The 114825-nt window shown below is 44.3% G+C and carries 113 protein-coding genes, 9 tRNA genes and 1 riboswitch (2 of these 123 only partly in view); of the genes, 70 read left to right on the top strand and 52 right to left on the bottom strand.

The features are described 5' to 3' along the window. The 4 genes from SUN_RS09855 to SUN_RS13155 all read right to left on the bottom strand — a co-directional run. Positions 1-1020, bottom strand: the 5' portion of a protein-coding gene (locus tag SUN_RS09855) for an Hpt domain-containing protein (RefSeq protein ID WP_012083667.1). The gene continues 306 nt to the left of window position 1, outside the view; only the first 1020 of its 1326 coding nucleotides appear in the window; it begins with the start codon at positions 1018-1020; its stop codon lies beyond the left edge, outside the window. A 19-nt stretch (positions 1021-1039) separates the two neighbouring features. Next, the gene (locus SUN_RS09850; protein ID WP_012083666.1) at positions 1040-1456 is read right to left on the bottom strand and encodes a PAS domain-containing protein; all 417 of its coding nucleotides are present in this window, start codon (positions 1454-1456) and stop codon (positions 1040-1042) included. Between the two features lie 127 nt (positions 1457-1583). Then, positions 1584-3380, bottom strand: coding sequence for an excinuclease ABC subunit UvrC (uvrC, locus tag SUN_RS09845; protein WP_012083665.1), 1797 nt, complete (start codon positions 3378-3380; stop codon positions 1584-1586). Next, a complete protein-coding gene (locus SUN_RS13155) occupies positions 3377-3841 on the bottom strand; it encodes a DciA family protein (RefSeq protein WP_012083664.1) in 465 nt (154 codons plus the stop codon). The genes uvrC and SUN_RS13155 overlap by 4 nt, the downstream gene beginning before the upstream one ends. A 124-nt stretch (positions 3842-3965) precedes the next feature. On the opposite strand from SUN_RS13155, the gene nadB reads away from it, so the two are divergent. From nadB to SUN_RS09820, 4 genes are all read left to right on the top strand, one after another. Further along, positions 3966-5417, top strand: coding sequence for an L-aspartate oxidase (gene nadB, locus SUN_RS09835; RefSeq protein WP_012083662.1), 1452 nt, complete (start codon positions 3966-3968; stop codon positions 5415-5417). A gap of 43 nt (positions 5418-5460) precedes the next feature. Beyond that, positions 5461-6804, top strand: a complete 1344-nt coding sequence (nhaD, locus tag SUN_RS09830) for a sodium:proton antiporter NhaD (protein WP_012083661.1) — start codon at positions 5461-5463, stop codon at positions 6802-6804. Positions 6805-6937: 133 nt separating this feature from the next. Beyond that, positions 6938-8479 carry a glutamine-hydrolyzing GMP synthase gene (gene guaA / locus SUN_RS09825; protein WP_012083660.1) on the top strand — a complete coding sequence of 514 codons (1542 nt, stop codon included), beginning with the start codon at positions 6938-6940 and terminating at the stop codon, positions 8477-8479. Between the two features lie 277 nt (positions 8480-8756). Continuing rightward, entirely contained in the window at positions 8757-9092 is a 336-nt protein-coding gene (locus SUN_RS09820) for a hypothetical protein (RefSeq protein WP_012083659.1), read from the top strand. Position 9093: 1 nt separating this feature from the next. Here the strand turns inward: SUN_RS09820 and SUN_RS09815 are convergent, their stop codons facing one another. Then, a complete protein-coding gene (locus SUN_RS09815) occupies positions 9094-9588 on the bottom strand; it encodes a SixA phosphatase family protein (RefSeq protein ID WP_012083658.1) in 495 nt (164 codons plus the stop codon). 144 nt (positions 9589-9732) lie between these two features. Between SUN_RS09815 and htpG the strand changes: the two genes are divergently transcribed. The 9 genes from htpG (at position 9733) to SUN_RS09770 (ending at position 20627) form a co-directional block, all read left to right on the top strand. Next, positions 9733-11595: a molecular chaperone HtpG gene (htpG, locus tag SUN_RS09810; RefSeq protein WP_012083657.1), complete on the top strand. Its 1863-nt coding sequence runs from the start codon at positions 9733-9735 to the stop codon at positions 11593-11595. A gap of 86 nt (positions 11596-11681) precedes the next feature. Beyond that, complete coding sequence (locus SUN_RS09805) at positions 11682-12620, top strand: cation diffusion facilitator family transporter (RefSeq protein WP_012083656.1); 939 nt, start codon at positions 11682-11684, stop codon at positions 12618-12620. After that, entirely contained in the window at positions 12620-13261 is a 642-nt protein-coding gene (locus SUN_RS09800) for a uroporphyrinogen-III synthase (RefSeq protein WP_012083655.1), read from the top strand. The genes SUN_RS09805 and SUN_RS09800 overlap by 1 nt, the downstream gene beginning before the upstream one ends. A gap of 413 nt (positions 13262-13674) precedes the next feature. Continuing rightward, complete coding sequence (gene purD, locus SUN_RS09795; RefSeq protein ID WP_012083653.1) at positions 13675-14943, top strand: phosphoribosylamine--glycine ligase; 1269 nt, start codon at positions 13675-13677, stop codon at positions 14941-14943. An 8-nt stretch (positions 14944-14951) separates the two neighbouring features. Beyond that, positions 14952-15404 carry an RDD family protein gene (locus SUN_RS09790; RefSeq protein WP_012083652.1) on the top strand — a complete coding sequence of 151 codons (453 nt, stop codon included), beginning with the start codon at positions 14952-14954 and terminating at the stop codon, positions 15402-15404. Continuing rightward, positions 15397-17487 carry an LPS-assembly protein LptD gene (locus SUN_RS09785; RefSeq protein ID WP_012083650.1) on the top strand — a complete coding sequence of 697 codons (2091 nt, stop codon included), beginning with the start codon at positions 15397-15399 and terminating at the stop codon, positions 17485-17487. Before SUN_RS09790 ends, SUN_RS09785 begins: the two co-directional genes overlap by 8 nt. Further along, positions 17487-17756 carry a DnaJ domain-containing protein gene (locus SUN_RS09780; protein ID WP_012083648.1) on the top strand — a complete coding sequence of 90 codons (270 nt, stop codon included), beginning with the start codon at positions 17487-17489 and terminating at the stop codon, positions 17754-17756. The genes SUN_RS09785 and SUN_RS09780 overlap by 1 nt, the downstream gene beginning before the upstream one ends. Then, the gene (locus SUN_RS09775) at positions 17734-18414 is read left to right on the top strand and encodes a phosphoribosyltransferase (protein ID WP_012083647.1); all 681 of its coding nucleotides are present in this window, start codon (positions 17734-17736) and stop codon (positions 18412-18414) included. The genes SUN_RS09780 and SUN_RS09775 overlap by 23 nt, the downstream gene beginning before the upstream one ends. Before the next feature lie 23 nt (positions 18415-18437). Beyond that, positions 18438-20627, top strand: a complete 2190-nt coding sequence (locus SUN_RS09770; protein ID WP_012083646.1) for a polyribonucleotide nucleotidyltransferase — start codon at positions 18438-18440, stop codon at positions 20625-20627. Between the two features lie 37 nt (positions 20628-20664). Here SUN_RS09770 and SUN_RS09765 read toward each other — a convergent pair whose 3' ends face one another. After that, positions 20665-21300: a L,D-transpeptidase gene (locus tag SUN_RS09765; protein ID WP_012083645.1), complete on the bottom strand. Its 636-nt coding sequence runs from the start codon at positions 21298-21300 to the stop codon at positions 20665-20667. Positions 21301-21412: 112 nt separating this feature from the next. On the opposite strand from SUN_RS09765, the gene SUN_RS13510 reads away from it, so the two are divergent. The 4 genes from SUN_RS13510 to SUN_RS09750 all read left to right on the top strand — a co-directional run bounded on the left by SUN_RS13510 (position 21413) and on the right by SUN_RS09750 (position 22790). Then, complete coding sequence (locus SUN_RS13510) at positions 21413-21643, top strand: hypothetical protein (RefSeq protein WP_012083644.1); 231 nt, start codon at positions 21413-21415, stop codon at positions 21641-21643. A 194-nt stretch (positions 21644-21837) separates the two neighbouring features. Continuing rightward, on the top strand, positions 21838-22143 hold the full coding sequence (locus SUN_RS09760) for a F0F1 ATP synthase subunit C (RefSeq protein WP_012083643.1): 306 nt from the start codon (positions 21838-21840) through the stop codon (positions 22141-22143). A 99-nt stretch (positions 22144-22242) separates the two neighbouring features. Beyond that, positions 22243-22327, top strand: a tRNA-Leu gene (locus SUN_RS09755). Between the two features lie 181 nt (positions 22328-22508). Then, the gene (locus SUN_RS09750; RefSeq protein ID WP_012083642.1) at positions 22509-22790 is read left to right on the top strand and encodes an HU family DNA-binding protein; all 282 of its coding nucleotides are present in this window, start codon (positions 22509-22511) and stop codon (positions 22788-22790) included. A gap of 42 nt (positions 22791-22832) precedes the next feature. On the opposite strand, the gene SUN_RS09745 is transcribed toward SUN_RS09750, so the two are convergent. Then, positions 22833-23024, bottom strand: coding sequence for a hypothetical protein (locus SUN_RS09745; protein ID WP_041672743.1), 192 nt, complete (start codon positions 23022-23024; stop codon positions 22833-22835). 107 nt (positions 23025-23131) lie between these two features. Here SUN_RS09745 and SUN_RS09740 point away from each other — a divergent pair, with 107 nt between their 5' ends. Next, positions 23132-23929, top strand: a complete 798-nt coding sequence (locus tag SUN_RS09740) for a DUF5718 family protein (RefSeq protein WP_012083641.1) — start codon at positions 23132-23134, stop codon at positions 23927-23929. 10 nt (positions 23930-23939) lie between these two features. Here SUN_RS09740 and SUN_RS09735 read toward each other — a convergent pair whose 3' ends face one another. Together SUN_RS09735 and dnaJ are read right to left on the bottom strand one after the other, a co-directional pair. Next, positions 23940-24596 (bottom strand): ferritin family protein, encoded by a 657-nt coding sequence (locus SUN_RS09735; protein WP_012083640.1) that lies wholly within the window; start codon positions 24594-24596, stop codon positions 23940-23942. Between the two features lie 256 nt (positions 24597-24852). After that, on the bottom strand, positions 24853-25986 hold the full coding sequence (gene dnaJ, locus SUN_RS09730; RefSeq protein WP_012083639.1) for a molecular chaperone DnaJ: 1134 nt from the start codon (positions 25984-25986) through the stop codon (positions 24853-24855). A gap of 83 nt (positions 25987-26069) precedes the next feature. Between dnaJ and SUN_RS09725 the strand changes: the two genes are divergently transcribed. Together SUN_RS09725 and recR are read left to right on the top strand one after the other, a co-directional pair. Further along, a complete protein-coding gene (locus SUN_RS09725; RefSeq protein WP_012083638.1) occupies positions 26070-26363 on the top strand; it encodes a Dabb family protein in 294 nt (97 codons plus the stop codon). Positions 26364-26399: 36 nt separating this feature from the next. Then, positions 26400-26969 carry a recombination mediator RecR gene (recR, locus tag SUN_RS09720; protein WP_012083637.1) on the top strand — a complete coding sequence of 190 codons (570 nt, stop codon included), beginning with the start codon at positions 26400-26402 and terminating at the stop codon, positions 26967-26969. 168 nt (positions 26970-27137) lie between these two features. On the opposite strand, the gene SUN_RS09715 is transcribed toward recR, so the two are convergent. Next, positions 27138-28184, bottom strand: a complete 1047-nt coding sequence (locus tag SUN_RS09715; RefSeq protein ID WP_012083636.1) for a DHH family phosphoesterase — start codon at positions 28182-28184, stop codon at positions 27138-27140. Between the two features lie 91 nt (positions 28185-28275). Continuing rightward, positions 28276-28674, bottom strand: a complete 399-nt coding sequence (locus SUN_RS09710; RefSeq protein ID WP_012083635.1) for an RrF2 family transcriptional regulator — start codon at positions 28672-28674, stop codon at positions 28276-28278. A 166-nt stretch (positions 28675-28840) separates the two neighbouring features. Here SUN_RS09710 and rpsO point away from each other — a divergent pair, with 166 nt between their 5' ends. The 3 genes from rpsO (at position 28841) to dnaK (ending at position 32121) form a co-directional block, all read left to right on the top strand. Next, positions 28841-29110, top strand: coding sequence for a 30S ribosomal protein S15 (gene rpsO / locus SUN_RS09705; protein ID WP_012083634.1), 270 nt, complete (start codon positions 28841-28843; stop codon positions 29108-29110). Positions 29111-29461: 351 nt separating this feature from the next. Further along, positions 29462-30016 (top strand): nucleotide exchange factor GrpE, encoded by a 555-nt coding sequence (grpE, locus tag SUN_RS09700; protein WP_012083633.1) that lies wholly within the window; start codon positions 29462-29464, stop codon positions 30014-30016. A 221-nt stretch (positions 30017-30237) separates the two neighbouring features. Beyond that, complete coding sequence (gene dnaK, locus SUN_RS09695; RefSeq protein ID WP_012083632.1) at positions 30238-32121, top strand: molecular chaperone DnaK; 1884 nt, start codon at positions 30238-30240, stop codon at positions 32119-32121. 154 nt (positions 32122-32275) lie between these two features. Here the strand turns inward: dnaK and SUN_RS09690 are convergent, their stop codons facing one another. Then, complete coding sequence (locus tag SUN_RS09690) at positions 32276-33196, bottom strand: outer membrane protein (protein WP_012083631.1); 921 nt, start codon at positions 33194-33196, stop codon at positions 32276-32278. 178 nt (positions 33197-33374) lie between these two features. Between SUN_RS09690 and SUN_RS09685 the strand changes: the two genes are divergently transcribed. Next, the gene (locus SUN_RS09685; RefSeq protein ID WP_012083630.1) at positions 33375-33674 is read left to right on the top strand and encodes a chorismate mutase; all 300 of its coding nucleotides are present in this window, start codon (positions 33375-33377) and stop codon (positions 33672-33674) included. 5 nt (positions 33675-33679) lie between these two features. On the opposite strand, the gene SUN_RS09680 is transcribed toward SUN_RS09685, so the two are convergent. Then, on the bottom strand, positions 33680-33868 hold the full coding sequence (locus tag SUN_RS09680; RefSeq protein ID WP_041672742.1) for a DUF6726 family protein: 189 nt from the start codon (positions 33866-33868) through the stop codon (positions 33680-33682). Positions 33869-33952: 84 nt separating this feature from the next. On the opposite strand from SUN_RS09680, the gene SUN_RS09675 reads away from it, so the two are divergent. Together SUN_RS09675 and SUN_RS09670 are read left to right on the top strand one after the other, a co-directional pair. Beyond that, positions 33953-34606, top strand: a complete 654-nt coding sequence (locus SUN_RS09675; RefSeq protein ID WP_012083629.1) for a response regulator transcription factor — start codon at positions 33953-33955, stop codon at positions 34604-34606. Next, on the top strand, positions 34563-35762 hold the full coding sequence (locus SUN_RS09670; protein ID WP_012083628.1) for a sensor histidine kinase: 1200 nt from the start codon (positions 34563-34565) through the stop codon (positions 35760-35762). The genes SUN_RS09675 and SUN_RS09670 overlap by 44 nt, the downstream gene beginning before the upstream one ends. A gap of 2 nt (positions 35763-35764) precedes the next feature. Here SUN_RS09670 and SUN_RS09665 read toward each other — a convergent pair whose 3' ends face one another. The 3 genes from SUN_RS09665 to SUN_RS09655 are packed head-to-tail and all read right to left on the bottom strand — an operon-like array spanning position 35765 to position 38050. Then, a complete protein-coding gene (locus SUN_RS09665) occupies positions 35765-36163 on the bottom strand; it encodes a CBS domain-containing protein (RefSeq protein WP_012083627.1) in 399 nt (132 codons plus the stop codon). A 10-nt stretch (positions 36164-36173) separates the two neighbouring features. Then, positions 36174-36524, bottom strand: a complete 351-nt coding sequence (locus SUN_RS13800; protein WP_012083626.1) for a hypothetical protein — start codon at positions 36522-36524, stop codon at positions 36174-36176. Beyond that, positions 36521-38050 (bottom strand): DUF1538 domain-containing protein, encoded by a 1530-nt coding sequence (locus SUN_RS09655; protein ID WP_012083625.1) that lies wholly within the window; start codon positions 38048-38050, stop codon positions 36521-36523. The genes SUN_RS13800 and SUN_RS09655 overlap by 4 nt, the downstream gene beginning before the upstream one ends. Positions 38051-38253: 203 nt before the next feature. Here SUN_RS09655 and SUN_RS09650 point away from each other — a divergent pair, with 203 nt between their 5' ends. Genes SUN_RS09650 through SUN_RS09635 form a run of 4 tightly spaced genes read left to right on the top strand, consistent with a single transcriptional unit; the run spans position 38254 to position 40966 of the window. Beyond that, entirely contained in the window at positions 38254-39504 is a 1251-nt protein-coding gene (locus SUN_RS09650) for a hypothetical protein (RefSeq protein WP_012083624.1), read from the top strand. A 13-nt stretch (positions 39505-39517) separates the two neighbouring features. Further along, positions 39518-40048, top strand: coding sequence for an FMN-binding protein (locus SUN_RS09645; protein ID WP_012083623.1), 531 nt, complete (start codon positions 39518-39520; stop codon positions 40046-40048). A gap of 4 nt (positions 40049-40052) precedes the next feature. Further along, on the top strand, positions 40053-40526 hold the full coding sequence (locus SUN_RS09640; protein ID WP_012083622.1) for a hypothetical protein: 474 nt from the start codon (positions 40053-40055) through the stop codon (positions 40524-40526). Continuing rightward, positions 40466-40966, top strand: a complete 501-nt coding sequence (locus SUN_RS09635) for a hypothetical protein (protein WP_232501327.1) — start codon at positions 40466-40468, stop codon at positions 40964-40966. Before SUN_RS09640 ends, SUN_RS09635 begins: the two co-directional genes overlap by 61 nt. An 18-nt stretch (positions 40967-40984) precedes the next feature. Here the strand turns inward: SUN_RS09635 and SUN_RS09630 are convergent, their stop codons facing one another. Together SUN_RS09630 and SUN_RS09625 are read right to left on the bottom strand one after the other, a co-directional pair. After that, a complete protein-coding gene (locus tag SUN_RS09630) occupies positions 40985-41917 on the bottom strand; it encodes an FAD:protein FMN transferase (RefSeq protein ID WP_012083620.1) in 933 nt (310 codons plus the stop codon). Further along, positions 41914-43848, bottom strand: a complete 1935-nt coding sequence (locus tag SUN_RS09625; protein ID WP_012083619.1) for a thioredoxin domain-containing protein — start codon at positions 43846-43848, stop codon at positions 41914-41916. Before SUN_RS09625 ends, SUN_RS09630 begins: the two co-directional genes overlap by 4 nt. Before the next feature lie 114 nt (positions 43849-43962). Between SUN_RS09625 and dsbD the strand changes: the two genes are divergently transcribed. After that, on the top strand, positions 43963-45756 hold the full coding sequence (gene dsbD / locus SUN_RS09620) for a protein-disulfide reductase DsbD (RefSeq protein ID WP_232501326.1): 1794 nt from the start codon (positions 43963-43965) through the stop codon (positions 45754-45756). A gap of 34 nt (positions 45757-45790) precedes the next feature. Here dsbD and SUN_RS13150 read toward each other — a convergent pair whose 3' ends face one another. Beyond that, on the bottom strand, positions 45791-49261 hold the full coding sequence (locus SUN_RS13150) for a PAS domain S-box protein (RefSeq protein ID WP_012083617.1): 3471 nt from the start codon (positions 49259-49261) through the stop codon (positions 45791-45793). A 138-nt stretch (positions 49262-49399) separates the two neighbouring features. On the opposite strand from SUN_RS13150, the gene SUN_RS09610 reads away from it, so the two are divergent. Further along, positions 49400-50797 (top strand): MBL fold metallo-hydrolase, encoded by a 1398-nt coding sequence (locus SUN_RS09610; protein WP_012083616.1) that lies wholly within the window; start codon positions 49400-49402, stop codon positions 50795-50797. Here SUN_RS09610 and SUN_RS09605 read toward each other — a convergent pair. Then, entirely contained in the window at positions 50773-52905 is a 2133-nt protein-coding gene (locus tag SUN_RS09605; protein ID WP_012083615.1) for a CHASE2 domain-containing protein, read from the bottom strand. The two genes, SUN_RS09610 and SUN_RS09605, sit on opposite strands and share 25 nt — an antisense overlap. An 18-nt stretch (positions 52906-52923) precedes the next feature. After that, positions 52924-53997: an outer membrane beta-barrel protein gene (locus SUN_RS13145; RefSeq protein WP_012083614.1), complete on the bottom strand. Its 1074-nt coding sequence runs from the start codon at positions 53995-53997 to the stop codon at positions 52924-52926. A 201-nt stretch (positions 53998-54198) separates the two neighbouring features. On the opposite strand from SUN_RS13145, the gene SUN_RS09595 reads away from it, so the two are divergent. Genes SUN_RS09595 through SUN_RS13795 form a run of 6 tightly spaced genes read left to right on the top strand, consistent with a single transcriptional unit; the run spans position 54199 to position 59358 of the window. Further along, positions 54199-55062, top strand: coding sequence for a CvfB family protein (locus tag SUN_RS09595; RefSeq protein WP_012083613.1), 864 nt, complete (start codon positions 54199-54201; stop codon positions 55060-55062). An 8-nt stretch (positions 55063-55070) separates the two neighbouring features. Further along, positions 55071-55859: a thioredoxin family protein gene (locus SUN_RS13140; RefSeq protein ID WP_012083612.1), complete on the top strand. Its 789-nt coding sequence runs from the start codon at positions 55071-55073 to the stop codon at positions 55857-55859. Beyond that, positions 55860-56297, top strand: coding sequence for a YidB family protein (locus SUN_RS09585; protein ID WP_012083611.1), 438 nt, complete (start codon positions 55860-55862; stop codon positions 56295-56297). It abuts the gene before it with no gap. A gap of 16 nt (positions 56298-56313) precedes the next feature. After that, positions 56314-57858 (top strand): endonuclease/exonuclease/phosphatase family protein, encoded by a 1545-nt coding sequence (locus SUN_RS09580; RefSeq protein WP_012083610.1) that lies wholly within the window; start codon positions 56314-56316, stop codon positions 57856-57858. 3 nt (positions 57859-57861) lie between these two features. Then, a complete protein-coding gene (gene hemJ, locus SUN_RS09575; RefSeq protein WP_012083609.1) occupies positions 57862-58296 on the top strand; it encodes a protoporphyrinogen oxidase HemJ in 435 nt (144 codons plus the stop codon). Positions 58297-58356: 60 nt separating this feature from the next. Further along, entirely contained in the window at positions 58357-59358 is a 1002-nt protein-coding gene (locus tag SUN_RS13795; protein ID WP_012083608.1) for a DUF2231 domain-containing protein, read from the top strand. A gap of 21 nt (positions 59359-59379) precedes the next feature. On the opposite strand, the gene SUN_RS09565 is transcribed toward SUN_RS13795, so the two are convergent. Next, positions 59380-59736: a c-type cytochrome gene (locus SUN_RS09565; protein ID WP_012083607.1), complete on the bottom strand. Its 357-nt coding sequence runs from the start codon at positions 59734-59736 to the stop codon at positions 59380-59382. Positions 59737-59863: 127 nt separating this feature from the next. Next, a riboswitch (cyclic di-GMP riboswitch) is annotated at positions 59864-59944 on the top strand. A gap of 71 nt (positions 59945-60015) precedes the next feature. Here SUN_RS09565 and SUN_RS09560 point away from each other — a divergent pair. From SUN_RS09560 to SUN_RS09540, 5 genes are read left to right on the top strand one after another with little or no spacing between them, the layout of a single operon-like run. Further along, a complete protein-coding gene (locus SUN_RS09560) occupies positions 60016-60807 on the top strand; it encodes a type IV pili methyl-accepting chemotaxis transducer N-terminal domain-containing protein (protein WP_012083606.1) in 792 nt (263 codons plus the stop codon). After that, complete coding sequence (locus SUN_RS09555; protein ID WP_012083605.1) at positions 60800-61579, top strand: type IV pili methyl-accepting chemotaxis transducer N-terminal domain-containing protein; 780 nt, start codon at positions 60800-60802, stop codon at positions 61577-61579. The genes SUN_RS09560 and SUN_RS09555 overlap by 8 nt, the downstream gene beginning before the upstream one ends. A 13-nt stretch (positions 61580-61592) precedes the next feature. After that, the gene (locus SUN_RS09550; RefSeq protein ID WP_050748053.1) at positions 61593-62417 is read left to right on the top strand and encodes a type IV pili methyl-accepting chemotaxis transducer N-terminal domain-containing protein; all 825 of its coding nucleotides are present in this window, start codon (positions 61593-61595) and stop codon (positions 62415-62417) included. Between the two features lie 30 nt (positions 62418-62447). After that, positions 62448-63422: a hypothetical protein gene (locus SUN_RS09545; protein WP_012083603.1), complete on the top strand. Its 975-nt coding sequence runs from the start codon at positions 62448-62450 to the stop codon at positions 63420-63422. Positions 63423-63434: 12 nt separating this feature from the next. After that, positions 63435-66575, top strand: a complete 3141-nt coding sequence (locus SUN_RS09540) for an ATP-binding protein (RefSeq protein ID WP_012083602.1) — start codon at positions 63435-63437, stop codon at positions 66573-66575. On the opposite strand, the gene truA is transcribed toward SUN_RS09540, so the two are convergent. The 10 genes from truA to SUN_RS09490 form a co-directional block, all read right to left on the bottom strand. Further along, complete coding sequence (truA, locus tag SUN_RS09535; protein ID WP_012083601.1) at positions 66567-67289, bottom strand: tRNA pseudouridine(38-40) synthase TruA; 723 nt, start codon at positions 67287-67289, stop codon at positions 66567-66569. The genes SUN_RS09540 and truA overlap by 9 nt on opposite strands. Before the next feature lie 10 nt (positions 67290-67299). After that, entirely contained in the window at positions 67300-68325 is a 1026-nt protein-coding gene (locus tag SUN_RS09530; RefSeq protein ID WP_012083600.1) for an LptF/LptG family permease, read from the bottom strand. Continuing rightward, on the bottom strand, positions 68318-69058 hold the full coding sequence (locus SUN_RS09525; RefSeq protein ID WP_012083599.1) for a prepilin peptidase: 741 nt from the start codon (positions 69056-69058) through the stop codon (positions 68318-68320). Before SUN_RS09525 ends, SUN_RS09530 begins: the two co-directional genes overlap by 8 nt. After that, complete coding sequence (gene uppS, locus SUN_RS09520) at positions 69055-69744, bottom strand: polyprenyl diphosphate synthase (RefSeq protein ID WP_012083598.1); 690 nt, start codon at positions 69742-69744, stop codon at positions 69055-69057. Before uppS ends, SUN_RS09525 begins: the two co-directional genes overlap by 4 nt. Beyond that, complete coding sequence (gene coaBC / locus SUN_RS09515; RefSeq protein WP_012083597.1) at positions 69737-71005, bottom strand: bifunctional phosphopantothenoylcysteine decarboxylase/phosphopantothenate--cysteine ligase CoaBC; 1269 nt, start codon at positions 71003-71005, stop codon at positions 69737-69739. Before coaBC ends, uppS begins: the two co-directional genes overlap by 8 nt. 1 nt (position 71006) lies before the next feature. Continuing rightward, a complete protein-coding gene (gene glmU / locus SUN_RS09510) occupies positions 71007-72299 on the bottom strand; it encodes a bifunctional UDP-N-acetylglucosamine diphosphorylase/glucosamine-1-phosphate N-acetyltransferase GlmU (RefSeq protein WP_012083596.1) in 1293 nt (430 codons plus the stop codon). A gap of 127 nt (positions 72300-72426) precedes the next feature. Then, a complete protein-coding gene (locus tag SUN_RS09505; protein WP_041672741.1) occupies positions 72427-72606 on the bottom strand; it encodes a hypothetical protein in 180 nt (59 codons plus the stop codon). Further along, a complete protein-coding gene (locus tag SUN_RS09500; protein WP_012083595.1) occupies positions 72599-72904 on the bottom strand; it encodes a hypothetical protein in 306 nt (101 codons plus the stop codon). The genes SUN_RS09505 and SUN_RS09500 overlap by 8 nt, the downstream gene beginning before the upstream one ends. Beyond that, on the bottom strand, positions 72888-74750 hold the full coding sequence (locus SUN_RS09495; RefSeq protein WP_012083594.1) for a hybrid sensor histidine kinase/response regulator: 1863 nt from the start codon (positions 74748-74750) through the stop codon (positions 72888-72890). Before SUN_RS09495 ends, SUN_RS09500 begins: the two co-directional genes overlap by 17 nt. Continuing rightward, positions 74750-75859, bottom strand: coding sequence for an FIST N-terminal domain-containing protein (locus tag SUN_RS09490; protein WP_012083593.1), 1110 nt, complete (start codon positions 75857-75859; stop codon positions 74750-74752). Before SUN_RS09490 ends, SUN_RS09495 begins: the two co-directional genes overlap by 1 nt. Positions 75860-76239: 380 nt before the next feature. Here SUN_RS09490 and trmA point away from each other — a divergent pair, with 380 nt between their 5' ends. Beyond that, a complete protein-coding gene (gene trmA, locus SUN_RS09485; RefSeq protein ID WP_012083592.1) occupies positions 76240-77355 on the top strand; it encodes a tRNA (uridine(54)-C5)-methyltransferase TrmA in 1116 nt (371 codons plus the stop codon). Positions 77356-77373: 18 nt separating this feature from the next. On the opposite strand, the gene SUN_RS09480 is transcribed toward trmA, so the two are convergent. Both SUN_RS09480 and SUN_RS09475 read right to left on the bottom strand, forming a co-directional pair. Beyond that, positions 77374-77802 (bottom strand): CoA-binding protein, encoded by a 429-nt coding sequence (locus SUN_RS09480; protein WP_012083591.1) that lies wholly within the window; start codon positions 77800-77802, stop codon positions 77374-77376. A gap of 39 nt (positions 77803-77841) precedes the next feature. Next, positions 77842-78306: an HAD family hydrolase gene (locus SUN_RS09475; protein WP_012083590.1), complete on the bottom strand. Its 465-nt coding sequence runs from the start codon at positions 78304-78306 to the stop codon at positions 77842-77844. 125 nt (positions 78307-78431) lie between these two features. Here SUN_RS09475 and selD point away from each other — a divergent pair, with 125 nt between their 5' ends. From selD to SUN_RS09455, 4 genes are read left to right on the top strand one after another with little or no spacing between them, the layout of a single operon-like run. Then, entirely contained in the window at positions 78432-79463 is a 1032-nt protein-coding gene (gene selD / locus SUN_RS09470) for a selenide, water dikinase SelD (RefSeq protein ID WP_012083589.1), read from the top strand. Further along, a complete protein-coding gene (mnmH, locus tag SUN_RS09465) occupies positions 79464-80558 on the top strand; it encodes a tRNA 2-selenouridine(34) synthase MnmH (protein WP_012083588.1) in 1095 nt (364 codons plus the stop codon). 56 nt (positions 80559-80614) lie between these two features. Next, positions 80615-81826, top strand: coding sequence for a threonine ammonia-lyase (gene ilvA / locus SUN_RS09460; protein ID WP_012083587.1), 1212 nt, complete (start codon positions 80615-80617; stop codon positions 81824-81826). Positions 81827-81857: 31 nt separating this feature from the next. Further along, positions 81858-82790 carry a phosphatase gene (locus SUN_RS09455; RefSeq protein WP_012083586.1) on the top strand — a complete coding sequence of 311 codons (933 nt, stop codon included), beginning with the start codon at positions 81858-81860 and terminating at the stop codon, positions 82788-82790. 205 nt (positions 82791-82995) lie between these two features. On the opposite strand, the gene SUN_RS09450 is transcribed toward SUN_RS09455, so the two are convergent. Both SUN_RS09450 and SUN_RS09445 read right to left on the bottom strand, forming a co-directional pair. Then, complete coding sequence (locus SUN_RS09450) at positions 82996-83685, bottom strand: response regulator transcription factor (protein ID WP_012083585.1); 690 nt, start codon at positions 83683-83685, stop codon at positions 82996-82998. Further along, entirely contained in the window at positions 83675-85204 is a 1530-nt protein-coding gene (locus SUN_RS09445; protein WP_012083584.1) for an ATP-binding protein, read from the bottom strand. The genes SUN_RS09450 and SUN_RS09445 overlap by 11 nt, the downstream gene beginning before the upstream one ends. A gap of 142 nt (positions 85205-85346) precedes the next feature. On the opposite strand from SUN_RS09445, the gene SUN_RS09440 reads away from it, so the two are divergent. From SUN_RS09440 to SUN_RS09425, 4 genes are all read left to right on the top strand, one after another. After that, on the top strand, positions 85347-87056 hold the full coding sequence (locus tag SUN_RS09440) for an acetolactate synthase large subunit (protein ID WP_012083583.1): 1710 nt from the start codon (positions 85347-85349) through the stop codon (positions 87054-87056). Beyond that, on the top strand, positions 87056-87535 hold the full coding sequence (gene ilvN, locus SUN_RS09435) for an acetolactate synthase small subunit (protein WP_012083582.1): 480 nt from the start codon (positions 87056-87058) through the stop codon (positions 87533-87535). Before SUN_RS09440 ends, ilvN begins: the two co-directional genes overlap by 1 nt. A 79-nt stretch (positions 87536-87614) precedes the next feature. After that, entirely contained in the window at positions 87615-88574 is a 960-nt protein-coding gene (lpxD, locus tag SUN_RS09430; RefSeq protein WP_012083581.1) for a UDP-3-O-(3-hydroxymyristoyl)glucosamine N-acyltransferase, read from the top strand. A 51-nt stretch (positions 88575-88625) separates the two neighbouring features. Beyond that, entirely contained in the window at positions 88626-88856 is a 231-nt protein-coding gene (locus SUN_RS09425) for a hypothetical protein (protein ID WP_012083580.1), read from the top strand. Positions 88857-88868: 12 nt separating this feature from the next. Here the strand turns inward: SUN_RS09425 and SUN_RS09420 are convergent, their stop codons facing one another. Next, positions 88869-89324 (bottom strand): PAS domain-containing protein, encoded by a 456-nt coding sequence (locus tag SUN_RS09420; protein WP_012083579.1) that lies wholly within the window; start codon positions 89322-89324, stop codon positions 88869-88871. A 145-nt stretch (positions 89325-89469) separates the two neighbouring features. Here SUN_RS09420 and metH point away from each other — a divergent pair, with 145 nt between their 5' ends. The 3 genes from metH (at position 89470) to SUN_RS09405 (ending at position 93624) form a co-directional block, all read left to right on the top strand. Further along, on the top strand, positions 89470-92979 hold the full coding sequence (gene metH, locus SUN_RS09415; protein ID WP_012083578.1) for a methionine synthase: 3510 nt from the start codon (positions 89470-89472) through the stop codon (positions 92977-92979). Positions 92980-93099: 120 nt separating this feature from the next. After that, positions 93100-93294 (top strand): hypothetical protein, encoded by a 195-nt coding sequence (locus SUN_RS09410; protein ID WP_041672740.1) that lies wholly within the window; start codon positions 93100-93102, stop codon positions 93292-93294. Positions 93295-93360: 66 nt separating this feature from the next. Continuing rightward, positions 93361-93624, top strand: a complete 264-nt coding sequence (locus SUN_RS09405) for a hypothetical protein (RefSeq protein ID WP_012083577.1) — start codon at positions 93361-93363, stop codon at positions 93622-93624. Between the two features lie 11 nt (positions 93625-93635). Here the strand turns inward: SUN_RS09405 and SUN_RS09400 are convergent, their stop codons facing one another. Next, positions 93636-95471 (bottom strand): ABC-F family ATP-binding cassette domain-containing protein, encoded by a 1836-nt coding sequence (locus tag SUN_RS09400; RefSeq protein ID WP_012083576.1) that lies wholly within the window; start codon positions 95469-95471, stop codon positions 93636-93638. Between the two features lie 44 nt (positions 95472-95515). Continuing rightward, positions 95516-96097, bottom strand: coding sequence for a cytochrome b/b6 domain-containing protein (locus SUN_RS09395; protein WP_012083575.1), 582 nt, complete (start codon positions 96095-96097; stop codon positions 95516-95518). Between the two features lie 108 nt (positions 96098-96205). Here SUN_RS09395 and SUN_RS09390 point away from each other — a divergent pair, with 108 nt between their 5' ends. Then, on the top strand, positions 96206-96493 hold the full coding sequence (locus SUN_RS09390) for a hypothetical protein (protein WP_148154689.1): 288 nt from the start codon (positions 96206-96208) through the stop codon (positions 96491-96493). Between the two features lie 45 nt (positions 96494-96538). Here SUN_RS09390 and trpB read toward each other — a convergent pair whose 3' ends face one another. Then, positions 96539-97762 carry a tryptophan synthase subunit beta gene (gene trpB / locus SUN_RS09385; RefSeq protein ID WP_012083573.1) on the bottom strand — a complete coding sequence of 408 codons (1224 nt, stop codon included), beginning with the start codon at positions 97760-97762 and terminating at the stop codon, positions 96539-96541. A gap of 304 nt (positions 97763-98066) precedes the next feature. Between trpB and SUN_RS09380 the strand changes: the two genes are divergently transcribed. Beyond that, positions 98067-99098 (top strand): phosphagen kinase, encoded by a 1032-nt coding sequence (locus SUN_RS09380; protein ID WP_012083572.1) that lies wholly within the window; start codon positions 98067-98069, stop codon positions 99096-99098. Between the two features lie 48 nt (positions 99099-99146). After that, positions 99147-99359, top strand: a complete 213-nt coding sequence (locus SUN_RS09375) for a DUF1653 domain-containing protein (protein WP_012083571.1) — start codon at positions 99147-99149, stop codon at positions 99357-99359. 128 nt (positions 99360-99487) lie between these two features. Here SUN_RS09375 and SUN_RS09370 read toward each other — a convergent pair whose 3' ends face one another. Next, positions 99488-99670: a CPXCG motif-containing cysteine-rich protein gene (locus tag SUN_RS09370; RefSeq protein ID WP_012083570.1), complete on the bottom strand. Its 183-nt coding sequence runs from the start codon at positions 99668-99670 to the stop codon at positions 99488-99490. Between the two features lie 351 nt (positions 99671-100021). Between SUN_RS09370 and SUN_RS09360 the strand changes: the two genes are divergently transcribed. Together SUN_RS09360 and ppk2 are read left to right on the top strand one after the other, a co-directional pair. Next, positions 100022-101293, top strand: a complete 1272-nt coding sequence (locus tag SUN_RS09360) for a M20/M25/M40 family metallo-hydrolase (RefSeq protein ID WP_012083568.1) — start codon at positions 100022-100024, stop codon at positions 101291-101293. Positions 101294-101366: 73 nt separating this feature from the next. Beyond that, positions 101367-102275, top strand: a complete 909-nt coding sequence (gene ppk2, locus SUN_RS09355) for a polyphosphate kinase 2 (protein ID WP_012083567.1) — start codon at positions 101367-101369, stop codon at positions 102273-102275. Between the two features lie 6 nt (positions 102276-102281). Here ppk2 and nth read toward each other — a convergent pair whose 3' ends face one another. Next, entirely contained in the window at positions 102282-102932 is a 651-nt protein-coding gene (nth, locus tag SUN_RS09350; protein WP_012083565.1) for an endonuclease III, read from the bottom strand. Positions 102933-103046: 114 nt separating this feature from the next. On the opposite strand from nth, the gene SUN_RS09345 reads away from it, so the two are divergent. From SUN_RS09345 to SUN_RS09315, 7 genes are read left to right on the top strand one after another with little or no spacing between them, the layout of a single operon-like run. Beyond that, positions 103047-103895, top strand: coding sequence for a peptidylprolyl isomerase (locus SUN_RS09345; protein WP_012083564.1), 849 nt, complete (start codon positions 103047-103049; stop codon positions 103893-103895). A 33-nt stretch (positions 103896-103928) separates the two neighbouring features. Further along, on the top strand, positions 103929-104576 hold the full coding sequence (locus SUN_RS09340) for a hypothetical protein (protein WP_012083563.1): 648 nt from the start codon (positions 103929-103931) through the stop codon (positions 104574-104576). 59 nt (positions 104577-104635) lie between these two features. Continuing rightward, positions 104636-105118: a hypothetical protein gene (locus SUN_RS09335; RefSeq protein WP_012083562.1), complete on the top strand. Its 483-nt coding sequence runs from the start codon at positions 104636-104638 to the stop codon at positions 105116-105118. A 21-nt stretch (positions 105119-105139) separates the two neighbouring features. After that, positions 105140-106213, top strand: a complete 1074-nt coding sequence (fbaA, locus tag SUN_RS09330) for a class II fructose-bisphosphate aldolase (protein ID WP_012083560.1) — start codon at positions 105140-105142, stop codon at positions 106211-106213. Between the two features lie 32 nt (positions 106214-106245). Beyond that, positions 106246-107136, top strand: a complete 891-nt coding sequence (locus tag SUN_RS09325; RefSeq protein WP_041672738.1) for a 1-aminocyclopropane-1-carboxylate deaminase/D-cysteine desulfhydrase — start codon at positions 106246-106248, stop codon at positions 107134-107136. Positions 107137-107175: 39 nt separating this feature from the next. Continuing rightward, entirely contained in the window at positions 107176-108468 is a 1293-nt protein-coding gene (gene hisD / locus SUN_RS09320; protein ID WP_012083558.1) for a histidinol dehydrogenase, read from the top strand. A gap of 15 nt (positions 108469-108483) precedes the next feature. Next, the gene (locus SUN_RS09315; RefSeq protein WP_012083557.1) at positions 108484-109002 is read left to right on the top strand and encodes a DUF805 domain-containing protein; all 519 of its coding nucleotides are present in this window, start codon (positions 108484-108486) and stop codon (positions 109000-109002) included. Positions 109003-109044: 42 nt separating this feature from the next. Here SUN_RS09315 and SUN_RS13790 read toward each other — a convergent pair whose 3' ends face one another. From SUN_RS13790 to SUN_RS09270, 10 genes are all read right to left on the bottom strand, one after another. Then, a complete protein-coding gene (locus tag SUN_RS13790) occupies positions 109045-109458 on the bottom strand; it encodes an excalibur calcium-binding domain-containing protein (RefSeq protein WP_012083556.1) in 414 nt (137 codons plus the stop codon). A 127-nt stretch (positions 109459-109585) separates the two neighbouring features. After that, a tRNA-Leu gene (locus SUN_RS09305) sits at positions 109586-109672 on the bottom strand. A 40-nt stretch (positions 109673-109712) separates the two neighbouring features. Beyond that, positions 109713-109789, bottom strand: a tRNA-Asp gene (locus SUN_RS09300). Positions 109790-109940: 151 nt separating this feature from the next. After that, a tRNA-Val gene (locus tag SUN_RS09295) sits at positions 109941-110016 on the bottom strand. A 10-nt stretch (positions 110017-110026) separates the two neighbouring features. Next, positions 110027-110102 (bottom strand) — tRNA-Glu (locus tag SUN_RS13500). Between the two features lie 36 nt (positions 110103-110138). Further along, a tRNA-Lys gene (locus SUN_RS09290) sits at positions 110139-110214 on the bottom strand. A 109-nt stretch (positions 110215-110323) separates the two neighbouring features. Then, positions 110324-110400 (bottom strand) — tRNA-Asp (locus SUN_RS09285). 13 nt (positions 110401-110413) lie between these two features. Continuing rightward, positions 110414-110489, bottom strand: a tRNA-Val gene (locus SUN_RS09280). A 5-nt stretch (positions 110490-110494) separates the two neighbouring features. Next, a tRNA-Lys gene (locus tag SUN_RS09275) sits at positions 110495-110570 on the bottom strand. A 91-nt stretch (positions 110571-110661) separates the two neighbouring features. Continuing rightward, a complete protein-coding gene (locus SUN_RS09270) occupies positions 110662-111150 on the bottom strand; it encodes a CinA family protein (RefSeq protein ID WP_012083555.1) in 489 nt (162 codons plus the stop codon). A 93-nt stretch (positions 111151-111243) separates the two neighbouring features. Between SUN_RS09270 and ileS the strand changes: the two genes are divergently transcribed. The 3 genes in view from ileS to gatA are tightly spaced (each overlapping or abutting the next) and all read left to right on the top strand, a layout consistent with a single transcriptional unit that may run on beyond the window. Beyond that, the gene (ileS, locus tag SUN_RS09265; RefSeq protein WP_012083554.1) at positions 111244-114000 is read left to right on the top strand and encodes an isoleucine--tRNA ligase; all 2757 of its coding nucleotides are present in this window, start codon (positions 111244-111246) and stop codon (positions 113998-114000) included. Continuing rightward, a complete protein-coding gene (locus tag SUN_RS13870; RefSeq protein ID WP_255322697.1) occupies positions 114000-114131 on the top strand; it encodes a hypothetical protein in 132 nt (43 codons plus the stop codon). The genes ileS and SUN_RS13870 overlap by 1 nt, the downstream gene beginning before the upstream one ends. Next, positions 114131-114825, top strand: the 5' portion of a protein-coding gene (gene gatA, locus SUN_RS09260) for an Asp-tRNA(Asn)/Glu-tRNA(Gln) amidotransferase subunit GatA (RefSeq protein WP_012083553.1). 649 nt of this gene lie beyond the right edge of the window; only the first 695 of its 1344 coding nucleotides appear in the window; it begins with the start codon at positions 114131-114133; its stop codon lies off the right edge, out of view. The genes SUN_RS13870 and gatA overlap by 1 nt, the downstream gene beginning before the upstream one ends.

Here is a 114825-nt window from a genome sequence, read left to right as displayed (position 1 = left end):
GGCCGCCTCTCCTACCTGGAAGTCAAAATGGACCGGCTTAACATCTGAGAGATCGATGGTTCCAAAGCTCTTAAGGTGTTCAGGTTTGCTCTCTTCCCTGGCTACAGATACTTTTGTCTCTGCAGTCTCTGTTTCAGGTATGACTATAGTCAGTCTACTTAGTGTATTGTAATAATCCTGGATAATACTTTCACTATCTTCAGCCTCAGTATACTTAAGTTGTTCGATGATATCTGTCACTATAGGGAGACGTAATACATTGGAGAGATGAAAAAGAGTATGTGATGCTGCTGTACGTTTATTCTTCTCATCACTTCTAAGATCTTTTTCCAAAGAGAGAGCCGTATCGATATATTCTGTAAGGAAGGTATTATAATCATCTGAAGATATACCTATACTTTGAGAGATCTTGTCTACATCTATATAAATAGGTTCAGAAGTTTTTTCTGAAACCTCTGGATTATCTATTTTGTTGATTGTCTCTTCTGTTTTACTTGGTAGAATGAGATCGAAGAGCTCATCATGATCCTCTACTGTTTCAGCTTTAGAGGTAATTTCGCTTTTTTCTTCTTCAGATTCTTCTTTAACACCGAAAAGTACTTCATTTTCAAGATCTTCTACAGTTGTTTCAGCTTTAGAGGTAATTTCGCTTTTTTCTTCTTCCGGTTCTTCTTTAACATCGAAAAGTACTTCATCATCAAGTAGTAAAGAATCATCCTTTGGTATCTCTTTGTCAACTGAAAGGATCTCTTCTTCTAATGTGTTTTTGGTAGATGACTCAGTTGTAATATGAATCAAGGTCATTGTACCAAGGATACTCGAAAGAGTTTCTTTTTCCATCTTATAGTGTATTTCATTAAGAGGGGTTTTGATAGTGATACTGTCAGAGTCAGGTATAAGTTCAATGGCATCGAGTGCAATCTGTTTGTAAAGTATATCGATACTTTTAACTTCCAGTGAAATTAACAGATCATTACTTGCAGCGATGATTTGACCGTTTTGGTTTGTTATGTAGTACATGTTATGAACAACTCCTTATTTACTTGTTTTCTTCTTCGATTAGTGCTTTATAGACTGGAACGACCTCATCAATTTCAGCAGTGGTTGCAGGTTTTCTTGCAGCTGTATATCCTATGATCTTACCTTCCTTGTCCATGATAGGTGTAATATGTGAATAGACCCAGTAGTATTTACCGTCTTTCCTGATATTTTTAACGATACCTGTCCACTCTTTTCCCACTTTTATCGTCTCCCATAACTCTTTGAAAGCAGCTTTGGGCATGTCCGGGTGCCGGACGATATTATGGTTTTTTCCAGTCAGTTCCTGTTTGGTGTAGCCGGCAATGTTGCAGAATGTACGGTTGGCATAAGTGATGATACCTTTGAGGTCCGTGGAGCTTACAATCAAACCTTTTTCAAATTCATATTCTTGATCTACAGGATCAGGTCTTGTCATAAATCTTCCTCCCTTCACTCAAGCAGCATCTGCACAGAGATTACTAAAATCCATAACAAGACTTTATAACATTTAATCTGAAAATGTCATGAAAAGAAGGTTTTTTTAGTAAAAAATATTAAATGGGTCACATTTCACTATTATTATTTTTGATAATATGGGAAATTTTCTTATTTGTAACTTTCTCTATCTCTTCCGCAGTGGCACTTTCAATCGCGTCGAATGTACCGAAATAATCTATGAGTTTCTTCACGGTTGCCTTGCCGATCCCTTTTTTGTTTAGAAGTGAGACCTGTGTATCTTCTTTGCGCTTTTTGTTCTGGTGGTAGGCAATGGCATAGCGGTGTGCCTCGTCACGCTGTCGCTGGATCCAGTGCAGGCGTTTGTCGTTGGGTTTGAGTTCGATAATTCTGGCTGCCGTGTAAAGAATGTCTTTGGCTGCCCCTTTGGCACGATGGGCCTTGGCATCGAGTTTTTCTTTGGCGATGGCGATGACATCCAGGTTTATCTGTGCGTCTTTGAGGAGGGAGAGTGCAAGATTGAGGTTGGCCTGTCCCCCGTCGAGTATCCATAGATCCGGAGCAGGCTGTGTCTTGAAGTCGGCTATGCGCCGAGTGAGCATCTCTTTCATCTGGCCATATTCATCCCGTGCATGCAGTTCGTAGCGCCTGTAGGAGTGTTTGTCCCATTTTCCTTCATCCCATACAACCATTCCTCCTACCGTAGCGGCACCCATCATATGGGAATTGTCAAAGCTCTCAACGCGGTATGGGATGGTTGAGAGTTCCAGCAGATCGGCTATCTTTTGTTCCATGATCGTGTCATTGTCTTTTTTCTTCAAGAGTTCCTTACAGTTCTGGAGGGCCAGTTTTGCCAGTTTTGCCTTGGGACCTCTCTGCGGTGTTTCAATACTGATCTTTTTTTCAAAACGGCTGCTGAGCGTCCGGGCGACCTGGAGGGCATCTTCAAAGTGGTGTGCGGTAAGTATCTCTTTGCTGACATAGGGAGTGTCGATGGTGTAAAATTCCAGCAGTGCCTGTCTGTATGCCTCGTTGCAGTCAAAAATATGCGTATGCCTGAAGTAGCTGTAGGCACTCGAGATGATCTTTCCGTTGCGCATGAAGAGCTTGACAATGACCCCACGTTCGTCACCGTTGAGGATGGCAAAGATATCCAGATCCATCTGATTGGCAAGATCGATATTCGAGGAGATGTGCAGGGAAGAGATTGCTTCTATACTGTCGCGCAGGGCGGCAGCTTCTTCAAAGCGCTCCTGTACGGCAAGTTTTTGCATCTTCTCCTGCAGTGTTTTAGTAAGTATACTGCGTTTGGTGATCGCCTGTTTTGCTTCTTTAACGATCTCGGCATAGGCATCCTTCGAGACTTTGCCTTCACAGGGAGCCAGGCACTTTTTGATCTGGTAGAAGAGGCAGGCTTTCCCCTCCCGAAGGCAGGATTTTTTCTGTACAAGCGGAAAGACTTCGTAGAGGGCGTCGAGCAGGGCTCTGCCACCGCTTGGGAAGGGACCGTAGTAGGTGATGTCTTTGCCTTTGACCACTTTTCGGGTGATTTCAAAACGGGGATAGGCCTCTGATTCGTCAATATAGATGTAGGGATAGGTTTTGTCGTCGCGAAGCAGGATGTTGTATTTGGGTTTGAGCTGTTTGATCAGAGAATTCTCCAGGATCAGGGCATCCTCTTCACTTTCTACGATGATATAATCAAGGCGTACGGCTTCATGCAGCATTTTGATGATGCGGGGACTCTGGCCGGGGTTTGGAATGAATGTCGGTGTAAAACGCCAGTAGCTCTTAATGCGGTTCTTGAGGCTTTTGGCTTTTCCGACATAGAGCAGCTTATCCTTGTCGTCAAAATACTGATAGACACCGGGGGAATTCGGCAGTGATCTAACCGTGGATATCATGACTGCTCTGCTTCCCTCTGTGTTTTGATCCGTTTCTTGATCGTTTCGAATTTTTCTTTGAGTTCTTCATCCTGACTTTCAATAATGAAATCGGCTGAGGCGAGTTCATTATAGTAGGGAACGGTTGCATTGTCCGTCTCCTCGGTCATGGCAGAACGGTACTTGCTGTGAAAAATGACGATCTTTCCTGCCTGCTGGAGCATTTCACAGCTTTTGTCATGACTTGCGAGCTGGGTTAATACGCCCTTTAATATATCTTTATTATAATTGAGTTCCATTTTGAAGCCGGGATGTGTCACGGCGACAAAAAGTGTATCGTTCTGTATATAGACAAAGGCGATGGCCTTCTGCCATTTTGCACCAAGCAGAGAGATGAACTTTTTGTAACAGGCATGCTGCTTCAAAGATCTGAACTGAGGTTGGTTGGTAAGATGAGAGAGAATCGCAGAGACTTTTTTCATGCAATTATTATAGCATCACTTTGCTGTATCGTATTGTCAGGATGTGGGTACAAGACCAATCCGGTCTATGTAGCCGATACGAATGCATCGCATTCGGGCAAATAATTCATAATGAAGGAATGATGTGCAAAAGTATGATGTATTGATCATCGGTGCGGGAATTGCGGGCCTGTATGCAGCCATGCAGCTGCCTAAAAGTAAAAAAGTACTGGTAGTCTGTAAGGATATTCCCTGGGAGTGTAATACCTTTTATGCCCAGGGAGGGATGGCTACGGCCCTGAATGAGGAAGATGTACCGCTGCATGTTTCAGACACCATGGCTGCCGGTGCCTACCACAATGTGAAAGAAGCCGTTGAAATCCTTTCCAGAACTTCTCTGGAGACCACACCTGACATCATTGCAAAAGGTATGGAATTCGACCGTGCGGAGGATGGGCATATCCTCTACACCAAAGAGGCAGCCCATTCGGTTCCGCGTATCATTCATGCCGGAGGGGATGCCACGGGACGCTATATGCATTACTTTATGATGGTGCAGAACAGACACCAGTTACAGAAAAATACACTGGTGTACGATCTGCTCATTGAGAACGGCAGATGTTACGGTGTCAAAGCGACGGTCAATTATGAACCCACGACCATTTACGCGGATGATGTGATCATCGCCTCAGGCGGTGTCGGGTCACTCTATGCCTACAATACCAACTCAAGGACCGTCTCAGCCGATATTCACGGTATCTGCGTTGAAAAAGGGATCGAACTGAGCGATATGGAATTCATGCAGTTCCACCCGACGGTTTTTGTCGATACCCCTTATGCAAGAAAGCTTTTGTTGACCGAAGCGCTTAGAGGCGAAGGGGCTCATGTGGTCGATGAGGATGGCGAACGTTTCCTCTTTGAGTATGACGAACGCGGTGAACTGGCCAGCCGGGATATCGTAGCGCGTGGCATTTTCAAACACAAACGCAATACGGGTAAGCAGGCCTATCTTGACTTCTCAATGTTTGAGGAGAAGTGGTTCGAACAACGCTTTCCGAACATTACCCGTACCTTTGCGGCGCTGGGGTACCATTTCCCCAAGGACAGAGTACCAATATCTCCCGCATTCCACTATGCCAACGGAGGGATAAAGTGTGATGTGAACGGCTGTATTCCCGGTATGGAAGGCCTCTATGTCATCGGGGAAGCAGCATGTACCGGTGTGCATGGTGCGAACCGTCTTGCCTCGAATTCTCTGCTTGAAGGAGTGGTCTTTGCCAAGCGTGCTGTTGATCATCTTCTAGACAGGGGACATCAGCAGATCAAAACACCTGAATTTGAGAAAGATTACGGTAATATTCTGCACAAAGAAAACGATAAGTCCTATAAACAGAGACTGCGTCAGGTGATGTGGGAGGATATAGGGATTATCAGGACGACCAAAGGGCTTCATGAAGCGAAAAACCTGATCTATGATATGAAAAACCATGAGATCGGGCGGCTGCTTCAGCTGCGTCTCAATACGGCTTCGGCGATCGTTGAGGCGGCATTGGCACGCACAGAATCCCTGGGATCACACTATATGGAAGCAGATTAGCTTTCAAGGTATGTATAGTAATATATTACATTTAGGAGAAGAAATGACAGAAGCGGCAGCGGCGGCGGGAACAGCAGCACAACATTTGGACCTGACAACAACATGGGTGGGGATACTTTCACTTATTATCTTTGTAGTGGGATATTATTTCATCGCAGCGGAAGACAAATACCATATTAACAAAGCGAAACCTGCCTTGTTTGCGGGTACCGGTATTTTTATGTTGATCGGTGTCTATTTTGCGATGAACGGACTGGATGGGCACCATCTTGAGAAAGAAGTGGAGGCACTGATCTATGAGATTGCAGGTATCTTCTTCTTCCTGATGGTGGCAATGACCTATATTGAAGCGATGATCGACCGTGGTGTCTTCTCCGCGCTTCGATACAACCTGGTCTCAAAAGGATACACCTATAAAAGGCTTTTTTGGGTGACCGGTTTGCTTGCTTTTTTCATTTCCCCTGTGGCGGACAACCTTACGACTGCACTGATCCTATCTACAGTACTGATCACGATCGATAAGGAGAACAGATCTTTCCTTGTGCCGGGTGCTATTAATATCGTTGTTGCAGCCAATGCCGGAGGAGCCTGGTCGCCGTTTGGAGATATTACGACACTGATGGTATGGGTAGACGGGAAAGGTGCCTTCTCCGAGTTCCTTTTCCTTTTCCCCGCGTCAATCCTGGGCTGGTATGTGACCGCTTTCCTCCTGAGCCGTTTCGTTCCGGACGGACAGCCTCCTTTCAATGCGAGTGAAGAAAAAGCTGTCATCCTGGAAGGCGGTAAGCAGATCATCGGACTGTTTGCTCTGACAATCGTTCTTGCAGTGCTCTCTCATCAGCTGTTGCATTTGCCTGCGATGTGGGGTATGATGTTTGGTCTTGCTCTTTTAAAGATGTATGTTTACTATATTAACCAGAATGCCGGGCCGACCCAGCTGAATGCCTTCTCATGGATCGCAAAGATCGAGAATGATACGCTGCTTTTCTTCTTCGGTATCCTTGCCGCGGTTGGCGGACTGCATTTCCTGGGATACCTTGAGTACTTTACTGCACTTTACGACAAATTCGGTCCGACAGCAGTCAATATAGGTGTCGGTTTCCTCTCCGCCGTTGTCGATAACGTACCGGTCATGTCCGCAGTACTCAAGTCTGATCCGAATATGGGTAAATTCGTACAGGAACAGTGGATGCTGGTTACGCTGACGGCAGGAGTAGGAGGGTCACTGATTTCCTTCGGTTCTGCTGCCGGCGTCGGTGTCATGGGAAAACTGCACGGTATCTATACGTTCTCTGCCCATATGAAATATGCCTGGACGGTACTGGTCGGCTATATTGTTTCCGTAGCCGTATGGTATATGCAGTTCATTGTGCTGCATATCGGATAAATACAGTAAAAATGGAAGTGGAGACTTTAGTCCCACATTCAAAGGTGAGGCTAAAGCCTTCACCTCCGAACACTTTTTCTATGAATAAGTTTTTAACAGAAGATTTATTCATATAAATAGAAGGATATTATTTATGAAGCAAGTACCTATCTTAGTTTTGGATTTCGGTTCCCAGTATACACAGCTCATTGCCAGAAAACTCAGGGAATCGGGTGTCTACACGGAAGTGGTGCCGTATCGTGAAAGCATTGAGGATATCAAAGCAAGAAAGCCGCAGGGAATCATCCTCTCGGGAGGGCCGGCTTCGGTCTATGCGGAAGATGCTTACAAACCAGATGAGGGCATCTGGGATCTTGGCTTACCTATTCTAGGTATCTGCTACGGTATGCAGTTAATCACTCAGCACTTCGGCGGTTCGGTAATCGCTGCGGATCATCATGAATACGGCAAAGCAAAACTACATATCGAGAATGAGAATTCCCCCATCTTTAAAGATGTGGCACAGGATTCTATCGTATGGATGAGTCATGGTGACAGGGCGGAGAGACTGCCTGAAGGTTTTGAAGTTGTGGGTACGAGTGAGAACTCTCCCTATGCAGCTATTGCCAATGAATCAAAACATATCTATGCCTTCCAGTTCCACCCTGAGGTACACCACTCCGTAGAGGGTACGCATATGTTGAAGAACTTTGCCAAATATATTTGCGGATGCGAAAGCACCTGGAACATGGGCTCTTTTGCCAAAGAAAAGATCGCACAGATCAGAGCACAGGTCGGTGAGAAGAAAGTACTCTGTGGCGTTTCCGGCGGTGTAGATTCATCCGTAGTGGCTGCCATGCTGCATGAGGCACTGCCCAAAGAACAGCTGATCTGCGTATTTGTCGACCAGGGGCTGTTGCGTAAAGATGAAGCAGAACAGGTTCAGGATATGTTCAAGCTTCTTGACATCCCCCTTATTACCATCGATGCAAAAAAAGAGTTCATGGAAGCACTTGCCGGTGTAACCGACCCGGAACAGAAACGTAAAGCGATCGGCGAGAAGTTCATTGAAGTCTTTGACAAGGAAGCGGGTAAACATACCGATGTCTCCTTCCTTGCACAAGGTACGCTTTACACGGATGTAATTGAATCGGTCTCCGTCAAAGGGCCTTCCAAAACAATCAAGTCCCACCACAACGTAGGAGGATTACCTGACTGGATGACCTTTGAACTGGTCGAACCGCTTCGTGAGATATTTAAGGATGAAGTACGTAAGCTTGGGCTTGAACTCGGTCTCCCCAAACATATGATCGGCCGTCACCCTTTCCCAGGACCCGGACTGGCAATACGCGTCATGGGAGAGGTGAATGAAGAGGCGCTCAGACTACTGCGTGAATCGGATGCCATCATGCAGGAAGAGCTCAGATCGACCGGTTATTACGATAAGGTCTGGCAGGCATTTACCGTACTGCTCAATGTACAGTCCGTAGGTGTTATGGGAGACAACAGAACGTATGACAACACGGTCTGTGTACGTATGGTGGAATCGGTCGACGGTATGACCGCGACCTTTGCGCATATCCCTCATGATGTGCTTGAAGGGATCAGCAGACGGATCATCAATGAGATCGACGGGATCAACAGGGTGGTGTATGATATATCTTCCAAGCCCCCAGCCACAATAGAATGGGAGTAATTTTTCCTATTTGGCGTCATCTTTGAGGGAGTCGGCTTAGTCACTTACTTTTGAGTAAGCTCCTTCGCAACAACCCTCAAACCTAACACCAACTAGAAAAAATTAACTACTTTGTATCACTGAGTCAACGCAGGAACAATTTTGTCCGTTAAGGTACGTATAATCTACAATATGAAAAAGTTCTTAACTCTTAACTCTTAACTCTTAACTCTTAACTCTTAACTCTTAACTCTTAACTCTATTTCTGCTATACTGTTTTCAAAAAAAGGAAGAAGAGATGAAAAGAAGATTGACGATAGCATTGTCCGCTGTAGTATTGGCAGGTATTTTCTCAGGCTGTGCGAATGAATATATTGATGTGCCTTTTACCGCTACGGATAAAGTCAGTGAGTGTGCCAAAACAGAGAAAGATCTAGCCAAAGTCGATGAATTCATAAGTAAGATCAATGCAATGCCTGCATCACAGGTTGAAGAGTATATTGCCGCACTGCCTGCGCCGGATATCACCAACAGTTCGGAAAAACGTCCGGTACTGAGAGATGCCAATGCACGGAAAGATAAGCTCAAGGCAAAACAGCAGCAGTTAGGATGTGAGGTTCAAGCTAAAAAATAGTTCACCATGAGAACATCTTGGGGAAGATGAATGCTTCCATCTTCCCTTTTCCTCTCCCAATATCATTCCATTTTTGAATATCAAAAGAGATAGCAACGATTCCCAGTGTAGGGGTATTGTCTATATAGACTTCTGTCAATATGTTGGCCAGTTCCGTCATCTCCGGATTGTGGCCTATCAAAAAAAGACTCTGGTAACGGTCATCCACATTTCGGACCATTTCGATCATCTCTTCGGGTTCAGTGAAATAGAGTCCTTCATTGAAAAAAATCTTTCCTTCATAGTGCAGTGCTTTTGACAATCCTTTTGCCGTTTTCTTTGCCCGTTTTGCCGATGACGAGAGTATGAGGTCAGGTATGATTCCTTTTTCCCGCAGTGCTTTGGCCATTATAGGAATGGAGCGTTTGCCTCTTTTGTTGAGCCCGCGGTCAAAGTCATTTTTGCTCAGGTCGCTCCAGTCCGATTTTGCATGTCTTATCAAATATAGTTTTTTCATTTCTACAGTATAGCAAAAGTACAATAAATCACAATAAATGATCATACTTTAGTCACTTTCACTAAAGTATCTTTCAAAAAAACTTGAAATTTATTTAAAAATATACTATAATTCCAACAAATTAAGACAATTTAGGAGAAACACATGGCAAAACATCAGTTTCAAACAGAAATAGGACAGCTTTTAAAGCTAATGACCCACTCGCTCTATTCGAACAAAGAGATTTTTATAAGAGAATTGATTTCAAACGCAAGCGATGCGTTGGACAAATTCAATTATCTTTCTCTGACGGATGAAAAGTTCAAAGAGGAGAACTGGAGCGGCAAAATCTCCATCAAACTTGACAAAGACGACAATTCACTGACGATCGGTGACAATGGTATTGGAATGAATGAAGAAGATCTGATGGACAACCTCGGTACCATCGCCAAATCAGGTACGAAAGCATTTATGGAAAATTTGACGGGTGATGCGAAAAAAGATTCCAATCTTATCGGACAGTTTGGAGTAGGATTCTACTCGGTATTCATGGTAGCTGAAAAAGTGGATGTCATCTCCAAGAAAGCCGGAGAGGAACAGGCCTATATGTTCTCTACAGACGGTACAGGTGAATATGAGGTCAAGCCGGTCACGAAAGATGAACACGGAACGGTCATTTACATCAAACTCAAAGAAGATGAAAAAGAGTTCCTTGACAAGTGGAGAGTACAGGAAGTTGTCAAGAAGTACTCCAATCATATTGCTTATCCGATCATACTGAACTATACGGAAGAGGAAACGACAGGCGAAGGGGATGAAAAAGAGACCAAAACGGTTCAAAAATCTGAACAGATCAATGAGGCAACGGCACTTTGGACACTTCCGAAGTCGGAACTGAAAGAGGAAGACTACATCGAGTTCTACAAAACCATTTCCCATGGCGATGATGAACCTCTGACTTATCTGCATAACAAAGTAGAGGGTGCCAATGAATTTACGACACTCTTTTATATTCCAAAAAAGGCACCGATGGATCTTTACAGAGCAGACTATCAGCCGGGTGTAAAGCTTTATGTGAAGCGTGTTTTCATTACCGATGATGATAAAGAGCTTCTGCCGCCTTATCTGAGATTTGTCAGAGGTATCATTGACTCCGAAGACCTTCCTCTGAATGTGTCGCGTGAGCTGCTTCAGGAGAACAGGATCCTTGCCAATATCAAGCAGAATTCCGTAAAGAAGATCCTTGGAGCGATCAAAAAACTGGACAGTGAAAAGATGGAAATCTTTACCGAGCAGTACAACAGGGTGATCAAAGAGGGTATCTACACCGACCATACCAACAAAGAGACACTGCTTGGGATCGTCAGATACAAGAGTTCGAGCGAAGAGGGAATGGTCTCTCTTGATGATTACATCTCACGCGGGGATTCCGAGAAGAAAGAGATCTACTATATCGTGGGTGCTGATGAAAAGGTATTGAGAAATTCTCCGCTGCTCGAAGCCTATAAAAAGGCGAATATTGAAGTACTCATCATGGATGATGAAGAGGTAGACAGTATTGTTGCACCGATGATCGGCTCTTACAAAGAGTGGACCTTCAAAGATATTACGACCATCGATGCACCTGACAGCAAGACCGAAGAGGAAAAAGAGGAGATCAGTAAAGAATTCAAACCTCTGACCGATAAGATCAAAGAAGTGCTGGGCGACGAGGTTAAAGAGGTGAAAATCTCAACACGTCTAACGGAAAGTCCTTCCTGTGTACTCAAGGATGCTTCCGATCCGATGGCGGGTATGGCAGCGATGTTCGCACAGATGGGACAGGAGATGCCTGAGATACCGCTAATCCTTGAGATCAATCCTGAGCATGAGATGATCAAAAAACTCGATAAAGTGGAAGATGAATCTCTTTTCAATGACCTTTCATGGATTCTGCTAGACTCTGCAAAACTCTCTGAAGGTCTGGAGCCAAAAGACAAAGGTGCCTTTGCGCATAGAGTAGCAAGTCTGGCTACCAAAGCACTCTAATTTGAAAGAGCCATCGGGCTCTTTCTCTCTCCATTTATCCATTTTATGTTAAAATCAAAACAATATTACCATTAAAGGATTCTGATTTGAGTACACTCATGTCACCACAAAAAAGAGCAACCGTTGTATCGACATCTGTTGCCACACTGTTGCTTGTTGTAAAACTCGCTATCGGGATCGCCAGCGGCTCGGTTGCCGTACTCGCTTCTGCGATCGATTCGCTCTTGGATATGGCAGTTTCCATGTTCAACTTTTTTGCCATCAAGAAATCAGAAGAGGACCCGGATGATCTTTACCAATATGGAAAAGGAAAGATACAGGCGATCGCTTCGGTTATTGAGGGTACGGTCATTACGATATCGGGAATATATATTATATATGTGGCGATTGAAAAACTGATCCAGGGAAATCCTACAAAATTGCTGACCCCTTCCATTATGGCAATGCTCTTCTCTATTGTGGTCACCTATCTTCTGGTACGCTATCTGATCAATATTGCCGAAAAGACGAACAATCTTGTCATCAAAGCAGATGCCCTGCATTACAAAACAGACCTTTGGAGCAATGCTGCGGTTCTTGTAGCATTGGGGCTGGTCGCTCTGACGGGACTGGATGAGATAGATGCAATCTTCGGTCTCGGGATCGGTCTCTATATCATCTATTCAGCTTATGAGATCATTGTTGAAGGGATTGAAATACTGCTTGACAAATCGCTCGATGGAGATATGGTCGCCAAGATCGGAGAGATCATTTCCAATCATCCCGAAGTGACGAGTTACCACTGGCTCAAGACGCGGACGGACGGAACGACAAACTTTGTGGAGTTCCATATGGTCCTGCGTCCTAATATGCTGTTGCTTGAAGCACATCGTATTGCCGATGAGGTTGAAGAGAAGATCATGAAGCTCGATGATAAAAGACGCTGGCTGATCACGCCACACTTTGATCCCTATGATGATGAAGATATCAATGTAGCTATGCTGCACGGAAAACCTTTGGTCGATCTGGAAAAAGTCAGTCAGTGATGTCTGCGCAAAAAGAAATCTATCTTCTGTCCCCGACACCCAGAACAGATACCATTTCTCTGCCGATGATCCAGTTTTCTACGGTAGCGGACAGTATAGATTTTGACAGTTGCGATACACTGATGTTCACTTCCAAACAGGCGGTTGTTACGGCTGACAATGTCGATAAAAAGTGGAAAAATTACCCCTGTATCGCCATTGGTGCGGCAACAAAGAAACAGATTGAAGCCCTTGGAGGAGAGGTGATATATCATCCGGATTCCTATTACGGAGAAACACTCAGCCAGGATATTATCAGACATTTTTCCCAAAGAAAGATCCTTTACCTTCGTCCCAGGGAAGTTTCTTTTGATTCCAAAGCGTTTCTGAAAAAAGCGGGGATCGATCTGCAGGAGCAGATCATTTATGAGACGGGATGTATCTCTTACTCATCCAAAGAAAAACCTGTGCAAAATGCCATTATTATTTTTACTTCTCCCTCTACAATCCACTGTTTTATGAAAAACTTTGACTGGGATGAAAGTTATACTGCCGTGGTCATAGGGAGGGCGACAAAAGTACACCTGCCCGAGGATGCCAATTATGTCGTGGCGGAGGAACCTCTGATCTCCTCCTGTATTGAAAAAGCGAAATCACTTTAAAAAAAGGGTTTTTGACAAAAAATCATTCACTTCTAACAGCAAATAGGGTATAATCTATTTAACCTGAGTGGTTCGATGACTGTATATGGGGTCCAACATTATTCTTAGTGGGACATGTAGTCGGGCCGGTGTGTAGACATTTTCGTTCGAACGGGGTAACCCGTGAGAAATTGCCTCCTAAAGGCCCGCTCTCTCCTGCATCGTTGGCTTTTTTAGGGCCGACTTTAACAGAACGGCCACTCGGGCCCTTTATTAGCGATGATTCTTGCACGCATAGGACTTCCAAAAAGGTTATCGACGAACGGGGAGTTCGCCTTCAAACCTTTTTGAAAATCCTCTACGCACAATTATCATCACTACTAAAAAAACCCTTGCTTGAATATACTGTAACTTTTAAATTTTCGGAGAAAATCATGAATGTATTGATCATAGGTTCTGGAGGTAGGGAATACTCTATCGGTCTGGCACTTCAAAAAGATGAGAATGTAGAGAAGATCTATTTTGCCCCTGGCAACGGTGCAACGAATGAGCTGGGTGAGAATCTTGATATCAGCGATTTCAATGCCCTGGCGGATTTTGTGGAAGCCAACGGTGTCAATCTGACGATCGTGGGGCCTGAAGCACCTTTAGTCGAGGGGATCGTCGATGTATTCCAAGCCAGAGGCCTGACGATATTCGGTCCTACGGCAAAGGCGGCGCAGCTCGAAGGTTCCAAGATCTTCATGAAGAACTTCCTTGCAAGACATAATGTACCTACGGCAAGATATATTGAAACGAACCTGCTTGAAGAAGCATACAAGTTCATTAATACGCTTGAAGCGCCTATCGTAGTTAAAGCGGATGGACTTTGTGGCGGTAAAGGGGTGATCATCGCACAAAGCCGTGATGAAGCGAAAAAAGCGGCAGGAGAAATGCTTTCGGGGAACTCTTTCGGCGAAGCGGGAACTTCCATCGTGGTAGAAGAGTTCCTTGACGGGTATGAACTCTCTGTCTTTGCAATCTGTGATGGGAAGGATTATGTGGTACTGCCTGCGGCACAGGACCATAAAAGACTGCTGAACAATGATGAAGGCCCCAATACCGGCGGTATGGGAGCCTATGCACCGACACCGCTGGTCAATGACGAGATCTATGCCAAACTGGATGAGCGGGTCATCAAGCCGACGCTCAAAGGGATGGAAGAAGAGGGGATGCCGTTCACGGGTGTACTTTTTATCGGTGTGATGGTGGTTAAAGGCGAGCCGATCATTCTTGAGTACAATGTACGTTTCGGTGATCCTGAATGTGAAGAGTTGATGCCATTGCTCAAGTCACCGGCCAGTGAACTCTTTTACAAAGCGGCTGTCGGTGACCTCAAATCAGCCAAGATCGAATTTTATGACAAATATGCCGTAGGTGTTGTTATGGCAAGCAAGGACTACCCTTACAAATCTTCAGAACCTGCCGAGATCATCGTGGATGATATCCATCATCCCGACCTTGAAGGCAATGCCCACATCTCTTATGCAGGTGTGAGTCGCGGTGAAGATGGGAAGCTTTATGCGACAGGCGGACGGGTCCTGGTATGTGTGGGAGTGGGTGACAGCATTGCCGAGGCGCAGAAGCGTGCCTATATGCTGGTAGGCCAGGTCCATTTCGCCGGAAAGCAGTGCCGTACCGATATCGCGTACCAGGCGCTCTAAGAGTAAAGATGGACAGTATCTCATTGCCTATTGCCGCTAACAGTAAACGTGTCTGGTCTTTTGTGATAGATGATATAGTGATCAATCTTTTTCTGATGATCATTTTCTCTTCACAGCTGACAGCTCTGATGTCAGGTATCACTGAGGTGAATCAGGAATCTGTTGTACTTGTCAACCAATTCATTATGGACAACATTGTCATTGTACTTGCGATCAAAGTACTTTATCATGGTGTATTGATATGGCAGAGTGGTATGACAGTGGGTAAGTATGTCATGAAGATCAAAGCTGTCGATATGGTCAGTGGCGAAACCCCTACATTGGTACAGGCGCTCTGGCGTGCATCGGTACGTCTGATCTCCGAAATGATCTTTTATATCGGCTTTCTTTTCGCTTTTTTTTCCCCGCTGCACCAGACCCTGCACGATAAACTTTCGAACATCGTGGTGATCGATGCTTAAAAGACTCCTTTCTGTTCTATTGGCATTGATGTCAATACTCCTGGCAGAAGGAACATCGAATGACCCTGTTCATAACAAGATCGAGATCACCGCAAAGCATTTAAACTCTACCAAAACAACTGTCATGGCTACGGATGGCACAGTAGTCTACTATCAGGGGTCTGTTATACGGTCGGACAGGGCACTTTACAACAAAGAGACGTACCTGTTGGTACTTGATGGCAATATAGAGATGATCGGATATCAGGGGACTAAAGAGCATATGGCACATCTTGAGATCCATACCGATACAAAAGAGGTCACATTCGAAGAACTTTTTTTTATCAGTAAGAACGATGTATGGCTCTTTACCCAGAAAGCGAACAAAAAAGAGGGAAACTATACCTTTGGACAGACAGTGCTTTCCAGTTGTGAAGTGACGGACCCTACGTGGAAGATGGTCGCTTCCCGTGCAGTCTATGACAGTGAAGACAAATATATGAAAGCCTATGATGCCAAAATGTATTTTAAAGATGTACCGATCCTCTATACCCCCTATATGGCTTTTTCAACCGACAGACAACGTAAATCGGGGCTACTTTTTCCTTTTGTGGGCTACAGGGAAAGTGAAGGGTTCATTTACGAACAGCCGATCTACTGGGCGATCTCGGACAGTATGGACCTTGAACTCAATCCCCAGGTTCGTACCGAAAGGAGTCTCGGTATGTATGGTACGTTCCGATTCGTGGATACGGATCACTCCTCCGGCCAGATGAGGGTAGGGTATTTCCAGGACAGTGAAGCCTATCAGCAGAGAAAAAATACCAAAGAGCGTGAACATTACGGTGCGGAAATCAAATATGATTCGACCAGACTGATCAGTGGTCTCCTGCCCGGCGGATTCAAAGATGAACTCTATCTCAATGCGATCTATCTGAACGATGTGGAATATCTGAACCTTCAGCAGAGCGGTTTTGGTGATTTTGGACAGGTTCCAATCCAGGAATCACGGCTCAATTATTTTCTGGCCAACGATGACTACTATTTTGGGCTTAATGCAAAATACTTCATCGATACCAGACTTGAGAACAATGACAAGACCATTCAGCAGCTTCCGGCAATTCAGCTGCACAAATATCTTGACAGTCTGATCTGGAACAACCTGACCTATTCTGTAGATTTTCAGCTGAAAAATTTTGACCGGATTGAAGGTTCGACCATGAAACAGGCTGAAATGAGAGTCCCTTTTGAATTCACAACCGCTTTTCTGGATGATTTCGTCAATCTCTCTCTGGGAGAGACATTCTATTATAATAAATCGTTTTTTGGCAATGATAACTACAGCTATAATGATTTTCAGTTTTACAGTAATTACCACAATGCCAAGATATTTTCTGACCTGACGAAGAAGTATGACAGTTTTGTTCATGTTTTACAGCCGTCCATCGAATATCTTCTCCCCGGATCAGAATCCCAAAAGCCGGTCGACTTTGAAACCTTGGACCCTAGACAGAAAGAGCTGTTCGTCGTTACGCCAAAAGAGGAATATTATGCCCTTGCGCTCAGTCAGTATTTTTATGATAACGATATGAAGTTGAAATTTTACCAGAGGATCTCCCAACGTTATTATGCAGCCAGACCATACAAATACGCCGATCTTAGCAATGAGATGCAGTATAACTGGGGAAAATGGCAGTTCTACAGTGATATTACCTATGCGTGGGAGTTCAATGAGATACGGGAATCATCCACCCGTGTTTCACTCAACGAGAGCAGCTACAACTTTTCATTGAGCCATACCTTCAAGCAGCAGCTTTCCGATACGCTGATCGACGTATCGGCCAACGATATTAATCTCAATTTCGGATACCGATGGAGCGATCACCTACGTTTGAATGGCGGATTGACCTACAATATAGATACTTCCGAGAGTAAACAATGGCTCTTTGGCGGACAATACAAACAGGACTGTTGGGGTGTGAGTGCCGCACTGAGACAGGATATCACTCCAAGACCGGAAGGCGAAGCAACCACAGAGAACAGTTTTTATATACAGTTTGATTTTACACCTTTCGTCAGTATCGGGTCAGGGAGTTTCCAATAATGCAATCACCAACGGAAGAGATCGAACATGCTTTGGAAGTACTTGATCTTCCCAAACTGGTCACCAAAGCAGATATCAAACGGCAGTACCGGTATATCGCCAAAAAACATCATCCAGACATTGGTGGAGATCCCCGAAAAATGGAGGAGATCAACTATGCGTACAGATTGTTGATGAAGTATATAGAAGAGTTTCGTTATACTTTTGATGAGAATGAGATCAGTAAACAATTCCCCGGAGCACAACATGCAGAACAGTTCAAGCCCTGAGATCTATTTTGAGAATAGAAAAGATGCCGCAGACAAGCTCATAGAAACGCTTCCACTTGAGCTGCTGCGTAACAATGAGACCGTTGTGATCGGTGTGAGTGAAGGTGGAGTTTATTTTGCCGACCAGATTGCCAAAGCGGTCGATGCCCAGATGGATATCCTTCTGACCGAACCTATTATGGCACCGAACAATCATGAATTGGCTATCGCGATGATCTCGGAAACAGAAGACCTGGTGATGCATAAAGCACTGATAGATTCTTTTGGCATCAATGAGGATTATGTCTATGCCGAGGCGCAGAGAAAGTATGAGGAAAAGGTGCTCTCCTATATTTACAAATACAGAAAAGGTAAAGAGCTTGCTTCGTTAAAAGGAAAATATGTCGTACTTGCCGATGAATGTATAGAGACGGGACTTACGATGATGGTGGCACTCAAATCCGTTATCGGGGAAGAAGCGAAGAATATCTACATAGCTACGCCAATCCTGGATGTAGCTGTCTATCAGAACCTGCTTTCTGTCTGTGACGGTGTTTTCTGCCCTTATAAGATACAAGACTATATTTCGATAGAATACTACTACAAAGAATTCGGTCCACTCGAATATGAGGATGTAATGCAGATCGTTGAGCAAGATGAAAATATACCAAAAGTATGAACAAAGAAAAAGGAACAGAGAAAATGAATGAACAGATAATTGAGATAAACCTGAACAATCTTGACGAAAAATATGAATTTAATAAAATAGCCAAACAGGCAAGTGGTGCAGTGATGTACCGACAGGGAAAAGCAGTACTCATTGCAGCGGTCGCGGTCGATGAAAAAGCAGTAGAGGAAGATTTTCTTCCTCTGACGGTACAGTATATGGAGCGTTCCTATGCGGCAGCGAAAATCCCAGGTGGTTTCATCAAAAGAGAGACGAAGCCTGGTGATTTCGAAACACTGACCTCGCGTATAGTGGACCGTTCACTGCGCCCGCTTTTCCCCAAAGGGTTTTATTATCCTGTGACAATCTCAGTAATGGTGGTCAGCAGCGACAGTGAGGTTGATATGCAGGTGGCAGCACTTCATGCAGCCAATGCTGCGCTGTATGTTTCCGATATTTCTGTGCAGAGGAGCATCGCAGCGGTCAGGGTAGGAAAAATAGAAGATGAACTGGTACTCAATCCTACGCTGAGCCAACAGGATGAAAGTGTACTGGACTTGCTTGTGGTAGGTTCTGAACAAGATATCATAATGATCGAGATGCGTGCAATCGCTTCGGAGAAGATCGACGATATCGAAATGGATATGATCGATCCTATGATGGGTGGTGTTCCGCTGATCCTGGAGCATCAGGAGTGTAATGAGGTGGACAATGAAGCGTTGGTGGATGCCATTGCATTTGCGGCTAAGGCCATTGAAGAGGCAAGTGCCATCTATGAAAAAGAGTTCACACCTGTCATGAGAACACCACTTGGTCTTTCGTTGGCTGAAGAAAAAGTGGATGAAGAGCTGTATGCATATATAAAAGAAAACTACAGTGAAGCTGTAGCCAAAGCGATCTCACATATGGCAAAGAGTGAGCGTTCTACTGAATTGAAAAAAGTACGTGCACAGATCATGGAAGCTCTGGAATCGGAAGGGAAAGAGGCAGATAAAGAGCTGGTTTCCAAAGTGCTCGACCGATACAAAACTACGGTCGTACGTGATATGATATTGGACAAAGGGATCCGGGCGGACGGAAGAGGGCTCGATGAGGTCAGGCCGATCACTATCGAGACCAATATCCTTCCTTCGGTACACGGTTCATGTCTCTTTACACGGGGACAGACACAGGCATTGGTGACAGCCACACTGGGAGATAAAAAAGATGCACAGATGTTCGAACTCATTACCGACAAAAATACCCAGTCGGAGAATTTCATGGTTCATTACAATTTTCCTGGGTACTCTGTAGGGGAAGCGAAGTTCATCGGTGCGCCTGGCCGTAGGGAACTGGGGCATGGAAATCTGGCCAAAAGAGCTCTTGAACCGGTGATCCCTATCAATTATGACGGAACGATCCGTCTCGTCTCAGAAGTATTGGAGAGTAACGGTTCTTCCTCCATGGCGACCATCTGCGGTGGAGCTTTGGCATTGCGTGCCGCGGAGGTTGATATGGTCGAACTGGTTGCCGGTATCGCCATGGGTTTGGTGACAGATGGAGAAAGGGTGGCAGTACTGACCGATATCATGGGACTTGAAGATCATGACGGTGATATGGATTTCAAAATAGCCGGCACAAGAAACGGTATTACGGCACTTCAGATGGATATCAAATTGGGCGGTATTGACCTTATCACACTCAAAGTCGCTCTGGAAAAAGCGGCACAGGGGAAAGACCATATTCTTGACCTGATGGAAGAGGCAGAGAAGAAAATGGAATCGAGCCAGGCACTGCCGAGTACCGAGCATTTCAGTATCAACCCCCAGAAGATCGCCGATATCATAGGCAAAGCGGGTGCAACGATCCGTGATATCATCGAAAAATTCGAAGTCAGTATCGACCTTGACCGTGACAAAGGTGGGGTGAAACTTTCAGGACATGACAAAGAGAAGGTCGCTGCCGCCAAAGAGCATATCGAGAAGATCGCCAACGCACCTGTGAGAAAGCAGATGCAATATGAAGTAGGAAAGACCTATGTCGGTAAAGTCAAGAAGATCGTAGATTTCGGCATCTTTGTCGAAATGCCGGATGGTTTCGATGCCCTGCTTCACATATCTAAAGTCGCCAAAGAGAGAGTCAATAACCTCAATGAGCGTTACCATGAAGGTGATGATATTACGGTGGTGGTGATGGAACAGAAGGGGAAAAAGGTAGAGTTGGCTACACCAGAGTACCTGGCTTAGAAGAAAAAAGCAGTATGCTTTTTTCTAAATCATATGCCTACTCAGGCATATGTGGTTTGACGGGCTTCATTGTTTTGAGGTACTGTTTAATGTATCCTTTCTTAACCTTTGACTCTTTGTATCCGCTTTTTCTTAGATCATAATAGACAAAAGGGAGATAATGTTCTCTCGTAACAACCACCTTTGTTCCTTTTTTTGCCCATTTGAACATAGTTGCCGCACCTTTTTTCCCCACATGAATACAGCCGTGAGACATACCGTCGTCGTTCCCCATATGGATCGCGTGCCCCTGAGATGTGAACCAGAGTGAAAAGTCCATATTGTTGATCCCCTTTGGGTCCGGATGAGCCTTGGACATATAGAAACGCTCTTTTCTGAAAATTGGGAAGATACCCGATGGTGTCTCGTGCCCTTTAGCTCCTGAAGATATGGATGCAGCCCACCAGACAACACCGTCTCTATCTATGGCATAGGCGATTCCGTCTGCACCTTCCTCTCTGAGAGAGACCACAATATAGTCCTGCCCGGAAAGATCGACGATCTTCTCCTGTCCGTTATGGACCACGGCAAACCTGCTTTTACTGAGCGGAAATACTTTACTTGCGGGGTCACCGGCAAATGCAAGTTGGGTCAAGAGCATCCATCCGATACTCATTAGTAAGAATTTTTTCATCATTTCTCCTATGTTCAATTTGAATTATTATATTCACTTTATATGCAACTTAACATTAAATAACATTTTCTCTGATATAATTTTTTACAACATATTAAAAAAAAGGAAAAAAATGAAACGCATTATTACGGGTACAATTATAGGAACAGCAGGTATTTTATTTTTAAATGCCTGCACAGGATCATCAATGGTACCTGTATCCCATACTCCGGAGTTCAAACAGGGGCAACATGACGGTTGTACGACTGCAAGCGGCAACTATGTCAAAAACAGTGAAATGTTCAGAAACAATATGGATTACCAGAACGGCTGGTTCCATGGACGCAGCAAATGTAACAAATAGAAGCTCCCTGCGAATTTAGCATAAATTAAAATGATTTTAGTTATAATCGCGACGTTTATGCGAAGTGATCAGTAGGGAAATCCAGGCATTTATGTGTGGGTTGCTATATTCCCTGTGAGTATGGTTACGCTATCCGAACGGACTTTGAAAAACAGTCGAAGAGACTTAAACTCTACTAATTCAAAGGATATAATATGAAAAAGTTTTTCTTACTTTTCTTGGCACTTGGTGCTGTTGCTTTCGCCGGTGAAGGCGAATCTATGATCAAAGCATACTCAGTAGTTGCTGCTGGTGTCGGTCTTGGCCTTGCTGCACTTGGTGGTGCGGTAGGTATGGGTCATACTGCTGCTGCAACTATCGCTGGTACTGCTAGAAACCCAGGTCTTGGCGGTAAGCTGATGACTACAATGTTCATTGCTCTTGCGATGATCGAAGCACAGGTTATCTATACATTGGTAATTGCGCTTATCGCTCTTTACGCCAACCCTTTTATCGGTTAAGCTAAAGAGAGAATTAAGGTTGTGGCGGTATACTTCCGCTACAACTTTTTGTTATCCCTCAGTTTAAAGTCTGATAGTCTTAAACTATCGAGTCTATGTGCGTCAGTGGTGGAACGGTAGACACGCTACCTTGAGGGGGTAGTGCCCTAGTGGTGTGGAGGTTCAAATCCTCTCTGACGCACCATTCCTCTCTAATGATTTTCATCATACAAAATTTATCTAACAATATTTCTTTCTAAAAAATGGCATTGAATTTCAACAAAATACTCAAAATCACCCCTAAAATAGGGCTTTTTAACGTTATTTTATCTTTTTTTAAGATTAAATTGTGTTATAATAGGTGCATCTTAAAAAAAGGAAGAAGAATGACAAAAGCAGAGTTTGTAGAACTGGTACAGAAGAACGGAGAATTCGAGAGTAAGGCAGCAGCGGAGAGAGCAGTTAAAGCATTCATCACATCTGTTACTGAAGCACTTGTGAACAAAGACACTGTATCATTGGTAGGTTTCGGAACATTCTCTACAGTAGATGTAGCGGAAAAATCGGGTAAAGTTCCAGGAACTAACAAAACTTATACAAAACCGGCTCACACAGCGCCTAAGTTCAAAATCGGTAAGACACTTAAAGACGCAGTTGCAGGTAACTAAGTTTCTACACCAACAGGTTGCTTTGCAGCCTGTTTCTCCTCTTTAAACAATCATTTTTTCATTTTTCACAGTTTTCTTATTTTCACAACAAAGTTTTCTTGCCTTTTTTGCACTTGAACAGTTCACGACCTGAGAAGTAACATAGATAACTGTACCCAGCATAAAGAGTAACATCGTACCTATGAAGATCGAAACAAAAATAATGTTCCTGCTATCCTTCTTTTTATCCGACATTCTGAACTCTTTTTCGGTGACATCCTGATAATTTTTTCCAAGTATAAAATGCTTGTGTGTACTCTGTGTGTATAGTCGTGGTATAATGCAATAAAAAAAGAGTAGTGATGGATCTGACAAAAGTAATTGGATTGGGTGTGGCAGGGAATTTTGCTCACCATTTGGAACAGGCTGGTGAGTTGGAAGATTTCAAAAATGTTGTTACGGCCGAGCCGGATGCGCCCAAAGGGATATTTCCTTTTTATCTTCCCAGAAGCGATACGTTTCTGGGAGTCTATTCCATAGGGACAGAGAGGCTTGACCTTCCCAATTATGATGCCAATGCCCAGGTCGAACCTGAGATAGCAGTTCTTTTTACCATTGTCTATGATGCAGAGCATAAAGTAACGGACCTCATAGCTGAAAAGTTTACTACCTTCAATGACTGTACCATTCGTAAAGAGGGAGCCAAAAAGATATCCGAAAAGAAATCATGGGGCCCAAACTCCAAAGGGATAGGTGATAAATGGATAGATATTGACAGGTTCGAAAAGGGCGGTATCATGGACCGATACCATCTCTGTTCTTTTGTGAGACGTGACGGTGTGTTGCATCCTTACGGTGTAGATGCCCCACTGCCTGGATACTCCTACTTTTATGAAAAACTGAAAAACTGGTTGATCGAGAAGATGAACACACAGGAAGATTTCGGACCTCTTGAGAATATTGCCGAACATTTAAAGGCTTGCGGATACCCCAAGCAGGCCCTGATCTCTATAGGGGCCACTGCCTATGCGGAATTCGGGGAGAAGAATTATCTGCAACAGGGAGATGAAGTCTATGTGATCGCGTATGATGCAAGTAAAGAAAAAGGTGATCTTACAAGGGGGAAAAGCAAGGCGATACTGCACCAGAAGGTACAGTAAACTCTACGGGTTACTTGGATTCTACTTTACGTGAGAAGTAAGGTTCCGGGTGGCCGCATACAGGGCATTTTTTAGGTGCTTTTTTGCCGTAGTGGACATGTCCGCATACTTCGCATATCCAGACCTCTTCCTCATCACTGGCAAATTCATGCCCTTCACTCAAACGGTTGAGAAGTTCTCTGTACATTTTTTCATGTTCTACTTCGACCTGCCCGATATTCTTGAAGAGGCGTGCTGCTTCGCTGTGTCCCTCTTCTTTGGCTATGGCCGCAAAATCAGGATACATGGTCAGGTTCTCATAGCTTTCGCCTGCTATGGCATCTTCCAGGTTGGCAATAGTGTCACCCCATGATTCCTCACTGCTGTTCTTCATACGGTTATGAAGAGCAAGTTCGAGTTTAGCATGCTCTTTTTCGTTGTTCGCGGCTCTCTGAAAATGGGCAGCGATGTCACGGTAGCCCTCTTTTTGGGCTACTTTGGCATAATACTCATAGCGGTTTCTTGCCTGGCTCTCACCGGCAAATGCTTTGAGCAGATTGACTAGAGTAAGATCGCCGGTAATACATTCCATATCTTCTCCGCAGCATACCAGCGTACCTCCGCCTACATGCGATACCTCTACGACGTTTCCACATTTGTTGCACTTGTATGATTCGTATTGTCTCATTCTACTGTCCTTCTTGTATTTTCATAGTTAAGATTTTCCTGATATCTGTGATAATATCATAGCTCCTTTTAGGTTAAAAGGATAATAATTATCTATAAAGTAGTATAGCTTTTTTAGTCTTAAAAGAAAATAATTATCTTTTAAAATTATAAAACCTCTATGTTTAAGTATAGGAAAGAATAGTTAATGAAAAGAGTATGCAGACATCTTTATGCCGGCATACGATAGAAGTATATGGAAGAAAATGATATGAGGATCAGTTTTTGAACCAGTTCTTAACCTTATCAAAGGCTGACTCAAAAGTACTTTTATGCGGACGGCTTTCCACACCGTAGCTTTCCTGAAGCTTCTCAAGCAGTTCTTTCTGCTCTTCATTGATCTTTTTCGGCAGGATCATTCTCACTTGTGCGATGAGACGGCCTTTTCTGCCGTTGTGGACATCCGGTACTCCTTCGCCTTCAAAAATAAACTGCTCTTTATCTTTGGTGCTCTGTTTGAGTTCGAGTTCGAGTTCGCCGTCGAGTGTCGGGATGGAGATGGTCTCACCAAGGATCGCCTGTGTGAAGAACACGGGTACTTCAATGTAGATGTCATTTCCGTTACGTATGAAATGCTCATCCTCTTCCACATAAAAAGTTAGGTAGAGGTCGCCTCTTTGGCCGTTCTTTGCTTCATTCCCGTGTCCCGGGACACGCAGGCGGTTACCGCTGTCGACACCGGCAGGGACCTTGATGGTAACGGTCTCTGTTTCTTCATGATACCCTTTACCCTGGCAGCTTGGGCATTTCTGCGCGATCTTCCTGCCTTCGCCATGACACTTCGGACAGGTCTGTGCAAACTGCATCGGCCCCTGTCTCATGAGGACCTGTCCCTGTCCGCCGCAGTAGTCACAGGTTTCCATCTTTCCGTCTTTGGCACCGGTCCCGCCACATTCTTCGCAAGGTGTTTTGTAGGTGATGTCAATTTTCTTTTCACATCCGAATACCGCTTCATTGAAAGCAAGAGGAAGTTCTATCTCGAAATCCAGGGCATATTTCTGGCTTGGATCTCTGCGTGTTCTTCCGAAACCGCCAAAGCCTCCACCGCCTCCGCCGAACATAGAGTTGAAGATATCCATGATATCGTCCATGTTGGCACCGCCGAAGCCGCCGCCCATCCCCTGTCCTTCAAGACCTTCTTTACCGTAACGGTCATAGATGGTACGCTTCTCGTCGTCGCTGAGCACCTGATAGGCTTCATTGACAATTTTGAATTTCTCTTCGGCTTCCTGATCGTCAGGATTGCGGTCCGGATGGTACTTCAGTGCCAGTTTTCTATAGGCTTTTTTCAGCTCGGCACCCGAACAGTCCCTGCTGACCTCAAGTACTTCATAATAATCCATTTCACTCATGGGTAACGCTCCTTTTCAGGAATAATTTTGGCGAATTCTACCATAATTTAGTTATAATGCCGAATAAATAGAAGTGAGATAGCATGATAGTACATATTGTAATGTTCAAGTTCAAGGAAGAGAATAAAAAAGCCAATATCATCCAGGCAAAACAGATGCTTGAAAACCTGATGGGTGCCGTACCGAGTCTGAGAAGTATCGATGTCGGTGTGAACTTTTCCGAAGAGGAACGTGCGATGGATCTGAGTATTATCACCTCATTTGAGGGCAGAGAGGGACTGGATGCCTATGCCATACACCCCGAACATCTTAAAGTGGTTGATTTCATCAAAGAGGTGGTAGAATACTCCAAAGTTGTGGATTATCATAGAGAATAATGCAGGGTGCGTATTTGCGCACCAAAAAGAATAAAAATGAAAAACTATAAAATAGAAGCCTTTGAGAACCTGGTGGAAGCCTTTGGTTCTTTCCCGTCCATAGGGAAGAAATCCGCTATCCGTCTGGCCTACCACTCTGTTATGGAAGATGGCTTTGCCGCAATGAAACTGGCTCATGCCATCGAGACAGCGGTCAACAGTATACACAAGTGCAGCAAGTGCCATAACATGAGCGAAGACGAGCTCTGCAGCATCTGTTCAGACCCTTATCGTGATACGGCCAAACTCTGTATCGTTCAGAGTGCAAAAGATATTCTTACCATTGAAGAGAGCGGGCAGTTCGACGGGGTTTATTATGTTATCTCCGAAGTGCGTGACCTGGATGAAGCGCATCTTTTCTATGCGGTAGAAGGAGTGGAGGAGATCATCTTCGCTTTCCCGCCGAGTATCGCTACGGATACGATGATCCTTTATATTGAAGACAAACTGCAGGGACTGCCAATCAGTTTCACGAAGATCGCACAGGGGGTGCCTACGGGTGTGGAGTTGGAAAATATAGACATTATGTCACTCTCGCGTGCGCTTGAGGCGAGAGTGAAAATATAAATTTTTAGTTGAAATTTTTGTACGTAGAATATGATAATCTACACTATGTTTTTAAATTCCCCCTTTGTTGATACTGAGGTGTTTGTGTCATCGATGCAATCCCGCAGGAACAAGGACAATCGCTTCGCTTTCAAGGTCGTTCACTACAACAGAGCACACTTCGTGTGATTATTGGTTGGTCTTTTCGTCTATATAATTCTGTATGAACTTGCGTACATCCGCATAGACGAATGAGTCTTTATATCCTTCTATCTTCCCGCCGCTGGCATTGGGGTGTCCACCACCGTTGCCGATGTGTGCTGCCATGGCGGAGACATCCATTTTGTTATTGCTGCGCAATGAGAAGTGTCCTCTGAAATTGACATCCATGTAGAAGTCGTAGTCCGGGTTGTTGACCATGCAGGTATTACCGATGATGGAAGTGTTGCCCACATTGTAGCCTAAAATGCCCTTGTAACCTTTGTAATGTATGGTAAGACGCTGTTTGTCCTTGGTGAGCAGGTCCGTAACAAAGAAGGCGACAAGGTTGTCCTTGGTATTGTTCTGCTTCTGTTTGAAGAAAGCTTTTTTGACCTGGTGCAGATCATCATCGAGTACGATGGGTGCATTTTCATGGTCTATACGTGCTTTTGCAGCTTCGATCAGTGAAAGTTTGAAGGCTCTGTCTTCGGCAGGGAAAAGAATACGGTTGATCTCTCTGGCGCCTGAGATCATCCCCAGCATCACTTTACCGTATTCGAAAAGCGGATCATCCGATAGCCAGATATCGATGGCATTGATCGCTTTGACGATCTGTGCGTATTCATTCTTTTTGTCAAAACCGTAATGCTGCTGCAACCATCCGTACGTGATGAGCGTAGCGGATTTCGTCGTATCGAGTTTATACCATGCAAAGCGTTCCGCCGCCGATTTCCCTGTAGCATGATGGTCAAGCAGTTGCAGCTTTGCACCGATACGTATGGACTCTTTTTCTATCCAGTTCCCCTCTTTGGTCGTGAGGTTAAGGTCGGTAATGAGAATGAGAGGTTCCATCTTGTCGCCATGGATGAATTTGTCCTGTTCGATCTTTTTGACCATCTCTGCAAGACGGGCGGTCACCTCCGGTCCGTAGTTTGCGTTGTAACATTCGATCCTGTCAAAACATTTTGTTGTCAGGTACTGACAGCCATAGCCGTCAAGGTCGATATGGGAGAGATGGTAAATATGTTGTTGCATAAAAAGAGCCTTGTTAAATATGATCGTTTTGCACACTGCATGGAATGTGGTCCCATACAGTCTGGGTAGTATTATACTATATAATGTAGGTTTACAATATATCTCCGAGCGTAAGCCCTTCGAGGAAATTGTTGATTTTTGTCTGGAAGTTCGCAATGAAAGGAGAGATAACACAAGTACCTATAGCACCGTTGGGACAGGTTTCTGAGTAACTTGAACAGTCAAATACCGCCGGTAGTTTTCCCTCTGCGGCAAAGATGATGCTGTTGATCGTGATATCGTTGATAGTCTGGGCAAGTACAAACCCGCCATGGGCACCCTTGCGTGACTCCAAAATACCCTGTTTTGCCATATTCTGGAGTATCTTGGCAAGAAAACTTTTGGGGATATTCAGCTCATTTGCCAGTTGTTCAGCTCCGACAGGTTTATCAGCTTTGCTGATACTGTCGAGTGAGAGCAGGGCATATTCAGTCGCACGGGTCAATAGCATAATAGGTTACCTTCTTTATATTCCGGATTAATTAGGAGTATTTTACTCCAATTAACATTATAAAGGGTTTAGGGTTATTGGGGGGTGCCCATAAGTCTCAAGTAAGTTTAATATGATATGATTGCGCACTCATTTTGAGAATTTAAATACCAATCAGGAGGTCATTATGGCTTTAGATCAGGCGAAGAAAGCAGAAATTATTGCTAAGTACGCAAGAGGCGAAAACGATACAGGTTCGACAGAAGTACAGGTTGCACTTTTAACAGAGAGAATCAAATACTTGACAGATCACCTTAAAACAAACAAGAAGGACCACTCTTCAAGACTCGGTCTTCTTAAGCTCGTAGGTCAGAGAAGAAGACTTATGAGATATCTCAAGAACACGGATCTTGAGAGATGGCATACAATTAAAGATGCCCTAGGTATCCGTAATTAACTTTCTCCGAAAGAGCGTTAAGCGTTAAGCGCTTAGCGTTCAGACATCCTTCTATACCCTAATAAAACATTTATTCTAACAAATTATTTTATCTTTTACTCTTCCATTCAGAAAAATGCTTGACAAATACAGGCAGGTATGACAAAATCATCCATCATCCATCATCCATCATCCATCATCCATCATCCATCATCCATCATAAATATTGTTTTATACTTGAGTCAATATGACTAAATTAAGTTATAGTAAAATAATAAAGTTAATACTTGACAAAGTAGCACTCAATGTTGTATAATAATTTTAAGCATTTAAATTACAGGTGCAAAAGTTTAGAAAAAAAGGAGGTCTTTAATGAGTCAAGAGACAGAAAAAGATCTTGAACAGACTCAGAACGAAGAGTTGGTAGAAGAAGCTCAGAGTGATGAGAAGAAAGATCAAGAGGTAGATCCGGTGGAAGCTGCCCAGGCAGAAGCAGCGGAATATAAAGACAAATATATCAGAGCCCATGCCGATTTCGAGAATGCGAAGAAGCGTCTGGAAAAAGACAAGATGAATGCAGTTGCCTATGCAAATGAAAGTTTTGCCAAAGATATTCTGGCAGTACTGGATTCATTCGAGAATGCGCTCAGTGCTATAGAAGGTGCAAATAAAGAGAATGCTGCTGAAGTTCTTGAAAAGATGCAGGAAGGTGTGAAACTGACCTATGAGCAGCTCAAGAAGGTGCTTGAGAAGAACAGTATTAAAGAGATAGAGTCCAAGGGTACATTTAATCCTGAAGTACATCAGGCGATCATGCAGGTGGACAGCGACGAGCATAAAACGGATGATATCGTCCAGGTGATGCAAAAGGGTTACACCATTAAAGACCGTGTCTTAAGACCGGCAATGGTGAGCACCGCTAAGTAAACGTGAACTGCTTCATGTTTATAGGCTTGGAACCGAAGGTGATGTCTTAGGAAGACCACTGTAGGCAAAGTGGAGTGAAGCGACCCGCAAAGGCTGGAGGGCACCGCGAAATAAAACTTGATAGAAAGTAACTCAATGCAACTAAAGTAGCATCGGGATCACTGGAAGATCAAGTATAATAATAAAAATAAAACGTATAAACAAAATAAAAAGGAACAAAAATGGGAAAAGTATTAGGAATTGACTTAGGAACAACAAACTCTGCAATGGCAGTGTATACAAACGGCGAAGCGGCGATCATTGCCAACAAAGAAGGTAAAAATACAACACCTTCCATCGTGGCATTTACAGACAAAGGTGAAGTCCTTGTTGGTGAATCTGCAAAAAGACAGGCGGTAACGAATCCGGAAAAGACGATCTACTCTATCAAGAGGATTATGGGTCTTATGTGTGAAGAGGAAAAAGCGAACGAAGCAAAAGAGAGACTTCCTTACCATATTATAGACAGAAACGGTGCGTGTGCGATTGAGGTAGCGGGTAAAACATATACGCCTCAGGAGATCTCTGCAAAAGTATTGATGAAGATGAAAGAGGATGCGGAAGCATACCTTGGTGAAACGGTAACCGATGCGGTTATTACAGTACCTGCATACTTCAATGATGCGCAGAGAAAAGCGACAAAAGAGGCCGGTACGATTGCAGGATTGAATGTATTGAGAATCATCAACGAGCCTACATCGGCAGCATTGGCTTACGGTCTTGACAAAAAAGAAGCCGAGCAGATTGTGGTATACGATCTTGGTGGTGGTACGTTCGACGTTACAGCACTTGAAACTGGTGACGGGGTTGTCGAAGTATTGGCAACCGGTGGTGATGCATTCCTTGGTGGTGACGACTTTGATAACAGGATCATTGACTATGTAGCCGATGAATTCAAATCTGAAAGTGGTATCGATATCAAAGCGGATGTTATGGCGCTTCAGAGGGTAAAAGATGCTGCAGAAGCGGCGAAGAAAGAACTCTCCTCTGCAACAGAAACTGAGATCAACCTTCCGTTCATTACGGCAGATGCGAGCGGGCCAAAGCACCTTGTGACAAAAATTACAAGAGCGAAGTTCGAATCACTGATCGGTGACCTTGTGGCAAAGACGATCAAAACGATCGAAGCAGTACTGAAAGATGCCGGTCTGAGCAAGAACGATGTCAAAGAAGTGGTTATGGTCGGTGGTTCCACCAGAGTACCGTTGGTTCAGGAAGAAGTGAAGAAATTCTTTAACAAAGAGCTTAACAAGTCTGTGAATCCTGATGAAGTTGTTGCACTTGGTGCGGCGATCCAGGGTGGTGTTCTTGCAGGTGATGTTAAAGATGTATTGCTTCTTGATGTGACACCGTTGAGCCTTGGTATCGAAACATTGGGCGGTGTGATGACAAAAGTCATTGAAAAAGGTACAACTATCCCTGCGAAGAAATCACAGATATTCTCTACAGCGGAAGACAACCAGCCGGCAGTAAGTATTCATGTTCTCCAGGGAGAACGTGAATTCGCCAAAGACAACAAATCACTTGGTATGTTTGAACTGAGAGACATCCCGGCAGCACCAAGAGGTGTACCACAGATCGAAGTAACTTTCGATATTGATGCGAACGGTATCTTGACCGTATCGGCAGTAGACAAGGGTACAGGTAAATCTCAGGAGATCAAGATCACCGGTTCGTCAGGACTTTCTGATGAAGAGATCGAAAAAATGGTTCAGGATGCCGAAGCGCACAAAGCGGAAGATGAAAAACGTAAAGCGGTTGTTGAGGCGAAGAACCAGGCGGATGCATTGATCCACCAGACCAAAAAATCGCTTGACGACCTTGGTGAAAACTTCGATGCGAATGAAAAAGCGGGCATTGAAGCGGCGATCGCTGATCTTGAGACAGTTCTCAAAGATGACAATGCTACGAAAGAGCAGATCGATGAGAAGGTCAAAGCCTTGACTGAGAAGAGCCACAAACTTGCCGAAGCGGCGTATGCCAAAGAGCAGGGTGGTCAGCAGGGTGCTGCAGACGCAGGAAAGAAAGCGGACGATGACGATGTCATCGATGCAGAGGTTGAATAAGACCGTTGCAAAGTTTTAAACTTTCAAACCTAAAAGCCCGGCTCCCTTTCGGGAAGCCGGGCTTTTTTTATGCCATGATTTTTGTGGTTTTTGAGTAGTACATAAGTTCACATTCCATAGGGTTCAATATGGAATGCAACAATAGAAGATTAAATCAGAATTTTGCGATATAGAATGCGAGACTGGTTTTCCAGCCACTCAGGTCGTTGTCTCCCACGGTACCTTGAAGATTGAGACCAAGTTCCGTCTCTTTAAATGCATCGTTGAAAATATGAATCATAGGACCGACTTTCCAGAGCAGTCTTGCACCACCACTATAAGCATTATCGAAGAGTATATCAGTAGAGAGATCATCATCAAGCAAGGTAGCAGTAGCAAAAAGTCTGGCACGTACAGGCAGATCAAGCCATGTAGTCAATGTAGGTGTGTAAACGCCAGCCTCGAGGTCAGTACTCCAGCCATTCGTATCGGACAGGTCAAAATCGTAATTAATAGATAAGTAATGCAGCGTTAATCCGACATAGGGTTTATATCCGTTTATCTCTGTATGGTAACCAACAGTAGCAAAGAGATCATAGGTAGATGTGTCACTCTTCTGGTTGAAGTAGTAGCGCATACCGTCTGATGCACCATTGTAGTCCCCATCAGTGTTCATCCATAGACATGTAGCCCCAAGTGCCAAGCCAATATTAGATGTTGGATTATAGTTGATACCACCACCGAATTGGTAGTAGTAGGAATCCAAATCAATATTCCCGGTAGAGCCTGCTACAGTGGATTGATCTTGCTGAATATCGGCAAAGCCAAAGCCGCCGGTTACAAAAGGACGCCAAGTATCACTGTTTTCACCGAAGATGTAAGTTCCCACAAAATTGCTGTTGGTCATTTCTGGATCATTCCCAGTATCGCTCCCATCCATATCATACCAACCGGTTTGAAGGTAAAGGTTATTTGCACTGAAAATACTGGTGCCTATGAGTTGTTTATAGTGATTCGATTCTGCTCCCGCATATGCTGCCGAGCTTAGACCCAGTATTGTAATGGCCGCCATACTGAAATAATGCGATTTTATCATCTGTATCCTTTGCGTTTTTAATGAACATGGGGTAAAAGCCCATGCAGGTATATCGCTTTTACATTTTATTTGAAAAAAAGCTTGTAGTATCCTTGTTCGTGAAAGTATTATAGCCAAAGTATATTAGATTTTTTAGGATATAATAATTTAAAAAATAATGGAAGTAAGGAGCATAAATATGGAAATTGATAAATGTACTACTCTTGAGGAAGCAAGAAAAAAGATAGATGAAGTAGATGAGGAAATCGTGAAATTGATCGCAAAACGCAATGACTATATCAAGCAGATCGCACATTTCAAGACGAGTGTGGATGAAGTGAAAGCGGAGGAGAGGATCTCCGATGTGATCTCACGTGTCCGCCAGCAAGCCATAGACCTTGGCCTCTCACCCAATCTCATCAATGACCTTTATGTTCGCATGATAGATGCGATGGTAGAGAGCGAGATCGCTGAATTCAACAACGCAAAAAGTTTTTAACTTCTTTACTTTTCGTCCTTTTCTTTGTCGCTTCCGGAGGTGGCGACATCCACGGCTGCACCCACAGCAGAACCGGTAACATCTATTGCGGCACCTACCACTGAACCGGCAACGGAGATGGGTGCCGCAACAACTTGTGTACACCCCGATACAAAAATCAAAGTCAGTATAGATAATAGTATATATTTTTTCATAAAACTATTATAGCCAAACCTTTTGTGTATCGTACTACACAGAGAGTATGGTACAAAATCTGCATACCATACAGAAGGATAGAAGTGAAGATCTTATTGCTTGAAGATGATATTATTTTACAGGAGATCATAGAGGAGTTCCTGACCGAGAACGGGTATGAAGTAGAGAGTTTTTATGATGGTGAAAAGGCTTTGGATTCCATAGGTGAGAATCGGTATGATATGCTGCTTCTCGATGTTAACGTTCCCAATATAGACGGTTTTGAGATCCTCTCCTATCTTCGTGAAATAGGCAATACGACCCCGGCCATTTACATTACATCACTGGCAGGTATAGATGACTTGAAAAAAGGTTTTGATCTTGGTGCAGATGATTACCTGAAAAAGCCGTTCGAACTTGAAGAACTGCGCGCCCGCATAGAACATATTATTCGGCTATACCGTCTTCAGGAAGAAATAGAGTTCGACGGTATGAAATTCATCCCCAAAGCGCATCAGATCATCATCGACGATGAAGTGATAGAGATACGGCAGAAGGAGGCACAGGTCCTGGAGTATTTTATACGCAATACGGGCAAGATCGTCTCCTGCGACGAGATCATTGAGAATGTGTGGAACGATGACAGTACTCCTACCCATGCGACCATCAGAACCTATATCAAAAACCTGAGAAAAATGTTCGAAAAAGAGTATTTTGACAATATCAAAGGAGAGGGTTATCGTTTTAACATCGTATGAGCGCAGATCGCTGGTCCGTTTTCTGACGCTATATCTTGGGTCTGTTTTTGTGTTGCTGGCCATTATCGGCTATCTCTTCTTTGAGAACAACAAAGCTGCCATGAAGTCAGCAACTAAATTCGAGATGATGTACCAGTCGCGTATGATCTTTTCCGAGATCGTACTCAAAGCGATGCTGAATGTCAATGGCGGAATTAAAGTGACGGAACGTAAATCCTTTTTGAAAGGTCTGAAACATTGCCGTTTTAAAGTGGGCTATTATGATGAAGACGGAAATCCGATCTATACGGAGATCAAAGAGCCTGTAAATTTCGAGAAAGATTTTTATATTGAAAATGACCAATGCTATACTGTAACACGTAACAAAAGTGTGCATATGGGCATCAAGTATATTGTTCTGAAAGAGAGTGGTCTCTCTGCCCAGATACAGGCATTGCGTATCAAGATCATCGGCTATCTGGTCCTCTCTTTCATTCTCATGGGTGTTGTCGGATATTTTCTGGGAAGATTGTTCCTGCAGCCGGTCAGAGAGCAGATAGAGTCTCTCAACCGTTTCATCGCGGACACGACCCATGAACTTAATACACCGGTTTCCGCCATACTTATGACGGTGCAGAGTCTCAAGGGTATTGATGAAAAAAAACGTAAACGACTTGAGGCGAGCGCAAAGCGCCTGAGTGTCATGTACAGTTCTCTGACCTATCGGCTTGAAGGGAAGGTCGAACCCGATGAATGGCTTCGTCTCGATCAGATCATTGAAGCTCGTGTGGAATATGTACGTGACCTTGCCGCATCCAAGCGTCTCCGTATGGAATTGGATCTTGAGCCTACCTTGATCCATATGAACCAGCAGAGTGCCTACAGGCTCATAGACAACCTTCTGAGTAATGCCATCAAATACTCGGATGTGGGGGACAGTGTGACCATCACACTCAAGGATAATACCCTGAAGGTCAAAGATACGGGTATAGGAATAGACAAGAAAAAGCAGTCAGATATTTTCAAAAGGTTCCACCGGGCAAATGAAGAGAGGGGCGGCTTTGGCATAGGACTCGATATCGTGCTTTCCATTTGCGAAAAGTACAAGATCAAACTGGAACTTGACTCCAAAAAAGGCGAAGGAAGTACGTTTATCCTTACCTTTCGCGACAAATAGTCTTACTGCGCTTCGACCGTTTCCATTAGTATACCGATGATATCGGTCATGGTCAGGATACCCTGAAGTTCATTGTTGTCAAGTACGAGAAGACGTTTGATACTGCTTTTGACCATCATTCGCGCGGCATACTTTACGTTCAGTTTTGCCGAAACGGAGAAGGCAGGTGTTGAAGCGATATCGTATACATTGAGAAGGTCGATATCACCGTCTTCCGCAACAATACTTTGCAGAATATTTTTGAAGGTTACCAGGCCATAGGCGCTGTCCGGTTTTGTTTTGTCCACGATGACTGAGCGTACGGAGTGCTTTTTCATAAGGTTGAGCGCTTCTCTTACCGGGGCCATAGGTGAGACTATGACCAGTTTCTCTTTGGGTGTCATAACTGCTTCTACTAACATCTCTTATCTCCTATAGGGTAATTTTAATATCGTCTTCGAACTTGTGAAGTTCATCATTGTCCAGTCCTGCCACATGACTTAATGGAAGGGTAAAGGCAAGGCCACTGTTATCGGGGTTGTCAAGATCGAAAGCAAGGCGGAGCGCCTTCATGACCCTCATGGAGAGCCGTTTGGGAAGGATAAAAAATAGTACGGAGACGTTCTCTTCCAGGGTGAGGCCGAAAAAAACCTTCTTCTCCTGCAACCCTATGTTCCTTCCGTGTACGATGGTAACGGTTCCCGCGCCGGCTTCTTTGGCTACCCTGATCGCATCTTCTTCATCTTTGTCCTGGATGATGGCTATGAGTGCTGTGAATTTCATTTCTCCTCCTGCTCTGTTGATTTTTCTTGCGCCAAAAGACGTTTTTTATAGTACTCCGCATGTATTCCGTACCCCATGACCGTCAGCATAGGGAAGAGGGAAGCAAAGGCGATGAGACCGAAACCGTCGATGAGCGGATTACGCCCCTCGATATTTTCTGCCAGCCCCAATCCCAATGCCGCGACCAAAGGTACGGTAACGGTCGAAGTGGTCACACCGCCGCTGTCGTAGGCGATGGGTACGATATAGTTTGGTGCAAAATAGGTAAATATGATCACAAATATATACCCTGCGATGATATAGTAATGTATTGGATCGCCAGCAACGATACGGTAAGCACCCAGACCGATACCTATGGCAACACCTAATGCTACCACCATTCTAAGTACATTTTGTTTAATGTTCCCTTCACTGATCTCCTCGGCTTTGATGGCGATGGCCAGAAGTGCCGGCTCCGCCATGGTCGTTGAGAAGCCGATGAGGAAAGCGAACAGGTAGATAAGCAGGTTGTTGTTCATGTCGGTCAGCTGGTATGCGATCGTTTCGCCAATGGGAAAAAGTCCCATTTCCAGACCTACGATAAACGCATAGAGTCCGAGTATCACCATAAGGATACCGGTAATAATACGGTGCAGATGGGCTACGGGTTTTTTGATAATAATATACTGAAAAAAGAAGATAACCGCGATAATGGGAGCCACATCTTTAATGGTTCCGACAAGGTCAAAAAAGAGATCGCTCCAGACAAAATGGTCTATTTTTGGTGTATGCTCCGCTGCGGCCTGGACGACTGTCTGTACCGCAGTAGCTGAATCTACAGATGAATAGGCAAGTATACCGTAGAGCTGCACGAAGATCATCGGGGTGAGCGAAGCAAAAGCGATAAGGCCGAAACCGTCGATGGCAGGGTTCCGACCCTTGATACTCGAAGCCAGTCCGATACCAAGGGCTGCAACAAGTGGTACGGTTACAGTCGAAGTGGTTACTCCTCCGCTGTCATAGGCCAGGCCTATGATCTCGGGCGGTGCAAAGAAGGTAATGGCAACCACCAATATGTACCCTCCGATGATGTAGTAGGAGATAGGATGTCCCAGCAGGATACGCAGGACGCCCAGCGCAATGGCAAAGCCTACCGAGAGGGCTACTGTCATACGCAGCCAGAAGGCGTTTATGAGACCGTGTGAGATCATGGCGGCCTTGTTGGCGATGGCAATAAGTGCTGGTTCCGCGACAGTCGTTGAAAAGCCAATGGTGAAGGCGAAGGTCAAAAGCCAGAAAGCGGAACCCTTTCTGGCAAAGTCCACAGCCAGTCCCTCACCGATGGGGAAGATTCCCAGTTCCAGGCCACGAATGAACAGCGCCAGTCCCACAGCGACAATGGTCAGGCCGATGACGATGGAGAGCAGATTGTCGGGTACCGCACGGATGATCGCACCCTGGAACAGTGCCACGACAATGATGATGGGAAGCAGATCCATAAAGGAGTTTTTCAGGTCCCCGGCAAATATCTTCAGGCTTTCTTTCATAGAAGAATTATAACCAAGAGAACTTCCGCTTGTGCTATGTTAAGAGAGAAGTCCTGTCTTTCTCTAAAGGAGTGTTACTTCCCAATCTTCCTGGAGCCAACCTATTAATTAATAATAATTATCAATTTAATTATTAGTTAAGAAATTAATGGGTACATTACGAATATGATAATAAATATCAAAATTATAAATAAGGAAAAAATATGAAAAAATTAACGTGGATAACGAGTATGGCGGCTGTACTGGCTACAGGAGCTACAGCGGCATCTCTTGAAGAGAGAGTGGCAGCACTTGAAGAGAAGAATAATACGCTGACCGAAGAGGTCCTTGCGACACAGACAGGAGGGTTTACACTGGTTGATACAGAAAATCAATACAATGGTCTGGGCCCGGCCGCATCCAAAGTCTACTTTTCCAAGAACCCGCTTTCTATTGGCGGATACGGCGAGATGTACTACGCCAATCCCAAAGGAGGTGATGATTATGCGGATGTTTACAGATTTGTAACCTACTTCGGGTACAAGTTCTCCGAGAATGTGATCCTGAATGCCGAGATAGAGTTCGAACACGGTGCCAATGCGGAAGATGGTGGTGAAGTTGCTATAGAATTCATGTATCTTGACTTTCTCTGGAGAGACGAAGCCAACTTCAGACTTGGAAATCTCCTTGTACCGATGGGCTTGATCAACCTCAGGCATGAACCGATACTTTTCAATACGGTACAGAGACCGGAAGTGGAGAATAAACTGATCCCGAGTACCTGGCATGAGAACGGTGCACTGATCTATGGAAGGCTGGGTGATACTGGTCTGGAATATACTGCCGGGATCATCAATGCACTGAATCTGAACAATGTAGATACCATGGATGCCAAACCGAATTGGATCAGAGATGGAAGACAGGGGTCCAAAGCAAAAGCGGCGTTCGATCCGGCTTTTGTAGGCAGGGTGGATTATACCGGGATTAACGGGTTGCTGGTAGGTGCATCACTTTATTATGGCGCTGGATCGAACCTTAAGGATCCGAAACTGGCCGACCCGATCCAGGATGTCTCCGGTTTGACGACGACGATGTTCGATATTCACGCCAACTACGAGAATGGTCCTTTCAGGGCTTATGGACTCTATACACAGACCATCCTTGACGGTGCAGAGAAGATCAGCAACACTGCGGTCGAGAAGGCAAAAGGTTACTACGTGAACTTCTCTTATGATGTGGGATCATTGGCAGGAGTTGATTACAAGATACCGCTGTTTGTACAGTATGAAGATCTCAATCCGATCGCATCGACCGTTGACGGGCTCAACGAAGATACGTACAAGACAAAAACGACTACGATCGGTATGAACTTCTTCCCTGTAGATCAGGTGGTCCTCAAAGCTGACTATGCAATGAAAGAGGTGAACAACCAAGACCAGGATGTATTCTCGGCAGGGCTTGGGTTTGTATTCTAGGAAGGGAAGTATTATGAAAAAGATCGTTGCAACTCTATTGCTTGGCATATTTCTCTCGCAAACTGTTTATGCCAAAACGAATGTCAAAGTGGAAAAGGTGGTCAAGACTTCGTTCGATGCTGTCAGTGACATCGAGACAAAACGACTCATTTTGACGAAAGAACAGCATCGTAAGGTTCAGGCGCGTGCTAGGGCGAAGGTGGATACGAAGGTTTATCGCTACTACGTCTTTAAAAGTGGAAGTAAAACAGTCGGATACGGCGTTCTCATCAGTCGGAAGGTCAGAACGAAGATGGCAACGGTACTGTACGGATTTACCCCCGCTGGTACATTGAAATTTTCTGAGATCATGGCATTCGGCGAGCCTCCGGAGTATATCCCGAACGAAATATGGATGGGACAGTTCAAAGACAAAGGCCGCAATACGCCGCTCAAGATGGGGAAGGATATTCCGACCATCAGCGGTGCAACGCTTTCTGCACGCAATATCTCTGATGGTGCACGGATCGCAAGGGCTTTGCTTGAGATAGCTATTAGGAAATGAGCCTATGAAATTTCTCATAACAAAAGATCTCGCACATTCGCAACTGCTGGCCTACCTGATGGGCGGGGTACTGGTTGCGATACTTCTCTATCTTGGACTCGATATCGTGCTTCACTCTTATGTGATAGGCTCCGACATGACAGCGGTCCATAACACACTGTTCGGGAATGAAGAGACTTTTGAAGAACCTATTCTGATAGATTCACTGCTGCTTCAGGTGCACATTGACCTTTTCACGACCGTCTTTGTTCTGGTCATACTATCCGCTATCTACATCCGTTTGCATGACAGAACGAAAACGATGAAGTGGATCCTGCATGCCCTGTTCATACTGGGCCTGTCGGCACCACTCTCTCTGCTGGGGGCCTACTTCTTCTCTGAAGCCTTTGCTGTGGTCTGGGCGGGAGCCTTCCTGCTTTGGCATCTTTTTGCATTGCTGGTCTGCTTCTCTATTTTTCCACGTTTGAAGTTCCGATGAAAAAGCTCATCTACTTCAATATTCCCATTGCCTATCTGCTGCTCTATACGGTAGCGATACTCGCTACGGGTGTATGGCTCTTTCTGCTCTCGCAGGGATTGAACAGTGTTGAACAGCTTGATGCTGCTCTGCAAAAAGTGATCGGTACACCGGAGCCAAAAAGTATGCATAACCTGGTAGAGGTGGCAACACCCCATCTCTTTGCCATAGGCATGCTCATTTTTGTTGTGGCGCACTTTATGCTTTTCAGTACGAAGATCTCCCAGAAAGTGTCATTGGCCGTAGCAATGGTTCTGTTCATTTTCGCGCTTTTGAATATTCTCTCCTATGGCGCCATCGCTTTTGGCCTGCTGGCGTCAGGATGGATCAAACTGTTTACGATGACATTTTTTATCGGGGTGTTTTTGGTGTTGCTTGGGATGGTGGCGGCTTCATTGTAAGGTGCGTAACCACGCACCCTACATTTTTATGTCCAACAATGTTTCCAGATTCCCAGAAATCACATTCCCGTCAGGCTCTATCAGCACATATCCAATTTCATTGTGTTCTTTCAAAAACTGTAAGGCTTTGGCTTTTGGCATGACAGAGACGGCGGTAGCATAGGCATCAATCTTAGTATTATAGGTTCTGGTAAAGAGCGAAACGGAGACAAAAGCCTTCCCCTGCGAAGCGGTTTTGGGGTCGATGAGGTGGTGTTCACTCTTTTTTGTCGCATATCGCCGGTAGGTACCACTGGTTGAAACGGAGAGGTCAGGTACTTTGGAGGTCACCTTTGCAAATGTTTCTTCAGTGAAAGGGGATTGCAAGTATATCTTGCAGGTACCAATACAGCGTATGTCACCGCTGAGTGCCACGATGCCGTCCGTGATATTTCTTTCAGACAAATATGCAGCAGCTTTGTCGACTGCATATCCTTTCCCTATACCCCCAAGGTCGAGGGTAATGTTTTTATCTGTAGTGATGAATGCTTGATCTATATGAACACCATCGATATTCAGAGGAGCGTTCTTCAGTGCTTTTTTGTCGGGTGATAATGGTTTTTCCTCGCCGAAATGATAGAGATTTTTGGAAATGGAGCCGATAGTTACATCGAAGTACCCGTCAGTATCTCTGTAATAATGTTTTGAAAGCCTCAGTGCCTCTGCAAGATAGCTATCATAGGGAACTTTGTGTGTTACATTCAACTGATAGAGCATGGCTGTGTGGTCATAGGTCGAGAGTGAATGTTCTATTTCTCCGATCAGTTCGAATGTTTTACTGATCTCCCGGTTGCTGTTTTTGGGAAGGGTGATGGTCGCATAGGTACCCATAAGCATCTGCATGCGTGTGAGCATGGGTTTCTCCGCAAAAAGGAAAAGCGGAAGGAGGAATAGAAGAAGCGTACGTATCATCTCTTCTCTAAGAACTTGACGATACTTTCAAAGTCCTTCTCATGTCCGAAACAGCTGTTGGAGTTGCAGAGCATAAAACCGTTGTTGGTATCGTTCTTGAAAAAGGTGAAAGGGTAGGTGATCTCATCAAGTTGTGAAATATGCGGCAGTAGTGCATCGGTCTGTGCTTTGATGATGATGTCGTCCTTGAGGTAACGGATGGCCATCAGGCTCGTTTTTGGGGTGGAGATTGGCTGTCTCATGATGTCGTAGGAATAGATCTCGAGTGTTTTGAAAACGAATTTCTTGTATACCGTATCGACCAGGGATGAGAGAGAATGAAGTACGGAAATCATCGTGGCAACGGAAGAGGGATAGGAGCTATCGTAAATGTCGGCGTCTGTCTCGAACTCGCCTCTGGAGAATTTCCATTTTCCGTGCTGATAATACTTTTCGATGGCATTGTTCGCCAGCCGTGTCGCAAGTACAAGGTAGCTTTCGTCCAGTGTGCTTTCATAGGCTTCGATAAGTGTTTCTCCCAGATAGGCATAATCTTCGAGAAATGCCTGAATCTTCGGCTCTTTGCCTATCAGTGTCGAGTGAAAGAGCTGTGAATTGATGTACATAGTATCGAGCAGTTTCTCCAGAGATCTTTTTGCCTGTTTTAGGTACTTCTTTTCCACTCTTCCCGCTCTGAAAAGAGTACTGATCATCATCGCATTCCACGAGACGATCACTTTGGTATCGATGAAAGGGTAGACACGTTTTTCATCCCTTCTTTTTCGCAAAGCCTCTATGGCTTCTTTATAATAGGGAATGTTGATCTTCGCAGGGTCATCCACTCTGACGATATTTTTGCCCTCAAAGTTTCCTTCCGGTGTGATATGCAGTGCTTTGGCCAGTTTGGACTGGGCCTTTTCGGGGATGCCCGCTTTGGAGAATGACTTGAGTGCCTTTTCGTAAGTATAGACAAAATATTTCCCTTCCTGTCCCTCGGTATCGGCATCGGAAGCGGAGTAGAAAAGATCATTCTCGCTCATTTTTTTGAGCATGAAATCAATGGTCTCAAAGGCGACATCTTTATAAAAATCATTATGTGTGACGTGATAGGCTTGCAGATAGACAGAGGCAAGCAGCGCATTGTCGTAGGTCATTTTCTCAAAGTGGGGTACCAGCCACTCGTTGTCGGTGGAGTAGCGGCAGAAACCGCCGTCGACCAGGTCACGCAGTCCGCCTCTTGCCATGGAAGAGAGGGAGAATGCAGCCATATTGAGTGCTTCCTTTTCTGCCGTAATGCGGTAGAGGTCCAGCAGAAGTTCAAGCATAGAAGCCTGTGGGAACTTGGGTGCTTTGTTGAAGCCTCCCTCTTTGCTGTCAAAGAGCTGTTCTGCCTGCTTGAGTACCCTGGCCATGATACTTTCGTCAAGTTTGGTCGCCTGTATGCTGTCCTCTTTGGGGTTGAGGTGCTTGAGTATCTTGTCCGCTTCCTTGACGAGCACCTGTTTCTCATTTTTGTATTTGTCGGCGATGACTTCAAGCAGAGATGAAAAGCTCATCATGCCGTACTTGGGTTCATCGGGAATGTAGGTGGCGGAGTAAAAAGGCTTCAGCTCTTCAGTCAGGAAAATGGAGGTAGGCCATCCGCCGGGACGGCCGTTCATCAGCTGATAGACACTCTGGAAATGTTTGTCAATGTCGGGGCGTTCTTCACGGTCAACCTTGATGGAGACGAAGTATTTGTTCAGGATCTTCGCAGTCTTTTCATCCTGGAACGATTCGTGTTCCATTACATGACACCAGTGGCAGGAACTGTATCCTATAGAGAGAAAGATGGGCTTATGCTCATCATGTGCTTTTTTGAAAGCCTCTTCGCCCCAGGGATACCAGTCTACAGGATTGTCGGCATGTTGTTGAAGATAGGGAGAGTGTTCGTTCTTGAGATGATTGGCCATTTTGTCCTCTTATTGATAAATGATTAATCCATTTTTGCTATTATAACGCCACAAATAGCTGACATTACACAGCATATACACAAATAGTACAATAGAATACTATAAAAGTTTACTATGAAAAGAGAGAAAATGCAGAATTTGATCAAAAAGTTACTTATATTGAGTGTACTTTTTAGTGGTTTGGTATTTGGCGGTTTCAGTTCGGCACTGAAGAAAAACAAGTTTTTACAGCCAGAAGAGGCGTTTCATATCTCTGCGGTACAAAAAGACAATGTGATCGAAACAAAGATCACACTCGCTGACAAGATACATATCTATAAGGATGACCTGAAGTACCGCATCGTTTCTCCTACAAAGATAGACCTGAAACCTGCTCTTCCTCCCGCACATGAGTTCGACGGTGACATGGTCTATGAAAAAGAACTTGTCGTTAATATCCCGGTAAAAGAGATCACCCGGAAGGTTAAAGGCGACTATACCCTCGAGATCGAGGTTGTCGGGTGTTCTGACAAAGGTATCTGTTATCAGCCATTCAGAAAATCTTTCACTTTCAAAGGTGCCAAAGCTGGATTCTTTGACAAGATCTCTTCATTGACACAGGAGGGGAACACTGCCAAGATCGCTGATGTTCTTGGAAGTGAGAGTTCACTTTTTATTATTATCCTCTTCTTTATATTCGGTTTGCTGCTGGCCCTGACTCCCTGTGTTTTCCCAATGATTCCGATACTTTCCTCCATTATTGTCTCCCAGTCGGGGAATGAAAAACCGAGTGTGGGGAAAGCCTTCTTCACCTCGCTCGTCTATGTGGTCGCTATGGCATTGACCTACACGGTTGTCGGAGTGATCGCCGGACTTTTGGGGGCGGACATACAGACGGCCATGCAGAACCCATGGGTCCTGACTATTTTCGCTTTGATGTTCGTTGCTCTGGCGTTCTCACTCTTTGGTTACTATGAGATAGGTCTCCCGGCTTCCTGGCAGTCCAAACTCTCTTCAGTAAGTGATGAAGCCGGACAGAAGGGCGGTATTGTCGGTACGGCGGTCATGGGTCTTCTCTCTGCGCTCATTGTCGGACCGTGCGTTGCACCGCCGCTGGGCGGGGCTGTACTCTTCATTTCCCATACGGGTGATGCCCTACTGGGCGGAACAGCACTTTTCATCATGAGTATGGGAATGGGCATGCCGTTACTGCTTGTGGGTATCGGTGCAGGCAAGTTCATGCCGAAGCCCGGCGGATGGATGACGGTTGTGTCGCAGGTGTTTGGTGTAATGATGCTCGGACTGGGTATCTTTATGCTCTCGCGCATACTTCCTGACAGCGTTACCCTGATACTCTGGTCACTGCTCTTTATAGGTTCGGCGCTCTATATGGGTGTGTTCGACCCGAGCAGCACCAAGAAAGGGATGAAGAAACTGGTACAGTTGCTTGCAGTTGTTTTCATGCTGTACGGTGCTTCTCTTTTTGTCGGTGCCATCAGTGGTGCCGATTCGATGTTGAGACCGTTTGAGAAATTCACTTCGGGTGGCGGAACAGCGATGGTAGCAGTCAAAGAAGACAAGTCCAGCCATCGAGGTTACAGCATCGACCGTCTCCTCAAAGAGGTAGTGGCTTCGGACAAGCCGGTGGTGGTCGATTTCGGAAAAGATTCCTGTACGGCATGTACCGAACTTGAAGAAATCACCTTCCCTGATCCCAAAGTGCAGGAAGCATTGAAAAAGTTCACCTTTATCAAGATAGACCTGACGGACAATACCGAAGATGACAAAGCACTTTTGAAGAAGTTCGAACTTTTTGGTACGCCCAACATCATCTTCTTTGACAAAAAGAACAATTACCTGCCGGAAAAGACCCTGACAGGATTCATTAAACCGGATGCATTTGCGAAGCATATGGAGCAAATAGAGTAGAATAATTTCTGCCTTATAATCTGAATTTTAATACCTATGCAAACAAAACTTTTCTTAAGACTTTAACAAAAATATTTTGATTGATGGGTTTTGTGACATACTCATCCATGCCGGCTTTTAAAAATCTCTCCCTGTCGCCTTTGATGGCATTGGCAGTTAAAGCAATGATCGGCGTATGCGGCAAATTATTTTCACCCTCTATGGCCAGAATCTGTTTGGTAGCCTCTATGCCGTTCATTTTTGGCATATGCTCATCCATCAAAATGAGATCATAGCTGTTTTGCTTGAATGCCTCTACTGCTTCTATACCGTTATCTGCCGTAGCAACTTCAAAATGCAATCCTTCCAATATGATAGACATAAAGAGTTGATTGGTCTTGACATCTTCTACCAAAAGAACTTTTTTGTTATCGAATGTCATTTTTCCCATAGACTCTTTTGTTTTCAAAATATCTTTACCTTCTGAAACTTTAATGGAAAAATAAAACTCGCTTCCGGCACCTACCTTACTTTTGACATGCAGTTCTCCGCCCAAAATTTTGACAAGTCTGTAAGATATTGTCAGTCCCAGGCCGGTTCCACCGTATTCTCTTGTCGTTGAACTGTCTTCCTGGGCAAAAGATTCAAATATGTGAGAAAGTTTTTCTTTGGCTATGCCTTTTCCCTCATCCTTAACAGATACATTCAAGAAGCCGTTTTTGTAGTTGATGGTAACGGTTATTTTTTTGCCTTGATCCGTAAATTTAATTGCATTACTCAGGAGGTTGGAAATAATCTGTTTTATTCTCAACGGATCAGTATGGATGGTTTCCGGAAGACTTTCATCCAGAATCAGCGTTAAGGCAATGTCTTTTTCCGCACATTTTGCAAGAAAAAGATGTATGATGGTTTCGAATTCTATTTTGGGACTAAAGTCTATTTTGTCAATTTCGAGTTTTCCGCTTTCTATTTTTGAAAAATCTAAAATATCTTCTATAATTTTCAGCAATCCTTTGCTGGAAGTATCAATAATATCAACATATTCTTTTGCTTTTTTTTCTATATTTTCTTTTTTAAGCAAATCGATAAAACCTAAAATAGCACTCAACGGGGTTCTGATCTCGTGGCTCATATTGGCAAGGAATTCAGATTTTGATTTGGCTGATTCTTCTGCTTTTCGTTTGGCTTTCAGGAGAGATTTTTCATCTTTTTTACGTTGGGTGATATCCTGGTTTATACCTATCCTTCCCGCTACATTTCCGTGCTCATCCTTCAATAAAGAAAGAGACAGAGATACCGGTATGATTTTTTTGGATTTTGTAATAAAGGTCAAATCACCTTGGTAAAGACCTGTCTCTTCCAGTGATGCACGAATACGCTCTTTGATGCCCGGAATATCTTTTTTGCGATAAATCAGAGAAATGTGTTTCCCTATTATTTCACTCTGGCTGTATCCGAACAGTTCTTCTGCACCCTTGTTCCAGCTGGTTACGTTTCCCTCCAGGTCTGTAGTGACAATACCGTCATGGATTTGTTCCATGATCTGTACCTGCTGAAAATACTTGATCTGTGATTCTTTTTCTTTAGTGATATCGGTATGCGTACCGATCATACGAACCTTTTTTCCGTTTTCGTCAAAGAGTATTTGTGCTCTACCTAAAACCCAGACCCAATGGCCATCTTTATGTTTGAGGCGGTGGTTGCTTTCAAAAAAGCGTATTTTATTTTTTTCATGTTCTCTCAACATGGCCAAAATAGTTTTTTTGTCCTCCGTGTGAGCACGTCTGAACCAGCTTGAGGGAGCATTCGGCAGTTCATCATCCCTAAATCCAAGCATCTCTTTCCAACTGGGAGAAATATACATACTGTTGTCACGAAAGTCCCAGTCCAAAACAGCAGTTTTGCTTCCCGCAAGAGCCAACTCCATACGGTTTGTAATGAAACTGTTTTCATTTTCCTGATTCTTTTTATCGGTAACGTTCCGATAGACCATATGGAAAATCTCTTTTTCGTTAATCATACGGTAGCTAAGAATGATATTTACCCAGAAAGGTTCTCCGTTTTGCTTTACATTCAGACATTCAAACTGATGGCTTCCATTTTTTTTTGTCAGTGCCTTCATTTTCTCCATTTTTACTGATGAATAGCTACCATCAGGCTGTTTTCCCGGGAAAAGCTTATGGGGATATGCCTTGACAAAATTTTCTGTGGTACTGTACCCGAACATATCAAGTATTTTTTGGTTGCATTGAAGAAATGTATCATTTTCAAGAACCAAAATACCATCTTGCGACTTTTCAAGTGCAATTAAGTCTTCTTCCATACGTTCCTGATTTGTTCTGTTCAACAGATTTGTGAGTGCATCCATGATGGAAAATTTACTGTCAGTATGCAATGACGGAAGTGTTTTGGATTCTGATATGGTAACCTCTTCACTCAGGGAAACAATCGTCATAGTTTGATTTAACAATTCTTTTCTTTTGTCTGTATAGAATTCGCCATACGTAAAAAATCCGGAAGTGGGGGCTATGGCCTGTAACGGCTCTATCTCTTTGTGAATCATATCTGGCATAATATGTTTGCGTGCCCCACAGGAATAGATGAAAATTGCTTCGGAAGGTTTTCTCTGCAGTTGATGATATATATCTCCTGCATGTGTTAACAGATCCAATGTATTGCCGTATCCGAACTGTACTTTCTCCCCTGTGTGCAAATTACCGGTAAATACCAGGGAACCGTCATCTTCTTTAGATACTATTGTACGTGCAACCTCGATACCGTTACGTACAGTAATAAGAGGAAACTCAATACCTATGGAAGGCAGTACTGCTGCTACCTCTTCACCCAGATAGTAACTGTAGATTTCAGTAGCCGGTTTGTTGTTTATGGTGTAGACACGGTTATCTGCAGCGTGGGTAACCGTCAGTTCTTTCCCTATTGTGTACCAGTTAAAATTGTAGGCATTGTGTATTATCAGGGAATGACTGCTGAACGATACTGCTACTGCGCCTTTTTGAATGATATGGTCTTTTGTAAATACGTATGTTTCTGTAAGAGATCCATTGTCTCCGGCCAGGCCTCCTGAGACGATGACGTCACCAGAAACGGAATCAATACCGCTTAGAAATGCTTCTCCATTGGTGTGAAGGCCATCTACAAAGGCAATAAGCAGTCTGGTATCTTCCCGGATTAATGATTTTGCCAGGTCCTGACCTGAAAAATAGCCATTTTTTTGATGTATGGCTGCATCTGCTTTAAGCTGCGTGTGTTCAAACCGGGTGAAACTCAATACCGTTTTGCGTGTAGAGACTTTTCCATTCATTATCTCACCATCTGTAGTGCTCCCGATAATGACAGCCTGGGGTAAGAAGGCAGTCAGTTCATTGAGAAGTTTTTGAATGTAAGATGGATTGTTTTCCGAGGTAAATACCTGGATTAAAAGGGAAGGTGCGTCCTGTATGCTGTGTATCTCAACAAAAGTTTGCAATGTTTCATGGTTTTCATAGTATGTATTAAAAGTTTTCATTTTTATTCAATATACCTTTTATCTGAATCGCACTGAAGAACAAAGTCATTATACTGAATTTGGTGTTAATTTGTGTTATACTACATGTCTGAGGGCATCTATTATGAGCGGTGTCTTCTATATTTATGAAGGGAAGATATGATAAAAGTACTGGGTGCTGACGGCAGTTATTCACATAAAGGTGATGCTACATCATTTTTAATAGAAAAAAACATTGTTATCGATGCGGGTAACATTATAAAGAGTATGGGAGAAGAATGCTGCAAGATCGAACATGTTTTTATTACCCATACGCATTTTGATCATATCGTAGATCTCCCTTTTATTATTGACAGTTATTTCAACTGTAGAACAAAACCTCTTAAAGTGTATGCGTTGAAAGAAAATCTAGATACTCTCAAGCAGTATCTTTTCAATTGGAATATCTCTCCGAACTTTGCAAACATAAAACATATCAATAATGAATTTTCGTTGAAATTCATACCTATCGAATATGGTCAGACTATTACCGTAGACAATATTAAAATGACTGCAGTCAAGGCAAACCATACCGTTCCTACCTGCGGATTCAAAGTAGAGAAGGAGGATAGGGCTTTTCTCTTCAGTGGTGATACCTATCTTAACGATGAACTGATAGCATTGTTAAATAATGATAAAAATATCTCTTCTTTGCTCATCGATATTTCATTGCCCTCTACAGAAGAAGACCTTGCCCATATGACCAAACACTTGACGCCAAAACTGCTTGAGCAGATGTTCTCTTCTCTCGAACGGGATGATGTTTCAATCTATACCTATCACCAAAAACCAAGACATACACAACAGATAGATAACGAACTTTCGGAATTGGATTTGCTTAAAAATGGCGGTAAGCGTTTAAAGACAGGTGACATACTTGATCTATTTACACCTATGGAGAAACGTCAGAGTACCAGGAATCTGGAGTTGTATTACAATGACAGAAATTATTTAAGCAGTCTGTTCAAACTGCTTCAAGCCATACCTGATAATACAGTAGACCGGATCGAACTGTTTGAAAATATTTTGGAACATGCGATGAACCTCACCCATGCCGATGCAGCTTCGCTCTACCTTGCCAATACGCGGGAAAAAGCGTTGCAGTGCGGTATTTTTTCAAACAATACTTTGAAACTAAAAGCAAGCAGAGCAACGAAAAAAAATGCACCCGTATATGCCGAATATATGAAATTGAACAGCAGTCTGCTGTCTATGTTCGATACAAAAAAAGAAGCGTTTGTTTCAAACGATATTTATACACACGATACCAGTGGCTTTGAGGAGATAAAAATGTTTGATCAAAAAACAGGCTACCGCACACAGTCTATAGTGATGGAGCCTGTATTGGATCAAAAGAACAATCTGCTGGGTATTTTACAGGTGATGAACAAAAGAAATATCTATAACGAAACCATCGCTTTTGATACATACGATCAGGAAAGCATCAAAACATTTGCATTGCAGCTGTCTTCGGCTGTGGAAAACGCCAAAACTCAAAAGGTCGTTTCTCCGGTATAGACAAGATCGAAATCTTTCTCAGGATGGTTGAAATAGACTGCGCAGCGATCAAGATAGAGACGATAAAGTTTATTTTTGTATCGGGCATACAGTTTTTCAAATTCAGCCGCAGCACGGCGGAGTTCTCCTTTCCTGTAGTGAGTCAGTGCTTTATTGTAATGCTCAAGTTCCTTCTGTACTTTTTCGTCAATACCCGAAGAGAGTACTTCAAATATCTCTATGGCCTTTTGCTGCCCTCTCAGCCGGACAATATCCAGTGAGCGTATGGTATATGTTTTTTTCAACCTCTCTTTTGCAGCGTATGAGATAATGAGCGTCGTATCGTAAAGTTTGTTCAGCTCCTCTATTCGGGAAGCTATATTCACATTGTCTCCGATGATGGTATAATCCGATCGCTCAAGAGAACCCATTTCCCCTACCGTTACCAAACCGGTATGTATGCCTATACCGATTTTTAGTTTCACGCCAAACTCGACATTCAGATCATGATTGAGTGCTTCAAGTAATGCTATCTGACTGAGTGCGGATTGAACGGCTTTGTCCATATAGTCAGCCACATTGTTGGGTGCATTCCAATATGCCATTATGGAATCTCCGATAAACTTGTCCACGGTACCTTCATGCCTGGAAATATCCTCTACCATAGGTGTGACATAGCGATTTAGTAATGCTACGACTTTTTGTGATGAATCAAGTGTTTCGGAAATAGTTGTAAATTTTCGTATATCGCTGAAAAATATAGCGACTTCCTGTTCGTGTGCTTCCAAAATTTTGTTGTTTTTATGTTTGAGCAAATCATTCATAACAGCTTTTGAAACTTTTTTGGCAAAAATACGCTGTATAGATTCTTTCTGTTTTGAAGTACTGAAGTAATTGTATCCTGCTGTCAAACCAAATGTACCGAAAAGTGCTACAAGAGGAAAAAAGAGATTAAGCACTATACCCTGATCAAAAAAGAGGTAAAAAAAGATTTCATACAGCAAAATAAAAGAAAGCATAAATGCTGGTGCCAGCAGCCATACTCTGGTATTGAAAAAAATATAGGAGAAAACGAAAATGATACACCACAGGATCAAAAGATCATAGATCACTTTGTTGAATGGCTCGTGCAGATAATCGCCCTGAAGCATATTGTCCAGAGTATTGGCCTGTATTTCAACCCCGGGAATGACATTGTCCAGGGGCATCGCTTTCAAGTCGGCAAGGCCTATAGCGGAAGTGCCCACCAGAACAAATTTTCCGGCAATATCTTTGATGTCAAAATGATCCTGAAGTATGTCGGCCGCACTGATATATTTGAAATAGCCTCTTTTGCTCCTGTAATTGACATATAAACGACCTGCAAAATCTGTAGGAATATGGAAGGTACCAAGCTCTATCTTTTTCACCCCGATCTCATCACCTACAACAGTCACCTCTTTTGTATGACTGTAAATACGCAAAAGTTCAAGTGCAAGCGAGGGGTAGATCGTTCCTTCATAGCGCATGATCAAAGGGACGGAACGTACCATACCGTCTGTGTCGGGTATATTATTCAAAAAACCGCTTGAATATAGACTCTCCTGTAATATATCGATATTTAAAACAACACCTTTGGGCTGAGGTATTGTGTAATTGTTCAGCAATCCTTTTTCGATAAATACAGCCGGTACGACCGGTGCCTTTTCAGGGGTTTTTTTATCAAACCTGAAAAAATATCCTCCTATTGTAGGTGTGGCAATAAATGTTTCTCTCAGTATTTGATCATAGTCATCCAGGTTTTTAATATCTGTTTTAAGTTTGGAAGCAATGCTGTGTGGTGAAGTTTTGTCCGATTCGGCAAAAATAATATCCAATCCTATGATACCAGCTCCGGCATCATTTATCTTGCGGATAAGCTCAGATACTCTCAATCGTGACCATGGCCACTGTCCATATTTTTCCAAAGAGGCCTCATCTATATCTACTATCACAACCTTTTGGCTTTGGGGAATATTCCCCCGCATACGGAAAAAGAAATCACTTATTTCTGTATTGAGTGAAATAAACAGCTGGGGTGGGAAAAGATAGGCCCAGGAAAGAAGCAGAGCAAAAAGTAGGACAATGCTATACTTGGGCAGTGATCTCATATATTATTTGTATAGTGATCAGAAACTATAGAGTAACCCTACAGTAACACCGTCAACACTCAACTTATGATATACCGCAGGATCATAACTGTACAGGGTGGAATCTATGTCCGCATCATTTGCCAATGAGGTATAATCTGCAAATATTGAAAAATTATCTGTAACATTGTAGCTGACCCCGATTCCCCATTGGAATTGGGTATCGTCCAATATTGTTTTGCCTATCATATCAGTATGTGCGCCGGGAAAACTGTCTCCTTTTGAACCTTCTACTTTAACTTTTCCAAAGCCTAAAAGTCCATAAACACTGAATGTGTCCGTTACAGGGTACTGAGGCTTCAGAAACATACTGTAGGCAGTCAGGTCAGCATAGTTCCTCTCATAAAATGTTGTAGTGATACGGGTTTCCAGAGCAAGATAATCATTAAATTGATATCCGGCGATCAAAGAGATACCGCCTGTTTCATCCTGTGTAGCAATACCGTCATCGAACCAGCCCGAGTCAACCGAGTAGGTTCTATTGTAAATCGTACCGGCTCCCACATAAAACTTAAACGGGGCAACAGAACTGAATGACTCTTTTTCCAGACGTAACTGCTCACCCTCCGCTACAATGTAAGTTTTTCCGTTATGCAGGACACTTATCTTTCCTTTGTAACACTTGTAAAGTTCAAATGTGTCTGCAAGTGCCGCACTAAAGTCGGTACCGCGTATTCCTATAGTCGACATAATAGTTTTGACTTTAAAATGCTCCGGTGCCAGTTTGCCTATTTTTCCGGATACACTACGAAAAAAACCTCGTTCAATATGCATATCTGCCACACTGTTATCTCTGGTCCCAAATTTATAACGATCAAATACAAAAGTAGAATTGGCACCGATAGTCACAACAGTGTTATCTTCTAAAATTACTTTTACACGTGACTTCTCCTGAGTGATAATTTTATCTTTCACCTTTATTTTCGTACCGTTTTTTACTTTCAGGGTATTCATACTGCGTACGATGTCTGCACTCCCTTTAAAATTACTTACATAACCAATACTTGACCAGACAAAGCTGCTCAATAGCACTACAAATAGTAAATTTCTCATTCTTCCTCACCTTTTTTATCATATATCACTGACGCAATTAACTTAGTTGCCATTGGTCAGCAATTCAAACTATCAATTATACATTGTTTCATTTAAAATCGTCAGGTAAATTGCCTATTAGATTGTATATACCCTCAAAAACCGCTATAATAGCAGCAAAACGTGAGAGTATCACGAAACCAGACAAAAACGGAATAACCCATGACAGAAACAAAAACCCAGAACGAACATATAAAGATAGGTGAGGTCAATACCCTAAAGATAGAGCGCGATACTGACTTCGGATATTATCTTGCCTCCAAAGATTATGAAGAGGTACTGCTTCCCAATGTCTACATTATGGAAGATGAGATGCCTATGGGCTCGCTTCTGGATATCTTTGTCTATACGGATAGCGAGGACCGTCCCGTAGCGACGACGAAGATGCCGTATGCAAAACTCGGCGAGTACGGTTACTTTACCGTGGTGGACTACAAACCCTACGGAGCATTTGTTAACTGGGGGCTCCCCAAAGACCTTTTTGTGCCGCTCTCCCAGCAGAAGGAACATTTTAACATCGGCAAGAAATACCTGCTGCGTGTCTGTCTCGATGAGCAGACCGGACGGCTTTACGGAACACAGAAGATCGGCAAATATTTCAACCGTGAAATGAAAGGCTTGCATCAGAACAAAGTGCTTGATGCCATTGTGCTGGCCCAGACGCCACTTGGCTATAAAGTGATCGCGGACAACCAGTATGAAGGGATGCTGTTCTCCAATGAGATCTTTGAGCCCGTGAAAGTAGGGGACCGTAAGAAGGTCTATATCAAGACCGTTCGTAAAGACGGAAAGCTTGACCTTTCATTACAACCCATAGGCAAACAGGCAAAGATAGGTGAAGCCGAAGGAAGTATTTTGGAACTCCTTAAAGAGGCGGACGGTGAGCTTCCCTTTACCTACAAAAGTGATGCAGAAGAGATAAAAAAAGTGTTCGGGTTGAGCAAAAAGAACTTCAAACGTACGTTGACCGCTCTGATAGAAGCCAAAAAGATCGTTCTGCTTGAAGACAGTATCAAATTAGTGTAGGCGTCACAATGAGATCGGTTTTTATAACATTTATATTACTGAACAGTTTCCTTTTTGCCCTGTCGGGAGAAAAAGTCTTCAAGCAGAAGTGCGCTTCCTGCCACCAATACTATGTTCCCCAGAACAAAATCATAGCCAATGCAAAACATGACAACAAAGACTTGAACCTGACTGCGCCAACGCTGACAGAGATGTCGTTCATGATCAAAGACCAGGTCGGTGACCGTGCGCTTGATGCGGAGGGGCAGAAATTCCAGATAGAGGAGTGGCTGACCGACTATTTGAATGCACCGACCAGAGACAAAGGTGTCTTACCTGATGAATTTACGCGTTTTTTCGAGGTGATGCCAAGTATGAAAGGGCAGCTTGACGAAGATGAGGTCGAAGCATTGACGGATTTTATCTATGGCTATTCCGAGAAAATGACTGTGGCACACAGTGTGAAACGTTACAGTTATGAGGAAGCCAAAAAGATCGCCAAGAAGCAGAATAAAATTATTCTGATCGAAGGTTACATCTCTTTCTGCCGCGGGTGTATACGTATGGACAGAGAAGTGATGGTAGAAGATAAGGTAAAGGAAGCGCTTAACAAAGATTTTGTTTTTGTCAAGAAAAACTTTCTGATCGAAAAACTGCCTTTGGGGATCAAACATCTGGGAACACCTTCGTTCTATTTCATCAATTCGGATGGAGACAAGGTGATAGAAATGGTGCAGGGTTTCGGTACTGCCGATGAATTCCTGGAATTACTGGAAAATGTCAAAAAAATGGCAGAAACAAAACATAAAGGAGAGTAGATGGATATGAATGAACTTTTTAAGATGGGTGCCTCGTTAATAGAGGGCAATAGCGATGATGCAACAACAGGGCTTGATCTTGAGAATATCACGACTGCCCTGAGCAAGATACTGACACATGGAGACGGGAATATCGATCTGGCTTCTATATTGACAAAACTTTCAAGTAACGGTCTTGGTGAGATTGTCGGTTCATGGCTGGGTAACGGTGAGAACAAAGCGATTGATCCGGAAAAAGTTCCTGATCTGCTTGGAGAAGAGCGTGTAAGTACCTTTGCCCAGGAACTTGGCGTAGGAGAAGAAAGTGCCAAAAAAGCATTGGCGGATGCATTGCCACAGGTGATAGACCGGGTTACTTCAGGAGAGAACAACATTGTAGACCAGATGATGGGTGGTTCGGGAAACCCAATGGACATGCTAAGCAAAATGTTTCGATAAACTGAAAAGATCACCTTTGCGCTATCTTGTTTTCTTACTGTTCCCCCTCCTGCTTTTTTCCAAACCCTTCAAAGTGGCTTCCTACAATGTTGAGAACCTTTTTGATGCAAACCATCAGGGAACGGAATATGAGGAGTATATCCCGGGGAAACACAACTGGACGAAACGTATGGCCGAGATCAAACTTGACCATACAACCGAAGTACTTTGCGATCTCGATGCCGACATCGTGGCGTTGCAGGAAATAGAGAATGAAAGTGTTTTCAATGCTTTACAGAAAAGACTCAAGAGAGTAGGCTGCCCCTACCGATACAGCGCGATTACCCATAAAAAAGGCGCACCCATCCAGGTGGCGCTTCTGTCTCGTTTTCCTCTCAAAAAGCATAGGGACCTTCAGGTAAGCTTTTCTCCCTATGTCCGTAACATCCTGGAAGTGGAAGCAGAGGTCGACGGGTATCCTCTGACGATCTTTGCCAATCACTGGAAGTCTAAAAGCAGGAAAGGGGTTGAGAGCAAACGGATCGCCTATGCCAGGACACTTGAAAAACGTATCTTGTCCATGCCGGCAAGCAAAGAGTACATAATCCTCGGAGATCTCAACTCCAACTACGATGCCTACCTGACACTGCCAAAAAAACTGAATGATACACAGGGAAAGACCGGGATCAATCACATACTGAAAACGATTGACAACAATAAACTCATCAGTAAATCCCAAATACGCAAAGCCCCTGAAGGAATGCACTACAGCACCTGGAATGAGCTGTCTTACAAAGAGAGATGGAGCCACAGGTTCTACGGACACAGGAGTACACTTGACCATATCTTGCTGCCGCCTTCGATGTTCGATGGTAAAGGCATTGACTATGTCAACAACTCTTTCAGGGTTTTCAAGACTGACCGACTCTTTACTTCAAAAGGGTATATCAACCGCTGGCAGATCAAGAACGGGAAACATACGGGCAGGGGGTATTCCGACCATCTCCCGGTCTATGCGATATTCGATACAAAACCGTATATTCCTTCTGTAAAAGATATGCCGGAGAAAGCAACTGTGGGTAGTATCGAAGATCTTTACAAAATGAATCAACTGGACCATCCTATTGTACTTGAGGATGTTGTAGTCATCCTGAAGCGGGGGCGTTATGCCGTGGTTAAACAGTCACCAAAAGGACGGGGTATTTTTATATTTGGCGTAGTAAAGGGTATGAAAGAGGGGATGAAGCTCGACCTTCGTGTACAGGAGATATCGACCTACAAAGGACTCAAAGAGATCATGGCACTGGTCAAACTGAAAGAAAAAGGTACGGCTGACCTGATACCTTATTATGCTTCTCTGGATGTGATGAAACAGAATGAGGTGGTACGTAATCTTGTGGGTGTGGTTAAAAATGGGTATTTGTACGTCAATGGCAAAAAGATATCCCTCTATTTCAAAAACCGGAAACTTACACCCCAAAACGGGTCAAAAATCAAGATAGACTATGCACATCTTGGGTATTATAAGAAGTTACAGCTGGTCATTTACAGCAAAAAAGATTTTACGATTTTGAAGGATTGAAAGATGGCATATTATACATGGATACTGGCATTTCACGTCATGAGTTTTACAAGTTGGATGGCAATGCTTTTTTATCTACCGAGACTTTTCATTTACCACAGGGAGCATGCCGACAACAAGGCTTTTGGCGAAGTGGTGGAGGTACAGGAGTACAAGCTCTATACCTATATAGGGGTACCAGCTATGTGGGCGACGATACTTTCGGGTGGACTTATGCTCTATCTGAATCCCGGTATTTTTCAAAGCGGCGGATGGATGCATGCGAAACTCTTCTTTGTTGCTTTGCTTATCGCATACAGTTTTTCACTCAATATGATACGTAAAAAGCTGATCGTTGATCCTTACTACAAAAGCGGGAAGTATTTCAGATTTTACAATGAAGTACCGACACTGCTGATGATTTTCATTGTCATTATGGTTGTAGTCAAACCGTTCTAGTCATAAAACTAAATAGTTTTGTGTTATAATCTCTAAACATCAACATTTAAGGAAAGAATTATGGAATTACCAACTCTACCGTTTAAAATACCTGAGATACCGCTTCCGTTCGATATACCGGCACTTATGCACCCACCGGTCGATCACTTTATCATTGCATTGCCGATCGTGGTGCTTTTGTTGGAGATTATTAATCTTTTTACCAAAAAAAGAGCGATAGGAATGATCTCTTTCTTCTTGCTGATACTGACTGTTGTGGCGGCAATTGCTGCATATCTTACAGGATCAGCCGATGGAAAACACGCATGGGATCTGCTCTCTGAAGCGGGACAGGCGGACCTGAAGGCCCACAAGACACTTGGAACATACCTGATGCTGGCATCGGGTATTGTACTTGTCTTTAAATTGTTCTCTGCCATAATTAACAGAGGGATGATGAAAGCACTTTACCTACTGGTACTCATCCTTTTTGTAGTGGGTATCCTGAAGCAGGGCAAAGAAGGTGGTGAACTGGTCTATACTTACGGTGCCAATGTCAAGATCGTGAAGACCAAAGATGACGAACTCTTTGACTGTAAAGATGACCTGAGTGATTATATAGCCGAAGAGAAAGAGGCTGAAGAGGAAGCGAAAGCGGCGGCAGAGGCCAAAAAGACAGAGGAATCTGCAAAGCCTGAAGACAGTGTCAGCAAAGAGGAATCTGCAGCAATAGCTACTCCAGAAGCTGTAAAAGACCACACAGCAGCAGCTGCAGAAGTAGAGGAGGCTGCATCGAAAGAAGCATTTGAGACTAAAGAGGACAGTGCAAACTTCAAAAGTGAAGCTCAGGTAGACGAGAAAAAAGAGATCGCTCCTGCCGAACCAACGAAACTTGAAGACAGTGTCAGTAAAGAGGAGTCCGCTGCAATAGCCGCTCCAGAAGCTGTAAAAGATCATGCGGCAGCATCTGCAGAAGTGGAGGAAGCTGCATCAAAAGAGGCATTTGACACAAAAGAAGATAGCGCGAACTTCAAAAGTGAAGCTCAGGCAGATGAGAAGAAAGAGATCGCTCCTGCAGAATAGTGCTTTAATTGTTTACAGTGATCAGGAGCTCCCGTCTCCTGCATTGTCATCATAATCCAATTCGTATACTTCGTCTTGTTCCGTTCTTTTAAGGGTAGAGAGGTACTTCGCCATCTTGGCGGTCTGGTTTCTATCCAGGTTTTTTGCAAATGAGATCATGACATTTCCAAATGCCGTCCGTGTTTTGCCGTTTTGCAGGTCTTTAAGCCTTTTGAGCAGTACCTCTTCTCTTCGTCCCTGCAATCTAGGTGATGCACCGATACCTTCCCCAAAAAGCCCGTGACATCCATGACATCCGTTCTTCAAATAGACTTCCGAGATCGTCTCTGCATTTAACAGCAGGTTCGACAAAAGTACAAGTAATATCTTTTTCTTCATTCCAAACACTCTTTTTTGGTATATTATATTCATAAAATGATGAAAAATCAATTTTGATAAAAAAATAACTTTTGTTTAATATTATGCCAAGTATAATCAATAAAGACAAAATGTAAAATTGTCTAAAAAATGAAAAAGCCAAACTTGTTGTGAGACAGGGACGGAAAGTTATGGGACTTTAGAATATCAAGTTTACCAGACTGCCATAGATAAAGTAGTATCTATTACTTCATATTACTTTAATTGTGGTTCCTTTTTCAATATTAAAAAGGAGTTACAATGCATAAACCTCTCCAACACTGGATAAAAACCCTTCTAATAATGTGTTTCTCAATCGGATTTTTGCATGCCATTGAGATTGTCAACCTATCCCAAGCTGTGGATGTCGCAGGAAAGCAGCGTATGTATACCCAGCGGATGCTGAAAGATTATGCAATGATCGGTCTGCAGAACAATTTCGGAAATCCAAAAGAAGACCTGACGAAGACGATGGCGAATTTTGAAAATCACCTCGACTCACTGATCGCATTCAACAAAGAGCCCAAAACAGAAGAGAGCCTCTTGAAAGTGAAGAAGATGTGGGGACCCATTAAAAGAGCACTGAATGAACCGACAAGCAAAGAGAAAGCCGGAAAGATGCAGGAAGATCTGGAAGCACTGTTGAAACAATCCAATGAGGCAGTTGGCCTCTTTGCCAAGCAGACAGGGAAGCAGTCTGGTGAGATTATCAATATCTCAGGGAGGCAGCGTATGCTCTCTCAGAGAATGGCGAGTCTGTACATGCTGAAAGTCTGGGGGGTGGATGACCCGCAGTTCAAGAAGAAGATGGATGCGTCTATGAAACTTTTCAAAGATTCCCTTAACCGCCTGATGAAATCCGATATGAACACTCCGGAGATAACGGTACTTTTGAAAAAAGCGGAAAGGTCTTTTAAGTTCTTTGAGATCATGAACAAGTCAAAGTCGAAGTTTATTCCGGCTTTGATCTATAAAAAGTCCAATGATATTCTCAAAGATATGAATACTGCGACGGGTCTTTATGCTGCCCAGGAAGGTAAATTAAATGGCTGATATATACAAAAAAACAAAACAGTTGGGAACCTTTTTTCTGTTGACCGCTTCGTTGGCGGCAGTGGATATTCAGAGTCCTGAGGATGCGGTAAATATTGCTGGTAAACAGCGAATGTATACACAGCGTATGTTGAAAGATTATGCTATGGTCGGAATGGGAAATACCTTTGGAGATCCGGCCAAGGATCTTAAAAAGACTATCGATGAATTTGCAGACTATTTGGCGTCATTGAAAGGGTATGCGAAAAATGATACAATTAAAAAAAGTCTTGATGAGGTTGAAGCCCTGTGGAAACCACTTCAAAAAACATTGCAGGAGGGCCCGAAAATAGATAAAGCGGAAACACTGCAGGTGGATCTGGAAAAACTTCTGAAGGCGTCGGACAAAACGACAAAGCTCTTTACTCGGGAAACGGGTAAAAACTCTGGTGAAATTGTCAATATAGCGGGGCGTCAGCGTATGCTTTCACAAAGGATGGCAAGTCTCTATATGTTGAAAGTCTGGGGTGTCAAAGATCCAAAATTCAAAGTGAAACTGGATGATGCATTGACACTTTTCAAAAGTTCGCTGGAAAAGTTGGAAAAATCCCCGTTGAACAATGAGGAGATTAATATTTTGCTGGCCAAGGTAAAGCGTTCATTTGTTTTCTTTGAAATGATGAATCGCTCAAAGTCAAAATTTGTTCCAACCCTGATCTATAAGAAGTCGAATGATATCTTGAAAAATATGAACAGTGTTACACAACAGTATGTCAAAATTGAATCAAAATAAAAGGAAGATGAAGATGAAAAATGTATGGATAAAAAATATAAGTATGGCGGCGGCAGCGGTTTTAGTGTTCTCCGGAAATGTCTATGCTGTTCAGACAACAGAGGCACCGGCTGCAACAACGAAAAAAACGGCCATTGCCGATGTGGTCCAACTGATCGATATCGCAGGGAAGCAGCGTATGCTTTCCCAGAGGATAGCGAAGGATTATTTGTATGTCGGGAAAAAGATAGCCGTATCGAAAGCAAGCAAACAGCAGAAGAAGTCTATTGAAGAGATGATTGCTGCACACAAAGTACTGGTAGATTCCATCAATGATCCGGAGATTCAAAATCTGCTCTCTTTCGTTGAACTCAGTATCGAAGACTTTAAGACAACAGCAAACGAACCGTTCAATCTTGATAATGCCCAGCTGATCATCGACTTGAGCGAGTCTATGCTTGAGGGAAGCCAGTATGTCGTTAACTCTCTTAAAGAGAAAGTGAAAGTGAAAGAATCCGCTATTGTCGGAAAGTCCGGTAAGCAGAGAATGCTTGCTCAACGTATCGCAAAATACTATATCGCTTATCAGGCAGGGATCAAAGACAAAAATACGGTTGATCAAATGAAAGCAGCTGTTGCCGAATTTTCGGAAGCGCACAAGGCATTAATGAAAAATCAGGCAAATACCCCGGAGATAAATAGGAAACTTCATGAAGTAGACAGACTGTGGAAAATCGTCTATAAATTCTATCTTAACATAGAAAAAGGCGGACTGCCTCTGATTGTTTTCAATACGACAGATGATATTACAAAGAAAATGAATACGATCACGGCAATGTATGTTGAACTTTATAAGTAAGATGATTTGTAAAATCAAGAAGGATTTGAAATGAATAAAATCTTATGTATCTGTCTTTTGGCAGGAAGTTTGGCGTATGCAGCCCAGGTACACTCGAAAACAAGAGACAAAAGTAGTACACACAGCACACAGAAAAAGGTTACCAAAAAGAAGGCTACCCCTAAAGCTAAAGTTTCAAAAAAAACAAAAGATAATGATAATACACAGAGTGCACAGCAGAAAAAGGTTGCTACGGTCTCCAAAGTACTTTCAAAATCGGTAGACAATAACAATACACAAGATATCAATGAAAAGAAGGTTGCTACAATTACCAGGGGTGATGTCAAAATTCTTGAAGCTACGGAAAATATACGTTTTTTAAGTCAACAGATCGTAAAAGAGTATCTTTTTCTGTTCGTGACACCTCAGAAAGAGCCGGTAAAGGTACAACTGAAGAAGAGACTGGTCACACTGAGCAACAATATCCGAATGATCGCATCGACGACAAAAGATGTTGATTCAAAAGATATTTTGGAGTTCCTGGCATACAGTAAAGACCAGATTGCAGAGACTTTGTCTGAAGAGGTCACGGAAGAAAATGCAGCATTGATGCTTGACTACAGTGAAACACTGCTGGAAGGAGCTGACTCCATTGCCGCAGCACATGCGTATGATTTTAGCAAAGAAGAACGTATGCTGATGGCAGCCAAACAGATGGAGTATCTGGTAGAACGTATTATGAAATACTATATGGCACTGCATGTGGGCTTTGACAACCCTACCAATCGTGAACAGATGAATAAATCTATTGCACAGTTTGGAAATAAGTTAAATGATGTTGAATCCTATCAATACCCTGTGGATATCAATAAAGTAAAGAGTGAACTGTTGGGGTCCTGGTATGCCAATGGTATGTATTTGGGAAAGTCAGAAACACTTTTCATTCCGAAACTTATGTTGATGTCGACAGCCTATCTTGAAGACTTGATCGTCAAGATTGCCTTATATCATAATCAGAATCAGTAAAGGAGAATGAAGATGAATCTGTTAAACAATAAAAATATTTTTTCCTTTCTGATTGTACTGATTCTTGCCGGTTTAGGAGGAGTATCCTACCAGACATATTTTTCGTATAATGATTACAGGAAGGCCGAAGAGAGTAAAAAAGAAGTCCGTTTTGTTGAACTGCTCAGCCAGACAATAGATGCCCTTGCCAAAGAGCGCTTGGACAGTGCAAGCTATATGGGAAGTGGCGGTACTGCTGCTGACAGTGAATTGAAGGCAAGCCGTGAAGCTGTAGACCATACCGTTGGTTCTTTGGAAATGTATGTCAGACAGAATGCAAACCTGAGACTGCATAGCAAAAGAATTGCTATGGTTAAAAAGAAACTTTCGGAGGTCAGAAACAAGATCGATACGATGGGGTCCGACTATAAAGATATTTTTTATACCCTTTATCATCAGGAGATATTTCAGCCTCTTATTGGAGCGATAAGAGTGATTACAGCAGGGGAACAAGATCCTGCTATGAAAGCGTATCTTTCAAGCTATGCTGATTATTTGAAAGCCAATGGAAATGTTCTGCTGGAAGACAGTGGAATACTCTATGTGATCAATGGAAGATACCCTATGAAAGATGAAGATCTTCAAACCTGGGATCAGTTGCTTTTGCATGATGCTTTGCCCTCTTTGAAACAGATTACGGATTATAACCTGAAGAAAAGTCTTGTATCGATTGTTTCGGCAGACGCCTATGGGAAAATAGGGAATCCTGAACGTATTAAAGTACTTTACGATGCTGAGACAGGAGAGTATCAGATAACGCCAAAAGAGTGGATGAAGCAGAGCAGGAAGAAAACAGACTATCTGATACGGGCACAGCATATCCTGTTGGGGACGGTACAGGTTAAGGCGGCAGATCGCAGCATAGAAAGCGAAAACAGTTTAATGCAGTATGGAGCAGGTACACTTTTTGCACTTTTTGTACTTTTGGTTATGCTGATAGTCAATTACAACATCAATAGAGACAAACAGCTCTTCGATGATACTTTGAGAGATATAGAAGCTGTTCTTAACAAAGAGCAGCAAAAAGAATTGCAGAAACTTATCGACAGACATGATATCAATAATATTTATCGATTCCTCGTCAATACCATACAAGAAGCCAATGAGGCAAAAGACCTCTTCCTTGCAAATATGTCTCATGAAATTCGTACACCTCTGAATGGAATCGTTGGCTTTACCCAGTTGTTGAAATCTACAAATCCTACTCCTGATCAGGAAGAGTTCATTACCGTCATAGAGAACAGTTCCGACAACCTGCTTGCGATCGTGAATGATATTCTGGATCTCTCGAAAATCAAAGCAGACAAGATTGAGCTTGAAAGCATTCCTTTCAATGCAATAGAGAAGTTTGAATCCGCTATTGAGTCTTACGGGGCAAGGGCGGCGGAAAAAGATATTGAACTTGGGGTATTTATAGATCCGGGTCTTCCTACACCATTGATCGGTGATCCGACTAAAATTTCTCAAATCATTGTCAATCTAATCAGTAACGCGATTAAGTTCACAAGTACGCATGGAAGCATTGATGTTCGTATAGAGAAGATGAATGAAACGGAAGAAAACGTTACTATGAAATTCTCTGTAAGAGATACAGGAATTGGTATTACTGAAGAACAGAAAGACAAAATCTTCGATCCCTTCTCCCAGGCAGATGTCAGTACCAGCAGAAAATACGGCGGTACGGGTCTGGGGTTGGCTATTTCCGTAAAACTGACTGCCTTTATGGGCGGTGAACTGGATATTGAAAGTGAAGAAGGTGAAGGATCGGTGTTCTTCTTCTCTCTGACCTTGCAAAAAGGTGAATCCGCTTCTGTACTGCCAAGACCTGTCATGAACGGATTTACTGTAGCAACGGTACTTCCGGATAAAAATACAGAGAGTATTCTTGCACGCAATCTCCAAGAGTATGTGGGTGCTACAGATGCAAAATTTATGATCTATGACGAGGATGAAATTTTGCAGGAAAAAACGGATGCTCTGCCTGATCTGCTCTTTCTAGACCATAGCTATTTCCAGCGGGAAGATGAACTGGAAAAATATCTTGATTTGTATATAAGAACGATACTTTTCACAACAAGCGATAAAAAACATCAAATTGAATCCCTAATGGATAAGATTGACAAAGTTGTCTATAAACCGGTCAATCTCACCAAAACATACAAAGCACTTGAAGTTGTTTACAGCGAAATAAATACTGTGGATGTATCACGGCATGAGGAAGAGAACGAAAAGAGATTCTTCAAAGGCCTTAACATACTGGTAGCAGAAGACAATGTTATCAATCAAAAACTTATTTTGAATGTTCTGAACAAACTGGGTTTACAAGTTACGCTTGCCAATAATGGTGAAGAGGCACTGCATTTACGCCAGAAAAATAACTATGATATGATCTTTATGGATGTACAGATGCCTGTGATGGGAGGGATCGATGCGACAAAAGAGATCCTGACCTATGAAGAAAAAAACCGCAAGCATCATATTCCTATCGTAGCATTGACTGCCAATGCATTGCAGGGAGATAAAGAGAAGTATATCAAGGCAGGTATGGATGATTACTTGTCCAAACCACTTGTACTAGAACATCTAACACAGTTGTTAGAGAAGTATTTTGAAAATAAAATGATAAACAATAAAGAAGAGATAGCTGAGGAGGAAGTAAAGTCATCTATGGTACAAACGCAAGTGCCTACAGAAGAAGATTTGAGTCCAAATGACGAAATACCTGAAACTGAAGCCTCTTCTGAAAAGGAAGAAGAAATGGAGACACCTGTTGAAGCAATAACCATTGAAGCAGATATTCTTCTACATCATGAAGAGCCTTTGTCATCAAAAGTATATGCAACAATGTTGCGAAATTTGGGATATACCGTAGATGTTGCAGACTCTACCATAGATTTTATGGATAAAGTGGAGAACAACTATTACCACTTTGTACTGTTTGATGCCGATTCATTTATGCAGATACACTGTCTGATAGCCGATATCGTGCATGATGCAGGTGCAAGACCCTTCCTTTTTGTTTCAGAGAAAGAGATCGGTAATATTTGCTGTGAAACTTTAAGTATGGAGCCTGATGTCGAGGAGATAAAGAAAAAGTTGGAAGCCTCAGTATAAGATTCTTGCCAGATATAGTCCTTCGGGAGGGGAAAGTCTGGAGTGATACCGTTTTTCCGCATTTATCTGCTTTTGCAACTGCTCAAGTGTAAGTTCATTCTGCGCACAGAGCATTGCCGACTCTACCATCATTCTTACCTGTGAACGCAAAAATCCGTTTGCAGTGAAATAGAGGAAGTGATATTTTCCCTCTTGTCTGTAATTCGCATCATAAATCTTTCTGACCGTGGTATGTATGTCGGAACCTGTTTTGTGGAAATAGATAAAGTCATGTTCACCTACGAACATCAACAGTGCTCTTTTGAGGATATCCGGATCAAAACTGCTGTAATGTGCAACATATTTTCTCTCGAATACAGAGAGCTCATTCTCTTTGAATATATATCGGTAGATACGTTTTTTGGCAGAGAATCGTGCATGAAAATCATCAGGAGCAGCAGAGATATGTTTGAAGCGTATCGTTGAGAGTTTTTTGTTGAGGCTGTTCTTTAATCTGTTTAGGTCAGACCAGAATTCAGGTAGGTCAAAATGGATAACCTGTCCGCTTGCATGCACACCTGCATCAGTACGTCCGCTACCTGTAAGGGGTGAGATAATCTGAAGATCTGCGAGAGCATTTTCTATGGTAGTGGTTACGGTCCTGTTTGTACGGGTTTGCTTCTGAAATCCCTGAAAGGCACTTCCGTCATAAGCGATCACAGCTTTTACTCTCATTGTTATCCTTTTAAAAATACCTTGCTACACGCTTCTCAAATATAACTCTGCCAAATATGAAGATAACGATGGCTGTAAGGATGAGTGCAGGGATATCCCCCCACTTTTCCAGAGAAGAAGCGATGAGGTAGAGAGACAGCGTGATAGAAAAGATGATAATAAAAGAATAGTTGGCTTGATAGCGTGGGTTGATCATGGCAAAAGCGGCTACAAGGTAGACAGAGAGGATCGGGATCAGGCTGACAAAGAGGTAAAAAAGTGCCCTTCCCATTCTATGTTTGTCTGTTTTGATCAGAGCCCAGTAAGAAACAATATCTTGAAAATGGAAACGGTATTTCTGTTTGCTATCAAAGACTTCCAGAGATTTGTATTTTGCCTGCTGGAGCTTGTTTTTGGTATAAGTGTAGCCATACCCCTCCTTCAGAAGAAGAGATGCGACCAGTTTGTCCCGATTGAGCTGTCCCTGCTTCGAGGAAAAGAACTGCTCTGCATCTTTCTTGGTCCGGTTATAGATGACCATGTCATGGAAAAGTTTGCTCTTCTCATCTTTCTCTTTGACATAGATGTAATAGTCACCAAACTTCTGTCCAAGTTTGCCCGGAATGATGTTGAGTGTTGCTTCAGTTTTTTTCTTCTCTTTAAATGCATTGTAAAGCTGTTTGCTTATCGGAATGCCCAGAAAGGAGAGAGTAGAGAGAAGAACAGAAAATAGAATACCAAGCAGCAGTATGCTCCGAAGTACCTTCTTGGCTTTGAGGCCCAGTGCATAGAGTGCGATGAGCTCATTGTCCTGTGAAAGTTTCATCAGTGTGTTGGTCACTGCAGCGATGAAAGAGAGGGGAATGGTATAGAAAATGATATTGGGCAGGGAGTAACTGTATAGCAGCAACAATTCCAGAAAATTTATCTGTATCTGTGCGGTCAAAGAGGAGATCTTGACCAGATATACAAGTGATATGATTAGGAAAAAGGGTATAAAAATGGTCAAAAATGCTTTCGTGAAATTTGACGAGATATACCCTTTGACATTAACCATAAATGAGTTTCTCCAGCAGTTGGACGGACTGCGTATCGTAAAGGTAAACAATAAAGGTGGCCATTGCTAAAAAAGGAACAAAAGGTACACCTCTTTCACGGTAGATCAGTGCCGGGATCATTGCCAGTATGGCGGAGAGAAAGATGGCGACGAAGAAGTTGGGGAAACCAAGCAAAGCCCCCATCGTACCTGCAACAATAACATCTGCTCCGCCCATCGCCTGTCTTCGTGCAAGCAGAGAGGAAAGCAGACCTATGAGATAGAGCCCGCCGGCGGCAATGGCTGCATAAAGTGCGGAATGAAGAAAGTTCGGCTGTACCAAGGCAAAGATCAGTGCAGTAAAATTCACATTGTCCGGCACGGCCATATATTTGAAGTCAATCATCACCAGGGCGAGGAGTGCTGCAAATGAACTCGCGACAAAAGGCAGATACCAGACCAGTCCGAGTTTCAGGTAGAGCATCAGGAAGATGAGCCCCGTAAGAAATTCAACAACAGGGTACTGTACGGAGATCTTCTCATGGCAGAAATAGCATTTTCCTCTTAGAAAAAGCCAGGAGAAGATGGGAATGTTGTGCCACCATTTCAGCTGTGTCTGGCAGCTTTGGCATTTGGAAGAGGGAAAAACGATGCTCTCACCTTTGGGAATACGGTAAATGACCACATTCAGAAAAGAGCCGATCATTGCTCCAAAAATAAAGACCAAAAAGGCCATTGTTACTGTTTCTGTCATGCCAAACCTCCAAATCGTCTGGTGCGCTGCTCGAAATCGGTGACGATCTCATCGAGTTCCTGTGTGGTAAAATCTGGCCAGAGAGTTTCTGTGAAGTAGAGCTCGGCATAGCTTATCTGCCAGAGAAGATAGTTCGAGATCCGCTCCTCTCCGCTGGTTCTGATGAGCAGGTCAATGTCACTGTAGGGGGTTTGCAGTGCGGAAGAGATATCAGCTTCGGTCACCTCCTTTTTCCCCTCGGTGATCAGCTTGTTCACGGCAGCTGTTATCTCTGCTCTTCCTCCATAGTTGAGAGCAAGAATATGTGTAAGATCGGTATTGTTACGGGTTGCTTCTTCTGTTATTTTGATACGCTTTTGAAGCTTGTCCGAAAAGGCTCCGATATTTCCAATAGCCTCAAAGCATACATTGTTGTTCTGGTAGGTATCAAGCTCTTTTTGTAAATATCGATCAAGCAGTTTCATCAGGAATTCCACTTCGAGCTTGGGGCGTTTCCAGTTTTCGGTACTGAAAGCGTAGAAGGTTACCGTCTCAATGCTTGGGTGCTTGGCACAGTAAACGGTAACATCGCGGATGATCTCGGCACCTTGTTCATGGCCTTTGGTACGGTTGAGCCCGCGCTGCTGTGCCCATCTTCCGTTGCCATCCATAATGATCGCCAGGTTTTTCAATGTCGTTTTAGGCATTGCACAGTGCCTTGGCTTCTTCCAGGATCTTCTCAGAGAGTGTCAGTTTATCCGCTCTTCCAAGTGGGGTATCACCTTCTTTACTTATGTAGATGATTTCATTGTCCTCAGTACCGAAGCTTTCCGCACCTACCAGGAGGTTGTAGCAAACCGCATCGACCTCTTTTTCATCCAGAAGTTTTCTGGCATTATCGAGGCCGTTCTGTGCGTCCATTTCTGCTTTAAAGGCGATGGTCTTGATCCCGTCTTTACGAAGTGAAGAGAGGATATCCTCTGTCTGAACGAGTTCAAGCGTCCACATCTCTCCGAGCATACTCTTTTTCAATTTTCCATTCTGCGGGAATTTCGGTGTATAGTCTGCTACAGCAGCTGCCATGAAGAGATAAGGCTCTTTCTGAATGAGGTGCACAGGTTCGCTCGTGTTCATACTCGCCTTGCTCATCTTGCCTTTCTTGGCAACGCGTACCGCATCCTGTGTATAGTCGAGCATCTCTTTGGCACTTTCTACTTCGATTGTGTAGATACTTTGCGGCAGGTTCTCGTTACCGGTGGTCGTGATGTAGCAGATATCCGCACCTTTAAGATAGAGGGCAAGACAGAGCGCCTCTGCCATTTTCCCCGAAGAGTAGTTGGAAAGGTAGCGCACTTCATCGATCTTCTCTCTGGTCCCGCCACCGGTCACCACTATGCGTCTGTCATCCCAGAAAGGTTCTTTGAAAAGGGCTTTGGCCGTTTCAAAGAAGATCTCCTGCGGGTCTGCCAGTGCACCGCTTCCCACATCGCCGCAGGCAAGCTGTTTTTTCTGGGGCTCGATGATTGTATAGTCGTTTACTGCAAGCATCTTAAGTGAGCCGGCAGTATAGTGGTTCTTAAGCATCTGGGTATTGGCGGCCGGAGCGACGAGCATGGGGCCGGCATAGGCAAGGGCTGTTTGCAGCAGGATGTTGTCGGCAATGCCTTTACTTAGTTTATTGAGACTGTTGGCTGTGGCGGGGGCTACGATAAAGACATCACACTTCTTGCCGATTTCGATATGATTGAGTTCCGAACTCCAGCTCTCAGAACTTTCTGTCAGCACCGGATTTCGTGTCAGGGCTTCAAAGGTCAGGGCCGAGACAAAACGCTCGGCACTCGGACTCATCATCACGTGTACCTGGGCACCCGCCTTGACGAAAAGTCTGGCAAGGTCACAGGCCTTGTAGGCCGAAATGCTTCCTGTCACACCGAGAAGTATGGATTTTTTGTTGAGATTGATCTGCATATTATTTGTCTCCGAAGAATTTGTAGAAAAAGTTTTTGACCGTTCTCATAGGGGTTCTTGAAATGGCAAGTACGCCTTTTTCCACATCTTTGTTCACGGTAGTCCCCGCAGCGATTATGACATCGTCCTCTATACATACAGGGGCCACAAGTTGTGTGTCCGAACCGACAAAAACGTTTTTGCCGATGATGGTCCTGAACTTGTTCTTCCCGTCATAGTTACAGGTGATGACCCCGGCACCGATGTTGGAGCCTTCTCCGATCTGAGCATCACCGATGTATGAAAGATGACCTGCTTTGACGCCGTTTAGATCTGATTTTTTTACCTCCACAAAGTTGCCAATGTGAGTATCTACAAGTTTGGAACCCGGTCTGACACGGCCCATAGGACCCACGTCGGAATTTTTAAGGTAGGAGTCCTCGATGACGGAGTGCGCTTTGATATGTGTGTTGACAAGCTGCGCCGCTCCCTGGATGCGTACACCGTTCTCCAGTTCGCACTCCCCCTCGAATGTGGCGCGGCAGTCGATGTAGATGGTCTCGGGTAGGCACATGGTCACACCGGCCATCATCAGTGCTTCTTTGATGCGTCGCTGCATGATCTCCTCGGCTCGTGCAAGGTCAAGTTTGGAGTTGACCCCCTTGAACTCCTCCTCTTCCACATAGACGGGATGCACCGTCCTGCCTTCATCCACCGCCATTTTGACGATATCGGTAAGATAATACTCTTTTTGTGCATTGTCGTTGCGTAGCAGCGGGATATAGCGCTCCAGCAGTGCTGTATCGACGGCATAGATACCGGCATTGACCGTCTGGGTGCAAAGCTGTGCTTCGTTACAGTCTTTCTGCTCTACGATCTCCACGACCTTGTCATCCTCGATGATCACACGGCCATATCCGGAAGGGTCTTCGAGTCTGATGATAGACATATTTATGTCAGCATCACCAGAGGTGAGTGCTTCAAGAGAAGATTTTTTAATGAGTGGCATATCTCCGTTGAGAATGAGGGTACGTTCGTGCCTGGTATATACCCCTTTCATCGCTCCACCTGTTCCGGGGAAGTTCTTGGCATCCTGTCTGTGGAATATGATGTTCTCATATTCTGCTTCCACTTCTTTTTGTATCCGTTCCTCCTGATGGTGGAGTATCACTGTGATATCATCGGAGATCTCTTTGGCCGCATCGATGGCATGGAAAAGCATGGGTTTACCCGAAATAGTGTGCAGGACTTTCGGTGTGGAAGATTTCATTCTGGTACCTTGGCCGGCGGCAAGAATTACAACGGATATGGACATTATTGAGAACCTTTTGGATAAAATTGCATAAATATTTATAATTATCGTGATTATATCGAATTGAAATTAAGTGAGTGAGTTTTTTTAATTTTGGAAAATGAACTTGGAACTTGATTTGTTCATAACCTCAAAGAACTTGAGCTTTTTTCAACAATGCGCTATAATCTTTAAATATTCTCTGGGTATACATACGCTGTTTTCCAGTTACATCGATAGTTTGCGAGATATTTTTGATACTGACAGCTTCTGTTATATTATAAATAGTCTTGCTATTTTTTACTCCTTGTGCGGGTTTTTTACTATGCATGTTCCAGCCATGCTACCAGTTTCTGTCTCTCCAGATGATTTCTAAGAGCTTCTATTTCTTCGGATCTTTTATGGTTTCCCATTTGGCCCAACAGACCTTTCAGGGCATGTAACACATCATCTACTTTTGTATCACTGTATGTTGCCTCTGAAGAGAGCAGATGTTCCAGGTCTTTGAGTGTTGTTTCGAGATTTTGTTTCCCTTTTTCGACAATGGGTGTAATCTTAGCCTCCTCAAATCCGAATTTTTTTAAAAAAACATAAGCTTTTTTTTCTGTTTCATCAAGTAGTTTTTGCATGTTCTATCCTTGTTAAAATTTCATAAAGAATTTCCGGGTTCAATGGTTTTTCAAGTATTCCGGCAAACCCGGCCTCTTCTACTTTTTCATAGGTGGATTTATAGACATCAGCAGTAAAAGCATAGATTATCGGTAAAGGACCATTGAGTATTTTGAGCTTTTTTATGACTTCAAATCCGTCCATTCCTGGCATTTTAAGATCGAGAAAGATCACATCATATGTTTTTATCTTGCACATACCGATAGCCTCATATCCGCCACCTGCCAGATCAATTATTGCGTCAGGATACTCTTTTTGGATAAAAAGCTGGAAAATATCCAAATTTGTTTCTGTGTCGTCAACAACAAGAACCGACAGAGTAAGCTTTTCTTTGTTCGTATGAAGCAAGGTCCTGCTTTTTAACAGCTTTTCGTAGCGTGACAGGGGTGCGCAGTATTCATACAAGTCGTCAAAATACTTTAAGGAGAGGTGCTGGTGCATATTTTCAGCTAGAAATATAGTATTGTTAAAATGCTTTGCACTTCTAAGATAGTAGATCAGTGCATCGAATTTGGTATAGGCTTCTGTTTCTGCCATAATGGAAATAATATTTGGTGTATCTTCTTTCGTATTCAAAAGGTAATTGATCAGGGTACTTTCTTTTTTAAAGTGTATTATCTTCGCACCGCACTTTTCGAGGAAATGGATCTTTTCTTGTAGATAGGTACTGATCTCCATCTCCCCAATATAGAAACAGATCTTTTTCCCTTCAAAATTCAGTTCCTGGGGTCTGGTTTTCTCAAAAAGACAGCTAAAAGAAAAGGTTGTTCCTTTGCCGACAGTACTTTGAACATTCAGTTCTCCACCCAGTTTTTCTGAAAGTTGTTTGGTTATATGCATACCTAACCCAAGTCCGTCTTTCTCTTTTTTATAACGACTGTACGGAGAAAACACATCCTCTGTCTGCTCTGGTGTCATACCTATACCGCTATCTGAAACACTGAATACTGTACGTACGCCACCTGCTTCTATGCGGTAATCCATAGAGAGCTTGATAAAACCTGTTTCAGTATATTTGAATGCATTACTAAGAAAGTTGATGAGGATTTCCATAATATGCATTTTGTCGCCATGCACAAATATAGGCATAAATGTTGAGCTAAACTGAAAATCGATATGGTACCGGTTTTTTATCTCCAGGGAAAGATGGTCAATACATTCCAGTAGCATTTCATCTAACGCGAAAAATTCTTTTTGTATCTCCAGTTGTCCGCTGTTAAGTTTGGTAATGTTTAAAATATCTTTAACAAGTGATTGAAGACTTTCAGCGCCGTTCATTGCTTTTTTCAAATGAAATTTCCCTTCCCCCCGTAATGCTTTGCTCTCTTCAAGTATAGTTAGATATCCGGTAATGGCATTGAGTGATGTACGCATTTCATGCGAAAGATTGGCGATCATTCGTTCCTGTGTTTTGAGTACAGTATTCAGCTGAGAGCTTACATTTTTTAAAATATGCTGCGCGGCAACAGACTGTGCTTCAATCTGTTTGGCGTAAATGCACCGCTCAATGAAGATAAAATGAAAAAGTTTGCTGATACTTTCCCGAAGTCTATTCTTCTCTTCTCTGTTCTGTGCCGTATCATACAAGTAGGAAAAGCTCTGAAAGAGAAATTCTACCAGAGTACGGGTGTAATTGGGGTTATTTTGGATAAATATTTCATATTGAAAGTCATAAAGAATCTTTTCATCCTGATGAAAGATCAGGGCTTCAAGCTTCTTGACAGTTTGTTGTGCATTCTTTTCTGAATACCCGAATCTTTTCATGATCTCAGATATGAAATATTTTTCCTGTACGATATTGAGCATCAGTATACTTCCTTTTCGGAGATGAGTGCAATAGTCATGGTTTGATTGTGAAGCAGTGTCCCACTTCGTTTTTTCGAAGTAGCAGGAGGACCTATCTCCCCGAATGTATGCGCACCGATAAATGTAATTCCCAGGTGCTTTTTTATATCTTCAAGATAGAGATATTCCATCATGGAAAGGTTCTTTGCTATACCGATACAGTTGAACAGAATAGCTACACTTTTGGACGGTGCAAAGGTATAGAGTCGTCTTAGGCGTTTTAACTGGTCCTGCTGGCTTATCATGATAGCGATCTTTACATACTCTTTTTCACATACTTCTCTGTAGAGAAGAATGCTTTTGTCCTTTTTGTTTACGCTTGTCATTGAGGCCAGTGGTGCACTGTTCCAGTCCCCATCTGCTTCTTTTTGTAAAAAAAGAGGATAGGCAAAGTTGTTGATCGCTGATTCTTTTAACTCTCCGGCGAATGATTCAATTACATCCTGTGCCGGTTTATTATTAAGTTCATAAATTTTGTTTTTCTCTGCTTTGGTTATTTGAAGAGGGAGTCCTACCGGTCTGAACAGGTGCATACTCATACCCTCTATTTTGTATTTGTTTTTATCGATCAGCCATAACAGTATATGCCGGTTATAGAATACACCGTTATAAAAGAGTTCACCTGTATCCTCGGAGGAAATATCTGTACCTGACACACCACCAAAAATCTTTTGAGTAGTTATTGTGCTGGGGAATGAAGAGAGTGTTTTTTCTAGTGTGGAAGAACTGAAACTGCTTAACATAATGACCTGATATTTTTTCTTATTGTCTACATTGAGGGAGGGAGTGACATCTTCAGAAAATATGTCAACAGCGAAAGTACCTTTCTCCATTTCTAGACAAAGATAGACACTGGGGAACTGATCACGTGATTCAACATAGGGAAGTTCGTCGGCAATGTTTGCTGCACTGCTGCAGGCTATGATGTCAGCAAGGGGGAAACGTTCTCTGAGTATTTGATATTCCGCGGAAAAAAGTGTTTTCTGACTTTTCCGGTAGAATCCGATAATAATGGTCGGAGTAAAATCAATATGACCCAATGATGCACCTGTTACAGCAATTTGTTTCATGATTGCAAACTCCTTACACTTCTTTTATCTACTTTGTCAAGTTTAAAGTTTTTTAAAATGCTTTTTATAATCTATAGGCATAATTGGTCTGCGTAAAAAAAGATCGAGAAACTCATTGAACTCTTCATGTTCTCCCGCGTAATAAAGTTAAGAATCTTATACTACTTACACATAATATGATGATCATCGTACACTTAAAGCCTAATATATTTTGACTTTTTCCACCTTTCCCTCTTTTTTAATAGGTACATTATATGTTTTTTTTACTAAAAATAGTATTGATTTAGATCAATTATGTATAAATTGTAGATTCAATTTTAAGAAACAAGGTACTTAAGGTAAAATACCCAATATCAATCATTTAAAAAAGGCTAATCATTTTGGTATGTAAACATTTTGGAAGTTGCGGTTCCTGCGCGCTGTATAATCAGAATTATACGCAGCAGCTCCAGTTAAAAGAGCAGAGAGTTTCAGAACTCCTTTCTCCTTTTTATACAGGAGAACTTGAACTCTTTGATTCACCCGATTCACGCTACCGTGCCAGGGCAGAGTTCCGTATCTGGCATGAGAGTGAAAGGTGTGACTATGCAATGGGGAATATTGAAAAGAAAGGTGCCGTCACCATAGAAGAGTGTCCCAAGGTGATCGAGCCCATTGAAAAACGGATGTGGAAACTGCTTGAGAAGATCAATGCCTCGCAGGAAGTACTGAAACAGCGTCTTTTTGCCGTTGAATTCCTGGCAACGACGACGGATGAGTGTCTTGTCACTATGCTCTACCACAGAAAACTGGATGAAGCGTGGAGTGAAGAAGCCAAAATGCTTGAGAGAGAACTGAACTGCAGGGTCATGGGCAGAAGCCGTAAACAGAAGGTGATCCTCTCCGATGAGTTTGTGACCGAAACACTTGAGATCGATGGCAAGGAATTTACCTACGTGCAATATGAGAGTGGATTTACCCAGCCCAACCCGGCGGTTAATGTCAAAATGATCGAGTGGGCGATCTGGCAGGCCAAAAAAGTGGGTTACGGGGACTTCCTGGAGAGCTATTGCGGTCTGGGGAACTTCACGCTGCCTCTGTCACACTACTTTGACAATGTACTGGCAACAGAGATCTCCAAGCGTTCCATTCACGCGGCACTGCAGAACTGTGAGCTGAACGCTGTAGAGAATATTACTTTTGCAAGACTGGCATCAGAAGAGATGACCGAAGCACTGAACGGCGTACGTGAGTTCAGCCGCCTCAAGGGAATAGACCTGAAATCCTATGATTTTTCAACAGTACTGGTAGACCCGCCAAGAGCAGGGCTGGATGAAGGAACGATAGAACTTATTTCCAATATAGACAATATCATCTATATATCATGCAATCCGGAGACACTGGCACGCGACCTTGAAACGCTTATCAAAACGCACACTGTCATGGAAGCTGCACTCTTCGACCAGTTTCCGCATACGGAACATGTGGAAAGTGGTGTGTTTTTGCAGAAAAAGTAAAGGAAGCTTGAAACCTGTTTAAGCCAAACTTCTATGTGCTACCATGGAACAGAAATTCTGTACCACTTTCATACCAGCATCTTTTGCTTTTTCAGCAGCGGCATTGTTGACCAGTCCCTGCTGCCCCCAGAATACTTTGACATCACCTCTTTCTATACAGGCATCGGCAATGGCATCGAAAGCGGCAGGTTTCCTGAAAATGTCCACCATGTCGATCTCAAACGGTATTTCTGCAAGAGAACGGTAGACCTTTTCTCCCAGTATGGTCTCTTCTTTTGGGTAGACCGGGACGATCTTGTAGCCTACCTCCTGAAGGTAGGCGGCGACACGGTGGCTGGCTTTGGTCGGGTCCGGAGAGAGGCCGAGGACCGCAATGGTCTTTACTGTGTCGAAAATCTCTTTGATTTCTTCCTGATTGCTGTTGACTGTGGGAAATTCACATTCCATAAAAAACTCCTTTATTAACTTTCTTTACTACTGTAACCTCTATTTCCTTAAGGTTGCAATGAGCCGTTTGGGGTGAAGAAAAAGGCTCAGGGCATCTGTGACATCTTTGCACACTATGTCAGAAGCAATCAGCGTATCTTTTGCACATCCCTCTTCTCCGAAAATGGCAATGCCCAGTGTAGCGGTCTGAAGCATGGCCGCATCGTTGTTGCCGTTGCCGAGCGCTGCACAGCTCTCCGCCCCCAATTTATCGATGAAGTCGGCTTTCTCCTGTGTATGGTCGCTTCCGGAAAGCACTTTGATGGTCACCGGGCTATCGGCAAGCTGTGCAGCGACACTGCCGAAGGTATCGGCGGTGATGACATGCAGGGTGTAGCTTTGGGCAAGTGTCTCGAACAGTACTTTGACTTCGGGATGGACCATGCCGTCCTTGGCGATGGTACCGTTGTAGTCGCAGACAATATGTATAATATTCAGGGTTTTGTAATTAGGTATCTCTATCATTTAATCTCCCGGTGATATAATTTTGATCGTTTATGGTATCGCGGAGACTTTAGTCCCGAACAGGCGAGGCTGAAGCCTTCGCTTCCAATTAATATTAAACATTATATCAAAATAAAGGTTGCTAAATGTCATCAGTCAAATTAACGGAATACAGTCACGGAGCAGGATGCGGATGCAAGATCTCACCTATGCTGCTCGATGAGATTTTGGAGAGTACTCAGAAAACGAGTGTCTATCCGCAGCTTCTGGTAGGCAATGCGAACAAAGATGATGCCGCGGCATACGACCTGGGCAATGGAACATCCGTTCTTTCGACTACGGATTTTTTCATGCCCATCGTGGATGATGCTTTCACTTTCGGACAGATCGCGGCGACGAATGCCCTGAGTGACATCTATGCGATGGGAGGCAAACCGCTAATGGCTATTTCCATTTTCGGATGGCCTATAGACAAACTTTCAGCAGATGTGGCAAGAGAAGTGATAGACGGTGGACGTTCCATCTGTGAAGATGCCGGCATACCGTTGGCGGGAGGTCACTCCATAGACTCACCCGAGCCTATCTTCGGGCTGGCGGCGACGGGATTGGTGGACAATGCCAACCTGATGCAGAACGACAGTGCCAAGAAAGGATGTTACATTTTCCTGACCAAACCGTTGGGTATAGGCATCCTCTCCACAGCGCAGAAACAGAAAAAGATCGAAGAGGGGCACATAGACCCGGCGATCCAAGCGATGACCACACTCAACAAAGTAGGTGCCGATCTGGCCCCGCTGGAATCTGTGGTTGCGATGACGGATGTGACCGGTTTCGGACTGCTGGGCCACTTGAGCGAGATCTGTGAAGCCAGCGACATCAGTGCACAGGTCTGGTTCGAGAAGGTACCGCTGCTTCCCAATGTGGAAAAGTACAGACAGCTTGGCTGTATTCCCGGCGGAGCGCGTAAGAACTTTGCCAGTTACGGAGACAAAATAAGTGAGATGACACAGCAGCAAAGAGAGATACTCTGTGATGCACAGACATCCGGCGGACTGCTTGTGATCGTTAAAAAAGATGGCCTTGAAGCATTCAAAAAGGTGACTGAAGCTGCGGGATTGACACTTGAACCGATCGGTGAAACCACGGTAAAAAGTCAGCATCTTGTTGAGGTCCTCTAAGTGGAGGAACTTCCGCAAAGCAGTGATTTCCGATCGATCGTTCTGAACAACACACCGCTCATAGATGTTCGCGCACCCGTCGAATTCGCAAAAGGTGCTTTCCCCCATGCCGTGAACCTGCCTCTTATGAACGATGAAGAACGGCATGTCGTGGGCATCAAATACAAAGAAGAGGGGAATGCCGAAGCGGTCAAACTGGGGCATGCTCTGGTAAGCGGCGATGTCAAAGAAGCGCGTATTAAAGCATGGACGGATTTCATCGCAAGTCATCCCGATGCAATGCTCTACTGTTTCAGGGGAGGGCAGCGTTCACAGATAGCGCAGGAGTGGCTCGCTGAAAACGGCAGGGAGATCGTGCGGCTCAAAGGTGGCTACAAGGCATTCCGGAACTGGCTGATGCAGGAGACTGAAAAAGCTGTGGAGCAGTTCAAACCCATCGTGCTCGGCGGCCGCACAGGTTCGGGGAAGACCATACTTCTGAAAAAACTGCAGAATGCTATTGACCTGGAAGGCCTGGCAAACCACAGGGGCTCTTCTTTCGGGCGTGATATCACACCGCAGCCTACACTGATCGATTTTGAGAATGCTTTGGCCTATGACCTGATACAGAAACTCGATCAGGGATTTGAACATCTGGTCTTCGAAGATGAAGGAAAGTGTGTCGGACGGATCTATCTACCCAAAATACTGGTGGAGCATCTCTCCGAAGCACCGCTTGTGGTGCTTGAAACACCGACAGAGAAGCGGATAGAGATCACTTTTGACGAGTATGTCGCCAAAGCACATGAAAAATACAAAGAGGTCTATCATGCCGACTACCTGAAAGTCTGGACCGAAGATATGCATGAAGCGATGAAAAGGATACAGAAAAGGCTCGGTGGACAGCGCTACAAGATCGTCTGTGAGATATTCGAGGATGCATTGAAAGAGCAGAAGAAGAACAGTTCGCTTGAGGGATACAAAGTGTGGATCGCCTATCTTCTGAGTGAATACTATGACCCGATGTATGATTACCAGATAGAGAGGAATGCTTCGAGAATACTGTTCCGGGGAAATGCTCAGGAGATCGAAGCGTTTTTGAAAGAGTATCGATAGGATGAATTAGCTTTCTTTTAGGTATAATTTCGCCAATTTATAACGTAGGAAATATTATGTTGGATTTAGCAAGTATCAGACAGGCCTATGAGAGGGTGCAGGGTGTCGTACACCGTACCCCTTTCTCTTATGCCCCTATCCTTTCACAGATCAGCGGATATGAAGTCTACCTAAAGAAGGAGAACCTTCAGCGTACGGGTGCCTTCAAACTGCGGGGTGCCTTCAACCGTATTGCTTCTCTTGTCGAGAAAGGTGACAGAGGCGGTGTGGTAGCAGCATCAGCGGGGAACCATGCCCAGGGTGTAGCTTTTGCCGCCAAACATTTCGGTATAGAAGCAACGATCGTGATGCCTGAATCCACCCCACTGACCAAAGTACAGGGTGTCAAAGAGTTCGGTGCCAATGTCATTCTTCACGGAAGCAACTATGATGAAGCCTATGCTTATGCTGTGACCTTTGGAAAAGAGAACAACTTTACCTTTGTACACCCTTTTACCGATGAAGAGGTTATGGCGGGGCAGGGAACCATTACGCTTGAAATGCTTGAAGATGTTGAAGACCTTGATGCTATGATCGTTCCGGTCGGTGGCGGCGGGTTGATTAGCGGAATGTCCGTTGCGGCCAAAGCATTGAAACCCGACATGAAGATCATCGCGGTCTCAGCCGAAGGAGCACCTGCCATGAAGAACTCCTACGATGCCAAACGGCCGTTGGATACGCTTTCGGTCCGGACCATTGCAGATGGGATCGCAGTACGTGACACGTCACCGATCACGTTGGAGTATATTTTGAAAAATGTAGACAGTTTCGAGTCTGTCTGTGACGACGAGATCGCTTCAGCCATTCTCTTTCTGCTTGAAAAACAGAAAGTACTGGTCGAAGGGGCCGGATCGGTCGGGGTGGCTGCCTTGATGCACGGCAAGATCGATCTGCCAAAGGGTGCCAAAGTGGGGATCGTTCTCAGCGGAGGGAATATCGATGTCACAATGCTCTCTCTCATTATCGAAAAGGGTCTAATGAAGTCTGCAAGAAAAATGAAGCTGATGGTCACGCTGGTCGACAAACCGGGAGCCCTTCAGTCATTTACGCAGATACTTACCGAGGTGGGTGCCAACATCGTACAGATAGGCTACGACAGAACTTCTATCGATCTTGAATTCGGCGATGCGCATGTCTCCGTGGCGCTTGAGACCAAAGGCGAGGAGCATCAGGCTCTGATACGCCAAAAGCTTGAAGAAGGCGGTTTTGCCTTCAGGGAAGAACACTGACGCTTTCCGGATTGATGATGGAGGATAGAAGATGGATGATGGAGCAGAGAGGAGTGAGGAATATGTCGTTGCGATCGATCTGGGGTCAAATACACTTCGTGTGACGAAACTGGACTGCAGGAGCGGGAAATTCGTTAACGAGTATGAGAAGATCGTCAAAACGGCAGATATGCTGGAACGTACGGGGGTGATCCATCATGAAGCGGTGGATCGCGTGATCTATGCGATCAAAGAGGCGCAGAAGCAGATCGGTTTCTCCGACGCATCGATTAGAGCCGTTACTACGGAAGCGATACGCCGGGCGCATAACAGGGTAGATGTCCTTGCCCGGATCAGGAAAGAGACAGGGGTAAGCTTTGAGGTCATTACAGGTGAAGAAGAGGCAAAGCTTACACTGCTTGCCGTAAAGCATCGGCTGGAAAAACTGCATTTCGCTGCCAGGGATTTCGTACTTATCGATATCGGCGGAGGCTCGACGGAGCTGATATTCCGTTATGGAGAAGAGGTATTCTCCAAAAGCTTCCCTGTCGGTATTGTTACGATTGCCCAGCGCTATGAAACACTTGAACAGATAGAAACTGCTCTCCCCGAAGTGATGCTCGATATACAGATGTACTGCGCCGAGGTCTATGCGACGAAAGGAAGGCCGGAAGCGTTCATTGCGACTGCAGGTACGCCTACCACGGTAGCAGCCATGAAACTCGGGCAGACCTATGAGAACTATGATGCCAAAAAGATCAATGGGACTTCACTCAAACAGGAGGAGCTGGACCTCTATCTGAAAAAACTCCTTTCCATGCCTTTTGAAGAACGGGAGATCATGGTCGGTACAGGCAGAAGCGATCTGATCACCGCAGGTATACTGATCTTCAAAGAAATTTACAATATTGTGGAATTTGAATCATGCGTTGTGATCGATGATGGGTTGCGTGAGGGTGTTGCACTGGATAGTTGTAAAGAATAAAATAGCCACACTTCCCGTTGTGAACAAAAGGAATAAAGAATAGAGTTTGTTTGCAACACTCTTTTTTACAGTTTGGTTAGTGTGGTACTCAGAGGTGTCTTTGTCATATATACAAGGGGGGGGAGATATACTTTTTCCACCTCTTGAATAAAATTATAGACAAAGAGTTTGTCAAATCTTGTCAAAAAGAGATTTTTCTCTATTTTTATTTTGTTTGTAAAATATAACCTACCCCGTAGGCACTTTTAATCGTATCTTTGGGCAGTTTCTGTCTCAGCCGTTTCATCAGGGAAGCGATAGCATGGGAGGAGAAGTCCCGTTCCGGTTGGTCTTCATATAGGTGATTGTATATGTCTATGGCTGAAACACTCTGGTTCGGATGTGAGCAGAGCAGTGACATGACTTTGCGTTCCCTGGGCTTCAGCGCTATCTCTTCAGCATTATGAAACAGTTTTTGATTCAAAGTATCCCAGTAAAAAGCCTCTTTTAATGCAAGTGTATGCCTTTGGGACCTCAACTCGTCGACCAGTGACAAGAGAAGGGTTTTGAGCCAGTCACTCTGTACAGGTTTGATGAGGTACTTGACTAAATGCAGCTCTATGGCCTGCAAAAGTCTCTCCTGATCGGAGTGTGCCGAAGTGATGATGATCTTCGTTTTTTGGTCATTTTCTCTGATCTTTCTTATCATAGCAAGTCCGTCGAGACGCGGCATGTTGATATCGGCAATAATAATATCGTGATGGTGTTTCAAGTAACTTTGGTACGCTTCCTGACCATCTTTTGCCCTGTACACCTTTTCAAAAAAGAGTTCGAGGTACTCTGTCATGGAGTCAAGAAGTGCCTCTTCATCTTCTGCGATCAGAATGGAGACATCAGTGATCTTGTTATGCTGCATCCGTTTTTCCTGCTTTTGGCATCACAATCCTGAACAAGGCACCCTCCCGGGTATTGGAGACAGAGAGTGTTCCCTCCATATTCTTCTCTATGATCATTTTTGAGATGTAAAGCCCCAGTCCCGTACCGAGCGATTTGTGTTTGGTGGTAAAATAGGGGTCGAAGATACGGTGTATGTCCTCTTGGGGTACTCCACCTGCATTGTCGCTGATCTCAAGAAGTACATCTTCGTCTTTTTCATAGAGCCTGAGCGCTATATGGGGGTCCTTGACCTTTCTGTACAGGAGAGTGTCTTTCGCGTTGTGCAAAATGGAAATGATCACCTGCATGTATTCGTTCATATATCCCTCGGCAGCTTCTTCGGAAATGTTTTCGAATGTAAGATCGATCCCTGCTTTTTTCAGCATAGGGTTTGTAATATCAAGTGCCTGTTGAAGCACTTCTGAAATGAGAAAACGGTTTTTCTCTTTTTCAGGGTGATAGAAATGCATGAAATCATCTATGGTCTTTGACATGTACTGAATATTACTCTCCATTTCCTGAAGCTTTCTGGCCAGTTCCCCGCTCTGCAGGATATCCTGCCGATTCTTTTCTTTGAGAATAGAGATCAGGGTATTGTTCATTGCGAGCGGTTGGCGCCACTGATGTGCAATATTGGCTATCATCTCTCCCATATCGGCCATTTTTGCTTTCTGGAAAAGGAGTTCTTCTTTCTCTTTAAGTTCCTTCATGGAGGCACGCAGTGCAAGGTCTTTCTCTTTGAGCTCTTCGATAGTATGAATGAGCCTGTCTTTGTACTCCCTTTCAATGTACAGACCGCATTCAAGTCCCTTCATCTGTTCGATCAGATCTGTGATCTTCTCTTTTTGTATGATAGATCCGTGCTGCGGTGCAATCAGATTCAGGTCGAGCTTTTCTATCTTCGAGAGCGAATAATTGAAGATATCCCTGCTGGGCATATATTCGGCATGGAACGGTTTGGCTTTCTCGAAGTAGTCATCACCTGCGAAGAATTCCCACGACTCTTCAATGCCCCCGAAGATATCACCTGAAAAGAGTGTTTTTGTGGAGGGCTCATACGTTACGAAGGCTCCGGGAGAGTGGCAGTAGGGTGTAGTGATGAACTGCAGGTGAAGATTGCCGCTTACAAGCTGATGGTCATGTTTGTCTATCTCGTAGTAATTTGACTTGATAAGATAGTGTTTGACCAGGGGAACCATTCTGCTGTGCGTAATGACAAGAAGATCGGAGCGGTCTATCAGTTTTTCCATCTGGGGAACTGCAGCGGCCAGGTCCGGGTCCTGATGGTGCAGAATGATATACTTGATGTTTTTCATCGAAGAGATCGTGTTGACCTTCCTGACAACGGCTTCGAATTCAAGCATGGAACCGGGGTCTATCAATATTGATTCATTACCGTTCTCTATGAAGTAGGGGTGACACTGAAAAGGATCATTTTCCAGATACATTCCCACCCAGTAAATGTATTTCGCTATCTTTACGGCTTGTGTAAAATCCATAGAAAAGTATAATGAAATCAGCTGAGCATTTTGATGATTCTAATCAAGAAAAAAGGACTCTTTTTATCTGATTTTATACGAATTTGTATCCACTCTAATGTTATTTTGCTATAATCAGTAAAAAATTAATGGAGTGTAGACCATGCAAATGAGTGGTGCACAAATGGTGTGTGAGGCGATTATTGCCGAGGGTGTTAAGACCGTATTCGGTTACCCCGGCGGTGCGATCATGCACGTTTACGATGAAATTTACAAGCAGAACGGTTTTGAACATATTCTCAACCGTCATGAGCAGGCAGCAGTACATGCTGCAGACGGATATGCAAGAGCGACAGGAAAAGTCGGTGTTGCCATGGTGACATCGGGTCCGGGATTTACCAATGCAGTTACAGGACTGGCAACAGCCTATATGGACTCCATTCCCATGGTTGTGATCTCCGGACAGGTACCTTTGTCTCTCATCGGTACGGACGGTTTTCAGGAGATCGATGCCGTGGGTATCTCCAGACCCTGTACGAAGCATAACTTCCTGGTACGCTCGCTTGAAGAGCTTCCGCGTATCCTCAAAGAAGCTTTCTACATTGCAAGAAGCGGCAGACCGGGACCTGTACTGGTCGATGTTCCCAAAGATATCACGGTAGAGATTGGTGAGTTCAAGTATCCGGATTCTGTGAATATTCCGAGTTACAAGCCGACCTACAAAGGGAATAAAAGACAGATAGAAAAAGCGGTCGAAGCGATCAAAAAAGCGAAGAAACCGCTGTTGTATATCGGTGGCGGTGTTGTACTTTCCAATGCCTATAAACTGGTACGCCAACTAGCTGAAACAACACAGATACCTGCCGTTGAAACATTGATGGCAAGAGGGGTTATGGGTGCAAAGAACCCGTTGTTGCTCGGCATGCTCGGTATGCACGGAAACTATGCTTCCAATATGGCGATGTCCGAGACAGATCTTGTCATCTCTCTGGGTGCAAGATTCGATGACAGGGTCACGGGAAAACTTTCCGAGTTCGCCAAGTATGCCGATATCATCCATGTCGATATCGACCCGGCCAATATCGCGAAGCTGGTCGATGTGGACTACCCAATCGTTGGCGATGTCTCGCAGGTACTTGAGCAGATGCTTCCATTGCTTGATGATGTGAACACTGAGCGCTACAATGCCTGGAGGGAGATCCTCAAGCGTTATGATGAACTGCATCCGCAATCCTATGTCGATTCGGATGAAGTCATCAAGCCGCAGTGGGCTATCGAGCGTATCGGAGAACTTGTCGGTGAAGATGCCATCATCACTTCGGATGTCGGTCAGCACCAGATGTGGGCGGCGCAGCACTATCCGTTCGACAGGCCGCGCCAGTGGATCAACTCGGGCGGCCTGGGAACGATGGGCTTCGGTTTCCCTGCAGCCATCGGTGCCAAAAGAGCTTTTCCTGAGAAGACGGTCATCAACGTGACCGGTGACGGATCGATCCTGATGAATATGCAGGAACTTGTGACGGCTGCCGAGTATAAAACCCCTGTGATCAATATGATCCTCAACAACCATTTCCTGGGAATGGTAAGACAGTGGCAGACCTTCTTTTATGAAAAACGCTACTCCGAGACAGACCTGACATTCCAGCCGAACTGGAAGGCGCTGGCGGAAGCGTGCGGCGGTATCGGGTACGATGTGACGACCAAAGAGGAATTCGATGCGGCGATCAAAGATGCGATCGAGCAGGACAAGGTATGTTTCATGAACGTTGCGGTCAACCGTTTTGAGAACGTACTTCCAATGGTACCGTCAGGCGGGGCACTCTTCAACATGATGCTGCCTTCAAAAACCGAAACAGGCGGGGAGGAGAAATAATGACTGAAAATATCAATGAAAGACGTGTGATCTCCGTCGTGGTCATGAATGAAAGTTCAGTACTTGCAAGGGTCACGGCACTTTTTGCCGGACGCGGATACAACATCGAGTCTCTGACCGTTGCGCCCATCCCTGACAGTGAAATGTCCCATATTACCATTGCGACCAAGGGGAATGCCAGAGTAATGGAACAAATCACCAAACAGCTGCATAAACTTATTCCGGTCTACAAGGTCATCGAGCATGAAGAGATGGTGGAAAAAGAGATGGTGCTCATCAAGTTCCCTATCGCCGAGAACCTGAGTGATATCCAGGCGCTGTGCGGGGCGTATAACGGCGGTATCGTCAATGTCGGCAAAGAAATGGTCATCGCACAGGTGGCAGACGAGCCGAAGCGTATCAAGCATTTCATCGAAGCGGCGCAGCGTTACAATCCGTGTGAGACCGTACGGGGCGGTGTAGTCGCCATAGAACGTTAATTTCCCGTAGGGTGTGCAATTGCACACCGTATTCATCGTATTTTTGGTGTGCAATTGCACACCCTACAGAAGGATCGATATGACTTACAAACTCTCCCAAATTGCAGAAACGATCGGCCTGGATTATCAGGGTAAAGATATCGATATAGACGGCATACATACATTAAGCGAAGCTTCCTCTTCCCAACTCAGTTTTTTTAACGATGCAAAATATGCCTCACAATTGGCAGAGACCAAAGCGGGCGCCGTACTGATCGATGCGGAACATGCCAAACTGCTGCCTGAAACGAGTATAGCATTGGTTACGGATGAACCCTACCTCAAACTTGCACTGGCATCCAAACTTTTCGCCCACAAGATTGAAACAAAGGGAGATGCCCCAAAGACGGGTGAAGGGTGTGATATTGATGAACAAGTACGTTTTGGTAAGAATGTAACGCTGGGAGACAATGTGACCATACTGGCAGGCTGTTATCTTGGAGACAATGTGACCGTAGGTTCGAATACGCTGCTGCATCCAAATGTGACACTCTATCACGGTACGCAGATCGGGGAACGCTGCATCATTCACAGCGGAACGGTCATAGGGTCCGACGGATACGGTTTTGCGCATACAAGAACAGGAGAACATGTCAAGATCTATCAGAACGGCAATGCGATCATCGAGGACGATGTCGAGATCGGTGCGAATTGTACGGTCGACAGAGCGGTATTCGGTACGACCTATGTGAGAAAAGGCACCAAGATAGACAATCTCATCCAGATCGCGCACAACTGTGATGTGGGTGAACACTGTCTTTTTGCTTCGCAGGTGGGGCTTTCGGGTTCAACGACACTGGGAAGGAATGTGGTCATGGGCGGGCAGAGTGCAACGACAGGCCATTTGAGTATAGGTGATTTCTCTACACTTGCGGGACGATGTGTGGCTACGAAATCACTTGAAGGCGGTAAAACTTACGGTGGTTTCCCTGCCATTGAACATCGGCTATGGCTCAGGCTGCAGGCCAAAATATCGGGATTGATCAAAAAGAAAAAATAGTTAACTATTTGTGTTATAATCAATCTGTAAAATTATTTTCAGGAGTATAAGATGAGTGGAACAGTAACCAAAATAGACGAATTGGCATTGAGCGGTACAAAGGACGGAAAGATCACGATCACAACAATTACCGACCCTTATGGTGCAGGAAGTGAGAGCGTGGCAAGTATAGGGATATCTCTTCAGGCAGGCGCCGAAGAGCCGGACTGGAAAGTCCATATTCCAAAAGCGAATATTGATGCTCTCATTGCAGCACTAGAGGAAGCCAAAAAAAGTTTATAAGTACGAAAGCCGCTATGCTTCTTCAGCGGCCTTCATTTCTTTGTACTGTGCAAGTGCTTTGTTCATTGCATCTCGATCGGCTATCTTACGTCCGGCAATGTACCCTACAATATTTCCATCTTCATCAAATTTCGGTTTGATCCAGACTATAACAAGATAGTACTTCCCATCTTTGTTCATATTTTTGACAAGACCTTCCCAGTAGTTCCCTTTCTTGATTATCTCCCATAGGCCTTTGAATGCAGCTTTGGGCATATCCGGATGTCTGTTAATACTATGCGGCGACCCAATCAGCTCTTCTTTTGAATAGCCGGTTAATTCTCTGAACTTACGGTTGGCATAGGTAATGATACCAGCTGTGTCCGTTTCAGTGATCATGACACCACCGTCGAAAGGAACTTCTTCATCGACGGGATCAGGTTTTACGATTTCTTTTCCGGTGATAATGTTTTTGATAGTTTTGCCCATGCTTTCTCCACTGGCTATAGTCTATTTTCTAATCATATCAGTAGAAAGCTTAAGATAATTATAAGAAATTTAAATAATAACTGAATTTAACCGTTTTTCCTGCATACTTTGATACAATTGCAACAATTAGTTAAAAGGATTTTTTTTGTCAATTACCGAAACAATTAAATCATTATTGGAAAAGCGTATACTGGTCATAGATGGTGCTATGGGTACGCAGATACAAGACCTTGACGTACCAAAAGAAGCGTGGATTGATCACAGTGGCAAGGAACAGGAAGGCTGCAACGAACTGCTCAACGATACTGCAGCCGACTTGATCAAACGTATCCATAAACGCTACGCGATGGCGGGTGCCGACCTGATAAAAACCAATACTTTTGGTACCATGCCCTGGGTACTTGATGAATACCAGATGGGTGAACGTGCCTATGAACTCTCCAAAAAAGGGGCAGAACTGGTTAAAGAGATTTGTGCAGAATACAGCACGAAGATTTCACCGAAATTCGTACTTGGCTCCATCGGCCCGGGAACCAAACTGCCTTCTTTGGGGCACATCCATTACGACGAGATGTACGAGGGGTACAAGACTGTAGCTTTGGGGCTGATCGACGGCGGATGCGATGTATTTTTACTTGAAACATGTCAGGACCCTCTTCAGATCAAAGCAGCACTGCATGCCTGTCAGGATGCCAACAAAGAGCGCGGTGTTGAACTGCCGGTAATGGTTTCCGTCACTATTGAACTGAGCGGCTCTATGCTTATCGGTACGGATGCGACGACGATCGTTACCATTATGGAACCTTTTGATATTCTCTCTCTGGGCTTTAATTGCGGAACCGGCCCCGACCAGGTGAAGAAACATCTCAAAACACTGAGCGAGCTGTGCAGTATCCCCATCTCTGTACATGCCAATGCAGGATTGCCGCAGAATCGCGGGGGATATACCTATTATCCGATGGGGCCTGATGAATTCACACAGAAACAGCTCGAGTTCACAGAGTTTGACGGGGTGAGCTTCCTTGGCGGCTGCTGCGGTACGACACCACAGCACATTCAGGCGCTAAAAAAAGCGGTAGAGACCATCAAGCCGAAGAAGCCGACAGGTTCTATAGAGCCTTCTATCGCTTCACTCTTCACTACGACCGAACTGTTTCAAAAACCTGCTCCGCTGCTTATCGGGGAGCGGAGCAACGCCACGGGCTCCAAAGCATTCAGGGAACTCATCATTGCCGGTGATTATGAGGGGACACTGACCGTAGGCCAGGCGCAGGTACGTGACGGGGCGCACTGTCTGGATGTGAACGTGGAGTTTGCAGGGCGTAACGGTGCGACCGACATGTCCGCGGTCATGGAACTCTATAACCAGAAGATCCCTCTACCGCTCATGCCCGATGCCACCCGCGTGGGTACGATGGAAGCAGCGCTCAAATGCATCGGTGGAAAACCCATCATCAACTCCGTCAATCTTGAAGACGGGGAAGGCAAGCTCGATGCCATCTGTCAGCTTGCGAAGAAATACGGCACAGCGCTGGTCTGTCTGACCATCGATGAGACCGGTATGGCGAAAACGACAGAAGAGAAGCTTAGGGTAGCGGAACGTATTTATGACCTCTGTGTAAACCGTCACGGGATCGATCCTAGAAACCTCATTTTCGATATGCTGACCTTTACGGTCGGTTCAGGGGACCTGGAGTACCGTGATGCGGCGATACAGACACTCGAAGCGATCAGGGAACTGCACAAAAGACACCCGGAAGTCGGTTCGACACTGGGACTGTCGAACATCTCCTTCGGGCTGGACAAGAATGCAAGGATCTATCTGAACTCCGTTTTCCTACACCACTGTATTCAGGCAGGGATGACCTCGGTGATTATCAACGTCAAACACATCGTACCCCTGGCCAAGATGAGTCAGGAAGACATCGATATCTGCGAAGAGCTGCTCTTCCGTCCGGACGACAACTCGCTTTTCAGGTTCATAGAACACTTCTCTGACAAAACGGTGGACGACTCCGGAACCGATGAGGAATACGAGGCGATGAACAGTGAAGAGAAAATCGCCAAACTGCTGCTTGACGGGGACAAAGAGCGTATGATTCCTCTGGTCGAAGAAGCAAGAAAAGAGATCGATCCGGACAGGATTGTCAACGAAATCCTCATCGATGCGATGAAAGTAGTCGGTGAACTCTTTGGTTCAGGTCAGATGCAGCTGCCTTTTGTTCTGCAGTCTGCGGAAACGATGAAAGCGACAGTTGACTATCTGAACCCGTACCTGACCAAGCAGGAGAAAGAAACCGATACGACGCTGGTGATCGGAACGGTCAAAGGCGATGTGCACGATGTCGGGAAGAACCTTGTCGACATCATCCTCTCCAACAACGGTTTCAAGGTGATCAATGTCGGTATCAAGACGGATCTTGATACCTATCTTGAAGCCCATAAGGAGCATAAGGTACAGGCCATCGGCATGAGCGGCCTGCTGGTAAAATCCACGGCGGTCATGAAAGATAACCTGGAAACCATGGCCGAGATGGGAATGACGATACCTGTACTTCTGGGCGGTGCGGCACTGACACGCTCTTTTGTTGACGACTTCTGCCGCCCCATCTACAAAGGGCCCATCTTCTACTGCCGTGATGCCTTTGACGGTGTGATTGTGATGAGCCGTATTGAGAAATACAATGAAGATCCTTCTGTTGGTCTAGATACCCGTCTGGCCGGTGATATGGTGAAAAGAGAAGAGAAGAAAGAAAAGAAAGAGGTGGTCATTCCGCCTTTTGAAGAGATCCAAATGCCTGAACCTGTCGATATCCCGACACCGCCGTTCTGGGGCAGAAGGGTATTGCAAAAAAAGGACCTTGACCTGAATATGGTCTTTGACTGGGTCAACCAGAAAACGGTCATCAAAATGCATTGGGGCTACAAGAGCAAAGGGATGACAAAAGAGGCGTACCAGAAATTGCTGGATGAAACGGTCTATCCTGCCTATGAACGTCTGAAAAAAGAGTTTATAGAGAAGGATCTTTTTGATCCGACCATCATTTACGGCTACTATCCTGTACGGAGCAACGACAGAGAGCTTCTGGTCTTTTCGGAGAGCGAAGGATGGAATGTCGACGAAAATGCCGACAGGGAACCTTTCAAAGAGGTGGTAGGCAGAGCCGAATATGCCTTCTCTTTTCCGAGACAGAGAAGAAAACCCTACAGAGCGCTGAGTGACTTTTTCAGGCATGAAAGACACGATGTACTGGGGATCACCTGCGTGAGTGCGGGTTCCAAATTCTCAGCCTATGAGAAAGAACTTTACGATGCGGGCAAATACCTTGAATACAACATGGTACACGGTTTCTCGGTAGAGCTTGCCGAAGCCCTTGCCGAAGTAGCACATAAACAGATACGTATGGATCTCGGTATTCTCAAAGAAGATGAGGGTGCTACACTCAGGGATGTCCGAATGAACCGCTATCGGGGTGCAAGATATTCATTTGGCTATGCGGCCTGCCCGGACCTTGAGCAGAGCCGTATCATCTTTGATCTCTTGAAGCCCGAAGAGTTCGGTATCGAGCTGAGTGAAACCTTCCAGATACATCCGGAACAAAGTACGACGGCTTTGGTGGTGCACCACCCTAAAGCGACCTACTACGCGATATAGATATATGCACTTTTGTTATGATCCACGCGTAGGGTGGGTATCACCCACCATAAGGGCGATAGGCATATAGTCAACGGTCATGGCGAAAGCCGAATGAAATCAAATATCAAAGAGAAATAATTGGAAAAAAAAGATACAAAGAAAAAGGTTCCTTGCCGCTACTGCAAGCTGGAGGTGGACAAAGGGATCAAACGATGTCCCCACTGTGGAACGCACAACCCTTCTATGGGCGTGAAGCGTGCGATGATATGGAGCATATCTATGATCATAGTACTCTATCTGGCCGCTTTCATTCTGCAGCGCTTTGGGGGCTAATGTATCTTTAGTTGCATTTGTACAATATGTTTCTTTGGTAAAATTTTTCTAAAAAAAGGAGTTACAATGAGTCACAGACATAAAAACAAGATTGAGAAACTTTTCACGCATCCCATCTCTAACAATGTGGATGTCAAGAAGCTGCTCTCTGCGCTGGAGCATTACGGATTTGAGGTGGATATCACCAAAAAACACAAGGCAAAGCTTTTCTACAATGAAAAAGAGTTTGTCCTCGCTTTGCCTCACGGGGATCATTTAAGCAAGGATGAGGTGGTAAGGCTAAAACATTTTCTCGAAGAGGTTGGTATCACTCCAGATAGCGTAGAGTAATCTTCAGAAGACTACTCTATCTCTTTAAGTTTTAGGTCATATTTGGCATTGATCTTATCGAGTGCTTCGGTGGCGATCTCAAGCCTCTCAAAGATCTCTTCTATCTCTGCCTGGGTTTCTGCCACAGCTTTTGAATGTTCGATCATGCCTGAGTTGTCTCCGGCATTTGATGCTTCGAGCAGTGCTGCATTTTGTTCTTCTTCCAGCACTTCCAGCACGTCCATTCTTTTTTCGCAGTGTTTGATCTCATCCCTGTGGGGTTTAGCCTCTTTGGCTTTTTCTTCTATGATGGCACTCCGTCTTTTTTTACGTTCTTTTTTGTCAAGTTTCGGCTTGCTCTTCTTGGGTTTTACCGTGCCTTCTTCCTCTTCCCAGCCTATCTTCTCCAGAAAGTCGTCGTAACCGCCGTCAAAATATTCGGCCCCTCCTTTATGAAAGATGATGAGTGTATCCGCCAGTCTTCGGAGTAGCATTTCAGAGTGTGTGACCATGATGGTGGAGCCCTGAAAATTCTCTATAGCATCACAAAGGGAGTCTATGGACTGCATATCGAGGTGGTTGGTCGGTTCATCGAGCAGGAGAAGGTTTGCAGGTGTTGCTATGATCTTACCGAGCATAACACGGCTTCGTTCACCTCCGGAAAGTACTTCTATCTTTTTGTCTGCCAGTTCGCCGGAGAACATCATCGTCCCGCAGATGGCACGTACTTCGGCCATGCCTATCTTTTTGTCGGCAGATGTGATCTCATCTATAATGGTATGTTGGGTGTTGAGTCGCTCGATGTTTGTCTGTCCGAAGTGTGCCATAGTGGTAGAGGGGTGGAAAGAGAGGGTACCCTGCTGCTGTGGCAGTTCCCCTGCGATGTAGTTGAGCAGGGTGGATTTACCCTTGCCGTTCTTCCCTATGATGGCGAGTGTCTTTCCGTTCTCCATCGCAAAAGTGAGATGTTCAAAAAGCGGTTGATCCTCTTTGTACCCAAAACCGAGCTCCTCAGCCCTGAAAAGTATCTTGGCAGGTGTTTCCTTGTAGTTGAAGTGGAAAGAGAGAGAACTTTCGCTCTCCAATTCATCCATCTCATCCATCTTTTCGAGTATCTTCACTTTGGATTGTGCCAGGGCGGCAGTGGAAGCCCTGGCTTTGTTTCGGGCAATGAACTCTTCGAGCTCTTTGCGTTTCTTCTCCTGATTGAGCCTTGTTTTCTCATAGGTCTCATCCTGAAGCGCAAGCGTTTCATAGTATTTGTGTGTATCGCCCTGGACCATAAAAAGACCTTTTCGCTGTATGCCCATGGTATGTGTGGTCACGGCATCCATGAATTCACGGTCGTGGGTAATGAGGATGACCTCTCCGTCAAACTCGCGTATGAACTGTTTGAGCCAGCGCAGGGAGAGAAGGTCGAGGTAGTTGGTTGGTTCATCCAGAAGCAGCATATTGGGTTCGGTTGCCAGCAGTTTTGCCAGATTGATACGTATCTGGTACCCTCCTGAAAAGCTCAAAGGGTCTTTTTGCAGGTCCTCTGCAGTAAAGCCCAGTCCAAAAAGGATCTTTTCGATCTTGTAGAAGTTGTACTGTTCATCTTCGGGGAGTATCTGTGCGCACTCCTCTTCAACAGTATGCTTGGTAAATTTGAGGTGCTGCCGCAGAGTACCGATACGGTAATTCTTCGGGATGCTGATCTCCCCTTCGTCATAACTCTCTTCTCCGAGTATCAGTTTGAAGAGGGTCGATTTCCCTGTACCGTTGCGTCCTATGAGGCCGATCTTCTGATGGGCCATGACTTTAAGGTTGAGGTTTTTGAAGAGTGTCTGGCCACCGAAGCTTTTGGAAAGGTTTGTAAGCTGTATCATCTATCGTCCAATTGTAAAATATTGGACGAAGTATAGCGAAAGTGCTATTGTTTTCCACCATTGACCATGGTGGAGAGTATGCCTGGTTCATCTTTGTTCTCCGCGACGAAAACACCGAGTATATGCAGCGGTACGAAGTAGAGCAGAACCTGGTAGACCAGTTCGTGTACCTCTTTGATGTCATGCGCCGTATCTTTGCTCAGTCCGAGTGCTTCATAAAAGTGGATGACCAGACCGCTTACCGCCATAAAAAGTAGGCTTGCATAAATGAGAAGGTAGCCTAACTTGACCATTTTCTTGTGAAAGTTCTCCTGTCTGAGATGCCTGTAGTTCTGTTTTCCGCTTCGGGTAAAAAAGAGAAGTATCCGCCATACCACCAGTGCGGCAAGTACATACCCGAGAATGATATGCCACTCCCACATGGGCCCGCGGATGGCCTTCGCCACGACTTTGGCCTCTTCGGCCACGATATCGATGCCCTGTTCGGCAAGTTTTCGGATGATGATCTCCGAGTTGGTCCTCCAGCTCAGAAAACTTTTGCGTAGCAGTACCGTCCCTATAAGGCCCATGACCACCAACGCGTTTATCCAGTGCCAAAGCCTGAAATTAAAACTCCATTTTTGCATGATTGGTCCTTTTGTATGAATAGCTATTGCCATTGTAGCATGAAAAAATAACGGAGTTTCTGCTATGATTAACAATCTATGTTGAAATAAAAAGAATTGAGGAGAAAGATGATGAAGAAAACAGCAGTAGTATTATTTTTTGGTTCAGGGCTTCTTTTTGCCGCTTTGTCGCCGCAGGTACAGAATGAAAAAGATCTTGCCGTCATGACGGACTTTGCAAAAAGCCATCCCAAGGTCATGGCAACGCTTCGCGTTATAGACCTTGAGGAGAAAGTGATACGTTTCGGAGCAGGGTGCAAAGTGATCTTTCACAGAAAAGAGTCTTTGAAGCCCAAAGGGATGGTAGGACCAGCCGATCCGCTTGAGTTCAAACGATCGACCTGTCTGGTTGATTGAAATAGTATGAAAGAAGGGATATGGTATTTTACATCCCTGGTATGATCAATCCTGGGGAATACCGTAATCCTTACCGTAATTTTCCACAACAAAGTCTATATCTTTGTCCCCGCGTCCTGAGAGGTTCACCAGAATGCTCCCCACGTCAGGCTCTTTGGCAAGTTTGAGCGCATAGGCGACTGCGTGTGCCGACTCGATGGCAGGGATGATCCCCTCTTCTCGTGAGAGTTCGAAGAATGCATCGATCGCCTCTTTGTCGTTGATGGAACTGTAGTTGACACGTCCGATATCCTTGAGATAGGCATGCTGCGGCCCTACGGAAGGGTAGTCAAGTCCGCTGGCAACCGAGTAAACCTCCTGTGGTTCACCGTTTTCATCCTGAAGCATGTAGGATTTAAAGCCGTGCATGACGCCCGGTTTGCCCAAAGTGATGGTCGCGGCATTCTCTCCAGGGATATCGAGGCTTCTGCCGGCAGGTTCTACACCGTGCATGGCAACGGTTTCGTCATCGATGAATGCAGTAAAAAGTCCCATAGCATTTGAACCGCCACCTACACAGGCGACAAGATTGTCCGGAAGCTTTCCTGTCATTTGCTGGAATTGCTCTCTGGCTTCTACCCCTACGATGGATTGGAAATCTCTTACCATCCGCGGGAAAGGGTGGGGACCTACGACGGAGCCGATGGCGTAAAGTTGTGTCACCGGATCTTTAAGGTAATTCTCGAATGCCGTATCGACGGCCTCTTTGAGGGTACGTCTGCCATGTGTAGCAGGGATGACGTTGGCACCGAGAATGTGCATTCTAACCACATTTGGATGTTCTTTTGCCATATCGACCTCACCCATATAAATGTCACATTCCAGTCCCACAAGGGCCGCTGCCGTAGCAAGTGCCACACCGTGCTGTCCGGCACCGGTCTCAGCGATGATCTTCTTTTTGCCCATTTTCTTGGCAAGCAGTGCTTCGCCCAGACAGTGGTTTATCTTATGTGCGCCGGTATGGTTGAGGTCTTCCCTTTTAAGGTAGATGTCTGCACCGTACTTTTCGGAAAGATGCTTCGCATGGAAGATCGGGCTTGGACGGCCAACGTAATGCTGGTAAAGGTCTGCAAGCTCCTCAAGGAATGCAGGATCCTGTCTGATCTCTTCATAAGAAGCTGTAATCTCATCCATGATCGTCTGTAGTTCAGGCGGGATGAATGCGCCGCCATACTCTCCGAAATACCCTTTTTCATCCGGTAGCGGACAGTTGAAAATATTTGTTGCCATAAAATCTCCTTTGAGCTAAATAAAATATTGTACATTAAAAGAGTTTTTGTGTGACTGAGCCCAAATCTCGAAATAGAAATTCAGCACTTTTCACCATCATCGTATTCATGGACTTTGCTTCATATTCATTACCGCACCGACGGGTGCGCCTCAAACATGAAAACAAACCCCATGAACACGAGCATGGCAAAGATTACAAGAATTCTATTTCGAGATTTGTGCTGAATGGAACGAGGACACTAAAAGTATGTTTTAGTTATAATAATCAAAAGTAAAAATTATATATTGGAATGGGGGACTAAGAATGGACTATCCGAATTTTCCAGAGAACTGTAGATCGTTACTCTGCAAGTACCTGACACCTGAAGTATTCGAAGCGCTAAAAGACAAGAAAACATCCAACGGGTTTACCCTGGAACAGGCGATCAACTCCGGTGTGATGAACCCTGACAGCAGTATCGGTGTCTATGCCGGCGATAAAGAATCGTACAGGGTTTTTGGACTTTTGTTCGATCCGATCATTGAAGAGTATCACGGATTCACCAAAGATGATTCCCACCACAGCAATATGGAACCGGATCTTCTACATGCATCCAATCCCGATCCTGAAGGCAAGTTCATTCTTTCAACGAGGATCAGGGTAGGGCGCAATGTCGACAATATACCCTTAGGCCCTGCAATAACAAGAGAACAGCGTAATCAAGTGGAATCGGATGTAGTCAAAGCCTTGCATCGGCTTGAAGGAGACCTAGCAGGGAAGTATTATCCGCTTCTTGGTATGTCAAAAGAAGTGCAGGATGCTTTGATACAGGATCATTTTCTTTTCAAGGAAGGTGACCGTTTCCTTGACGCTGCCGGACTGAACCAAGACTGGCCCGAAGGTAGGGGAATCTACCACAACAACGACAAAACTTTCCTGGTATGGGTCAATGAAGAGGACCAGCTTCGTATCATCTCTATGCAGAAGGGTGGAGATATCAAAGCGGTCTTTACACGTCTGGTCAATGCGGTCAAAAGCATCGAGACGAAAATACCCTTCTCCTACAGCTACCATCTGGGTTTCATTACTTCCTGCCCTACCAATCTGGGTACAGCCATGCGTGCGAGTGTACATATAGCCCTGCCAAAACTCTCACAGGATATGGAGGCTTTCAAAGCCATTACAGATAAGTATCATTTGCAGATACGCGGTATCCATGGGGAGCATTCCGAGAGTGAAGGCGGTGTCTATGACATCAGCAACCGCCGCCGTCTCGGCATTACCGAAGTTCAGGCGGTACAGGATATGTACGACGGTGTCGTCGCGCTGATCGTAGCAGAAAAGGCATTGGGCTAAAAAACCTATTTGTGATACAATCCTACAAACGCATACAAGGAACCGGAATTGGAAATACAAAAAGGTATTTACCGGCATTACAAGGGAAATGAGTATGAAGTGCTGATGGCGGCACGCCATTCGGAAACGGAAGAGTGGATGGTGGTTTACCGTGCTCTCTATGGTGACTATGGTGTCTGGGCAAGGCCGTATGATATGTTCATCTCACAGGTTGAGATCAATGGTGAGAAGGTAGACCGGTTTAAGTTTTTATATGCGTAGGGTGCGTGATCACGCACCCTGTGATAGACTCGGCATACAATTTTATTTGTGCCGAAAGGCCATAGGGAAGGTGCGTGATTATGCACCCTACGGATATCTTTGATCCTAAAAAAATAGATAGTATTTTTTTATATCCCCTCCATTTTCCGTGCTTCAAAATAGACAAGCCTGTTACCTGAAAATCTGAAAAACAGTTCGATGGGACGGCAGCAGACTTCACAGTCTTCAATGTATTCACTCTCTTCTTCACTGGGGTCAAGTACCATTGAGATCTGTTCCCAGCAGTAGGGGCAGATAAAAAAATGTTCCATCACTTTTCTTCTTTCCTGAACCATTTCGTTAGCCACTTTGGAAGTGTGCACCCACTGCAATTCCCTGATCTCTCACAACGGGTGATTTGAATATTTCTCCAAAGCATGAAAGCAAAACCGAGGGCGATCACAAGTTGCAGGATGCCGATGTTGTAGTAACCTTCCATGAGGTTCTGGATGCTGAGGACGAGCATGATGAGGGTAATGATGAGGCACAAGGTGTAATCCTTATTTTTATGTGAATGTATTATACTTCTTTTGGTTATATCAAAGTTTTACTTGATATATAGGATTTCCAATAAAAATACTAAATGCTCAGCGCTAAAAGCTGAACGCTTCCCGGAGGGATTCATGTCAAATATTATAGAACATTTCAAAACACTTACGCAGATTCCGCACTGTTCCAAGGAGGCGGAAAAACTGTGTGATTTTCTGGTGGTGTTCGCCAAAGAGAGAGGGTATGAGGTAGAGGTGGATGAGGTGAAGAACATTTACATCCACAAAGGAGTGCCAAAACTTTGTCTGCAGGCACATTACGACATGGTCTGTATGGGGAAGGCACCGAAAATAGAGACGTATGAAGAAGAGGGATGGATGAAGGCGAAGGACTCCTCTCTGGGTGCAGATAACGGTATGGCGATCGCGATGATAATGCAGTTGATGGATGAGGGAAGGATTTTGGAATTTCTGTTGACCTCTGATGAGGAGATAGGGTTGATCGGTGCGAATGAAGTAGCCTTTGACTTCAAGGCAGCCTATATGCTCAATCTGGACAGCGAAGATGAGGCAGAAGTCTACATAGGATGTGCCGGTGGAGCGGATATCACGGCCTTCAAGCAGGACAGTTATGCCGAAGGGAAAGGTGACTGTTACGAAGTAGCGGTCAAAGGGCTTGCTGGTGGACACTCCGGTGTGGACATCAACAAGGGGATCCCCTCTGCCATCAAAGTATTGGGACGTTACCTGGCGCAAAAAGGTGTCACACAGCTCGCGAGTATTTATGCCGGGGAGCGTCGAAATTCTATCCCTGCCAATGCCGTGGCGATCGTCCGAAGTGAAAAGCTGTTGGAGAATGAGGGAGAGGTGCAGGTCCGAAAACTCAGAGAATCTCCAATGATTCTGAGTGAGGGTGATAAGCTCATTGCACTTATAGATGCCTTTAAACACGGGGTACGAAAAGAGAACAGAGAATTAGGTATTCCCGATATCAGTATCAACCTTGCCATTATCAATGCCGATGAACGGGGAGGGGTCACTATTGAAACTAGTGCAAGAGCGATGGATGCAGATTCTCTCGATGCATTGACCCATGAGACAGTTTCATTCTTTGAAATGTACGGCTTCGAGAGCAAAATGGAAGATAAATACCCTGCGTGGAAACCTGATATAACCGACTTTACCAAACTGGTGGACGAAAAGATGAAAGAAGTCTTTGGAAAAAGTAAACTTATGGCGATCCATGCCGGGCTGGAATGCGGTGTGATCGCCGAGAAATATCCGAAGATGAAGTTCGCTTCCATCGGACCGACCATACGTTATCCGCATTCGACGAGAGAGAAGGTAAAACTGGATTCTGTAGAGAAAACATTTGTCGTTTTGGATAAAATCATACAATCAGTGTAAATGATGATAAATATTAATATGACTTAAGAAAAAGAGGAGTAAAATTAAAAAATACACTAATTAAAGGAAAAGAATGAAAACGATCTTTCAGGATTTGGATTATTTAAAAAAGAATATCGAAGATAAAAAAGCGCAAAAGATGCTTAAAGAACTTGAAGGGAATATCCATCTTTTAAAAACAAAAAGTGGACTTACCCAGTTGATGAATAAGAAAAAACTGGCAAAGATCACCCGCAATGTCGAGTATGAAAATGAACTCAAAGAACTTCAGGTAGAGCTCATCAAGCTGCAGAACTGGGTCTATGACAACAACAAACGCGTGATGATCATCTTTGAAGGGCGTGATGCTGCAGGGAAGGGTGGTTCCATCAAGCGTTTTACCCAGTATCTCAACCCCAGAAAATTCAGAGTGGTCGCTTTGCAGAAACCTACAGAGGTAGAGACAGGTCAGTTCTACTTTCAGCGTTACTTTCAACATCTTCCAAATCCCGGAGAGATTACCTTTTTTGACAGAAGCTGGTACAACCGTGCCATCGTAGAACCCGTCTTTGATTTCTGTACGCCTGAACAGTATGAAAAGTTTATGAAGGAGGTGCCGGAGATAGAACATGCCCTGATCGATGACGGGATCATTCTGATCAAATTCTGGTTCTCCATTACCAAAGAGAATCAGCAGAAACGATTTAAGGAACGTATGACAAATCCTTTGAAGCACTGGAAACTGAGCCCGGTCGATCAGAAAGCCCAGGAGATGTGGGACAAGGTGACCTACTACAAAGAGGAGATGTTCTCCCGTTCACATACAGGCTATGCCCCATGGATCATCGTGGACAGTAACGACAAGAAAAAAGCCAGACTGGAGTCAATACGTTATGTACTCTCACAAATCCCGTATGAAGGGAAAGAAGATGCAAAGATCAACCTGCATCATGATCCGGAGATCGTAGAGCGTTACCACAGAAGAACACATAGCGAGAATTAGAGCTTTTTAAACTTTGAAACTCTCTTTTGTTCTGCAATGTGCTGCCATGAAGCAGTCGTCGCACTCCGGTTTGACCGCTTTGCATCTGTATCGTCCGAAAAGTACCATCGCCTGGTGGAGCCGGTGCAGGTCGGTCTTGAATTTTCTGCTTAACTCCTCTTCGCATTTTACTGCGGTTTTGGCATCGCAGAGTCCCAGGCGGTGTGCCACTCTGAAAACATGGGTATCGACCGCCATCAGGTTGGCTCCGGTATACTCAATCATCACGACATTTGCAGTCTTCTGTCCTACACCGGCAAGTTTGACCAGTTCATCCCGCTCAAGCGGTATTTCATTGCCGTAATTCTCCACCACGGACTGTGCCATCTTGATGAGATTTTTTGCCTTGTTGTTGAAAAAGGAGCAGGTGTTGATGTAGGACTTGACTTCATCCAGGTCAGCATTGGCAAGCGAGACCGGATCCGGGTATCTTTCAAAGAGGGTAGGGGTGATGATGTTGACCCTCTTGTCGGTACATTGTGCAGAGAGCATCACTGAGATAAGAAGTTCATAAAGATTCCTGTACTCAAGTTCCGTGACCGAATCGGGATAGTGTTCCAAAAAGAGTGCTTTGATCTCTTCGATCTCTTTTTTTGTCGCTTTTTTCACTTTAGCCATAAACAGAGCACCTTTTGTATGAGTTTTTCTATGCAATATTATCACATTAATGAATGATTTACCTAAGAGAGATATAATCTTAATAAATTTTTAATATACACAAGGATAACACATATGGTTAAAATCATCAAAACATCACTCGTAGCAGCAGCCTTCATGGCATCATCACTCGTAGCATCGGACATTCTGGCGACTGTCAATGGTAAAAATATCACAAAACAGGATGCTGAGGCGTTCGTAAGCGCAACGGCACCGAATGCACACTTTTCACAACTTGACCCTGCACAGAAGAACATGATTACACAGAGACTGATCGAAAAAGTACTTTTTATGGAGTTGGCCAAAAAAGAGGGAATTGAGAATGACCCTGAATTCAAAAAAGCACTTGAGAAGATTAAAGATGAACTTGCGGTCAACCTCTGGATGAAAAAACAGCTCGATAGCATTGTTATTTCCGACAGTGAGGCCAAAGACTTCTATGAAAAGAACAAAGACAAATTCATACAAAAAGAGATGGTACAGGCAAGACATATCCTTGTCAAAGATGAAAAGACGGCCAAAGAGATCATTAAAGAGTTAAAGCCACTAAAAGGCGAAGCGCTCAAGAAGAAGTTTATTGAGTTGGCTAAATCTAAATCCATAGGACCATCAGCTCCAAAAGGTGGAGAGCTTGGAAAATTCGCCAAAGGTCAGATGGTACCGGAATTCTCAAAAGCGGTATGGAAACTCGAGAAAGACCAAATCACATTGGAGCCGGTAAAAACACAATTCGGTTACCACATCATCCTGCTTGAAGACAAAATAGAAGCGCAGACTGTACCTTACGACAAGGTAAAAGACCAGATCATTGCTTCGTTGAAGCAGCAGGAGTTTGCAAAGAAAGTTGCAGCTATCGCTAAAGAGCTCAAAAGTAAAGCGAAGATCGTTGACAACACAGCAAAGGCGAATGCTGTAACGAAATAGTGTAGTATCATCATATAAAGGGGGAGGAAAAATATGAAGAAAATCATTGTTGCTGCAGGTATTTCACTGGGAATACTTGCTGTACCGCTTTGGGCTGATCATCTGAAGGACAGTTTGTCACGTATGGTGCATGAAAAAGATACTACACCGGGGATGGTGGATCTCAGTAGACTTGACCAGCCAATGGCCGGACCGGTCAAATCGAGACCATCCAATGCCGTCATTGCTACAGTGAATGGACACAAGATTCGCAAAAAAGAGGCGGATGCTTATATCAAATCGAGAACCAAAGGTAAAATTACGGATTTCGATACTCTCCCAAAAGAACAGCAGCTAAGACTGGTCAAGGAGCTCAGTTTGCCTATATTGATGGCAAGTCAGGCAAAAAAAGAACTCTCCGAACGGGAAAAAGAAGGGGCTTATGTCGGTGCCTGGATGCGCAAAGAGGCTGCAAAGGTTACTGTGTCAGATGCGGAAGTACAGGCAATGTATGATCAGCTGAAGCAGAAAGCGATGGAGCGTAACGCCACCAACAATATCATTCCCCCGTTTGACAGCATCAAGAACAAAATGAAAAGCCAGATGACCGAAAAGAAGATCATGGACAGCCTGATGAAAGATGTCAAGGTTGAAGTGGCTGCACCTACTGCCCTGCCACCTATGATGATACGGAAGTACTAAACCCCCCGTTTAGTGAAAAGACGGTAAAATATATACATAAAAAATTACGAAGGCATAAAATGAGAAAAACGCTAAAAATGGTTGGGATTGCTCTGGCATTGACCACATTGACCCTGTCTGCGGAAACAGCAGGAACAGTAAACGGTATGGACGTTTCCGTCGCTGAAGCGAACAAAGCACTCAGCGTAATCAGCAAAGGCCAGGCAACCTGGGACAAGATATCGAAAGAGCAGAAAGAACAGGTACTCAATATGCTCGCACCTAGCAAACTTGCGGCGGTCAAAGCAAAAAAAGAGTTGACACAGGAAGAAAAAGATATTGCACTTAGTAATCTCTGGATGCAGAAGAAAATGTCTGAAGTAGCAATTTCTGATAAAGAAGTGAAAGACGCTTACGAGAAATTGAAAGCTGTAGCCAAAAAAGCTAACCCAAATAAACAGTTCCCCCCATTTGAAGCGGTAGCGAAAAACATCAAAATGAAAGTGGCTCAGGAAAAAGTCGTTGGTGACCTGATGAAAAATGCAAAGATCAAACTAAAATAACCCTATCGGAGAAAATGTAATATGTCTACAAAAGTATTGGATGTTCTGGACACAGGAATCGTAACGGGTGATGATCTTCAAACTCTCTTTAGGATCGCACAAGAAGAAGAGTATGCGATCCCGGCTGTAAATGTCGTAAGTACCTCTTCGATCAACGCGGTATTGGAATCTGCCAAAAACGTCAATTCTCCTGTCATTGTGCAGTTCTCGAATGGTGGTGGTGCCTACTATGCAGGGAAAGGACTTTCTTCTGATAAAGCTGCGATCCTGGGTACGATCTCCGGTGCACAGCATGTGCATACAGTAGCGAAGGCCTATGGCGTACCGGTAGTCCTGCATACGGACCATGCAGCAAGAAAACTACTTCCCTGGATCGATGCGCTCCTTGATGCCAGTGAAGCACATTTCAAAGCACACGGTACACCGCTTTTCTCTTCACACATGATCGATCTTTCCGAAGAGCCCATCGAAGAGAATATCGCTACATGCAAAGCCTATCTTGAGCGAATGAGCAAGATGGGAATGACGCTGGAGATAGAACTGGGTGTGACCGGCGGAGAAGAAGACGGTGTAGACAATACGGACATCGACAACTCTTTGCTTTATACGCAGCCTGAAGAAGTGGCCTATGCCTATGAAGAGCTTATGAAAGTTTCAGACAAGTTCACGATCGCCGCATCGTTCGGTAACGTACACGGTGTCTATAAACCGGGGAATGTACAGCTCACTCCGAAGATCCTGGATAATTCCCAGACCTATATCGAAGAGAAGTATGATACATCTGAAAAACCTGTTAACTTCGTCTTTCACGGCGGTTCGGGTTCCGAACTTTCCGACATACGCGAAGCCATCGGTTACGGCGTGATCAAAATGAACATCGATACAGATACCCAATGGGCCTTCTGGGACGGTGTACGCAAGTATGAAGCGAAATATCATGACTATCTTCAGGGACAGATCGGGAATCCGGACGGTGAAGACAAACCCAACAAAAGTTACTATGACCCGAGAAAGTGGCTCAGAGAGGGTGAACTCTCCATGGTCAAAAGACTTGAGCAGGCGTATGAGGATCTTAATTGCGTTGGACGTAATTAACGGAGGGTGCGTAAACACGCACCTTGACCTGTATGATAAAACTGAACCTTCCTTCCCCCATTCAATCCATTACATTTGAGAATCAGCACTTCTATCTGAAACGTGATGACCTGATACATCCTGACTTTTCCGGCAACAAAGCACGAAAATTCCATTATTATCTTGCAAACAAATTTCCGGATATTCAAAAAATAGTTTCCTATGGCTCATCCCAGTCCAATGCGATGTATTCGCTCTCCGTGCTTGCAAAGATGAAAGGATGGAAGTTTGAATACTCTGTAGACCATGTTTCTGAGTATCTTAGGGAGAATCCACACGGGAATTACAAAGCTGCTTTAAAAAATAATATGAAAATTGTTGTAGGTCGGGGTGTCCCCACCCCGGCAAATAATATTTTGTTTATTGAAGAGGGTGGACGACAAAAAGAGGCGGAGTATGGCATCATGCTTTTAGCTCAAGAGATTGTAGTATGGCAAAAAGAAAATGAAATAGAGGAGCTGAATATCTTTCTACCCTCCGGCACAGGAACAACAGCACTATTCTTACAAAAGAATTTTTCACTCTTCACTCTTCACTCTTCACTCTTCACTAAGGTTTATACCTGTCCCTGTGTCGGTGACAGTACCTATCTGAAAAAACAATTTTCTATGCTCGAAGAGGATGAAAAATACCATCCCCGAATTCTCACACTGTATAAAAAGCACCATTTTGGAAAACTCTATAGAGAAAATTACGAAATTTGGCTAAAATTACAACAACAAACGGGAGTGGAGTTCGATCTGCTTTACGATCCTTTGGGATGGCGGACGTTATTTGCGCATTCTGAAGTATATACTACAAAGCCGACTTTGTATATTCATCAGGGTGGTCTGTTGGGTAATGAAAGCATGCTCCCGAGGTATGAACGGAAATACCGAAAATAAAACTGTAGGGTGCGTAATCACGCACCAAAAAGGTAGATAATGAAAATATTTTACAGCAACGACGACACGTTTGAAGGAAACTTCAATGAACTTCTCGAACGCGGGAAAATGGATATAGAGGGTGTAACTGGCATCGTTTCCGGCCTTCTAAAGGAGATACAGACAGATGGGAACAAAGCACTGAAATCTCAGATTGCTAGATTTGACAGGTGGGAACCAGAGAGCGATGCCGAACTTCTAGTCTCTACGGATGATATGGCAGAAGCCTATGAAAACATTGATCCGACACTTCGTGATGCTCTGCACCTGGCCTATGACCGTATTGAGTCCTATCACCAGAAGCTGATGCCGAAGACCTGGATGGATGAAGAGGAAAATGGTACGATACTGGGTCAAAAGGTCACAGCTGTAGACAAAGCCGGACTTTACATCCCCGGAGGTAAAGCGGCCTATCCTTCCTCGCTTTTGATGAATGTTATCCCTGCACAGGTTGCAGGGGTTGAAGAGATCGTGATCTGTACACCGGCTCCCGACAACGAGCTCAATGAATTGCTTCTGGCAGCCTGCCACCTCTGTAAAGTCACAAAGGTATTTAGAGTTGGCGGTGCCTCTGCCATCGGTGCGATGGCATACGGAACAGAGACCATACCAAAAGTGGATGTCATCACGGGTCCTGGTAACATCTTTGTAGCGACGGCCAAAAAGCTTGTGTACGGTGAAGTGAACATTGATATGATCGCCGGACCGAGCGAGATCGGCATCTTGGCGGATGAAAGTGCAAGAGAGGATTACCTTGCGATCGATCTGCTTTCGCAGGCGGAACATGATGAGATGGCAAGCTCCATACTCATCACTACAGACAGCGAACTGGCGAACAGGGTCTCTGACAAGGTAGAGGAGTTCCTCGGTACACTTTCTCGTGAAGAGATTGCCAGAAAGTCCATCGAAGAGCGCGGAGCGATCATTGTCACAAAAGATATGGACGAAGCGATCGACCTGATGAACGAGATCGCGCCAGAGCACTTGGAAGTGGTGACGAAAGATCCAATGTCTCTGCTGGACAGCATCAAGCATGCAGGGGCCATCTTCCTTGGCGAGAATACACCGGAGCCTATCGGTGACTATGTTGCAGGTCCAAACCATACATTGCCTACGGGAGGAACAGCGAAGTTCTATTCGCCGTTGAGTGTGGAAAATTTCCTGAAAAAGTCCTCGATCATCATGATGAGCAAAAAGGGAATGGACGAAATAGGTAAACAATGTGCTATGATAGCCAATACGGAAGGTTTGACTGCGCATGAAGAGTCAGTACGTATCCGTTTAAGAAACTAAATAAAAGGGCGTATTATGTTAAAAGTTTATTTTGGAGAGTGGGCTGACGGAAGACTCAAGAGACTGGCATATCTTGGGTATTATTTCTTACTGATGGTATTGTTTGTTGCCATTATTTTTGGTGCCATAGTCGCTGTAGGAGCTACAGAGAAGATCATGGGAGGAGATATTCTTGCAACTCAGGCTATGCTGATGGATCACTTTGGTCTTGCAGCCATGGCAGGGTTTATGATCTTTTTCATGGCCATGATAGTCGCACAGGTCAATATACTGGCAAAGCGTATACGTGATATGGGCCTGCCTGCAGTATGGACGATCCTCGGGCTCATCGCCATCTCGATTACACTCAACATACTCTTCCCAGTGCAGTCCATGGAAGTGAACACCGCCATTGTCAAAACGGCAGAGGGTACGGCGATCAGCACCGCGGGCACACATGCCAATACCGGCAGCATGGTCGTGCAACTGTTCGATATGGTCGTCTTTCTCTGTTTGGTTTTCATTCCTAGTGATGCTTTCAGAAAGAACAGATAGCGCTTTCCCTCTTCCCTTTATGGTACGTAACCACGCACCTTTTTAATGGCGTCCAAACTGTCTTTCACAGGGGATGCCATCCCTATCCCCATCCATTTTTACTGGCCCACAATGATCTAAAAAATATTTTGCTTCTTTGTATGAATGCATTTGACTACAATATATTCTTTTATCACATCTGAATTTTGGTGGATTTCTTCGTTTCCTCACTGATGTTTTTGAAGTTTTTTTAAGTTTGTATATTGGTGCTTTTAAATCCTTTTTTGTTTTTTTTGAAATATTTCTATTAGTATTTTTGTGGGATATTTCTACTTTTTTTATAGGTTGTTTATATGCTGCGTTTGATATTGTATTATTTTCTATTTTACTTGAATTCCAAAAGTTAACAGGAAGAAATAAAGGGTAAAAAATCCATAACAGAAGAAAAATAAATAAAGAGATTAGAATTTTAATCATAATAATTTTTTGTTCATTCTTATTTTATACAGTATATGTAAGATTCACTTAAAAATACAAATTTGAATGGGCTAAACTTAATTGAGCTGGAATTACATTAGTGATTCGAATAGGTGATAAATAGAAGTGGTGCGGACAAGAGGACTCGAACCTCCACGGGATTGCTCCCACTAGAACCTGAATCTAGCGCGTCTACCAATTCCGCCATGTCCGCGTGTTTATCATTGGATTTTTGTGGTTGTATTTAAAAGAAGTGGCGCGGCGGACGAGACTCGAACTCGCGACCCCCTGCGTGACAGGCAGGTATTCTAACCAACTGAACTACCGCCGCACCTGAACCTTAAAAGGTTGAAAAGTATTGTATCTTTTTTTCTTTAAAAAAAGACTTTCAGAACAAAACTAGTTTTGTGAGCTTTCTGCTGAAGAAAACCCAGTGTTAACGTAGCTGAAGATGAGCTTTTCTCATTTCGCGTTCTTTCAAATGGTGGTCGCTACAAGACTCGAACTTGTGACATCTACCTTGTAAGGGTAGCGCTCTACCAACTGAGCTAAGCGACCAAACTGTAAATGGCGACCCCTAGAGGATTTGAACCTCTGTGACTACGATGAAAACATAGCATCCTTGGCCACTAGATGAAAGGGTCATCTAGCCCGAACAGTCATAAAACTAATTGAATTAGTGGTGACCCGTCTAGGATTCGAACCTAGGGCCCATTCCTTAAAAGGGAATTGCTCTACCAACTGAGCTAACGGGTCATACAATTTGAAAAAGAAACCTGTTTCTTGAGCCTTCTGTTGAAGAAAACCTCTAGTGTTAACGTAGCAAAGACGAATTTTATTCGTTTTGCGTCTCTTTAAATAGTACTGGCGCGGCGGACGAGACTCGAACTCGCGACCCCCTGCGTGACAGGCAGGTATTCTAACCAACTGAACTACCGCCGCACCTATAAAATAATGGTGGTCGCTACAAGACTCGAACTTGTGACATCTACCTTGTAAGGGTAGCGCTCTACCAACTGAGCTAAGCGACCAATGGTGGTGACCCGTCTAGGATTCGAACCTAGGGCCCATTCCTTAAAAGGGAATTGCTCTACCAACTGAGCTAACGGGTCACATTTTTGCAGGTTTAACTTGCAATAAGTGGACGGAATTATAGCTCAGAAACCTTTGATTGTCAAGAGATTTTTAAAATTATTTAAAAATTTAAAAACTCTTATTTATAGTATCACCCAGTTTCTCAATAGCAAAGACCACGGATTGCTCCTGGACTTGTTCACGGTTGCCATGAAAATGACAATGATATACTTCACTGCCAAAAGGTGTTTCAATACCTATATAAACAGTGCCTACCGGCTTGAGTTCTGTATCTCCGGTAGGACCTGCTATGCCGGAGATGGCAATGGCATAGTCAGCATTTGCCATTTTAATAATGCCGTCAAGCATTTGTGATACACATTCCCTGCTTACTGCACCAAATTTTTCCAGTACATCGTTATCTACGCCAAGCCACTGATGTTTGATCTCATTGGAGTAGGTTACGGCCGAGCCGTACAGTACGTTGGAAGCACCGGAGACAGCGGTAAACTCGGCTGCGATACGACCCCCTGTACAGCTTTCTGCAAAGGTGATGGTCTGCTTCTTTTCGGTGAGTGTATGTATGATCTGCTCAGTCTTTTTTCTAATCTCTTTCATAAGAAAATTGTATCGAAAGTACCTTTTAAACGGGATTTCGATACAATCACGGGATAATATATCAGGGGCGACCCTAAGAAGGTGTTATCGACAATGGATTTCAAAGAAACCCTCCTCCTCCCAAAAACAGACTTTCCGATGCGTGGAAATCTTCCGGCGAATGAGCCTAAAAAATACAAAACATGGTTTGATACCAATATTTATGAGCAGATGAAAGCCAAACGTGAAGGGGCAGAACTCTTTACGCTGCATGACGGACCTCCGTATGCCAACGGCGACATCCATATTGGGCATGCACTCAACAAGATCCTTAAAGACATCATTCTGAAGTACAACTATTTTCAGGGTAAAGCGGTCCGTATGACGCCGGGCTGGGACTGCCACGGTCTTCCTATCGAGCAGAAGGTCGAGGAGAAACTCGGTAAAAGCAAGAAAGAGGCGATGCCGACAGAAAAGTTCAGGGAACTTTGCCGTGCACATGCTGGCAAGTTCGTCGATATCCAGAGAGACGAATTCAAATCTCTGGGTGTGGTTGCCGACTGGGAGAACCCGTATGTGACGATGGATTTCAAATTCGAAGCGAACATTTACCGCACACTTTGCGAAGTGGCAAAAAGAGGGCTTCTGGTTGAAAGACACAAGCCGATCTTCTGGTCATGGGCGGCGAGAACGGCTTTGGCCGATGCAGAAGTAGAGTATGAAGATAAAGAAGATTACTCCATCTATGTACACTTCGAACTCTCGGATGCAGCCAAAGAGAAGCTGGGACTGGAGGGGAAAGCGGGACTGGTCATTTGGACCACGACTCCCTGGACCCTGCCTGCCAACACCGGTATCTCCATCAACCCTGATGAAATGTACGTGCTTACCGATGACGGACATATCGTTGCCGATGCACGTTACGATGCGATGATCGAAGAAGGTGTGGTCGCAGGACATGCTTCACGAAAGATTGCCGCTACGGAACTTGACGGACTGCTGGCGATCAATCCGTTGAACGAACGTCCCTCCAAAGTAGTACTGGGGGAACATGTCATGATGGATGGTGGTACAGGGTGTGTACATACGGCTCCCGGACACGGTGAAGACGACTACAAAGTCGGATTGGAAAACGGGCTTGAAGTCGTGATGCCTGTGGATGAGCGTGGATGCTATGATGAATCCGTAGTAGGCCTTGACCTGCTTCCGGATGCGGAAAAGTTCGTCGGTATGCATATTTTCAAAGCCAATGAGCCGATCCTGGAGCTTTTGGGGGATAACCTCTTGAAGGTCAGCAAGTTCACCCACTCCTACCCGCACTGCTGGAGAACAAAGAAACCGCTGATCTACAGAGCGACGAATCAATGGTTCATCTCCATCGACGATGCTGCCAAAGGCAGCGACAAGACTTTGAGAGAGGCAGCGGTAGATGCCATAGACAGTGTTGATTTCTATCCGGCTTCTTCAAAGAACAGACTGAAGCCAATGGTGGAAGGAAGACCGGACTGGTGTATCTCGCGTCAGAGAAGCTGGGGCGTGCCGATAGCCTTTTTCAGGGTAAAGAGCACCAAAGCGGTCATCTTCGACGAAGATGTACTTGAGCATGTGGCATCCCTCTTCGACGAACACGGTGCGGATGCATGGTATTCGATGAGCATTGCCGAACTTCTTCCGGCAGGAAGCAAATACGATCCGGCTGATCTTGAGAAGATCGAAGATATCCTCGATGTCTGGTTCGATAGCGGTTCTACATGGAATTCGGTTTTGAGTTCAGGTAACTATGATGCGGGGAATTACCCGGCATCGCTCTACCTCGAAGGATCTGACCAGCACAGAGGCTGGTTCCAGTCCTCCCTGCTGCTCTCCTCCGCGATCAACGGTATAGCGCCGTACGAGACCATCATCACCCACGGTTTCACCATGGATGCAAAGGGTGAGAAGATGTCCAAGTCCAAAGGGAATGTGGTTGCGCCTGAAAAAGTGGTCAAACAGTTCGGTTCTGAAATATTGAGACTCTGGGTCGCACTTTCAGACTATCAGAATGACCAGAAGATCTCCGATGATATTTTGAAACAGACTGCAGAGCAGTACAGAAAGATTAGAAATACATTCAGGTTTTTGCTGGCCAATGTCAATGATCTGGATGCTTTGGTCTCCGCAGATGCCTATGGCGAACTCGATAGATGGATACTTAACAAAGCAGATGATGTCTTCGCTTCCGTCAAAGAATCTTTTGAAACCTATGACTTCCTGAAAGGCTTTGCGACACTGAACCATTTCATTACCAACGAGCTCAGTGGTATCTATATGGACGTTACCAAAGACAGGCTTTACTGTGAAGCGAAAGATTCGGATGTCAGACGTGCGACACAGTCGGCCATGGCATTGATCTCCAAAGCGATGCTGGGACTGATTGCACCGGTACTGACCTATACGGCAGACGAGATCCTAGCATATGCGCCGGCCATTTTTAAAGGCGACATAGAAAATGTTTTTGACCTTGTTTATGAAGCGGTACCTGAAACAGCGGCAAGTTTCGATGATGCGATCCTGTTGGAAGCGCGTGAGAAATTCTCCGAAGCGATCGATTCTCTGAAAAAAGAGAAGGTCATCAAGGCGACACTGGAGCTTGAGATTGCAGGAGATAGAGACCTTCTCCCTATCAGCGACGATAAAGACCTTGAAGATTGGTTCGTTGTCTCTGCAGTGAAAGAGAGCAGCAAAGGTGAGCAGGTCGCCTCCTTTAAAGTGGAGGGCAGGACTTTCACCGTACACAAAGCGATGATGGCCAAATGCCCGAGATGCTGGAGATTTACCAGCACATCGGAAGATTGTCTCTGTGAACGCTGTGCCAAAGTGGTAGGTGCCTGATGTTCGATCTCTCCGAGCCTGTACCGATGGAAGTGATCGTCGGATCGATCGTTTTTATTTTTGGTCTGGTGGGAATCGGTCTGGCCGTAGTGGCCTATTATAAGAAAAAAGAAAAGAGCAAGGAAGAGTAGTGATCACACTAAAAGAAGCATTGACGAAATCTGGCGAAGAGTTGGCAGCACTCAGGGCTGAACTTGAAGAGACGGCAAAGGCATCGGATCTGAACGCCTATGTCGGATATGAGTCTTCAGGAGAAGGTATTCCCATCCTCATCAAGGACAATATCCAGGTAAAGGACTGGCCTGTCACTTCGGGTTCGAAGATCCTGCAAGGATATGTTGCGCCTTATGAAGCCACGGCCATCAAAAACCTAAAAGCCAAAGGGATGATGCCTTTTGGAAGAGCCAACATGGATGAGTTTGCTATGGGCTCGACCACAGAGAACTCTTTTTACGGACCGACAAAGAATCCGTACGGGACTGACAGAGTTCCCGGCGGATCGTCAGGCGGTTCGGCAGCAGCGGTTGCCGGAGGCATTGCTATTGCCGCACTGGGCTCCGATACGGGTGGTTCCATCCGCCAGCCGGCGGCTTACTGTGGTGTAGTGGGGATGAAACCGACTTACGGAAGGGTCAGCCGTTTCGGGCTTTCTGCCTATGCTTCGAGCCTTGACCAGATTGGTCCTATCACCCAGAACGTGGAAGACGCGGCCATTCTGTACGATGCAATCAAGGGACATGATGAGAAAGACTCCACCTCTGCGGATTTTGAGATAGAAGATATCGCCAACAATCTCAACCCTGATGTAAAACTGACCATCGCTGT

The sequence above is a fragment of the Sulfurovum sp. NBC37-1 genome, from assembly GCF_000010345.1.
In the GTDB taxonomy this organism is placed as follows: domain Bacteria; phylum Campylobacterota; class Campylobacteria; order Campylobacterales; family Sulfurovaceae; genus Sulfurovum.
The sequence above is the reverse complement of the archived record's forward strand: the minus strand, read 5'-3'. Positions and strand labels throughout refer to the sequence as shown.

Bases quoted from the DNA above. Each gene is read 5' to 3' on its own strand.
- SUN_RS09850 (WP_012083666.1), bottom strand. From the start codon at position 1,456: ATGACAAGACCTGATCCTGTAGATCAAGAATATGAATTTGAAAAAGGT.
- uvrC (WP_012083665.1), bottom strand. From the start codon at position 3,380: ATGATATCCACGGTTAGATCACTGCCGAATTCCCCCGGTGTCTATCAG.
- SUN_RS13155 (WP_012083664.1), bottom strand. From the start codon at position 3,841: ATGAAAAAAGTCTCTGCGATTCTCTCTCATCTTACCAACCAACCTCAG.
- nhaD (WP_012083661.1), top strand. From the start codon at position 5,461: ATGACAGAAGCGGCAGCGGCGGCGGGAACAGCAGCACAACATTTGGAC.
- guaA (WP_012083660.1), top strand. From the start codon at position 6,938: ATGAAGCAAGTACCTATCTTAGTTTTGGATTTCGGTTCCCAGTATACA.
- SUN_RS09820 (WP_012083659.1), top strand. From the start codon at position 8,757: ATGAAAAGAAGATTGACGATAGCATTGTCCGCTGTAGTATTGGCAGGT.
- SUN_RS09815 (WP_012083658.1), bottom strand. From the start codon at position 9,588: ATGAAAAAACTATATTTGATAAGACATGCAAAATCGGACTGGAGCGAC.
- htpG (WP_012083657.1), top strand. From the start codon at position 9,733: ATGGCAAAACATCAGTTTCAAACAGAAATAGGACAGCTTTTAAAGCTA.
- SUN_RS09800 (WP_012083655.1), top strand. From the start codon at position 12,620: ATGTCTGCGCAAAAAGAAATCTATCTTCTGTCCCCGACACCCAGAACA.
- purD (WP_012083653.1), top strand. From the start codon at position 13,675: ATGAATGTATTGATCATAGGTTCTGGAGGTAGGGAATACTCTATCGGT.
- SUN_RS09790 (WP_012083652.1), top strand. From the start codon at position 14,952: ATGGACAGTATCTCATTGCCTATTGCCGCTAACAGTAAACGTGTCTGG.
- SUN_RS09785 (WP_012083650.1), top strand. From the start codon at position 15,397: ATGCTTAAAAGACTCCTTTCTGTTCTATTGGCATTGATGTCAATACTC.
- SUN_RS09780 (WP_012083648.1), top strand. From the start codon at position 17,487: ATGCAATCACCAACGGAAGAGATCGAACATGCTTTGGAAGTACTTGAT.
- SUN_RS09775 (WP_012083647.1), top strand. From the start codon at position 17,734: ATGCAGAACAGTTCAAGCCCTGAGATCTATTTTGAGAATAGAAAAGAT.
- SUN_RS09770 (WP_012083646.1), top strand. From the start codon at position 18,438: ATGAATGAACAGATAATTGAGATAAACCTGAACAATCTTGACGAAAAA.
- SUN_RS09765 (WP_012083645.1), bottom strand. From the start codon at position 21,300: ATGAAAAAATTCTTACTAATGAGTATCGGATGGATGCTCTTGACCCAA.
- SUN_RS13510 (WP_012083644.1), top strand. From the start codon at position 21,413: ATGAAACGCATTATTACGGGTACAATTATAGGAACAGCAGGTATTTTA.
- SUN_RS09760 (WP_012083643.1), top strand. From the start codon at position 21,838: ATGAAAAAGTTTTTCTTACTTTTCTTGGCACTTGGTGCTGTTGCTTTC.
- SUN_RS09750 (WP_012083642.1), top strand. From the start codon at position 22,509: ATGACAAAAGCAGAGTTTGTAGAACTGGTACAGAAGAACGGAGAATTC.
- SUN_RS09745 (WP_041672743.1), bottom strand. From the start codon at position 23,024: ATGTCGGATAAAAAGAAGGATAGCAGGAACATTATTTTTGTTTCGATC.
- SUN_RS09740 (WP_012083641.1), top strand. From the start codon at position 23,132: ATGGATCTGACAAAAGTAATTGGATTGGGTGTGGCAGGGAATTTTGCT.
- SUN_RS09735 (WP_012083640.1), bottom strand. From the start codon at position 24,596: ATGAGACAATACGAATCATACAAGTGCAACAAATGTGGAAACGTCGTA.
- dnaJ (WP_012083639.1), bottom strand. From the start codon at position 25,986: ATGAGTGAAATGGATTATTATGAAGTACTTGAGGTCAGCAGGGACTGT.
- SUN_RS09725 (WP_012083638.1), top strand. From the start codon at position 26,070: ATGATAGTACATATTGTAATGTTCAAGTTCAAGGAAGAGAATAAAAAA.
- recR (WP_012083637.1), top strand. From the start codon at position 26,400: ATGAAAAACTATAAAATAGAAGCCTTTGAGAACCTGGTGGAAGCCTTT.
- SUN_RS09715 (WP_012083636.1), bottom strand. From the start codon at position 28,184: ATGCAACAACATATTTACCATCTCTCCCATATCGACCTTGACGGCTAT.
- SUN_RS09710 (WP_012083635.1), bottom strand. From the start codon at position 28,674: ATGCTATTGACCCGTGCGACTGAATATGCCCTGCTCTCACTCGACAGT.
- rpsO (WP_012083634.1), top strand. From the start codon at position 28,841: ATGGCTTTAGATCAGGCGAAGAAAGCAGAAATTATTGCTAAGTACGCA.
- grpE (WP_012083633.1), top strand. From the start codon at position 29,462: ATGAGTCAAGAGACAGAAAAAGATCTTGAACAGACTCAGAACGAAGAG.
- dnaK (WP_012083632.1), top strand. From the start codon at position 30,238: ATGGGAAAAGTATTAGGAATTGACTTAGGAACAACAAACTCTGCAATG.
- SUN_RS09690 (WP_012083631.1), bottom strand. From the start codon at position 33,196: ATGATAAAATCGCATTATTTCAGTATGGCGGCCATTACAATACTGGGT.
- SUN_RS09685 (WP_012083630.1), top strand. From the start codon at position 33,375: ATGGAAATTGATAAATGTACTACTCTTGAGGAAGCAAGAAAAAAGATA.
- SUN_RS09680 (WP_041672742.1), bottom strand. From the start codon at position 33,868: ATGAAAAAATATATACTATTATCTATACTGACTTTGATTTTTGTATCG.
- SUN_RS09665 (WP_012083627.1), bottom strand. From the start codon at position 36,163: ATGTTAGTAGAAGCAGTTATGACACCCAAAGAGAAACTGGTCATAGTC.
- SUN_RS13800 (WP_012083626.1), bottom strand. From the start codon at position 36,524: ATGAAATTCACAGCACTCATAGCCATCATCCAGGACAAAGATGAAGAA.
- SUN_RS09655 (WP_012083625.1), bottom strand. From the start codon at position 38,050: ATGAAAGAAAGCCTGAAGATATTTGCCGGGGACCTGAAAAACTCCTTT.
- SUN_RS09650 (WP_012083624.1), top strand. From the start codon at position 38,254: ATGAAAAAATTAACGTGGATAACGAGTATGGCGGCTGTACTGGCTACA.
- SUN_RS09645 (WP_012083623.1), top strand. From the start codon at position 39,518: ATGAAAAAGATCGTTGCAACTCTATTGCTTGGCATATTTCTCTCGCAA.
- SUN_RS09640 (WP_012083622.1), top strand. From the start codon at position 40,053: ATGAAATTTCTCATAACAAAAGATCTCGCACATTCGCAACTGCTGGCC.
- SUN_RS09630 (WP_012083620.1), bottom strand. From the start codon at position 41,917: ATGATACGTACGCTTCTTCTATTCCTCCTTCCGCTTTTCCTTTTTGCG.
- SUN_RS09625 (WP_012083619.1), bottom strand. From the start codon at position 43,848: ATGGCCAATCATCTCAAGAACGAACACTCTCCCTATCTTCAACAACAT.
- dsbD (WP_232501326.1), top strand. From the start codon at position 43,963: ATGAAAAGAGAGAAAATGCAGAATTTGATCAAAAAGTTACTTATATTG.
- SUN_RS13150 (WP_012083617.1), bottom strand. From the start codon at position 49,261: ATGAAAACTTTTAATACATACTATGAAAACCATGAAACATTGCAAACT.
- SUN_RS09610 (WP_012083616.1), top strand. From the start codon at position 49,400: ATGATAAAAGTACTGGGTGCTGACGGCAGTTATTCACATAAAGGTGAT.
- SUN_RS09605 (WP_012083615.1), bottom strand. From the start codon at position 52,905: ATGAGATCACTGCCCAAGTATAGCATTGTCCTACTTTTTGCTCTGCTT.
- SUN_RS13145 (WP_012083614.1), bottom strand. From the start codon at position 53,997: ATGAGAAATTTACTATTTGTAGTGCTATTGAGCAGCTTTGTCTGGTCA.
- SUN_RS09595 (WP_012083613.1), top strand. From the start codon at position 54,199: ATGACAGAAACAAAAACCCAGAACGAACATATAAAGATAGGTGAGGTC.
- SUN_RS13140 (WP_012083612.1), top strand. From the start codon at position 55,071: ATGAGATCGGTTTTTATAACATTTATATTACTGAACAGTTTCCTTTTT.
- SUN_RS09585 (WP_012083611.1), top strand. From the start codon at position 55,860: ATGGATATGAATGAACTTTTTAAGATGGGTGCCTCGTTAATAGAGGGC.
- hemJ (WP_012083609.1), top strand. From the start codon at position 57,862: ATGGCATATTATACATGGATACTGGCATTTCACGTCATGAGTTTTACA.
- SUN_RS13795 (WP_012083608.1), top strand. From the start codon at position 58,357: ATGGAATTACCAACTCTACCGTTTAAAATACCTGAGATACCGCTTCCG.
- SUN_RS09565 (WP_012083607.1), bottom strand. From the start codon at position 59,736: ATGAAGAAAAAGATATTACTTGTACTTTTGTCGAACCTGCTGTTAAAT.
- SUN_RS09560 (WP_012083606.1), top strand. From the start codon at position 60,016: ATGCATAAACCTCTCCAACACTGGATAAAAACCCTTCTAATAATGTGT.
- SUN_RS09555 (WP_012083605.1), top strand. From the start codon at position 60,800: ATGGCTGATATATACAAAAAAACAAAACAGTTGGGAACCTTTTTTCTG.
- SUN_RS09550 (WP_050748053.1), top strand. From the start codon at position 61,593: ATGAAAAATGTATGGATAAAAAATATAAGTATGGCGGCGGCAGCGGTT.
- SUN_RS09545 (WP_012083603.1), top strand. From the start codon at position 62,448: ATGAATAAAATCTTATGTATCTGTCTTTTGGCAGGAAGTTTGGCGTAT.
- SUN_RS09540 (WP_012083602.1), top strand. From the start codon at position 63,435: ATGAATCTGTTAAACAATAAAAATATTTTTTCCTTTCTGATTGTACTG.
- truA (WP_012083601.1), bottom strand. From the start codon at position 67,289: ATGAGAGTAAAAGCTGTGATCGCTTATGACGGAAGTGCCTTTCAGGGA.
- SUN_RS09530 (WP_012083600.1), bottom strand. From the start codon at position 68,325: ATGGTTAATGTCAAAGGGTATATCTCGTCAAATTTCACGAAAGCATTT.
- SUN_RS09525 (WP_012083599.1), bottom strand. From the start codon at position 69,058: ATGACAGAAACAGTAACAATGGCCTTTTTGGTCTTTATTTTTGGAGCA.
- uppS (WP_012083598.1), bottom strand. From the start codon at position 69,744: ATGCCTAAAACGACATTGAAAAACCTGGCGATCATTATGGATGGCAAC.
- coaBC (WP_012083597.1), bottom strand. From the start codon at position 71,005: ATGCAGATCAATCTCAACAAAAAATCCATACTTCTCGGTGTGACAGGA.
- glmU (WP_012083596.1), bottom strand. From the start codon at position 72,299: ATGTCCATATCCGTTGTAATTCTTGCCGCCGGCCAAGGTACCAGAATG.
- SUN_RS09505 (WP_041672741.1), bottom strand. From the start codon at position 72,606: ATGCATAGTAAAAAACCCGCACAAGGAGTAAAAAATAGCAAGACTATT.
- SUN_RS09500 (WP_012083595.1), bottom strand. From the start codon at position 72,904: ATGCAAAAACTACTTGATGAAACAGAAAAAAAAGCTTATGTTTTTTTA.
- SUN_RS09495 (WP_012083594.1), bottom strand. From the start codon at position 74,750: ATGCTCAATATCGTACAGGAAAAATATTTCATATCTGAGATCATGAAA.
- SUN_RS09490 (WP_012083593.1), bottom strand. From the start codon at position 75,859: ATGAAACAAATTGCTGTAACAGGTGCATCATTGGGTCATATTGATTTT.
- SUN_RS09480 (WP_012083591.1), bottom strand. From the start codon at position 77,802: ATGGAATGTGAATTTCCCACAGTCAACAGCAATCAGGAAGAAATCAAA.
- SUN_RS09475 (WP_012083590.1), bottom strand. From the start codon at position 78,306: ATGATAGAGATACCTAATTACAAAACCCTGAATATTATACATATTGTC.
- selD (WP_012083589.1), top strand. From the start codon at position 78,432: ATGTCATCAGTCAAATTAACGGAATACAGTCACGGAGCAGGATGCGGA.
- ilvA (WP_012083587.1), top strand. From the start codon at position 80,615: ATGTTGGATTTAGCAAGTATCAGACAGGCCTATGAGAGGGTGCAGGGT.
- SUN_RS09455 (WP_012083586.1), top strand. From the start codon at position 81,858: ATGGATGATGGAGCAGAGAGGAGTGAGGAATATGTCGTTGCGATCGAT.
- SUN_RS09450 (WP_012083585.1), bottom strand. From the start codon at position 83,685: ATGCAGCATAACAAGATCACTGATGTCTCCATTCTGATCGCAGAAGAT.
- SUN_RS09445 (WP_012083584.1), bottom strand. From the start codon at position 85,204: ATGGATTTTACACAAGCCGTAAAGATAGCGAAATACATTTACTGGGTG.
- SUN_RS09440 (WP_012083583.1), top strand. From the start codon at position 85,347: ATGCAAATGAGTGGTGCACAAATGGTGTGTGAGGCGATTATTGCCGAG.
- ilvN (WP_012083582.1), top strand. From the start codon at position 87,056: ATGACTGAAAATATCAATGAAAGACGTGTGATCTCCGTCGTGGTCATG.
- lpxD (WP_012083581.1), top strand. From the start codon at position 87,615: ATGACTTACAAACTCTCCCAAATTGCAGAAACGATCGGCCTGGATTAT.
- SUN_RS09425 (WP_012083580.1), top strand. From the start codon at position 88,626: ATGAGTGGAACAGTAACCAAAATAGACGAATTGGCATTGAGCGGTACA.
- SUN_RS09420 (WP_012083579.1), bottom strand. From the start codon at position 89,324: ATGGGCAAAACTATCAAAAACATTATCACCGGAAAAGAAATCGTAAAA.
- SUN_RS09405 (WP_012083577.1), top strand. From the start codon at position 93,361: ATGAGTCACAGACATAAAAACAAGATTGAGAAACTTTTCACGCATCCC.
- SUN_RS09400 (WP_012083576.1), bottom strand. From the start codon at position 95,471: ATGATACAGCTTACAAACCTTTCCAAAAGCTTCGGTGGCCAGACACTC.
- SUN_RS09395 (WP_012083575.1), bottom strand. From the start codon at position 96,097: ATGCAAAAATGGAGTTTTAATTTCAGGCTTTGGCACTGGATAAACGCG.
- SUN_RS09390 (WP_148154689.1), top strand. From the start codon at position 96,206: ATGATGAAGAAAACAGCAGTAGTATTATTTTTTGGTTCAGGGCTTCTT.
- trpB (WP_012083573.1), bottom strand. From the start codon at position 97,762: ATGGCAACAAATATTTTCAACTGTCCGCTACCGGATGAAAAAGGGTAT.
- SUN_RS09380 (WP_012083572.1), top strand. From the start codon at position 98,067: ATGGACTATCCGAATTTTCCAGAGAACTGTAGATCGTTACTCTGCAAG.
- SUN_RS09370 (WP_012083570.1), bottom strand. From the start codon at position 99,670: ATGGAACATTTTTTTATCTGCCCCTACTGCTGGGAACAGATCTCAATG.
- SUN_RS09360 (WP_012083568.1), top strand. From the start codon at position 100,022: ATGTCAAATATTATAGAACATTTCAAAACACTTACGCAGATTCCGCAC.
- ppk2 (WP_012083567.1), top strand. From the start codon at position 101,367: ATGAAAACGATCTTTCAGGATTTGGATTATTTAAAAAAGAATATCGAA.
- nth (WP_012083565.1), bottom strand. From the start codon at position 102,932: ATGGCTAAAGTGAAAAAAGCGACAAAAAAAGAGATCGAAGAGATCAAA.
- SUN_RS09345 (WP_012083564.1), top strand. From the start codon at position 103,047: ATGGTTAAAATCATCAAAACATCACTCGTAGCAGCAGCCTTCATGGCA.
- SUN_RS09340 (WP_012083563.1), top strand. From the start codon at position 103,929: ATGAAGAAAATCATTGTTGCTGCAGGTATTTCACTGGGAATACTTGCT.
- SUN_RS09335 (WP_012083562.1), top strand. From the start codon at position 104,636: ATGAGAAAAACGCTAAAAATGGTTGGGATTGCTCTGGCATTGACCACA.
- fbaA (WP_012083560.1), top strand. From the start codon at position 105,140: ATGTCTACAAAAGTATTGGATGTTCTGGACACAGGAATCGTAACGGGT.
- SUN_RS09325 (WP_041672738.1), top strand. From the start codon at position 106,246: ATGATAAAACTGAACCTTCCTTCCCCCATTCAATCCATTACATTTGAG.
- hisD (WP_012083558.1), top strand. From the start codon at position 107,176: ATGAAAATATTTTACAGCAACGACGACACGTTTGAAGGAAACTTCAAT.
- SUN_RS09315 (WP_012083557.1), top strand. From the start codon at position 108,484: ATGTTAAAAGTTTATTTTGGAGAGTGGGCTGACGGAAGACTCAAGAGA.
- SUN_RS13790 (WP_012083556.1), bottom strand. From the start codon at position 109,458: ATGATTAAAATTCTAATCTCTTTATTTATTTTTCTTCTGTTATGGATT.
- SUN_RS09270 (WP_012083555.1), bottom strand. From the start codon at position 111,150: ATGAAAGAGATTAGAAAAAAGACTGAGCAGATCATACATACACTCACC.
- ileS (WP_012083554.1), top strand. From the start codon at position 111,244: ATGGATTTCAAAGAAACCCTCCTCCTCCCAAAAACAGACTTTCCGATG.
- SUN_RS13870 (WP_255322697.1), top strand. From the start codon at position 114,000: ATGTTCGATCTCTCCGAGCCTGTACCGATGGAAGTGATCGTCGGATCG.